Genomic DNA, 114573 nt, shown 5'->3' with positions numbered 1-114573 from the left:
CTGCTCAAACTTGATCCCCTTGAGGGCCGGATAGAGTGTCACCAGCTCCTTCATCATCATGGCGCTGACCCGGTTGAGGTCTCCCTTGTAGTTGAGGCCGTCGTTGAAGACGTACTCGGCATTGCCACCGCCAATAACGATCCGGTTGTCCGGGGTCAATACCAGATGAAACAGGATGTTGCGGGTGTCATAGAAGGGCATCCGGCTCTGCCACTGGATGGCGTTGAGCTGATCCCGGGTAAGCGGTTCGGTCACGGCGCTCTGGGCGTGTACCGGAAAGACCCGGCCGCTGAAGTAGCCAAGTTTTGAGGTGTAGCCGTTGGTCGCCAGCACTATGCTGTCGGCGGTCACCTTGTACTTGTCGGCCACGTTCAGTTCGATCTGCTTCCCCTCCTTGATCCCGAGAACCGGGCTCTGTTCATAGATGGTGACGCCCGCCTGCTCCACCGCCTTGTGCAGGGCGTTGACCAGCTTCATGGCGTGTACCTGACCGCCATTGGGGTCGTAGACTGCCCCTACATAGCGGTCGGTGCCGAGTTTCTCTTCGGTGGTGTCGGCGTTCCAGTATTGCAGCGGGATGCCGAGGCGATTGGCGGTTTTTACATAGTCGCGGTACTCGGGAATATCCTCCTCATCGAGGATCGCCTCCACATAACCATCGAGCCTCATATCGGCATCGATGCCGGTCGATTCAACCAGTGCCTGCAGCTTGTGCATGCTGGCGACCGTCAGATCATAGTGGCGCTTGCTCGCTTCCCCCTCTTCATAGAGGTCCATCACCTCGGAGCCCGGCAGCACCATGCCGCCGTTGCGGCCCGAGGCGCCGCTGCCGACCTGTTTGGCCTCGAAGATGGCAATCTTGAGCGACGGATTGGCCTTGGCCAGATGCCAGGCGCTGGAGAGGCCGCTGTAGCCGCCACCTATGATGGCGATATCCACCTTCAGATCTTGTGCCAGCGGGGCACTCTCCTCTGCCGGTTTCTCCTTGAACCAGTAGCTGGTGTTGGGCTCAAAGTCGCTCATTTTGGGGCCGCAGGCGGCGAGGAAAAAACAGCTGATACACATGGTCAACGCTCGTTGGCAGAGGGTGGTCGGGTTCATGGTTTGCTCCGGGTTCAGATTGCTTGTTCGGTGTTGCTGGCTGGTTGCGCCGTATTGACCCGGCGTCCGATATCCCGCAGCCGGGCGAGCTGGTCGGCAAGACCGGGCCCTTCATCCAGGCTGCTGACAAAATTCCACAGGTAGGTCATCACAGCATAGACATGGCCTGCGGAGACCTGGGGTTGGGCCATCAGCATGGTGATGGCGAGCAAAAAGAGCAGGGCCGCGCTGACGCCAACCACCAGAAAGGCGAGCGCCTCCCGATCCGATACCCGGATACGGATCCATGCGAGGGTGCGGTAGTGACGGGCCAGCCTGATTTGCTCGGCGTGCGTCACCAGCTTGACCTCGTGCTCCAGCCGGTCGTTGAGGCGCTCATGCAGCAGCTGGTTCTTGCGTGAAAAACCGGGCAGCAACAAACCGAACAGCAGCAGAACCCCCATACAGGCGATACCGACCCAGAACTCGATCACCGTCAGCATGATGGCGGCACCCATGATGGAGACCAGGCTGGTGGCCAGGATCGGGATATGTTTCTCGAAGAAGTCGACAAACTCCCGTGCCAGGGTTACCCGCGCCACTATGGTGGATTGCCCCTCCTGCTGCTGACGCTGGGCCAGGATCACCGGCACCGCCAGCGCTGCGTAGATATGGGTGAAAGTGCGGGTATCGACCGCACGGCGCAGGGCGCCGATGAGCCAGAACAGCAGCACGATGAGGGCATAGCTCGAGGCTTGCCACCACTCTCCCTTGACGATGGCGTCGATGGCAAAGCCGGCGAACAGGGGATAAGCCACCAGCAGGATGTTTTCGAGGGCGACCAGTGAGAAGGTGCCCGCCAGCTTGAGGGGATTGGCCCGTGCAATCGCCCCCAGCGAACGACCGGCCGAGTGTGGCAACGGCATGGCCTGCTCGTTGCAACTGGCTGCCGAAGTGGTTGGTGTTGTCATGGGTTATCTCCTAAGATGTCGGAAATGCTAACTTTGAGCAAGTGCTCAAAGTTTGTTTGAGCGGTCGCTCAAAGTCAAGCGGAACGATTGATATCGCAGGAGGTAAGATGGCACGCCCATCAGCAGAACAGCGTAAAGAGATGATCATCGAGGCCGTACTGGCCCTGTTTCGAGAGAAGGGAATGGCAGCCTCTTCTACCCGTGATGTGGCCGAGCGCACCGGTCTGGCGCGCAGCCACGTCTACCACTACTTCAAGGATTGGAAAGAGCTCTGTCTCTGCGCCGTGGAGCGCTTCACCAGTCAGGAGATAGCCGAGCAGCGGGAGTGGCTGTTGCCGCTGCCGGCCTGTGAAGCGTTGCCACTGTTCGTGCGGGACAACCTGCCGACCAGTCAGGATGCCTCCTGGGCCATCTATCTGGATGCATGGAACGAGTCGCTACGCGACCCGGTATTTGCCGAGAGTTACCGCAAGACCATTCAGGCATGGCGCGAGGTGCTGGAGCAGATCCTGCAAAAGGGGATCGACAGCGGCGACTTCATGGCCGCTGATACCGGACGACTGGCGCGCCAGATCACCTCCCTCATCAACGGCTATGCCGATGACCTCATTCTGGAGCCAACCCCCGAGACGGTAGAAGCCACCTATCAGGAGATCATGGCGGTGGTGAACCGGCTGGTCCTGCCAAACAATCCGGCATAAAGCTGGGGGAGGGGTCATCAACTCTTCCCCATGTTTATTTGGCCGCTGTTCGGGCATGCTGGAGGTCGGTTACCAAGGAGTGGTTTGATGTCTATCCCCCATTTATCGCTACAGGATGCCCGTCATTTGCAGCTGGCGGCGCAGGCGCTGCTGGTGCCGCGCCGCGGCAAGGCTGCCCCGGCCGATCTGCTAGCGACCATCCGCCGCATGGCGCTGCTGCAGATCGATACCATCTCGGTGGTAGCGCGCAGCCCCTATCTGGTGCTTTTTAGCCGCCTTGGCCACTATGAACCTCGCTGGCTGGAGCAGTTGCTGGCCGACGGCGAGATCTTCGAGTATTGGGCCCATGAGGCCTGCTTCGTGCCCCGCGAGGATTATCGGCTGTTGCGTCACCGGATGCTCGACCCTGCCGCCATGGGCTGGAAGTTTTCGGCCAACTGGCTCGCTACCCATCAGCAAGAGATTGGCCAGCTTATCGGGCGCATTCGCCACCATGGCCCGGTACGGGCGGCCGATTTTGAGCGCAAAGAGGGGAAGGGCAATGGCTGGTGGGACTGGAAACCGGAGAAACGTCATCTGGAGGTGCTCTTTACCACCGGTCAGCTGATGGTGCGGGAGCGGCGCAACTTTCAGCGGGTCTATGATCTCGCCGAGCGGGTGCTCCCCGAGTGGAGCGACCGGCGGGATCTGCCGAGCATCGAGCAGGCGCAGCGGGATATGGTGCGCGCCAGTTGCCGGGCGCTGGGGCTGGTCAAAACTGGCTGGGTGGCTGATTACTACCGGCTGCGGCGTGGCAAATATGACGCCTTGCTCCATCAACTGGCGGACGAGGGGGAGCTGCTGCCGGTACGTGTCGAGGGATGGCAGCACGGTGCTTTCGTGCACGCATCTCTGGCCGATGAGCTGGCAAGGGCGCAGGCGGGTTGTCTCAAGGCAACCCATACCACCGCCCTGTCGCCGTTCGATCCGCTGGTATGGGATCGCAAGCGAGCCAGTGAGTTGTTCAACTTCGACTATCGCATCGAGTGCTATACCCCGGCGCCCAAGCGTCAGTACGGCTACTTCGTGTTGCCGCTGCTGCATCGTGGCAAGCTGGTGGGCAGAATGGATGCCAAGGCCCATCGCCAGCAGGGGATCTTCGAGATCAAGAGCCTCTATCTGGAAGCCGGGGTGAGAGTGACCCGCCAGCTTGCGCAGGATCTGGCGAAGGCTCTGCAAAAGTTGGCCGAGTGGCACCAGACGCCGGCGCTGCACTATGGCGCCATTCCGGCGCCCTTGCTGGCCATGTGGCAATCCGGTGTTGCCCAAGGCGGTGAGGCAGCGGCAGTGGACTAATCTGCACAGTAACGCGTCGCAAGATGATGGCATGAGTGGGGAGAGAGGGATGAGACGAACCCGATTGCTGCTGGCAGGGCTGGGCCTTGCCATGCTGATACCGGCGAGCTTGGCCAGCGCGGCAGAGAAGCCGGTACAGATCTGTCTGGGGGAGGGCAACGAGTGGGCCCCCTTTACTTACTGGGAGCGCAAGGATGGGGTGCCCGATACCAGCCGGTTGACCGGCTCGGCCACCACGCTGGTGCTCGATGCCATCAAGAAAAATGGCTTGTCCTACCAGATCCGCTATCTGCCCTGGGCACGGGTGCAACAGGAGCTGGCGGATTATCACCAGAACGGCCTGTGCGAGCTGACCTGGGATGCCAGCTACAAGCCGGAGCGGGCCGAGTTCGCCTTCTACAGCGTGCCGCTCTACTACACCCATCTCGGTTTCTTCTATCTCAAGCGCCGCTATCCTGAAGCGCCCGATCTGCAGACGGTCAACAGCTCACGGGTATGCGGCGTGATTGGCTATAACTATGCCCCCTATGGGCTCGCGCAGGAGCCACGCCGGGTCAAGCAGTTGCAACAGGCGCTCGACATGCTGGGGCGGGATCGCTGTGACTTCTTGCCAAGCGAGATTGAGCCGCTTGTTGGCGGGTTAACCCTGGGCATCTACCAGAGCGAACCCGGTCTGCTCAATCTCGCCCTGCCAAGTCGCAAGGGATTCTATCTGCTGGTCAGCAAGGGATCGCCTCGTGCCTACGAGCTGGTTACCCGCCTGAATCAGACGTTGGTGGCATTTCAGGAGCAGGGTCATGCGGAGGAGGTGATGCGCCGCTTCCTGCCGCCGATGGAGTAAGCGCCAAGAAGGCTAATCACCCAGATTTATCAGATGAAAAAGAGCCAGCCGGTGCAAACCGGCTGGCTCTTCCGTTTTATGGGAAAACCATCAGGCTGCGATGCGGGTCAGCACCTTCACCAGCAGTTCGATGCGAGGGCCAATGCTGGCCAGATCGAGATACTCCTCGTCACTGTGGAAACCGGCACCAATGGGGCCCAGACCATCCAGGGTGGGGATGCCGAGGGCGGCAGTGAGGTTGGCATCTGAGCCGCCCCCTACCTCTTGCCAGCGAATGGGCAGCCCCAGTTCGGCACCGCACTCCTCCACCAGCTGCATCAGTGCCTGAGTGCCTTCTGACGGCACCATGGCCGGTTTATGCGCCTCGCGGGTCAGCTTGATGGTGACCCCTTCCAGATGGGGCCGCTCGACCAGGGTCAACAGATGATCGTTGACCAGGTTGTACTCCTGATTGTCCCAGAAGCGCACATCCACCACCGCGCTGGCGTGGGCCGGCACTATGTTGGCGCCGTTGCCCCCCTCGACGATGCCGATGTTGAGGGTAGTGCCGCTCTCGAAGTTGGTCAGGGCATTGATGGCGAGGATCCAGTGACCCAGCTCGGTGATGGCGCTGCGCCCCTTCTGCGGCTCGTTGCCGGCGTGAGCCGCCTTGCCGGTGAAGTCGATGCGATAGCGTGCCATTCCCTTGCGAGCCTTGACCAGCGAGCCATCGGCACGGGCCGCTTCGGCCACCAGCACTTGTCTGGCTTGCTTGGCCACCGATGCCAGCCAGTCGCTGGAGTGGAGGGAGCCAATCTCCTCGTCCGGGTTCATGCAGACGCAGATGCTCAGGCGATCGCGCACCTCGCGGGGCAGTGCACGCAGGGCATAGACGATGTTGAGCAGGCCGGATTTCATGTCGGAGACGCCGGGGCCGTAGGCGCGCTCGCCATCGACACTCATCGGGCGTTCGGCTGCGGTACCGACCGGGAAGACGGTATCCATATGACCGATCAGCATGATGTCGATCTGCTCGGCCTGCGGCTGGTTGCGGATCTCCAGCCCGACCCCGGCGATGCCGCAGTCGACCCGTTTGATCTGCCAGCCGCCCATGGCCTCGTATTTGGCGGCCATCAGCTCGGCCACTGTGGCAATGCCCGGCTGGTGCAGAGAGCCGCAATCCAGATTGATCAGGGGGGCCAGCTCGGCCAGATATTGATCCAAAGAAAAAGTCATTGTTTGCTCCGCTATCAGATCCGGGGTCACAGGATGATGTTCATTACCAGCATGGCGCCAAAGGCGTTGAGCACCGAGATGGCGATCATGACCGGGATATAGCGCCCTTCGGTACCGATACAGCCGAGGATGCGGCCCATGTACTGCACCTGTGAACCCATCAGGTAGATGGCTGGCGCCAGAATGGCGATGTGAGTGCCGTTGAGGATCCCCTGATCGAACAGGGTGATGACCACACCGACTGCACCGCCCATCGACATCCAGGCGCCGATCAGCACGGCTGCCGCTTCACCGGGCAGGCCGAAGATGGCCATGACGGGGGAGAAGATGGCGCCCATGGCGTCCAGCGCGCCGGTGATCTGCAGCGCTTTGATGATGACGAAGGCCATCAGCACGTTGGGAACGGTGGAGGTGGTAGCGATGACCCATCCCTTCTTGGCCCCTTCGACGAAGATATCGGTGACGATGGGTTTCTTGACGTTGGCCTGGCTCATTTGGCTTGCTCCTGGGTGGTAAGGGTCTGATCGCGTTTGCTGTTGTCGGCACTCTTGCCTTCGGTGAGGTTGAGATAGACCCGGAACAGATTGGCGCCAATGAACTTGAAGACGAACATCACGGCGACTGCCAGCCCGATGGAGGAGCTGACCGCCTGGGTGCCGTCAGCCAGGGTCAGGGTGAAGAGCACGGCACCGGAGGAGAAGAAGTTGACTATGGTGGCGCCAGCGGAGAACTGGAACATGGTGAACACGTCGGTCTCGCGCTTGGTGATGAGCCCTTCATCCTTGAGCTGGCGAGTCATGGCAGCACCCGCATCGGTACTCTGCAGCGAGGCGATAAGGGCGAGGCCGGTGTTGCCCGGGATCCCCATCAGCGGGCGAAGCAGCGGAGTCAGCAGCTTGCGGGCGGCATCCAGCGCGCCGTAGTGCTCAAGCACGTTGATCATGCCGAGGGCAAACATCACGGTGGGGATCAGGGTCAGGGCGAACAGGAAGCCATCGCGAGCGCCATTGCCTCCCTTGCCACGCATGTCGGTCATGGCTGTTTTGATACCATCCCCGTTTTCGCTGACGCTCTGCACCATGGTGCCGAACGAACCGTTCAGCGTAGTGAAGTCAAATACCCCGTACCACTGGTTGGACTGCAGCAGCCCGGAGAAGAAGACAATGGCAAAGGCCAGTGCCAGATAACAGCCGATCGTCACCGGACGGTTTTTTTCGCTCATAGATAGCTCCACATGAATAATTATTTAATCGGATAAATTATGGTTGATACGGCTATCAATTATTTGATGGGGGTCAAGGAGCCTTGCTGATATGCGGGGTGACGTTGGTGATATGTGAGGATGATCGTCCTCTGAAAAGAAGAAGATCCGGTTTTTGTTTAATTTGTTGAAAAAGTCAGCGGCAAGGATGCGTGGGGATGCTGCAATAAAAAAAACCGGGCACTTGGCCCGGTTTGTTCAATCAGTTGTGCGGTGATTACTGGAGTACCAGCACCATCAGCAGACCGACGGTAATGGCAGATACCAGGAAGGCAAAGCCATAGAACACATAGTGGTGCAGCTTGGTGGTGTGGATCCCCAGATCATGCAGACCGTGGTAGATACGGTGCATGCCGTGCCAGATCGGCAGAGCGATGATCACCAGCAGGATGCAGGCACCCCACCAGGAGCTGGCGAATGCCAGAACGCGGTCATAGCTCATGGTCTCTACGTCCATGATACCCATGGGTACCAGCAGACCGGTGATGAGGACAATGACCGGCAGCAGCATGGCAACGACCATGCCACCCGCACCAAACAGACCCCAGTAAATTGGCTCGTCAGAACGTCTCATTGTTTTCTCCTCAGGCCACGATGATCAGGACAAGCAGGGATACCACAGCCAGCGCCACATACTGGGCGATGACGATCGGTTTCTCCGGCACCAGGTCTTCACCACGGAAGATACGCATGGCTTTCGGCGCCAGAGCGAACCAGGTCTTGGCATGGAACAGGCAGGCTGCCAGCGCAATCACGTGGAACAGGATGGCGATCGGGCTTTGCAGGGATTCCAGCCAGCCATTGAACGCTTCCTGACCCTGTACCAGACGCATCAGACCCCACATCAGCACAACAGCGTAGATGGAGACGAAGATACTGGTGCCTTCGCGGATCATGTAACCGGTGTAGAAGGCGTTCTTCAGCCACCAGTCTTTCTTCATTTCGCGGACGTAAGGTTTACGTTTGCTTTCAGTGTTGTTCATGGTCTCAATCCTGCTCTCAATCTGGCTTGAACATGGCGATCATGTAGTCCTTGGCACTCTCTACCTTGCCAAGCTGGATGGCCGCTGCCGGATCGACGCCCTTCGGGCACACTTCGGAGCAATAGCCCACGAAGGTACAGCCCCAGACGCCTTCGTCCTGGCTGATGATGCGCATACGCTCTTTGGCGCCGGCATCACGGTTGTCGACGTTGTAGCGATAGGCCAGAGCCAGTGCCGCCGGACCGGTGAACTTCTTGTTGATGCCGTACTGCGGGCAGGCCGCGTAGCAGAGACCACAGTTGATGCACTGGGAGAACTGCTTGTACTTCGCCATCTCTGCCGGAGTCTGGATGTATTCGCCATCGCACAGGTTGCGCGGCTCGCTCGGGATGATGTAGGGCTTGATGCTTTCCAGCTTCTCGATGAAATCGGACATGTCGACCACCAGGTCACGCTCGATCGGGAAGTTGTTGAGCGGCTCGATGGTCATTTTGCCCGGCAGATAGTCGCGCAGGAATGCCTTGCAGCCCAGCTTGGGCACACCGTTGACCATCATGCCGCAGGAGCCGCAGATCGCCATCCGGCAGGACCAGCGGAAGCTCAGGGTAGAGTCCAGGTGATCCTTGATGTATTGCAGCGCATCCAGCAGAGACATCTCTCTCTGGTAGGGCACCTGGAAGGTCTGCATCCAGGGCTCGTTATCCTGCTCCGGACGATAGCGCAGGATTTCAATTTCAATCATCTCAGCCATTCTTCTTAGCCTCGTCTTGTTTCTCACCCTCGGAGCCGTACACGCGTTTTGCCGGCTGGGACTTAGTGATCTTCACATCGGAGTAATCGATGGAGGGCGTTTCGCCATTGTTGTAAAACGAGAGCGTGTGCTTGAGGAAGTTCACGTCATCACGCTCTTCGTAACCATCCAGACGCTGGTGGGAACCGCGGGACTCTTTACGATTGATGGCGGAGTGAGCCATGGCTTCTGCCACGTCCAGCATGTAACCCAGTTCGATGGCGTACAGCAGGTCGGTGTTGAAGACAGAGGACTTGTCGTTGATCTTGACCTTCTTGTAACGGGCTTTCAGCTCGTTGATCTTGTCGATGGTGCCCTGCATCAGCTCTTCGGTACGGTAGATACCGACACCGGCTTCCATGGAGGTGCCCAGTTCGTTGCGGATGTCTGCCGGGTTCTCGGTGCCATCGATGTCGAGCAGGGAGAGGTGCTGCTTGACCAGAGCCTCGGCCTTGGCGACCAGCGCTTCGGTATTGCCATGCTTCTGGGTCTTGGCGAATTCACCGGCTTGTTCACCAGCCAGCTTGCCGAATACCACGATCTCGGACAGGGAGTTGGAACCCAGACGGTTGGCGCCGTGCAGACCAACGGAGGCACATTCGCCAGCGGCGTAGAGGCCGGCCAGACGGGTGGCACACTTGTTGTCGGTCTCGATACCACCCATGGTGTAGTGGGCAGTCGGACGTACCGGGATAGGCTCTTTGGCCGGATCCACGTTGACGTAGGCTTTGGCCAGTTCGCAGATGAACGGCAGACGCTCTTTCAGGTACTTCTCGCCGAGGTGACGCAGGTCGAGGTGAACTACATCGCCCATTGGGCCCTGGATCACGCGGCCTTTCTGCTGTTCTTGCCAGAATGCCTGGGAAACGCGGTCGCGCGGACCCAGTTCCATGTATTTGCTCTTCGGCTGGCCGATCGGAGTTTCCGGGCCCAAGCCGTAGTCTTGCAGGTAGCGGTAGCCATCCTTGTTGAGCAGGACGCCACCCTCACCACGACAACCTTCGGTCATCAGGATGCCGGTACCCGGCAAACCGGTCGGGTGATACTGAACGAATTCCATGTCACGCAGCGGTACGCCGTGACGATAGGCCAGTGCCATGCCGTCACCGGTGACAATGCCGCCGTTGGTGTTGTAACGGTAAACACGACCAGCACCACCAGTTGCCAGAATCACGGATTTGGCCTGGATGAAGCGGGTGATGCCGTTCTGGATGTCAAAGGTCAGAACGCCCTGAACGCGACCATCTTCCACGATCAGGTCGAGGCAGAAGTGCTCGTCGAAGCGCTTGATGCTCGGGTATTTGACGGAGGTCTGGAACAGGGTGTGCAGAATGTGGAAACCGGATTTGTCAGCGGCGAACCAGGTACGGGGAACCTTCATGCCACCAAACGGACGCACGTTGGCTTTGCCATCCGGCTTGCGGCTCCAGGGGCAACCCCAGTGCTCCAGCTGGATCATCTCTTTGGTCGCATTGTTGACGAAGTAATCGACAACGTCCTGCTCACACAGCCAGTCACCACCGGAGACGGTGTCGTTGAAGTGGTTTTCGAGGGAGTCGTCATCACGAACGACACCGGCGGCGCCACCTTCGGCTGCCACGGTATGGCTACGCATCGGATAGACTTTGGAAATCAGGGCGATATCCAGGTCTGGCTGTGATTCGGCTATAGCGATAGCGGCGCGCAGGCCAGTACCGCCGGCACCGATGATGGCTACATCGGTCTTGATAATATCCACATCTGCCTCCTTAGGGATAGATTTGCTGGGCACGATTTTGCTCTATGAAAAAAATTCAGGCTTGATGCAAGTCAAACAGCTTGGTTTTATTCCATTTTTCGTAGTTATTTTTTTCTAAAACACCCTGATCCCTGGATGAAAATGTCGTAATTTTCGTCATTTTTTGGTGTTATTGAGCAGTAAAACACCTTGCTACGAAGACTTTAACTTCCGGATTATACGTAGTTTTCTTTCAATAAAATGCGAATCACCTCTCTTTTTAGGTACTCACGAAAAAAATTTTAAGTTTTTTATTAAAACTTTTTAATGATAATTATTGGCATTTAAATATATGCATAAAAATTACTAATCCTTTTTGTGGCTGAAAAAGTGGAATATATCCGATGGGAGCTACTGGATGGCGGGGGCAACAGGAAGGAGGAGAGGCGACGGTAGTGTTAGATTACTCACTGATAATTAAGCGATATTTAAAAAAGTAAAGGGGCCTGTACGGCCCCTTTCTTATCATCGTCAGATCCGGAACATACCGACCTGATTACTCAATTCACCCGAAATATTTTTAAGTTGTTCAGAGAGATGGCGTGAGCTGTCGGCATCTACGGCCAGCTCGTCAGACACGTCTTTCACCGCCTGAATGTTGCGGCTGACCTCGTCAGTAACAGCTCGTTGCTCCTCGGCGGCGCTGGAGATCTGGGTCGCCATGTCGGAGATCTGGTTGATGGAAGCGGTGATCTGCTCCAGCGCCTGGGTGGCGTTGTTGGCATCATCCACGCTGTTCTGGGCCAGCAACTGCCCTTCATGCATGGTGCTGACCGCCCCCTGGGTATTGCGCTGCAGGGTTTCGATCATGCTGCGGATCTCGACGGTGGAGCTGTGAGTGCGCTGTGACAGCACCCGCACCTCGTCTGCCACCACCGCAAAGCCACGGCCCTGTTCGCCGGCACGAGCAGCTTCAATAGCGGCGTTCAGTGCCAGCAGGTTGGTCTGTTCTGCGATGCCCTGAATGGTGGAGAGGATGGTATTGATCTCCTGCGCGTTCTTCTCCAGCTCTTGAATGATGTTGGAGGCCTGCTCGACCTGAGTTGCCAGATCGGTGATGGAACGCTGGTTGCGGGCGATGACCTGCTTGCCATGTTCACAGCTGCTGCTGGAGGAGCGCGCCGCTTCGGCTGTCTGCTCGGCGTTGCTGGCTACCTCGACGGCTGTGGCTGACATTTCGTGGACGGCCGTTGCAATCTGGGAGATCTCGTTTTGCTGGCGAGCCAGCCCCTGATTGGCCTTCTCTGCCATGTTGTGTGAGGACTTGGCCTGCTGGTTGAGTTGGCCGGAGGAGTTAGATATATCCTGCACCATCACATGGATCCGCTCGATAAAGGTGTTGACGTGTTTGGCGACCACGCCGACCTCGTCTTCACGCTCAATCTTGATGCGGCGAGTGAGATCGCCATTGCCACGGGAGAGATCGGCAATCGCTTCACCCAGGGTTTTCAGCGGAGCCAGAGAGCCATTGATGGCGACATAGGAGAAACCCGCCACGATGATGATGGTGAGCAGGCCTTGCAGAAGTGCTGACGTGACCATGCGTTTGACCGACTGATAGGCCACCGCCTCATCGACCACAATGCCGTAGTACCAGTCGGTATTGGGGATCTGGTTCAGGTCAAACACGCTCAGTTTGCCGCTGATATCCATCTCTGAAATGGTGCCGTCATGAGCAATGCGATTGACCCCGGAGGCAGTCAGCTCAGGGGAGAGGGCGGTGGCTGGTTTCAGGGTCAGTGAAGCATCCGGGTGGGCAATGATGGTACCGCTGCTGTCGATAAGTACCGCGTAGGTGCCTTCGGTATTGACCGCCAGAATGTCGGAGACCAATCCGCTGATGGATACGTCACCGGCGATCACCCCCTGGGTATTGCCACGCTGGAACGGTTCGGCGATGGTGATAATCAGCTGCCCGGTGGAGATATCTGCATAGGGTGCAGTGATGGTCATTTTACCTGCGGCCATGGCGTCCTTGTACCAGGGGCGCTGGCGCGGGTCGTAGCCGGCGGGCAGATCGGTCGGCTTGCTCTGGATCATCTTGCCATCATTTGTGCCCACATAGACGAGATCAAACCCGCCCGCATTCATGGACTGGGCCAGATGGCTGATGGGGTTATCCTCTTTGGCAAACGCCTCCTTGGTGGAGCTGACCATATTGACGCGGGCATCGAGCCAGCGGGAGATCCCCTTGACGTTGGCGGCTGAACTTTCGTCGATAAAGCTCCAGATCAGTCGCTGGGTTTCGCTGCGCAGCTGCGAGGTGTTGTACCAGACCTGCAGGCCGGTGATCACCAGAATGATGATTCCGATAGCCAGAACAAGTTTGTTTTTAATGGATAAGTTCATAGTTACTTCCTTGTGAGCGTCAGTCTGAAGTGTGTTCGAGCGAATTATTGTTATGTGCCATCTCTTATCGGCCGAAGTTGGACTCTTTTTATCCCGGTCTACGACTTAAAGTTAGCGGTTAACCTCACGCTTATCCATCCGGATGCGGGTTGCTCACAGTGTTAAAAAACGGTCGGGCCGATTGGTGAATATGCCGTCGACCCCCATAGCGGCCAGCTGTTGCTGATCGGCATGCTGATCGACCGTGTAGACCAGAACCTTTAGTCCGCGCTGATGTGCATCATCGACCAGCGCAGCGTCAATGAAATCAACATCACAATTGATGGACCAGGCTCCCAGCTTTTCGGCAAAGTGCGCCAGTTCGAGCGGCAGATTGGCCGTAAGAGCGCCAATCCGGATATCGGGTCGCAGGGTCGCAAAGCGAGCCAGCTCTGGATGGTGGAATGAGGAGACCACCCATTGGTTGGCGGTGAAGCAAAGCTCGTTCTCGGCCCGTTTGGTCAGTGCCGCGACGGCATCGGCGGTATTGGTACCCTTAAGTTCGATATGCAGCTCACAGCTGCCGTCAATCAGGCTCATCACCTGCCACAAGGTCGGAATTATCTCCCCCTCGCCAGCATCGAGCTGTTCCAGATAAGAGCGGGATTGCTCGGTCAATACTCCCTTGCCGTTGGTACAGCGCTCGAGCCGCCGATCGTGGAATACCCACAACTCACCATCGGCCGCCTGCACGTCAATCTCGATAGCGGGGGCTCCTAGCTCCAGCGCTTTGGCCATCGCTTTGAGGGTGTTCTCGGGGGCCAGGCCGCTGGCACCCCGGTGAGCAATGATCTGCATGGTTTGCTCCTTTCTCATTGGCCGGGTTAGCCCCTGCTCAAGTGAATATCGATCTGTTGGTGGGGCAGGGTGAGCCCCTGTTGCTGCATCTTCTCCAGCACCAGCGAGTGAACTTCGTGGGTGATGGGCATCCGGTGATCCATGTTGTTCACGTAGAGCCGGATCTCGTAGATCAGTGCCGAGTCGGTGAACTCGATCAGGAACACTTCGGGAGTCGGGGTATCGAGCACCAGTGTCGATGCCTTGACCGACTCTTCCAGAATAGTCTGAACCAGTTTGGGATCCCGGGTCAGGCCGATGCGGATCCGCAGTCGTACCCGGGTGATGGCATCGGAGAGCGACCAGTTGATGAACTGCTCGGTGATGAAGGCCTTGTTGGGGACGATGATCTCCTTGCGATCCCAATCCACTATGGTAGTGGCGCGCGTCTTGATCTTGGTGACGGTGCCGGTCAGATCGCGGATGGTGACGGTATCACCCAGCCGGATCGGTTTCTCGAACAGGATGATGAGGCCGGAGACGAAGTTGGCGAAGATCTCCTGCAGACCGAAACCCAGACCGACCGATAGAGCGGCAACCAGCCACTGGGTCTTGGACCAGTCGATGCCGAGCATCGAGAAGCCGGTGAGGGCGCCGATCAGGATCACCAGATACTTGCTGGTGGTGGTGAGTGCAAAGCCGGTGCCGGGGGAGAGGCTCAGATGCTGCAGCAGGGTCAGCTCCATCAGGCTCGGCAAGTTGCGAGCGGTGACCACGGTCAGGATGAAGACGAAGGCGGTCAGCATCAGATCCTGCAAGGTGATGGCCGAGAGCTGCTCTATGCCGCCAATCTTGCTGCTGACCTGCCACACCTCGATGTTGCTGAGGAAGCTGAAGGCGGAGTTGAGATCCGACCATTGCACCACCACCAGCAGGGTGAAGCCGAGCATCAGCAGAGTGCGGATCAGCCCCAGCGACTGGGTGCTGAGGGTATCGAGGTCAAGCTCGGTCTCCTCGACCACATCCGGGATCTCCGAGCTCAACTCCTCGTGCGATTCATCCCGGCCGCGCAGGGCCAAGATCTCCGCCCGCTTGCTCTTGGCCCGATCGAAGGCCAGCCGGCGACGCTGGATCAGCATCCAGCGTCTGGCCAGATAGTAGACAAGCAGACAGCCAAGCCCCATCAGCAGGCTCAGCTCCAGCTGGCGCAGCAGAATGCGCGAGGTATAAAAGTAGCCAAACAGGGTGCCAATCACCGCCAATAGCGGCGCCAGCATCAGGCTGTTCCAGATGAAGTGGTGCAGCAGATGGGGTTTGGTCATATCGCTCTGGCCCCAGGTGAGCGGCAGTCGCTCCCGGTTGAGACGGGCGAAGAAGAGCAGCAGCCAGAGGGCGCCGATGATAAAGGCCAGCCGCCCGAGGGAGTCGTAGAAGGCGTGCTCCTGATAGCTGTTGGCCATCCCCTGCACAAAAAAGCTCGGGATCAGTACCAGCAGCAGGGTACGAAACTGTCCCCACACTTTCTGCACCTGCTCTTTTGGCCAGCGAAAGTGGTGGATCAGGATCCCCTTCTCAAGGGTGAGGTGACGGGCCAGCACCAGTGCCAGCAGCAGAAACCAGATCTCGCCAAGGCCACGGCCGATAGCCACGGCAAAGGGGTATTGCCAGGCACCGCCCAGCAGCCCCCGCACCATCAGTACCATGGCGGGGAGCGGCATGGCTGCAAGCAGAGAGCGCAACAGCAGCCGGCTGGTAAGGCTGAACTTGTCCTGGGTTACCTTGCCGATCCGTGGTGCTATGTGGTCGCAATAGTGGGTCAGATGGCGAGCCAGTTTGAACCAGCTCCAGGCCAGTACCAGCAGTCCCAGCGTGGCCAGGGTCAGACTGAGCGGCGTGTTTTCGGCGATAGCGTGGGGGACTTGCAGCCAGTTCTCCGGATTGAAAGCCAGCGATAGGGCGGCAGGCACCCCGAGCATGACGGAGGGGGTGAGCGGCCGCACATCCGGCATCCAGAACAGGTGACTGGCGCTGAGCTCACGGATCTCGTCGATCTTGCTGTTGCGATGGCTGTAGAGCAGCTTGAGCCGGGTCTGCTCCTGAATCAGGGTGTCGGACGCGTCGTTGAGACGGGTCAGCAGCTGGCGGCGAGCCTTGAGCAGATTGTCGAGCACTGCCTGCTGCGGGCGGTCAAGGGAGACCTCTTCATTGGCGAGGAGCTGGTCGCGCAGCTGACGGGGATCCTTGAGGGTATCCTGCTCGGTCTCGTACTGATATTTGGCCATGCGGGCGCTGACGATTTCGGATTCGAGCTTGTCGAGGGGGTAGTAGGCGGGCAAATCGGCCAGCTTGCTGCGCAGGTTCTCGCCGTAAGCGTCGCTTATCTGCAGCCATTCAAGCTGCTCGCGCACCGAGTTGACCAGTTCGTTGAGCTCAAACAGATTCTTGTCGACGCTGCGTTGCCTGTCCTGCACCTCTTCGATCTGCTCCTCCAGCCGGCCGAGCTGGATGGAGAGAGCCTGATTCTGTTGCTGCTGCTCCAGCAGCAGGGGCATATCGTCAGAGAGCTGTTTGCGCAGTCGCTCGCTCTCTTCCAGTGCCTGCTCGGTCTTCTCCCGACGCAACTGGTTTTGCTGGGCCATCAGGGCCGCTTGCCACTCGTCCTCATCGGCAATGGTCAGATTGAGCTCCTGCAATTTGAGCTTGCCAAGATCGCTGCGCTGCTGGGCCGAGAGCTGCTCCAGCTCCAGCATCTGGATCCGGTCGGAGATACTCTGCTCCTTGATCCGGGTCAGCAGCAGTTGTGCCTCCTGCAGCCGATCCGATTCGCTGCTGAAGTTGAGTCGCTCCAGCTGACTGCGGGTGACTTGCAGCTGTTTGCGCAGATCATCCACTCGCAGATGGTAATCCTGACCGGTGCTCTCCAGCTGATTGAGGCTGTCCATGATGCCCTGACGCTCTTTGCGCAGCATCATCTGGCGGTTGCTGCTAAGGCCAATGGCCTGGCGCAGGCTCTCCTCCTTGAGACTGGAGAGGGCTGGACGGCTCTTGGGCTGATAGTTGCGCAGGCTCTCCTTGAGGCGGGCCGACTCCTCGGGATAGTCGATCAATACCTGCTGATAGGCTTTGCCCTGCTCCCGGTAACGTTCTGCTTCCCGGGCAAACTGCAGTGCCTGCTGATAGCTCTCCCTCAGTTTCTGATTTTCCGGCGTATCGCTCTTGGGGACGCTTTGCAGCAGCGCTTCGGCCTGGGCGATGGTGTCATCGGCCTGTGCCGTGGTCGTGAGCAGAGCGAGGGAAAGAAGCAGGAGGGCGAGCAGGCGTTGCAACATGAAGCACGTGTCCGTTCATAAGAGGTTGCCCTAGCCTAAAGCAGGGGCAGAAGAGGGTAAAGCGTTCAATATTAATGATTTGTAACACAAATAACGGGCGATCCCGGCCCGATTTGGCTATTATTCTGGCCGTTTTTCCCTCCATTGAGCATTTTATGTCCGCAGTCGATCTGGGCACCGCCCCTCTTTCCCGCCTCTTTTGGCGCTATGTCACCCCGACCGTGGCCGCCATGCTGGTCACCGGCATCTATGTCACCATTGATGGCATCTTTGTCGGCCATATTCTGGGGCAGGATGGCTTGGCCGGACTGATGCTCGCCTATCCCATCTGCGCCGTGCTCTACGCTGTTGGTGCGCTGATCGGCATGGGCTCCTCCTCGCTCGCCTCTTTCTACCTTGGCAAGGGGGAGCAAAAACGGGCGCGCCATATTGTCGGCAATGCACTGGTGATGGTGCTGGTGGCTGCCGCCGTGCTCGCTTTCATCGGCATCAACTATGGCGATGAGATGCTGGCCTGGATGGGGGCCGAAGGGGATATTTTTACCGCCGGTCTGGCCTATCTGCAGTGGTATGCCTGGCTCGGCGTCTTTGCCGTGCTCTCCATGGCCTTTACCGCCCTGCTGCGCAACGACGGGCGGCCGGGACTGACTACCTGGATCCTGGTCGGGGGCGGTTTGCTCAACGTGCTGCTCGACTATCTGCTGATGGCGGTCATTCCATGGGGGCTGGCGGGGGCCGCGATTGCCACCATGCTCTCCCAGGCTGTTACCGGTGGTCTTTGTCTGTGGCACTTCTTTACTCCGCGCAGCAAGTTGCGCATCGGTTGGGATACCCTGCTGCCCGACTGGCGGCTGATGCTGGAGACGGTGAAACTCGGCTTCTCCAGCTTCCTGATGTACCTCTACCTCTCGGTGGTGCTGGCGCTGCATAACAAGGCGTTGCTGGCTGTCGGTACCTCTTTGCATGTCGCTGCCTACGGGGTGATCAGCTATACCGAGGCCTTCTTCTATCTCATCTTCGAGGGGATCGCCATGGGGATCCAGCCCATCGCCAGCTTCAATGCCGGCGCGGGCAACTGGCAACGGGTGTTGCGGATCCGCAATCTGGCGCTGGGGGTGACCGTCGCCATCGCACTTTGTGGCATGGTGCCGCTCTACCTCTGGCCCGAGGGGGTTGTCTACCTCTTTGCAGGCGACAATGCGACTCTGCTGCCGGTGGCAACGCTCGGGATCTGGCTCTACTTCTGGGGGCTGCCGATGGAGGGATTGCTGCTGGTGGGCGCCACCTATTTTCAGGCGATCAACCGTCCCCGCATTGCCTCGCTGCTGACTGGTGGCAAGCTGCTGCTGATCGGTGGCTTCCTGTGGGGATTCTCGACCCTGTGGGGCGTGGCCGGGGTGTGGCTGGCACTGCCGACCTGCAGCACTCTGCTGGTGTTGCTGATGTGGCGGGCGATGTGTCAGGAGTCCGGCTCCCACACGCAGGACTAGTAAGAATACCGGACGTTTTATACAACAAAGGCAGCGATTGGCTGCCTTTGTCATTATCAGGGCTTGAACGCGCCGATAAAGATGGCGGGATCGACCCGGGTGTCGTTGAGGCTGACGTTCCAGTGCATATGGGGCCCGGTGGCGCGACCGGTTGAACCGACCCGTCCGACAATGCCGCCGCGCGGCAGACTCTGGCCGAGCTTCACATCGATTTTCGACATGTGGCAGAACATGCTGATGAGCCCCTGACCGTGGTCGACAAAGACGGTATTGCCGTTGAAGAAGTAGTTGCCAATCAGGATCACCTTGCCGGCAGCGGGGGATTTGATCGGGGTGCCGGCGCCGACGGCGAAGTCGAGCCCGGAGTGGGGATTGCGCTCCTCGCCATTGAAGAAGCGGCGCAGGCCGAACGGGCTCGATAGCGGGCCATCGACCGGCTTGTCGAACATCAGATTGCTCGGCTGGTTGGGACTAAAGGTTTGATAAGCTCGTGTCTGTTCGGCCAGTTCACGGTTGATACGGGTCATGTCTTCGGCGAGCGGATTGACCTGACGGCTGTTTTTTAGCTTGATGTGCTGCTCGCGGTAGTGCTTCGGTGTCACGGTGAAGGCGAGGGTGCGACCATCGCTTGTGGTCAGGTTTTGGTTACCAAGCGGGCTTTTGAGGGAGATGCCTACGATGGCGATCCACTGGCCATCTTCCTGCACGACCAGTACGGGCTTGCCCTGATAATGGGCTTGTGGCGCCGGGGATGCCTTGCCAAGGGGGACAACGGCCACGCCGCCCGGCACCGGATGGTTGAGCAGACGGCTGATAAAACCTTCGGCAAGCGCCGACTGGCTGGCCAGCAATAACAACAGACAACACACAACTCTCATGACGATACCACTCGCTGTTAAAACGCTTCAGATGGCGGAAAGTGCGCCCCGTGGGCTGATTGGCCTGCGGGCGCAGGGAGACGATTTTGCCCTCTCTGCGTAGTTGCAGCCAGTGCCGGGTGTTGAAAAGAGCGGACAATCGGGGTTGGCTGCGTCAGGTTTTATGTCGCTGACATCCTGCTTCGCCATTGAGTCACTGGTGTCCAGCCTCTAGAATCGGCATCCGGCACTGATGCCTGCGATACACCGAGGAGACGACATGAATGGATTATCCCCTTTGCGCCAAGCACCGGCCCGCCACCCGCTCAGCCGTGGCTGGGTCTGGGTTCGCAGCGGGTTCGATATCTTCAACAAGGGGATGGGTGCCAGCGTCGCCATGGTGGTGTTCTGGTTCGGCGTTGGCATGGTGCTCGACCTGCTGCCAGCCGGCGGGCTGATCTCCCAACTGCTCTATATGGTGTGGGGAGCGGGATGGGCCGTTGTAGCAGCTAGGGGATACCGCGGTGAAGCGCTCAACTTCAACGATCTCTTTGCCGGTTTTCGCCACAAGCTGACCCCCCTGATGCTGGGTGGTCTGCTGGTCTTGGCACTTTTCACCCTGATTGGGCTGGTTTGCGTGGGGTTGCTCTCCATGTGGGGTCTGCTCTCGGTGCTGACCCAGGATCCCGATAGCATGGTGGTCTCTGCCCTGCAGGTGCAGCAGCTGTTGATCGTACTGCTGGTGGGGATGATGCTGGTTATTCCGGTGCTGATGGCGGTCACTTTCGCGCCAGCCCTCATCTATTTCCACGATATCGGTATTTTGCAGGCGGCTCGCCTCAGCTTTGCCGGCTGCTGGCGCAACATGTGGCCCTTCTTCTGGTGGGGGATCCTCTGCGCCATCCTGCTGCTCTTTGGCGCTGTGCTGTTACTGGTGGGTCTGCTGGTGGTGATCCCGGCGCTCAACTACTCCATCTATGTGGCGTACCGTGACATCTTCGTCGACGAAGAGGGGGAGGTGAAGCCTCCGGTGACTCCGTTTGGCTTCGAAGCCTGACGCAGCCTTGAACAGTTGATTAAAGAAGGGGCCCTCTGTGGCCCCTTCTGCATTGCTGGATGTTGTCACTCCCGCCAAAGCGGGTCTGCCGCCATGCGGGCCAGCAGAAAATCGAGGAAGCTGCGCAGCAGCGGTGACATCTGCTTGCGGGTGGCATACACCCCGTAAACGCCGAGTCGCTTGGGTTGCCACTGGGTCAGCAGCGGGACCAGCTCTCCCCGCTCAAGATAGGGCTGGGCCGAGTAGCGTGGTTGCAGGCTGATCCCGGCACCGCCCAGGGTCGCCTCCAGCAACAGGTTGGAGATATTGGCACTCAGGTTGCCGCTGACCGGCACCGATTCGGGGCCGTCCGGGCCGTTGAACTCCCACAGACTCTTGCCGAAGTAGGTGTAGGTGAGGCAGTTGTGCAGCGCCAAATCCTGCACCTTTTGCGGTGCCGGGTGGTTGGCCAGATAGGCCGGGCTGGCGCAGACCACCGAATGGCAGGTGCCAAGTCGGCGAGCCACCAGATTGGGGTCGAGATCGTTGGTGATGCGCACGGCCAGATCGATCCGCTCCTCCACCAGATTGACGGTTCTATCCAGCAGCAGGATATCGATGGCGGTGCCCGGGTATTGCGCCAGATAGTCGTTGGCCGCGCCAACCAGCAAGGCTTCCGAGAGGGAGTAACTGCTGGTGATCCGCAGTTGCCCCTTGGGGGCATCATCCCCCTTCACGGCGATCTGCTCCATCTCCTCTCCCAACGCCAGCATGGCGCGGGCCCGGTTCAGCGCCTCCTCGCCCGGGCCGGTCAGGCTCAGACGCCGGGTGGTGCGATGCAGCAGCCGGGCACCCATCCAGCTCTCCAGCTCGGCCAGGTAGCGCGACACCATGGCGCGCGACATATCCAGTTTCTCGCCGGCGCCACTCAGGCTCCCCTGTTCGACTACGCTGACGAAGACCCGTAAAGCGGTCAGTCGATCCATGTATGGCTCTCTATATGTTCGATTTGTGCAACAGTGATGCGCTGTTAGTGCTGTATTTGCACCTTAAGTGATCTAATAAACTCTGTCCATCAAATGAACCCCCGAATGATTAATGAGGAAAACATGATGAACAACCTGATCCGCAACCTGACTCTGACCACCACCCTGTTGAGCGGCGCCGTTCTGGCGGGCCCGCTGAGCGTGACCGTCTACAACCCCGGTGAAAAGGCGATCTTCCCGGTCTCCTCCTCGCTGGTAGCGGGCGATAAAGAGGCCATCCTGATCGATGCCCAGTTCGACGTACAGAATGGTCAGGCGCTGGTCGACATGATCAAGAAGAGTGGCAAGCAGCTGACCACCGTTTATATCAGCGCCGGTGACCCCGACTTCTACTTCGGTCTGGAGCCGGTACTGGCCGCCTTCCCGAACGTGAAGGTGCTGGCCGACCAGCACGTGGTCGACCACATCAAGGAGACCAAGGATGCCAAACTGGCTTACTGGGGACCGATCCTGGGTAAAGGGGCTCCGAAGAGCCTGACCGTGCCGCAAGTGATGACTGCCAGCCAGCTGACCCTTGATGGCGAGAAGATCGAAATCAAAGAGATGAACACACCGAATGCCTACCTCTGGGCGCCTTCCATCAAGACCGCTTTTGGTGGTGTGCCGGTTTACCACGGTGTGCATGTCTGGATGGCCGACAGCCAGACCAAAGCGGCCCGCAGCAACTGGGTTCAGGCTCTCGACAAGCTGCTGGCGCTGAAACCCGAGCGGGTAGTGCCGGGCCACTTCCTGGGGGCAGAACCGAAAGGGAGCGAAGCAGTGACCTTTACCCGTGACTATGTGCAGCGTTTCGAGCAAGAGCTGGCGAAAGCGAAGAACTCCGGCCAGCTGATCGATAGCTTGAAGAAGGCCTACCCCTCCCTGCCGGTTGACGATGGTCTGGCCATCGGTGCCAAGGTCAATACCGGCGAGATGAAGTGGTAATTCACTGAGCCGTATCCCTGTGTTTTTTTACCGGGCCAGAAGGCCCGGTTTTTTATCCTGAATGTGAAGAGAGATACCATGAAGCAACAGAATCCCGTTCTCCATTATGTTTATGACCCCCTCTGTGGCTGGTGCTACGGTGCGGCGCCCCTGCTGCAAAGTGCGGCCACCATTACCGGGCTGAAGATTGAGCTCCATGCTGGCGGACTCTGGCTGGGTGTGCGTCGTCAGCCGATGGGCGAAGCGCTGCGCGACTACGTCCGGCCTCATGATCAGCGGATCGAAGCGCTGACCGGTCAGCCTTTTGGCGAGCGCTATTTCAATGATCTTCTGCTACGTGATGGCTGTTTGCTGGACTCCGAACCGCCGATCCGTGCGGTACTGGCAGTCACCGCTCTGGGTGGTGATGGCCTGACCATGCTGCACCGGATCCAGCAATCCCATTATCGGGACGGGATCTGGGTGGGCTCCGCCGAACATCTGGCCACGCTGGCAGCAGAGCAGGGGATCAGTGAAGAGGCGTTCCAGCAAGCCTATCTGCAGGCCCTTCTGCTGCAACATTTGGCTGACAGCCAGGGGTGGATGAAGAGGGTTGGTGGTCAGGGCTACCCCACGCTTGGGCTGGAGTGCGATGGCAAGGTGAGCCCTGTCCGAGTGTCCGACTTTTTGGGCGACCCGGCAGGGTTGCGTCAGCAGTTGTTGGAGCTGATGAAATAGTTATTAAAGTGTGAACAGACAATGCACCTTTAGCGCGGAGGGGGCAGGCCGATATTCCGGTATGCAGAAGCGATATGAAACACTTCGATTTTCTGCTTGCAGGCTATGCTCTATATGACCATTCCCGAGGGACGTTGCGGGAGTGAAGACCTATTTCAAGGAACCCCTCCTATGTTCAAAAACATGTCTATTGGCCAGAAGCTGAGTGCTGGTTTCGCCATACTGGCTTTGCTGGTGCTGGGTTTGGCCTGGTTCTCCATCAGCCAGTTGGCCAAGCTTTATGATGATACCGAAACCATCACTACCAATTTGCTGCCTTCCACCCGTTATGCCAGCCAGATGCATGTGGCCATTCTGGATGCACGCCGTTCTGAACTGGCTCAGGTCATTGGCGGGCTCAACAAGGATGCGCAGGAGGTGAGTGAACGGACGCTCACCTTCAACAAGGCCAAGCAGGAGTTTGAGACTGCGGCAGATAAATATGGTGCCTTGCCTTTCACCACCGATGAAGAGAAGCAAGTTTATGATCAACTCCGCAGTGCCGGAGCCAAGTACTTCTCGGTGCACGAAGAGTTGATGAGTGCCTTTGCTGCCGGTGATCTGGATAAAGTCAGAAGCCTGCGCAAAAACGAGACCAGAGCTGCGTTGGAAGAGGCTGGGGCCAAATCCTATCGCCTGCGCGAGATCAACAATGAAATCGCCGAGCAGATGACCAAAGGGGTGGCCGATCTCTACGACAGTGCCAGAACCATGAGCATCGTCGTTAGCCTGATCACCCTTGGCTTTGTCGTTGTGATTGCCTGGTTGCTGACTGGCCAGATCCGCAATCCGGTGATGGCCCTGCTTGAGCAGACTCGCAGAGTCTCTGCCGGGGATCTCACCTCGCGCATCGATATGCAGCAGTTCAACAACGACGAATTGGGTACGCTGGCCAAGGGGTTTGGCGAGATGCAGACCAATTTGCGTACTCTGGTCAGCGAAGTATCAGGTTCCGTGGTGCAACTGAGTTCGGCTGCCGAGGAGATTAGCTCGGTCGCCAGCCAGTCTGCCAACAATATGCATTCCCAGCAGCATGAGCTCAATCAGCTGGCAACGGCGATGAACGAGATGCAAGCCACGGTGCAGGAGGTGTCGCGCAACACCAGCGATGCTGCCAGTGCGGCCACTTCTGCCAGTGAAACTGCTGAACTGGGTGCCAAGACGGTCAATGACTCCATCCAGCGCATCGAGCGGGTGGCGAGCGCTATCGAGAGTACGGCAGTGGTGATCCGCCAGTTGGGTGATGACAGTCGCAACATTGGCATGGTGCTGGAAGTGATCCGCGGCATTGCCGAGCAGACCAACCTGCTGGCGCTTAACGCGGCTATCGAGGCTGCCCGTGCCGGTGAACAGGGGCGCGGGTTTGCTGTGGTGGCGGACGAGGTGAGAACCTTGGCCAAACGTACTCAGGACTCCACTTCCCAGATCAACAACATCATCGCCGAGCTGCAACAGCGTGCCGAGCAGGCTGGCAGCACCATGCAGCAGAGCCAGGATCTGATGAATACCACTGTGGCCACGGCGCGGGAAGCCGGTGAGTCTATCTCCCAGATCAGTGGCTCGGTCAGCAGCATCTCTCACATGAATATCCAGATCGCGACAGCGACCGAAGAGCAGGGGGCAGTGAGCGAGGAGCTCAACCGCAACGTGGTCAATATCAGCCACGCCTCCGAGGAGGTCGCCTCCGGTGCAACCCAGATGGCGCAGGCGTGCAATGAACTGAACCATCTGGCTACCCAGCTGCAGGAGATGGTGCGCCGTTTCCGGGTTTGATTGTTACAAAAGCAAGGCCGACAACCGCAAGGTTGTCGGCCTTTTTTATTAACGTAGCAATATGGCGTAAGCCCTGGGATGGCGATGGCTTGTTCCTGGTGCGGATATTGGGCATTCTGTTGACCCATTTGCCGGGCAGGACTCTTGCTGTATGAACCTTCGTGATCTCGAATATCTGGTGGCACTGGATGAGGAAAAGCACTTTCGCAAGGCGGCCGAGCGCTGCTTTGTCAGCCAGCCAACCCTGAGCGGCCAGCTGCGCAAGCTGGAGGATGAGCTCGGGGTGATCCTGATAGAGCGCACCTCACGCAAGGTTCTGTTTACCCCTGCAGGGGATGCCATGGCCCAGCAGGCGAGACGAGTGCTCAAGGAAGTGCGTGAGCTCAAGAGTATCGGCCAGCATTTTTCAGAACCCATGTCGGGGGAGATCCATATCGGATTTATCCCGACGGTGGGACCTTACCTGTTGCCTCGTATCATTCAAGTCCTGCGCGAGAGCTTCCCCCAGCTGGAATTCTACCTCTATGAAGAGCAGACCCAGAGCTTGCTCAAGCGGCTGGAGGAGGGAGAGCTGGATTGCGTCATTCTGGCCGAGATGGCTGGCATGGAGGGCTTTGGCTCCATCCCGCTTTATCACGAGCCGATGTGGCTGGCAGTGCCTTGCCAGCACCCGGAGGCAAGATCCAAAGAGGTGCCGCTCGGGCATCTCAAGGGTAAAAAGCTGCTGATGCTGGAGGATGGCCACTGCCTGCGGGATCAAGCCATGGGCTTCTGCTTTGCCGGCGGCATCGGTGAGGATCAGCGTTTCAAGGGAACCAGTCTGGAGACACTGCGCAACATGGTGGCTGCCGGTAGCGGCATGACCCTTATCCCCCGACTGGCAGTTCCTGCCGATCGTGATGAAGGGGGCGTCAGTTATCGACCTGTCATTGATCCGGTTCCCGGGCGGACTATCTCTTTGCTTTACCGTCACTACTCGGTACGGCGTCCATGTTTCAATGAACTGGCAACCAAAATTGCGGGCTTGATGAAGGTCGCTCTGGCGCAATAAAAAACCGGCAGCGCAGGCTGCCGGTTTGAATTGAACCATTGAGCTGATTTAGAAGATATCGTCGGTGGAGACGGGGCCTTCTATATTCGGATTATCTCCGCCATACACCTGATTGCCATCAGAGGTCGGTGTCGCATAGCGGGTCGGTTCGGTTCCTTCCTTGAAGTATTCATCGGTACCGCCACCCGTGGCCAGCAGTCCTGTCTCACTGTCAATCTTGACGGTCATGATCCCTTCCGGCACCGGCATCTTGTGCTCGGGGATATTCTTGAGCGCCACCTTCATGAAGTCGATCCAGATAGGCTGAGCTGCGCCACCGCCAAACTCGGCACGGCCCAGACCGCGTTGGTGGTTGTCAAACCCGATCCAGGATGTGGCGACAATATCCGGGGTATAGCCGGAGAACCAGGCATCACGAGATTCGTTGGTGGTACCGGTTTTACCGGAAATATCGTGGCGCTTCAGGTCACGCGCTGCACGCCAGCCGGTACCGCGCCAACCGTTGCCACCCCAGATGGCGGTGCTCAGGGTATCGGTAATGAGGAAAGAGCTCTGGGCACTGATGGTATGCGGAGCTATGGCAGCAGTGGCACTGGGTGTTGCTCCGTCAGTGGCAGGTGCAGTTTGTTCGGTCTGCTGCTGCGGGTCGCTTTGCTGTTCGCAGGTGGTGCAGGCGATCGCCGGATTGGCTTGATAGAGGGTGTTCTCCTGGCTGTCGGTTACCTTGTCGATAAAGTAAGGGGTGACCAGGAAACCGCCGTTGGCCAGTACCGAGTAGCCGCGCACCACTTCAAGAGGCGTGAATTCAGCTGCGCCCAGCGCCAATGCTTCATGAGGTGAAATGAAGTCGCGCGGGAAACCGAAGCGGGTCAGGCCGTCGATATAGGTATCGAGGCCAATGGCGCGCATCAGGCGTACCGACATGACGTTCTTGGACTTGGCGAGACCCAAACGCAGCGGTGTCGGACCATCGTAGACGGCCGGCGAGTTTTTAGGTTGCCACATCGGCCCCTTGGAGGGATCCCACTGGTTGATCGGTGCGTCGTTGATAAGTGACGCCAGGGTATAACCATGCTCCAGCGCGGTGGCATAGAGGAAAGGCTTGATGTTGGAACCAATCTGGCGACGTGCTTGATCAACCCGGTTGAACTTGGAGAGTTCGAAGCTGAAGCCACCGACCAGCGCTTCCAGCGCACCATTTTTCGGGTTCATGGCAACCAGTGCCGCGTTGACGTCCGGGATTTGAGCCAGCAGCAGCTCTTCGCCCTGCTCGCGAACCCAGATCCGAGCGCCGACTTTCAACACATCCCGCGCTGATTTGGGGGCATAGCCCTGGCGGTCGTCGGTAATAAAGGCGCGAGCCCACTTGATGCCGTTCCAGCCAAGGGTGGCTTCTTTGCCATTTTTCAGAACCAGGGTGGCATTACGGTCATCCAGCTTGGTGACGACGGCAGCCATCAGCGGATCATAGGTAGGCTGTTTGGCCAGATGGGCGACGATCTGCTCGTAGTCCCAGCTCGACTCACCTGCTTTCCACAATTGTTCGCTCGGTCCGCGGTAACCGTGGCGCATGTCATAGGCAAAGACACCGTCCAGCAGGGCCTGTCTGGCCGCGCGCTGACGATCGGCAGAGACGGTGGTGTAGACATGCAGGCCCATGGTGTAGGCATCTTCACCAAACTGCTCGACCATTTTCTGGCGCACCATCTCACCCAGATAGGGGGCATGCAGGGTCACTTCGGCGCCGTGATAACGAGCCTTGATCGGCATCTTGGAGGCTTCGTCAAACTGGGCCTGAGTGATCTTGCCTGTCTCCAGCATCCGACCCAGCACCACATTGCGGCGTGCAAATGCGCGCTCCGGCGAACGGATTGGGTTGAGCATGGAGGGGGCTTTTGGCAGACCGGCGATGATGGCGATCTCGTCGAGTCCCAAATCTTTTACTTCTTTACCGAAGTAGACCTGTGCGGCTGCGCCGACACCAAATGCACGGTAGCCAAGGGGAATTTTGTTGAGATAGAGCTCGAGGATCTCATCTTTGGAGAGGTTTTGCTCAATCCGCCAGGCAAGGAAGACCTCCTTGATCTTGCGGATCAGGGTCTTCTCGTTGCTCAGGAAGAAGTTGCGGGCAACCTGCTGGGTGATGGTACTGGCACCCTGACGGGCCTGGCCGGAGACAGCCCAGACAGTTGCTGCACGCAGGATGCCGATGGGGTCGATCCCCGGGTGCTCATAGAAGCGGGCATCTTCCGTTGCCAGCACGGCATCGATCATCGGCTTTGGAATTTCATCCAGATGCAATGGAATGCGACGGATCTCGCCATATTGGGCGATCAACTCGCCATCACGACTATAGACCCGCATCGGAGTTGCCAGTTTGACGTCACGCAGTGCAGTAACGTCAGGCAGTTGAGGCTTGATGTAGAAGTAGATACCGATGAGGCTGGCAACACCCAGCACAGCACCCAGCATCATGACAATAAACAGGCGAACGAGCCATTTCAGCATGGAAGAACTACCAATCGTCTTAAAATTAGCCAACGGGCGCAGAGTATAGCCCTTTTGCTATCTGGAATTCGAGGTTTTCCTGTGGCGAACCACCCACCTCGAAGGATGCGAGAGGTTAGCACTCCGGGGCGCAATAACCAAGGAGACGCCTTCCGATTAAGAAAGCGAGGCAAGTCACTTTTCGGTATAAACTTTATGACATTGATAGATAGAGCATTTAGGATAGCCAAAGACCTCTTCGGGTGGGCTGTCCTACACTGAACCCAGAAACCAAACCCAATAACGCATGGATGTGTATATGTTTGGGCTATTCAACAAGGGATCCCTCCTCCCGTTGGTGGGCGTTGATTTTGGCAGTCAGACCATCAAGGCGGTCACCCTCAGTGGACGTCCCGGCAAGCTGCATATCGATTCCGTCGCAGATATCGTTACCCCGAAGGGGACGCTGGTGGATTACCAGTTACAGGATATCGAGCGAGTCAGCCAGTCCCTCAAAAGTCTTAAACGCCTGCTCCCCGGTAACAGCGACTATGCCGCCACTGCCGTGACGGGTTCCAACGTGATCACCAAAGTTATTCAACTTGATGCAGCTCTCAGCGACAAGGAACTGGAGAATCAGGTTCAGCTCGAGGCCGAGCAAATCATTCCTTTTCCGCTTGATGAGGTCAGCCTCGATTTTGAGGTACTGGGTAATAGTCTTAACAATGAAGAACGTCTTGATGTGCTGCTGAGTGCAGCACGAACCGAAAGTGTGAATGGCAGGGTTAGTGCGCTTTCCGAGTCAGGTTTTATGGTCAAAGTGGTTGATATCGGGTCACACGCACTGGGACGTGCCGTGGTGACTTGTCTGCCTGAGTTGCTGGAAAGCGAACGCCCTGTGGGGGTAATTGATATCGGTGCCAGCTCAATGACCTTTGCTGCACTGGTTAAGGGAGAGGTTATCTACTCCCGGCTGCAAAACTTCGGTGGCGATCAATATAGCCAGGCACTCTCCTCCTTTTATGGCATGACGCTGGAAGAAGCAGAGCAGGCCAAGACCAAAGGCACGCTACCGGTGGATCACGAGCTGGATGTGCTGATGCCCCATATCAATTCACTGCTTCAGCAGGTTCGCCGCAATATTCAGCTCTTTTGCAGCTCTTCCGGCTATCGGGAAGTATCCAGGCTGGTGTTGAGCGGTGGAGGGAGCTTGTTGCCGGGTCTGGTGGTGCAGCTGAAAGAGGAAGTCAACTGCGAGGTATTGCACCCGGATCTCTTTGCCTTGTTTGGCAAACCAAAAAGTGAAGTCGAACAGTCACATGGTGCCAAATATATGACTGCGTTCGGGTTGGCCTTGAGGAGCTTCACTCCATGTCAAATATAAACCTCCTGCCCTGGCGCGAGGTACGAGCACAGCGCCAGAAGAAACAGTTTGGTGTCTTATTAGGGGCCTTTGTGCTGGCGACGGTTGCACTTGGTTTTTTTGTCGACTGGTTGGTTGAACATCAGGTGGGTTCACAGCAGCAGCGAAATCAGCGTCTTGTTCAGGAGATGGCTATTTTGGATGCGCATCTGGGAGAGATCCGGTTGCTCAAGGAGCGGCGCAAAGAGCTGATCGACAGGATGCAGCTTATCGAGCAGTTGCAGATGCGCCGCAACTTGCCGGTTCGCCTCTTCAACCAACTGCCATCTTTGGTGCCTAACGGGGTCTATCTCAATACTCTCGCCTTGCAGAACAATACGATAGATGTAAATGGCAAGACGGAGGCATATGGTCGGGTAGCCAGCATGATGCGCAGGATTGATGCTTCCGGTTGGCTGGGACAGTCCAAGATCAGCACTATTTTTACTGCCGACGTTGAGCCTGTTTCCCTCAGCCAGTTTTCCATGATGTTCCTTATCGCCAACAATGCGGCAGCTGCCGATGATGCGAACAAGGAGAAAAAATGAATCTGCAGCAACTCAATGAGCTGGATTTCAACAACATAGCGAGCTGGCCCAAGGCTGCAAAAGTGATCTTTATTCTGTTTTGCTGTGTGTTGACTGGTGGGCTCCTCTACTACTACGTGATAGCCAACTCACTGGCTGTGCTGACACAAGAAACGGAGCAGGAGACTGAACTGAAGTCTCAGTTTGAGAGCAAAGCGATGCTTGCTGCGAACTTGGGGGTATACAAGGCTCAGATGGTTGAGCTGGAACATCTGGTCGATACCCAGCTAAAGCAGCTGCCCAATACTCATGAAGTAGCGGGGTTGCTGGATGACATCAGTTTTATTGCGACGGATAACGGCTTGAAGCTGAATCGCATTAATTGGGAACCTGAAGTGAAACACGAATTTTCGACCGAGCTTCCCATGCGTATCGAGGTGGTAGGAACCTATCATGAACTTGGCAAGTTCACGGCTGACATGGCGGCGTTACCTCGTATCGTCATCCTCGACTCCTTTACGCTCGATCAGAACAAGGATTCGGGAGACCTGATCTCGATGTCGATGCTGGCCAAGACCTACAAATATAACGGCAAAACAGTGGGGTCTAAATAATGAAGCGTATCTGCTGGTTGTTACCTGCTCTCCTGCTGGCGGGGTGTGGTGGCCAGGAGGACATGGATTCCTATATTGCCGACGTTAAAGCAAGGCCGCCGATCCCCATTGAACCATTGCCGGAGCTCAAGCCGTTTTCTCCCATGCACTACCAACAACAGGAGTTGCGTAGCCCCTTCATGATGCCTCAGCCCGAGGCGAGCAGTGGGACAGAGAATAGTGCCAAGCTAAAGCCTGATTGTGCACAAGTAGTAAGCGATCGGGAAAAAGAGGTGCTGGAGAATTACTCGTTAGCCAGCCTGTCGATGCAAGGTTCATTGGCCAAGGCAGGGCAATTGTGGGCGTTGATCCGAACTCCCGATGGTCAGTCTATGCGGGTCGGACTAAACCAGTATATGGGGCTTGATCAGGGGCGGGTCATCAAAATTACTGATACTGCAGTGGATTTGCTGGAAACCATACCGGATGGGAAGGGGTGCTGGGTAACAAGAGAAACCCAGTTGGCCATGGCCAATACGCAGGCAAAACAATAATCAGGGATGAGCAGCAATGAGAAGAACAATGGAACATGTAACCAAGGTGGCCCTGCTGTTTTGTGCCAGTGCCTTTACTCAGGCCTGGGCGGTTGCAACCCTGCAAGAGATCAAGGTCAATCCTCTGCTTGCTGACCAACTGCAGCTTGAATTGAGTTTTAGTGAACCAGTCAGCAGTTTTACCGATCGCCTCTCCTACCAACCCAATCAACTGCTGTTACATATTCCCGGTGCAGTAGGTGCCCTCAAGGTCAATCCGTTACCAATCCAGAGACAGGGGGTTGATAACATCAAGGTGGAGGGTAAAGGAGCCGGACTTGATATCAAGATCGCTCTTGATCAGTTGGCCCCCTACCAGGTACAGCAGCAGGGCAGTAAATTGCTGGTATCGCTGGGGGAAGGGGCATCAACGGCGTCTTTTAATGCAGAGAGTGCTCTGCTGACCCCAGCTGCGACACCTGTTGCTACTTCAGCCGCTCCTGTCACCACATCGGCATTGATCAATTCCAACGTGGTAGCCAGTTCGCAGCCTGTTCAACCGCAGGCGATGCCTGTTGCCTCAACGTCCTTAGCCAAACCCGTTCTCAATAATTATCAGAACAGTGGCGGTGGCGCCTATTTCAATACGGTAACTGGCGTTGATTTTCGTCGTGGCAAGGATGGTCAGGGCGAGTTTCTGGTGACACTGGACAACAGCTCAGCAGCGGTGGATGTGAGCAGTCGTGGCCAGACTGTGATGGCCAAATTCCACGGTACCAGCGTGCCTGACGGCTTGCTCAACCTTATCAATGTGCAGGATTTCGCGACCCCGGTTTCTCAGGTCGAAGTGTCTCGTCAGGGCAGTGACACCCTGTTCGAATTATCGGTAAATGGTCAGTTTGATTATCGTTATGATCAGGCAGACAAAATGTTCATTATCGAGGTGAAAAAGCGCACGGCTGCGGCTGGTTCCAAGCAGTATCAAGGAAAGCCCATCTCATTGAACTTTCAGGATATTCCTGTAAGGACCGTGCTGCAGCTCATTGCTGACTTCAATAACCTCAATCTGGTTACCACCGATTCTGTATCCGGTAACATCACGCTGCGTCTTGATGGCGTACCCTGGGAGCAGGCACTCGATATCATCCTGAAGGTGCGTGGGCTGGATAAGCGGCTGGACAACAATATTCTGCTGGTTGCTCCTGCTGACGAGATTGCTACTCGCGAGAAACAGCAGTTGGAGAGTCGCAATCAGGTTGCTGATCTGGCACCGCTTTACACCGAATATCTGCAGATCAACTATGCCAAAGCATCTGAAGTCGCGGCGTTGCTCTCCTCCCAGAGTACCAAGCTGCTCTCGTCCCGCGGTGCGGTCAGTGTGGACGAGCGTACCAACGTGCTGGTGGTAAAGGATACGGCTGAGGTGATCAGCAATATCAAGCGAATGCTGGATATTCTCGATATACCTGTCAAGCAGGTCGTTATTGAAGCTCGCATGGTGACCATTGACGACGGCTTCGATGAGGCGCTCGGGGTGCGTTGGGGAGTGACCAAGAATGATGGCCATGGCAACAGCACCTCGGGCTCCATCCAAGGTAACGATACTTCGGGTAATAACAACGGTACGTCGGCGATTACCAGACCTACCGTTGATGATCGTATGAACGTCAATCTGCCTGTGACCAATGCTGCAGGCACATTGGCCTTTCAGGTGGCTCGTCTGGCTGATGGCACGCTTCTGGACCTTGAACTCTCTGCGCTGGAGAAGGAGAGCAAGGCCGAAATCATCGCAAGTCCCCGGGTAACCACCGCCAACCAGAAACCGGCGCTGATTGAGCAGGGTACCGAGATCCCCTATGTGGAGTCCTCTTCTAGTGGTGCTACCTCTGTTACCTTCAAAAAGGCGGTACTGAGTCTGAAGGTGACTCCGCAGATCACTCCCGACAACCGGGTGATCCTCGATCTGACCGTGACGCAGGATACCAAGGGTGAGACAGTGCCGACCGGCACTGGCGATGCGGTATCCATCAACGCCCAGTCCATCACCACCCAGGTGCTGGTGAACAATGGCGAGACCCTGGTGCTTGGCGGTATCTACCAACAGACCATCAAGAGCGATGTGACCAAGGTGCCGCTACTGGGGGATATTCCCGGATTGGGGGCCCTGTTTCGCAAGACAACCAGCGAGAACAAAAAGCGTGAGCTGCTGATTTTCGTCACACCCAAGATAGTCACCGACGCTTTTTGAATGCTTTACATGTGAGGGTAAAACACATATAACCTTACGCCCCGACAAGGCTGGGGCGTAAGGGCTGCGGTTGCCAGTCCCGATTTCTATTGAGATAATCCCCCACCTGATCCATCGCAAGATAAGGTTCACAGGTACCCCGATCCAGTATTTATCGGGGTCGTACAGTTTGTAATTACTAACGAAAAGACATGGCTGAGAAACGCAATATTTTCCTGATAGGTCCCATGGGTGCGGGCAAGAGCACCATAGGTAGACATCTGGCAGAACAACTGCACATGGAGTTTTTCGACTCAGATCATGAGATTGAGCGCCGCAGTGGTGCTGATATCAGCTGGGTGTTCGATGTTGAAGGCGAAGAGGGTTTTCGGATCCGCGAAGAGAAGGTGATCGGCGAGCTGTCCGAACAGCAGGGTATCGTGCTGGCGACCGGTGGCGGAGCCATCAAGAGTCGCGAAACTCGCAATAAACTCTCTGCTCGTGGCATCGTGGTCTACCTCGAAACCACCATTGAAAAGCAGCTGGCGCGTACACAACGCGACAAGCGTCGCCCTCTGCTGCAGACCGAAGAGCCAGCTCGTGAAGTGCTTGAGCGTTTGGCACAAGAGCGTAATGCCCTGTATGAAGAGGTTGCCGACTTTGTTGTGCATACCGATGAGCAGAGTGCAAAAGTGGTTGCCAATCAAATCGTCAAGCTGATCGGTATGTAAACAAGAGGACGTCCATGGAACGGTTGAAGGTTGAATTGGGTGAACGCAGCTATCCCATCGAGATAGCTGCAGGCTTGTTGCAGCGTGCTGATGTGCTGACATCGGCTATCAAGGGCAAGCGGGTAATGATAGTGACCAACACGGTCGTTGCCCCGCTCTATCTTGAGCTGGTTACCTCCCGACTCTCTGGTTTTCAGGTCGAGCACCTGATCCTGCCGGATGGCGAGGCTTACAAGAACCTGGCAACCTTCGAGCAGATCATGTCTGCTCTGCTTGAAACCAACCATGGGCGCGATACGACACTGATCGCTCTGGGGGGCGGTGTGATAGGGGATGTGGTGGGCTTTGCGGCAGCAAGCTATCAACGTGGCATTCCTTTTATCCAGATCCCGACCACCCTGCTCTCCCAGGTTGACTCCTCTGTGGGCGGTAAAACCGCTGTCAACCACCCCCTCGGCAAGAACATGATTGGGGCTTTTTATCAGCCCAAACAAGTTGTTATCGATACCGAATGTCTGAGTACCTTGCCCGCCCGCGAGTTTGCCGCAGGGATGGCCGAGGTGATCAAGTACGGCATCATTTGGGATGCTGATTTCTTCAGCTGGCTGGAGCAGAACATGGTTCTGCTGCAACAGCTTGATCCTGCTGCGTTGGCATACGCCATCAAGCGCTGCTGCCAGATCAAGGCGGATGTGGTCGGTCAGGACGAGACCGAGCATGGCGTACGAGCACTGCTCAATCTGGGCCACACCTTTGGTCATGCTATCGAAGCGGAACAGGGCTACGGCAACTGGCTGCACGGTGAAGCGGTGGCGGCTGGTATCATGCTGGCGGCCTGGACGGCTCGGGCCCGTGGCGAGATGACCGAGCAGGAGGTCGCCCGAGTTCGCGCTCTGCTGCTGGCGGCAAACTTGCCGATCAAGGCTCCGGCCGAGATGGATTTTGCCGCTTTTATTCGCCATATGCGTCGCGACAAGAAGGTACTGGAAGGCAAGCTGCGTCTGGTTTTGCCGGTCGGTATCGGTCATGCACAGGTGGTTGCAGATGTCTCCGACGCAGAGCTGTTGGCGGTGATCGAGTCAGGTCGTGAGTAAACTCCTTCAATTTCCTTCCCAGCGGCAGCTGGTTGACCGGCTGCTGCATCTGATTGAATTCAATCACCCTTTTATCTTTCTCTCCGGCAAGCCCGGGAGCGGTCGCGGTACCCTCTGCGAGTCACTGCTCGGCAAACTGCCGGAAAAAGTACGCGTCGTCAGCCTGATAGGCACTCCTGCCATGAAGATGGTGGATGTGCGTCAACTGCTGCTGCCTCAAGTGGTGGCACGCCCTCTGTTCAACCCGCAGGATGCGCTGGCTGACAGCTTCTTTCGCATGCTGGAGGGGAGCAAGCCTGCCACCCTGTTGCTGATGATTGAGCGGGCAGACGAGCTGCCTGCCGAGTTGCTGGGTGAGCTGTGGGCCATCAGCCGCCACAACGATACGCTGGCAATACCGCATCGCCTGGCCATCATCGTCTCCGGGAGTGATCACTGGTGTCGCAGCCAGCGGCCTCAGCTCAAAGGGCGAGCCATGCCGGCGCTGGAGCTGGAGGTGCCGCCACTGAGCCCACCGGAGCAACGCATCTTCTTGTATGAAAAGGCCAAAGAGCTCAAGATCCCGACGACCCTCTTGCCCAAGGTCAAAGTGGAAGAGATCCTGACTACGGCGAATGGACATCCGTCCACCATCATGCAGTTACTGGAGGATATCATGACCGACAGAAGGCCCAAGAAGCGTCAGGCCGAGTTGCCCGTCAAGAAGATTGCCACCGTCATCGCGATGGTGGCTGGTGGTCTGCTGGCGATGAGCTATCTGCTGCCTGCGCTGTTTAGCAGCGACAGCAAACCTGCCATGCAAGACCCGGCTCAGACAACCCCCTTGCCCATCCAGGTTTCAGGCGGCGATCCCCTGACCGTCGGCAGTGGCGATAGCAGCCAGCAGGCTGCGCAGGATAATGGCAGCGGCGATGCAAGCAGTGCTACTGGCGTAGTGAAGGATTGGCAGCCGGAGGCCAAGGTGCTGCCCAAGTCGGTCGACAGCGATACCGTCACGACCGAATCCACCAACTACGAGGGGCGCCGGGTGGTGATCTCCGATGAGGTGGTGCAAAAGCTGATGAGCGAGCCCAAGGTGAGCGGTGCATTGCCGACCGATGTGGTTGACGAGCTGACCGGCAAAGGCCCGGCGGTGGCGAGTGGCGCTGCCACGACTGGCACGGCCACGACCACTGCCAAGGCAGCGACCAGTGTGCCGGTTACCGCAACGAGCAAAACCGCTACGCCTGCGGCAACCACCCGCAGCGAACCGGCCGCCGCGCCAGCGCCCAAGGTGGAGCTTACGCCCGTGGCGACTCTCACTAAGAAGCCGCGCAACCACTACAGCATCCAGTTGATGGGGGCGAGCAACACCAAAGCGGTGGATCAGTTTGTTGCCGAGCATGGTTTGGCGGGCAAGGTGTGGGTCTATCAGACCAAGTTCCGCGGTAGTCCCTGGTATGTGGTTCTGCAGGGGGATTACGCCGGCCTGAGCCAGGCCAAAAGTGCCATTCGCAAACTCTCCCCCGAGCTGCTGAAAGGGCAGCCCTGGCCCAAGTCGTTTGCACAGGTACAAAAAGAGCTGAAGCAATAGCCTTGATACCGGATAAGGGGGTAGAATCGACCCCCTTTTTGGGTCTTGCCTTCTTACACACCGGATTTCCATGAAAAAAACACGCGCTTTTTTAAAATGGGCCGGGGGAAAATACTCCCTGGTTGAAGAGATCGCCGAGCGTTTGCCAGCCGGGCGTGTGTTGCTGGAGCCCTTCGTCGGGGCCGGTTCTGTCTTCCTCAATACCGACTACGACGCCTATGTGCTCAATGACATCAATCCGGATCTGATCGCCCTCTATAACCATCTCAAAGAGACACCGGATCATTTCATCGACGAAGCGCGCAAGCTGTTTGTGGCCGAGCATAACCACAAGGCTGCCTACTACCGGCTGCGTACCCAGTTCAACCAGACCGATACCAGCTTCGAGCGCTCCCTGCTGTTCCTCTTCCTCAACCGCCACGGCTTCAATGGCCTGTGCCGTTACAACAAGAAGGGGGGATTCAACGTCCCGTTTGGTTCCTACAAAAAGCCCTACTTCCCGGAGAAGGAGCTGTGGGCCTTTGCCGAGAAGGCGCAGAAAGCGACCTTTATCTGCGAAAGCTACGCCGATGCCATCAAGCGGGCCGAAGAGGATTGGGTTATCTACTGCGATCCTCCCTATGCGCCGCTCTCGACCACGGCGAGCTTCACCACTTATGCAGCCGGCGGCTTTACGCTGGACGATCAGGCGGTACTTGCCCGTCTGGCGCGGCACACCGCGGCCCATAAGGGCGTGCCTGTTCTGATCAGCAATCACGACATCGAACTGACCCGCGAGCTCTATCGCGGCGCCCGTCTCGACGAGATCCTGGTCAAGCGCACCATCAGCCGCAACGGTGGCACCCGCAACAAGGTGGCCGAATTGCTGGCGCTCTATCCGCCCGGAATCGAACCGGAGCAGGGCTACTACCCCAGCGACAGCGAGCTGCTGCCGCTGAGCTAGCAACAAGACGGCACCTTCGGGGGCCGTTTTTGTTTGGCGAGCCGACCTGAATGGAAGCAGGGTAGGGGATTGCCCCATTTCTCCCGCTTTCGAGTCGTTTTCGCCTGCCATTTACGTTAAAATTGCGCCGCTTTTTCTCCCTGGCTGCCAATGGATGATGCTGATGAAAGACTTTCTGATTGCCCCCTCGATCCTCTCTGCCGATTTTGCCCGTCTGGGTGACGACGTAGCCAAGGTACTGGCTGCCGGTGCCGACGTGGTTCACTTCGACGTGATGGACAACCACTATGTCCCCAACCTGACCATTGGCCCCATGGTCTGTCAGGCGCTGCGTGACTTTGGTATCGAGGCCCCCATCGACGTGCATCTGATGGTCAAGCCGGTAGATCGCATCATTCCTGATTTTGCCAAGGCGGGTGCTTCCCTTATCACCTTCCATCCGGAAGCATCCGACCACGTCGACCGTTCTCTGGGCCTGATCAAGGAGATGGGCTGCCAGGCGGGTCTGGTGCTCAATCCGGCTACCTCGCTCTCCTGCCTCGAGTATGTGATGGACAAGCTGGACGTGATCCTGCTGATGTCGGTCAACCCGGGCTTCGGTGGCCAGAGCTTCATCCCCGGCACCCTCGACAAGCTGCGTCAGGTACGTCGCCTGATCGACGAGAGCGGCCGTGACATTCGCCTCGAGATCGATGGTGGGGTCAAGGTCGACAATATCCGTGAAATCGCTGAAGCGGGTGCCGACATGTTCGTCGCCGGCTCTGCCATCTTCGGCAAGCCCGATTACAAAGCGGTGATCGACCAGATGCGTGCGGAGCTGGCTCATGTCAAACGCTGAGCGCGCATTTGACCTGGTGCTGTTCGATCTGGACGGCACCCTGATCGACAGCGCCGCCCAACTGGCGCTGGCTGTCAATCTGACTCTGGCTGATCTGGGTCTGGAACAAGCTGATGAAGCGGTTATCCGTACCTGGGTCGGCAATGGTGCCGACAAGCTGATCCAGCGGGCCCTTGCCTATCGCGAGGCCGACCCCGAGCTGTTTGCCAAGGCCCGTCCGATCTTTTTCCAGCACTACAACGCCTGTTTGCTGCAGGGATTGGCCATGTATGATGGGGTTGCCCGGAGTCTGCGCCGCCTGCAAACCCTGGGTTACAAGCAGGCGATCGTCACCAACAAGCCGAGCGATTTCGTGGCCCCTATCCTCGATGCTCTTGGCATCAGCGATTGCTTCGCGCTCTGGCTCGGTGGCAACTGCGTGCCGGTCAAGAAGCCGAGTCCGGAACCCTTGCTGCACGCCTGCCTGGAGCTGGGAGTGAGTCCGGCTCGTACCCTGATGGTGGGTGACTCCGAAAATGATGTGCTGGCTGCCAAAGCGGCCGGCATGAAGGTGGTGGGGCTCACCTACGGTTACAACTATGGCCGCCCCATTGCCGACTCCCGGCCCGACTGGGTGTTCGAACACTTTTCCCAGCTCGATGCGCTGCTGAGCTAAGCGCGCCGCCGGACTGGCTGAATTACAAGGATTACTACTCTCATGACCAAACCAATCGTATTGAGCGGGGCGCAGCCCTCCGGTCAGCTGACCATCGGCAACTACATGGGCGCACTGCGTCAGTGGGTCAACATGCAAGATGAGTACGACTGCCTCTACTGCATCGTCGACCTGCATGCCATCACCACCCGCCAGGATCCGGTTGCCCTGCGCAAGGCCTGCCTCGATGCGGCTGCCCTCTATCTGGCGGTCGGTATCGATCCCAAGAAGAGCACCGTTTTCATCCAGTCTCACGTGCCGCAGCACGCCGAGCTGGGCTGGATCCTCAACTGCTACACCCAGATGGGTGAGCTGTCGCGCATGACCCAGTTCAAGGACAAGTCCGCCCGTTTCGAGAACAACGTCAACGTTGGCCTGTTCGGTTATCCGGTGCTGATGGCAGCCGATATCCTGCTCTATCAGGCCAATCAGGTTCCGGTCGGCAACGACCAGAAGCAGCATCTCGAGCTGACCCGCGATATCTGCACCCGTTTTAACAACCTCTATGGTGAGGTGTTCACCATGCCTGAGCCCTTCATTCCGACCGAAGGGGCGCGAGTGATGAGCCTGCAGGATCCGACCAAGAAGATGTCCAAGTCGGATGACAACGAGGCCAACTTCATCGGCCTGCTGGAAGATCCCAAGCAGATCGTCAAGAAGATCAAGCGTGCGGTGACCGACTCCGATGATCCGGCCGTGGTGCGTTTTGATCCGGAAAATAAACCGGGCGTCTCCAACCTGCTGACCCTGATGTCCGGTGTGACCGGCCGCACCATCCCCGAGCTGGAGCTGCATTTTGAAGGCAAAATGTACGGTCACCTCAAGACCGAAACCGCCGAGGCGGTTGTCGCGCTGCTGGAGCCGATTCAGGCCCGTTTCAATGAGCTGCGTCAGGATGAGGCCCATCTGATTGCGATTTTGGCCGAAGGGGCACAAAAGGCGCGTGAAAGGGCTGAAAAAACTTTGACCAGCGTATATGATGTAGTCGGCTTCGTTCCTCGAGCCTGACATACTGGGAAGGTGTAGTAGAAGAGAGCTGGGTATTTGCCTGGCTTTCTTTATTTTCCCCAGCTCTATTTTTGTTTGATTTTATTATTCCAACCCGGGATATATCCCCAAGAGTACCCATGTCTGTTCAACCGAATATTTCAATTGAAGAGCTGAGTGACAAAGGTCACTGGCTGCGCAAGTTTCGCAAGGCGAAAAACCTCAATACCCTGCAGTTGATGGTCTCCAATGCCATCGACAAGCATCACAAGACCGCTGCCATTGCTGCCGCCATCTATCTGGCCGAATGTCAGCGTGAGCGGGAAATGGAGCAGGGTCGTTTTCTCGATCGTTAATTCTCCGCTGCTGGTTATCTCATGTTGCTGTTAATTGATAACTACGACTCCTTTACCTGGAATCTGGTGCAATATTTTGGCGCGCTGGGTCAGGAGGTAGAGGTCAGACGCAATGATGAACTGACGCTGACCGATATCGAGCAGTTATCTCCCCGTTTTCTGGTTATCTCTCCCGGCCCCTGTACTCCCAACGAGGCAGGTATCTCTCTCGACGCCATCACCCATTTCGCTGGCAAGCTGCCCATTCTCGGCGTCTGCCTTGGTCATCAGTCGCTGGCGCAGGCGTTTGGTGCCCGCGTGGTTCGCGCACGTCAGGTAATGCACGGTAAGACCTCCCTCATCCGTCATCGCGGCGAAGGGGTATTCTGCGGTCTCAAGGATCCCTTGCGGGTGACCCGATATCATTCGCTGGTGGTGGAGCGCGAGACGCTGCCCGACTGCTTCGAGATCACCGCCTGGAGCGAGCATGCCGATGGCTCATTCGACGAGATCATGGGGCTGCGTCACAAGACGCTCAACATCGAGGGGGTGCAGTTCCATCCGGAGAGTATTTTGAGCGAGCAGGGTCATTTGTTACTGGCCAATTTTCTGACCCGTTCATAAAAAGTTGTGACCGCCTTCTCAATATCGAGAGAAGGCAAAAAAAATTTCTCTGACACTTTATTCACCCCCTCTCCTGCCCAAATTATCTCTTGCCAAGCCCCCCTGAGTCGTTATGCAATGCGGTTGCCTAAAATATCAGGGGCAGTCGAACATTGTTCCTTACAGGCCCTCTTGTTACAGACTTTTTACTTTATTTCTGTGATAATCCCGTCACGTTTACACGGATTTAACTTTTGGGCGGTGGATTATTCTGTCGCCGAATCGAAGGAGAGCTATATGTCAGAGTTGTTGGCAGTGACACGTGAAGTGTTTGATGAAGTGATGGTTCCCAACTATGCGCCGGCCAAGATCATCCCGGTGCGTGGCGAAGGATCACGTGTCTGGGATCAGGATGGTCGCGAGTATATCGACTTTGCCGGGGGCATCGCCGTAAACGGCCTTGGCCACTGCCATCCCAAGCTGGTCGAGGCCCTGAAAAGCCAGGGCGAGAAGCTGTGGCACCTCTCCAACGTGATGACCAACGAGCCGGCCCTGCGTCTGGCCAAGAAGCTGGTCGCCGCCACCTTTGCCGACAAGGTCTACTTCTGCAACTCCGGCGCCGAGGCCAACGAGGCCGCCCTCAAGCTGGCTCGTCGCTACGCCATCGAAAAGTTCGGTGAGCAGAAGACCCAGATCATCGCCTTCAATCAGGGCTTCCACGGTCGCACCTTCTTTACCGTCAGCGTCGGCGGTCAGGCTGCCTACTCCGATGGTTTCGGGCCCAAGCCCGGTGACATCACTCACGTCCCCTATAACGATCTGGCCGCGCTGGCTGACGTGATCTCCGATAACACCTGCGCCGTGGTGATGGAGCCGCTGCAGGGGGAGGGGGGCATCATTCGTCCCACCGACGAGTTTGCCAAAGGGGTGCGCGAGCTGTGCGACAAGCACAATGCCCTGCTCATCTATGACGAAGTGCAGTCTGGTGTCGGTCGTACCGGTGAGCTCTACGCCTATATGGGGCTTGGCGTCACGCCGGACATCCTCACCAGCGCCAAGGCACTGGGTGGCGGTTTCCCCATCGGCGCCATGCTGACTACCAACGAAATCGCCTCTTACCTGAAAGTGGGCACTCACGGCTCTACTTACGGTGGCAACCCGCTGGCCTGTGCGGTGGCGGAAGCAGTGATCGATGTGATCAACACCCCGGAGGTGCTGGCGGGTATCAAGCAACGCGAGCAGCTGTTCCGTGATGGGCTTGAAGCCATCAATGCCAAGTACCACTGCTTTAGCGAAATTCGCGGCAAGGGGCTGCTGCTGGGCGCCGCTCTGAGCGAAGAGTACAAGGGGCGCTCGCGCGACTTCCTGCTGGCCTCCATCGATCAGGGGCTGATGGCGCTGGTTGCCGGCACCAACGTGGTCCGTTTTGCTCCTTCGCTGGTGATCCCGGAAGCGGACATCAAGGAGGGGCTGGCCCGCTTCGAGAAGGCGGTCGCCCAGGTGGTTAACGCCTGATCCAAATTGAGGTGGGGAGCCCTCCCGGCAGGAGCCGGGACCCCACCTGACGTCAATGAAAGGGAGTTGTCATTTATGTTGGTTATCCGTCCCATCGAGCAAAAAGATTTTGCCGGGCTCAAGACCTGCGCCATCGAGTCCGGCACCGGCATGACCTCGTTGCCCGTCAACGATGAGCTGCTGCAGCGCAAGATCGATGCTTCCACCCAGACTTTTTCCGACAAGCCGGCCGGCAAGGGGGACTGCCTCTACTTCTTCGTGGCCGAGGATCTCGAGACCGGCGAGATGGTAGGGACCTGCGCCATCGATGCGGCTGTTGGTCTCTCCCAGCCGTTTTACAACTACCACATCGGCAAGGTGGTGCACTCTTCGCCCAAACTCGGTATCTACAATGTGGTCGAGACGCTGACTCTCTCCAATGACTACACCGGCAATACAGAGCTTTGCACCCTGTTCCTGCGCGAATGCGCTCGCGAGGGGCTCAATGGCCGCCTGCTCTCCAAGCACCGCTTCCTGTTTATGGCCGAGCACCCCGAGCTGTTTGACGAAACCGTCTTTGCCGAGATGCGCGGCGTCTCGGATGGCAATGGCCACAGCCCCTTCTACGAGTGGTTGCAGACCCACTTCTTCTCGATGGACTTTCCCACCGTCGACTATCTGACCGGGATCGGCAAGAAGCGCTTCATCGCCGAGCTGATGCCCAAGTACCCCATCTACGTCAACTTGCTGAGCAAGGAGGCGCGCGCCGTCATCGGCCAGACCCACGAGAAGACCCGTCCGGCCATCAAGATGCTGCAGGACGAGGGATTCGTGAATCGCGGCTATGTCGATATCTTCGATGCGGGGCCGGCGGTCGAGTGCGAGTTGAAGAACATCCGCAGCGTGCGTCGCAGCCAGAAACTGCGGGTGCTGATCGGCGAGCCCATCGGCGGCCGCACCCATCTGCTTTGCAACAGCCGTTTCGAACAGTACCGCGCCTGCTACGGCAATATCCGGGTCGATCTCGACAAGCATGAGGCCATCATTCCGCCCAAGATGGCGGCGGCACTCAAGGTGCAGGATGGCGACATGGTGCGGGTAGTCGACCTCGACTGAGGCAGACAGGACAAGCAAATTGATTATCAAGCAGGCAGCCGAGGCTGCCTGTCAGCGACAGGGAGTGAATGGATGAGCCAGTTAGTGCAATTTATCGACGGTCAGTGGCTTGCCGGTGAAGGCAAGCCGTTCGAGTCACGGGATCCGGCCAAAAACGAGGTGATCTGGCAGGGCGCTGCCGCCAGTGAGGCTCAGGTCGATGCGGCCGTCAAGGCTGCCCGCGCCGCCTTCTACCACTGGTCTGATATGGATCTCGAGGATCGCCTGACCATAGTGCGTCGCTATGCCGACCTGCTGGGTGAGCACAAGGAGGCGTTGGCGCTGACTATCGCCCGCGAAACCGGCAAACCGCTGTGGGAGACCCGCACCGAAGTGGCCGCCATGCAGGGCAAGATCGCCATCTCCATCCGCGCCCATGACGAGCGCACCGGTACGGTGGAAAACCCCATGCCGGGCGCCAAGGCGTTTGTCCGTCACAAGCCCCACGGTGTGGTGGCGGTGTTCGGCCCCTACAACTTCCCGGGCCATCTGCCCAACGGCCATATCGTGCCGGCTCTGATCGCGGGCAATGCCGTGGTGTTCAAACCCTCCGAGCTGACACCCATGGTGGCGGAAGCCATGCTCAAGGTGTGGCAGGAGGCGGGGCTGCCCAAAGGGGTCATCAATCTGGTGCAAGGGGAGGTCGAGACCGGTAAGGCGCTGGCGGGCAACCCCGATATCGACGGCCTCTTCTTTACCGGTTCATCCCGTACCGGTCATTTCCTCCATCAGCAGTTTGCCGGCCAGCCGGGCAAAATTCTGGCCCTCGAGATGGGTGGCAACAACCCGCTGATCGTGAAAGAGGTGAGCGACATCGACGGTGCCGTCCATGCCATCGTCCAGTCGGCGTTTATTACCTCCGGTCAGCGCTGCACCTGCTCGCGTCGCCTGTTTGTCGAGCGCGGCGAGCGTGGCGATGCCCTGGTCAAGCGACTGGTCGAGGTGGTCGGCAAGATCAAGGTCGGCCTCTACGACTCCGCCGAACAGCCGTTTATGGGGGCGATGATCAGCGAGAAAGCGGCGATTGGCATGGTCGAAGCGCAGGCCAACCTGCAACAGCTGGGCGGCGAGAGCCTGCAGGTGCTTGAGCACCTGAAAGCGGGCACCGGCTTTGTCTCCCCGGGCATCATCGACGTGACTGCGGTCAGCGCGTTGCCGGACGAAGAGTACTTCGGCCCGCTGCTGCAGCTCATTCGCTATGACGATTTCGATGCGGCCATCGATCTGGCCAATGCCACTCGCTACGGCCTCTCGGCCGGTCTGCTGGGTGACAAGGAGGCGGACTGGAATCACTTCTTCAAGCGGATCCGCGCTGGCATCGTCAACTGGAACAAGCCCATTACCGGTGCTTCCAGTGCCGCGCCGTTTGGCGGTATCGGCGCTTCCGGCAACCACAGGGCGAGCGCCTACTACGCTGCTGACTACTGTGCTTATCCTGTTGCATCCGTCGAGGATAGCAAAGCGGCAATGCCGGAGCAGCTGTCTCCCGGTCTGAGCTTCTGACAATAACAAAACGGGGCATCCGGCGGGTGCCCCAACCTGTACCCGCAATCAAAGGAAAGAGAGATGCAAAAGGATATCGACACCCTGTTCAGTCATCTGTGGGACAACTACATCAAGGTGACGCCGAGCGCCCTTAAAGTGCATGCCCTGCTGGGGGGCGGTGAGCCCATCATCAACGACCACATCGCCTTTCGGACCTACAACCTGCCCAAACTGGGGTTGGAGAAGCTGGCCGCCCACTTTCTGGCGCTGGGTTACGAGCAGAAGGGGGAGTATGTGTTCAAGGCGAAGAAGCTCAACGCCAAACACTTCGAGCACAAGGATCCCGATGCTCCCAAGGTGTTTATCAGCGAGCTGAAGGTCGAAGAGCTCTCCGCAGGCGCGCAGGCCATCATCCACAAGCTGGCGGATCAGGTGCCCGAGCATCTGACCGATACACCGGCATTTCTCTACGCTGGTGCCCCCTGGCAGGTCTCTTACGCCGACTACCAGACCCTGCTGGCGGAGAGCGAGTATGCGGCCTGGATGGCAGCCTGGGGTTATCGTGCCAACCACTTCACGGTCAATATCAACAAGTTGAAGGACTTCGACACCATCCATCAGGTCAATGCGGCACTCAAGGCGGCGGGTTTTGTCCTCAACAGCGTGGGTGGCGAGGTGAAGGGAGATCCGCAGGTCATGCTGGAGCAATCCTCCACCATGGCCGACAAGGCGGATGTGCCGTTCAGCGATGGGGTGCGTACCATCCCGAGCTGCTTCTACGAGTTTGCCCTGCGCTACCCGCAGCCAGATGGCGTGCTCTATCCGGGCTTTGTCGAGGCGTCGGCCGACAAGATCTTCGAATCGACCAATGCGATGTAAGGGTCGGTGACCGGCACGGGTTGTGCCGTGCCACTTGGCATGAGAACGCCTCCCCTGTGGAGGCGTTTTGTTTGCCGTGGGTGGTGATGCTCTCTCAGGTTATCAATGACTTAAGAGGAGAGGGGGTACGGGTTTTGCTGGTGTTTGGTGTGGCCGAATTGTTGATAAAAATGTGAACGGGATCACTCGATACGCCACAGATTGACGCAGGCAAGCGGGCAAAAAGGAGTAGAATGACGCTTTATTTTTGCGGGGCCAATCGATGCCTAACTATCACTTTTTCAAGCAAGGTCAGTCGCTTACCTATCTCGATGCGAATGCGCCCAGCTATAGCGATGAGCGTCGACATCTGGTTGCGCAGGGTTTTGCTGCCATTGCTGCGCCCACCTTTGCGGATAGTCCGAGCAAGGCGCTGGAGCTGCTGTGCGCTCATCAGAAGCAGCATGAGTTGCATGCCGATGGCTTAACTCTCACGGTGTCTGAAGTCCCTGCGTCTGCGGCCTCCCTCTCGGGCAAATAGGTCGGGCAAACAGGTTGGGCAAACAGGCGTCAGCCAGTTACGAGTCGGGGAGCTGACAGGCTCCCCGAAAATGATTGCAGTTGTGCCTTGGCACGGTGGCGATGTCCCTGTTATCTCGGGTGCCACTCTCCCTCAAGCACCAGCACGGTATCCATACCTGCCGCCTTGCCTGCCTCAAGCCCGATCTGGGTATCTTCAAACACCAGACAGTTGGCCGGATTGGCCCCCAGCTGTTCGGCTACCTGCAAGAAGGTGTCCGGGTGCGGCTTGTGGTTGATGACGTCATCGGCGCTCACCACCACAGAGATATAGGCGTCGAGACCGGTACTCTTCAGGATCGACTCCGCCTGATTGCGCGGTGAACCGGTACCAATCCCCATCGGCACCTTGCCGTGGTAGTGCCTGACCAGCTCCCACATCCGGGGGAAGACGCTGACCTTGTCTATATGTTCCATATAGAGGGCAATCTTGCGGCGGGCGAAGGCGTCGGTGTCTACCTCCAGTCCCTGCTGCTCGGCCAGCATGGCGATGATCTTGCGAGTCGGAATGCCGCCGTACTGGTAGAGCTGCTCCCGCTTGAAGGGGATGCCGAATTCGGCGCAGGTAAGCTCCCAGGCATCGAGGTGGAGGGGCATGGAATCAACCAGAGTGCCATCCATATCGAAAATCAGGGCATCGTAGTGATCAAACCGGTACTGCTCGCTCATGGGGACTCCTTGGCTAAATAGGGCAGGCTAGCAGATCGGGGACCTGGATTGTGGGATCGGCCTCATGGTTGAGGATGGCCGGCCATGGTTTTTTCTCTCTCTTGCTGATTTGTGAGACAATAATTCGCTCAATGCCGGATCCTTTGGCATATCAGATTAGCGAGTCCTCTTATGTCCCCGAAAACCATCTTCTCGAGTGTGGCGCTGGTGATCGCACTGGGATCTCTGGAAAAAAGCATCGTCACTACCCCGCTGCCCATGATTGGCGCCGAGCTGCATGCCGGTGGCGCCCTCACCTGGGTGGTCACCGCCTACCTGCTGGCGGCCACCGCCGTGCTACCTCTCTACGGCAAGCTGAGCGATCTCTTTGGCCGGGTGCGGATGCTCAATATCGGCATCGGCCTGTTTCTGGCAGGCTCGGTGGCCTGCGCCCTCTCCCAGGATCTGCAGACCCTGCTGGCAGCGCGGGTGCTGCAAGGGCTGGGGGGCGGCGGTCTGATTGCCCTCGCGTTTACCGTGATTGCCGACACCATTCCGCCGCGGGAGGTGGGCAAATATCAGGGCTACATTTCGGCAGTCTATGCGGTCTCCAGCATCGCCGGCCCCTTGCTCGGCGGCTACTTCACCGAGCAGCTCAGCTGGCGCTGGATCTTCTGGATCAATCTGCCGCTCGGGGCGCTGGCGGTCTTTCTCATCAACCGCAACCTCAAGCAGCTCAACGTGCGTCGCCACAGTCGCTTCGACTGGAAGGGGGCGGGTCTGCTGATTACCGTCACCACGCTCACCCTGTTGCTGCTCTCGCCGGAGGCGGCGCTGCCCGCCGTCTGGCTCTCGGCAGCGCTGGGCGTTGCACTGCTGTTGCTCATTCTGATTGAGCGGCGTGCCCACGACCCCATTCTGCCCGCCCATCTGGCCCGGCTGCCCGGCTATCTGGTGAGCGTGCTGCTGGTGATGCTCTCCCAGTTGCTGATGTTTGCCGTGCTGGTCTATCTGCCGTTGCAGATGCAGTGGCAGAAGGGGATGAGCGCCAGCGAGAGCGGCGCCATCATGGTCATCTTCATGATTTGCATCACCGCCGGCGCCTTTGTCGGCGGCAAGCTGATTGGCCGTACCGGTCACTACAAGAGCTTTGTTGCGGTGGGCTTTGGCCTCGCGGCGGTGGCGCTGTGGCAGATCCACTTCGATGCCTGGGTCAGACTGGCGCTCGGGTTTGCCGGTATTGGTCTCGGTCTGGTGCTGCCCGCCCTCTCGGTGGTGGTACAGAATGCCCTGCCGCGGCAGGACCGCGGCATCGGCATGTCGCTGTTCAACTTCGGGCGTGAGCTTGGCGGTGCCGTCGGCGTGGCCATCTGCTCCATGCTGTTCCACTTCCGCCTGCCAGCCGGCAGCGATGGCGATCTGAGCCGGCTCGCCCCCGATCTGCTGGCCCCGGGCTTCAGCGCGACCTATATCGGCATGGCATTGATCGCCACGCTGGCGCTGCTCATCACATTGCTGGCGTTGAAGCGCCATGAGCTGGCCTCCATCAGCGCCTGATTTGGCCTGCGCCGACATAGGCTCACCATAGATAGCATCAGGGCTCCCCGCGGGGAGCCCTGATCGTTATTTGGCGAATAGAGTGGCTGCTGCCATCAAGCCATACGTGGCTTACTCCTGCGCCGTACTCTCCTTGCCTGCCAGCTGGCTCAGCCAGGCGAAGCGGCGGTTGGCCTCCCGCTCCGCCTCTTGATAGAGCTGGCTGGCCACCTCCGGCAGCTGGCGCTCCAGCCGCTGGAAGCGGGGCTCATGGCGCAAGGTTTCGGCCAGCGAGGCATTGGGGGCCCGCGAGTCGAGCGCCAGCGGCAGTTTGCCCTCGTCAGCACGGCGCGGATCGAAGCGGTAGAGCGGCCAGAAGCCGGTGGCGGTCAGCTGCTTCATCTGCTCATGGCTCTCGGCCATGTCGTAGCCATGCTCCTCGCAGGGGCTGTAGGCGATGATGAGCGAGGGGCCCGGGTAGGCTTCCGCCTCCTGAATTGCCTTCACTGTCTGGTTCATCTGGGCGCCGAGGGAGATCTGCGCCACATAGACGTGACCATACATCATCACGCTGGCCCCGAGATCCTTGCGTGCCTTGCGCTTGCCCTGCTCGCCAAACTTGGTGATGGCCCCAAGCGGGGTTGCCTTCGACTGTTGGCCGCCGGTGTTGGAGTAGCACTGGGTGTCGAGCACCAGCACATTGATGTTCTCCCCCAGACTCAGCACATGGTCGAGCCCGCCAAAGCCGATGTCGTAGGCCCAGCCATCGCCGCCGATGAGCCAGACCGATTTTTCCACCAGATAGTCCGCATCGCGAGCCAGCTCTTGGGCTGCCGGGATCTGGCTCTCCTGCAGCAGTGCTCGCAACTGCTGGATATGGGCCCGCTGCTCGGAAACCGGCAGGGTGGCATCGCCGAGCGCCTCGCGCAGCGCTGCCGGTATGGTGTCGCCCAGGCTCGCCAGCAGGCGGCTAACCCGCTCCCTGTGCTGATCGACGGTGAGACGGAAGCCCAGTCCGAACTCGGCGTTGTCTTCAAACAGCGAGTTGGCCCAGGCCGGCCCGCGCCCCTCGGCGTTGGTGGTGTAGGGGGTGGTAGGCAGGTTGCCGCCATAAATGGACGAGCAGCCGGTGGCGTTGGCAATCAGCAGCCGATCGCCATAGAGCTGGGTCAGCAACTTGATATAGGGGGTCTCACCACAGCCGGAGCAGGCGCCCGAGTATTCAAACAGCGGCGAGATGAGCTGGGAGGTGCGAATGTCGATGCGCTCCAGCTGCTCGGCGCTGCGCTCTGGCAGGTCGAGGAAGAAGTCGTAGTTGGCCTTCTGCTCGTCGAGGTGATCGAGGCGTGAAGCCATATTGATCGCCTTGCGATCCGGGTTGCTGCGATCCTTGGCCGGGCACACCTCGACGCAGAGATTGCAGCCGGTGCAATCCTCCGGCGCCACCTGCAGCACGTACTGCTGGCCGCGCATGTCACGGGATTTCACATCCAGCGCATCCAGGGTGGCGGGGGCAGCGGCCAGCGCATCCGGTTCCACCACCTTGGCGCGAATGGCCGAGTGGGGACAGGCGGCGACACAGTAGTTGCACTGGGTGCAGAGCTCCGCCTCCCAGATGGGGATCTCCTTGGCGATGTTGCGCTTCTCCCAGCGGGTGGTGCCGACTGGCCAGGTGCCATCCGGCGGGAAGGCGGAGACCGGCAGGCTGTCACCCAGTCCCGCCAGCATGGCGGCGGTGACGGTCTGGACAAAGTCGGGGGCCTTGGCCGAAACCACCGGCGGGCGCGGGCGGCTGGCGGGATCCTGCTCGCCAAGTAGCACCCGGGTCAGGGCGGCGCAGGTTGCCTCCAGTGCCTGCCAGTTGCGTTCGACCAGCGCTTGTCCCTTGCTGCCATAGCTGGTCGCGATGGCCTGCTTCAGCAGGCTGGTCGCCTCCTCGGGGGGAATGATGACGCTGAGCTGGAAGAAGGCCATCTGCATCACGGTATTGATGCGGTTACCGAGCTGGCAGTCGCGGGCAATTTTGGCGGCGTTGATGATGTAGAAGCGCGCCTCTTTCTCGCGCAGGGCATGCTGTACCTCGCTGGGGAGGCGCTGCCAGATCTCCGCTTCGCTGTAGGGGGTGTTGAGCAGGAATATGCCGCCCGCTTTCAAGCGTTCCGCCATCCGGTACTTGTCGACAAACTGCCACTGATGGCAGCCGATAAAGTCCGCCTCTTCCACCAGATAGGCCGATTGGAGCGGCCGCTCGCCCACCCGCAGGTGAGAGACGGTGAGGCCGCCCGCCTTCTTGGAGTCGTAGACGAAATAGCCCTGCGGATAGAGGTCGGTGTGGTTGCCGAGGATCTTGATGCTGTTCTTGGCCGCCGAGACGGTGCCGTCGCTGCCAAGGCCGTAGAAGAGCGCCTCCAGCTTGTGTTGCTGGTTGTGGATGGGGCTTTGCGAATTGAGCGCTGCCAGCGGTAGCGAGAGACCTGTGATGTCATCGAAGATGCCGACGGTAAAGCGCGGGCGCGGGTTCTCCTGCGCCAGTTCGGCAAACACCGCCAGCGCGCAGGCGGGGCCGAACTCTTTGGAGGAGAGGCCATAGCGACCGCCGATGACCCGCGGCAGGCTTGCCCGCTCGCCCCGGCTGACCGCTTCGGCCAGCGCCGTCATCACGTCGAGATAGAGGGGCTCGGCCTGTGCGCCCGGCTCCTTGGTGCGATCCAGCACGGCGATGGCGCGGGCACTCTCGGGAATCACGGCCAACAGGTGCTCGGCCGAGAAGGGGCGGAACAGCCGCACCTTCACCAGCCCCACCTTCTCCCCTTGGGCCAGCAGGCGTTCGATCACCTCTTCACAGGTGCCGATGGCTGAGCCCATCAGCACCATAATTCGCTCCGCCTGCGGGTGGCCGACATATTCAAACGGCCGGTAGTGGCGGCCGGTCTGCTTGCCAAACGCCTGCATCGCCTCGCTCACATGGCCATAGGCAGCGTCATACCAGGGGTTGCTCGCCTCCCGACACTGGAAGTAGGTGTCCGGGTTGGCGGCAGTGCCGCGAATGACCGGTTTGTCGGGGGTGAGCGCCCGGTCACGATGAGCACGGATGGCATCTGCGGGCAGCAGGGCACGCAGGGTGTCGTCAGCGAGCGGCGCTATCTTGGCGATCTCGTGAGAGGTACGAAAGCCGTCGAAGAAGTGGATAAAGGGGAGGCGGCTGTTGAGGCTCGCTATCTGTGAAATCAGGGCAAAGTCCTGCGCCTCCTGCACATTGCTGGCACAGAGCATGGCACAGCCGGTCTGGCGCACCGCCATCACGTCCGAGTGATCGCCAAAGATCGATAGCGCATGGGTCGCTACGGTGCGCGCCGCCACATGCAGCACAAAGGGGATGAGCTGACCCGCCAGCTTGTAGAGGTTGGGGATCATCAGCAGCAACCCCTGCGACGAGGTAAACGAGGTCGCCAGCGCGCCGGTCTGCAGGGCTCCGTGGACGGCGGCGATGGCGCCCCCTTCCGACTGCATCTCGACAACCCGGGGGACATCCCCCCAGAGGTTCTTGCCCCGCCCGCTCGACCAGGCCGACGACTGCTCAGCCATGGCCGAACTGGGGGTGATGGGGTAGATGGCGATGACTTCGCTGGTGCGGTACGCCACCGAGGCGACTGCGTTATTCCCGTCTGTGGTGATCATGTGTTTTCCACTTTGCTATGCCAGTTTGAAGGCCGATAGTTGCATCGGCAATGGATAGGTCGCTGGCATAGTAAGAGGGGCAATAAGAGCGTATCAAACGGGATAAATAATCAATTAATAAGTCAGTAATAGTGGTTAATTTAATCCCGCCGCGTGGGTGCATGATTTTCTGCTGGTAACCGACGGATGGCGATTGACGGGCCATTGGCATGGCCCGTCAGCACGGGGTTAACCCTGATCCACTTGCAGCCAGATGGCGCACTGATAAGGGGCGAAGAGTGGCAGTGGTTCGCTTGGGTAATTGGCCAGCAGCAACCGCATTCCGTCTGCCACCTTGTCGAAGTGGGGCATCGGCAAGGGGTTCGCCGTGAGATTGGCGAGTAGCAGCAGGGTGTGCCGCTCTCCGCTGGCCGGATCCTGCCAGTGGCGGCGATAGCCGATACGATCTGGGTCATCCCCATCCAGCAGATCGAAATTGCCGTGGCGAATGACAGGGTGAGCCTTGCGCAGGGCGATGAGCTGGCGATAGCAGTGAAACGGCGAGTCGGGACGGGCCAGCTGCTCGGCGGCATTTATCTCGACGTGATTGGCGTTGAGGGCAATCCAGGGCGTGGCCGTACTGAATCCGGCGTGGGGGCCGGCGTCCCACTGCATCGGGGTACGGGCGTTGTCGCGGCCGATGGCGTCGAGCCGCCGACTCAGCTCGGCAGGATCCAGCCCTGACTGGCTGGCGCGGTAGTTGAGCGCCTCCACATCGCGCAGCTCGCCCGGCTGCCAGTGGCGGTTGGACATGGCGAGCTCCTCCCCCTGATAGATGAAGGGGGTGCCCTGCATCATGTGCAGCACCATGGCCCACAGCTTGGCGCTGGTTTCACGCCACTCGGGTCTGTCATCGCCAAAGCGGGAGACGGCGCGGGGCAGGTCGTGATTGCCGAGAAACAGGCTGTTCCAGCCGCGCCCGTGTAGCCCTTGCTGGTGGCGGGCCATGGCTCGCTTGAAGGCGAGGGGATCAAAGCGGGATGACCACTTGTCACTGCCGAGCCCCAGATGCTCGAAGTTGAACACCATGCTGAACTCGCTGCCATCGTGGTTCGAATAGTTCTGCATATGGGCGAGATCGGCCCCCCAGGTCTCCCCCACAGTAATGATCCCCTTGCCGCCGAAGCTGGCAGCATTGAGCTCGCGAATATAGTCGTGCAGGCGCGGGCCATTGCTCATGGCAAGCCGGTCCCACTCCTTGCTCACCATGTCTATCACATCGAAGCGAAATCCCTTGATCCCTTTGCCCAGCCAGAAGTTGATCACCGCTGCCATCTCGGCGCGCACCGCCGGGTTGTCCCAGTCCAGATCGGCCTGACTGGGATCGAAGTTGTGCAGGTAGTAGCGATCAAGCGCTGGCACATACTGCCAGCCGCTGCCGCCAAAAATCGAGGTAATGGGGTGAGCATCGACAAAGGCTTGATCCCGGAATACGTAATAACCCTGATAACAGGGATCCCCGGCCAGTGCCTTCATAAACCACTCGTGCTCGGTAGAGGTGTGGTTGGCGACGATATCCATCATGATGCCGATGCCGTGAGCGGCCGCTTCGGCTATCAGCTGCTCCATCTCGGTCAGGGTACCGAAGGCGGGGTCGATGGCACGGTAGTCCGCCACATCGTAGCCGTTGTCCCGCTTGGGGGAGCGATAGATGGGGGTGAGCCAGAGCATATCGACCCCGAGGGTGGCCAGATAGTCGAGGCGCTGACGGATGCCGTTGATATCGCCCATGCCGTCGCCATCGCTGTCCTGAAAACTCATGGGGTAGATCTGGTAGATGACGCAGCTATCGAGGTCTATATCGGGCGTGTGAAGGGAGTGCGTATTCATCAGCGTGGCCAGTTGGGGGAGAGGATTTTCTATCTTACGCAGATGAACGGGGACTCGACAGGGCAGGGGAAACCTTGAAAAGGGTTCCATAGTTGGCTGATTGCCAAAAGTGAGGGGAGGGTCACAACTGGGCCATCCCGAGCCACGGCTGTGGTCGGGATGGCACGGCACTCAGCGATGATGCTGTGCAGGAATAAAGGTTATTGAGCAGCCTTGGCCTGCTCGCTGCGCTGTTCCTGCTGGCGCTCGGTCTGGGCTTCCAGCTCCTTGCCGAGGAAGTAGTTCAGGAAGGTGCGGATCACCGCGATGATGGCGAGGCGGATCAGCTCCTCCTTGCTCGGCGCCACCGTGGTGGCCAGGATGTCCGCGGCGAGCTGGAACTCCAGCGCCAAGATGAGCCAACTGCCGAAACAGAGGCGAATGCGCGGAAAGCCGGGTTCGTGATCCTCCATCCGTGCCGCCAGCCAGAGGGTCTTGCCAAGCCCTATCACCACACAGGCGATGGAGATGATCTCCAGCAGCAGCTGGAACAGCTCGACCCCGTGCATCATCCCTTCTCTCAGGCTCGCTATCTCAAACACTCGGGTCACCTCCATGATTCAAAAGAGGACACTATTAACACATCGCTCGGCAAAGGCCAAATCCGGCTCAGGCAATCATTTTGAATTCAATCACATAGAGCGGCGGCAGAGCGGGGTAGATATCGCGGATCACCTGTTTGAGTTCGGGAAGGGTCATGTTCTCCTGACGGGCGTGTTCGTCGTTCAGTTCATCGAAGGCCACTGCATTGACGGAGATCACCTCGATGGTGCCAAAGGGCTGGTGTTCCGGGTTGGTGAACAGCGCCAGCCGCTGGCCAGGCTGCCAGTTGGCCTCGCTCTCGTCGCGGATGGTGATGGTCTTGCGACCCGCCTGAATGTCGGCAACGAAGCGGCTGAAGAAGGTGAACTCTGGATAGGTGTGAGTAGACATGGTGACTCCTGACAGGGTGAATCGAAATGGGGTGAATAGAAATCAAAGGTCGAGATAGGCGCGCAGCCTGGCCAGATCGGCGATAACGGGGCCGTCACTGCCGTCGGCAACTATGCCCTGTTCGACCAGCTCCTTGAGGGCGCGGCGGTAAACCCGCTCGGTGGTGCCGAAGCGCGCCGCCTCGTGGGCCCGCTTGCGTGACCCCAGCATGGGGGTGCGCTGGCGTTCTCGCCACAACTCATAGGCGATGTTGTAGGCGATGGGGTGGAGCAGTCGGCTGGTGGTGATCTCCAGCGTATCGAGATAGTCGCTGGCAAGCGCCGCGGCGAAGAAGAGGGTCAGCTCGGGCTCGGCCAGCAGGCGCTGGGCCAGCTTGTCGGCACAGATGACCCGGGCGTCGAGTTCGGTCTCGGCCACCACGTTCCACTGCACCGGGGTGGCGCTGAAGAACTCCATTTCGCCGAAGATCTGGCTGTGACACTCAATCTCGCCGAGCTGGAAGATGCGGCCCGAGTGGACGGCGCTATTGAGGGAGACCCGCCCTGCGCCCACCAGATAGAGCTGCTCGCTCAGCTCCCCCTGCCGCATGATGGATTCGCCCGGCAGGTAGCGACGCAGAAACAGGGTGCACGCTTCCAGCGCCGCGGCAAAGCGGGGTTCCAGTTTGGCGAGTTCGGCGTGAAAACGACCGAGGGGATAGGGCTGTTGCTGCATGACGTACCTGTCGCACCGATGACGAGGGCCATGAGGCTAGCAAGAGCGCGGGCCGGATACCAGCCCGCCTCCTGTCGAATGTACCGAGATTAACGATTTGCGGGTTATTGCACCAGGGCGTGGAGGGCGGCGGCGATGGCGTTTCGCTCGCCGTTCATCATAGCCTGCTCGGCGTTGGCGTACTCATTGACCCCATCCTGCACATCCTGCTCGAACAGCACCACGTTGCAGAGCACGGCGGCAACCCGCACCTTGCGCAGGCGCCCCACCGTCAGCAGAGAGGCAGTTTCCATATCGGCGCCCAGCACACCACGGGCATGCCAGTAGCGGCATACCTCCTGCTCGTCATCCCGATAGAAGCTGTCGTGGGAGCGCACCAGCCCGTGCCAATGAGGCTGGCCGCTGGCCGCCACCTGATTGAGCAGGGCAGCTTGCAGCCAGATGTCGGCACAGGCGGGGTACTCGGCGGGCAGATAGGCCTGCGAGGCCCCCTCATTGCGTACCGCCCCTTCCACCACGATAAGGTCGCCAAGACCGATGTCGTGCTGCAGGGCGCCGGCCGAGCCGACCCGAATAAGCGAGCGGGCGCCGGCTTGCACCAGCTCCTCCAGCGCTATGATGGCCGAGGCGCCGCCGATGCCGGTGCTGCAAACCGTGATGGGCACTCCCTGATAACGGCCATTGATGAGACGAAACTCCCGGTGCTGGCCCAGCACTTCGCACTCGTCGAGCTGGCTGGCGATGCGATCAACCCGGGCCGGGTCGCCGCACAGCACCACCCGCTCGGCAATCTGGTCGGGGCGGCACTGGATATGGGGTAGCAGCGTCATGGCTTATACCCCCTGTGGCTGGCGCTTGGCGGCAATCACCCAGAGGCGGGTGCCGTTGGCTGCGATAAAGAGCAGGAGCAGGTATTCGAGCGACATGGCGTAGACACCCTGCGCCGCATAGATACCGATGCTGATGATGTTGATGACCACCCAGAGGATCCAGTTCTCCACGTATTTGCGGGTCATCAGGATCTGCGCGACCACCGAGAGCACCGTCATGGTGGCATCCCAGAACGGGAAGGCATCGGGGGAGGGCTCTGGGGTGGCAAGGTTGGCACCAAACAGGTTGAGCAACGCGACCGAGGTGCGCGCCAGCGCCGCGAATACCGGGTCGATGTAGCGGGTCAGCAGGGCGATGGCCAGCACGCTCACCACGGCAGTGACGATGAGTTTGGATTTGCTGAGCCAGCGGATCTGCAGGGTATCCCCCTGATCGTTGGCCGGGCGGGTCCAGGCGTACCAGCCGTAGACGTTGGCGCAGAAGAAGAACAGCTGCAGCAGCAACAGCCCGTAGAGCTGGATCTGGAAGAAGATGATGGCAAACAGGGTGACGTTGATAAGACCGAACAGGTAGTTGATGGTCTTCTCCTGACTGGCGAACCAGATGCAGGCTAGCCCGAACAGGGTACCGATGGCTTCAATCCACGACATGGCGTAACCGCCGCCCAGCGGTATGGTCACTAGCGTGTTATTGATGCTGAACAGCTCGAATATGCTCATTTTCTGATCCTTGGCATGGAGGTAGTGCGAGGGTGCCATTCTAGGCGGCGCGGCCGCTGCCGGGCAGGACTTTTGTCCCCCCTGTGCTTGGCACACATCAAAGAAATCCAATCCGATGACCGCCTATTCAAGCGCTGATGGGTTATGGTGCGATAGCTGGCCGGACTTTATTGATATGTAACAAGACCATAGCCTCATGGCTGTGGTCTGATAGAGTCCACTCTCCGGGAGGAGAATCGTGTTGTAAAAGGAGGTTCCATTGAATTCCGAGCTTGTCTGGGTGCTCTCTCTGCTGGCGGGTGCCATTTATCTCTTCATGACCAATAAAGTCCGGATGGACGTGGTCGCCCTGTTGATCATTATCCTCTTTGTGCTGAGCGGCACCCTCACTTTGCCGGAGGCGCTGGCGGGTTTCAGCGATCCCAACGTTATTCTGATTGCCGCCCTGTTCGTGGTCGGGGATGGGTTGGTGCGCACCGGCATTGCCTATCAGGTGGGGGATGCGCTGGTGAAGGTGGCGGGCAGCAGCGAGACCAAACTGCTGGTGCTGCTGATGGTGGCGGTGGCAACGCTGGGGGCTGTGATGAGTAGCACCGGGGTGGTGGCCATTTTCATCCCGGTGGTGCTGAGCGTGGCGAATCGGATGGGGATCCCGGCTGGTCGCCTGATGATGCCGCTCGGTTTTGCCGGCCTTATCAGTGGCATGATGACGCTGGTGGCTACACCGCCCAACATGGTGGTCAACAGTGAACTGATGCGTCATGGCATTCATGGCTTCACCTTTTTCAGCTTCACACCGCTCGGCGCCCTGATCCTGCTGTGCGGGATTGTCTACATGCTGCTGGTGCGCGGCTCCCTGGTGGGCGAGGGGGAAGAGGGCAAAGGCAAACAGAGTGGACGGCGCACTTTTCGCGATCTTATCCGCGACTATCGCCTTACCGGCCGGGCTCGCCGGTTGGCGCTACGCCCCGATTCACCGCTGATTGGCCATACCCTGGATGAGTTGCAACTGCGCGCCCGCTATGGCGCCCACGTCATCGGGGTAGAGCGCTGGCGCAAGTTTCGTCGGGTGATGGTGCCGGTCTCGGGGATCAGTGAATTTCAGGCCAGGGATGTGCTGCTGATCGACATGTCCGATCCCGAGATCGATATTCGCGAGTTTTGCAGCGAGGCGCGGCTCGAGCCGATGATCCTGCGTGGCGAGTACTTCTCCGATCAGGCGCGGGAGGTGGGGATGGCCGAGGTGTCGCTGATCCCCGAGTCGAGTCTGCTTGGCAAAACCGTGCGCGAGGTGACCTTCCGATCCAGCTACGGTTTGAGTGTGGTGGGGCTGCGCCGGGATGGCGAGACGATGGGTGGCAAGCTGGTGGATGAGCCGCTGCAGATGGGGGATACCCTGCTGGTGGTGGGCAACTGGAGTCATATCCGGCTGCTGCAAACCCACAGCCGTGACTTTCTGCTGATGGGGCTGCCGGCCGAGGTAGACGAGATGGCGCCGGCGCGCAGTCAGGCCATTCACGCCCTCATCTGCCTCGGGGTGATGATCCTGCTGATGGTGACCGACCCGGTGCCCAACGTCATTGCCGCGCTGATCGCCTGTCTGCTGATGGGCAAGTTTCGCTGCATCGACATGGAGAGCGCCTACAAGTCGATCCACTGGCCAACCCTGATCCTGATTGTCGGTATGCTCCCTTTCGCACTGGCGCTGCAAAAAACCGGCGGGGTGGATCTTATCGTGGGCGGGTTGATGAGCGCAGTGGGAGAGATGGGGCCGCGGGTGATGCTGGCCAGTCTGTTTGCCCTCTGCGCCGTGATCGGTTTGTTCATCTCCAACACGGCGACGGCAGTATTGATGGCGCCGATTGCGTTGGGCACGGCGCAGCAGATGGGGGTATCGCCCTATCCGTTTGCCATGACCATCGCCATCGCCGCCTCGGCCGCCTTCATGACGCCGGTCTCGTCACCGGTGAATACCCTGGTATTGGGGCCGGGCAACTACAAGTTCGCCGACTTTATCCGTATCGGTGTGCCCTTTACCCTGCTGGTGATGGCGGTGAGCGTGGTAGCCATTCCCTGGTTCTTCCCGTTCTGACCATTTGAGGCAAATAGGTGTTTATCTGGCGGCCTGCGGGCCGCTTTTTTGTGGGCGAGTGAAAGCCGTATCGAGAAGATCGGGAAGGGGGAGCAGCAAGAAAGTGGGCAAAAAGAGGCAAATTTCAGATACAAAAAAACCAGCATAAAGCTGGTCTGTTTGGTACTTCGTTCAATGGTGCGGAAGGAGAGACTCGAACTCTCACGCCTAGGGCGCCAGAACCTAAATCTGGTGCGTCTACCAATTTCGCCACTTCCGCAAATTGATGGTGGCTATGACGGGATTCGAACCTGTGACCCCCGCATTATGAGTGCGATGCTCTAACCAACTGAGCTACATAGCCTTTGTTATCGACCACAAGGTGGAAGAGAACAGAATAATGGCTGGGGCACTAGGATTCGAACCTAGGTATGGCGAGATCAAAACCCGCTGCCTTACCGCTTGGCGATGCCCCAACAGTGTTCTTTGCAATCAAATGATTGAAGGAACGTTTTTCAAAAATGGTGGCTATGACGGGATTCGAACCTGTGACCCCCGCATTATGAGTGCGATGCTCTAACCAACTGAGCTACATAGCCGTTTGTTATCAACCACAAGGTGGAAGAGAACAGAATAATGGCTGGGGCACTAGGATTCGAACCTAGGTATGGCGAGATCAAAACCCGCTGCCTTACCGCTTGGCGATGCCCCAACAGTGATGCCTGACAGAAACCATCAAACACCATTTTAAAAATGGCTGGGGCACTAGGATTCGAACCTAGGTATGGCGAGATCAAAACCCGCTGCCTTACCGCTTGGCGATGCCCCAACAGTGATGTCTGACAGAAACTATCAAACACCTTTAAAAAATGGCTGGGGCACTAGGATTCGAACCTAGGTATGGCGAGATCAAAACCCGCTGCCTTACCGCTTGGCGATGCCCCAACTAAGGATGGTGGCTATGACGGGATTCGAACCTGTGACCCCCGCATTATGAGTGCGATGCTCTAACCAACTGAGCTACATAGCCAACCTTGCTTCCGGTGAGTCGTTACCTCGTCACCGTGCGGGCCGAATTATGCGTATCTGGCTCTGGGGCGTCAACCATTTTTTTGCCAGAAAAACTCAATTTGAGTGCGTTTGGCCAGTTATTGGTCTCTGTTGCGCAAAAGCCCAACAATCTGCATTTTTTTACGTCATCTCCTGCTTTGGTGTAACGGCAAAAGATAAAAAGGGAGGCTCGTGAGGGTTGCCTTGTAATAGGGGAGAGAGGAGAGGAAAGGGGGCTGCCACTGGGAGAGAAGAGTGTTTGGCTCCTTTCTATGTCGTCCAGTTGCTACTTTTTAAATCAATATCTTATTCGATGGTCACTCACGGCAGCGTTGTCTTGTGGGGATTTGCTGCTACAAACGGGTCAACAGGGAGATTTTTGGCATGCCATTGGCTTTTCAAAGGCGCTTTTTGCGGTTTTGATTGCTGCCAGCGTAGCCACGCTCCCCGATGGCAATATGGGTTGTTTTCATTTGAGTTCTATATAAGGGGTTCTGGCCGACAAGTCGGGAGTGAACGTCATTTTTGCGAGCCGTCTCACCCCTCTTTCCCCTGACGCAACCCGGTCAAGTCGGTAAGCTTGGCAGAGTCACCAAAGGCAAGGACGCCCGATGAACTTCACTTTTCGCCAGATCCGCTATTTCGTGGCCGTTGCCGACAGTCTGTCGGTCAGCCGTGCAGCCCAGGAGCTGCACATCTCCCAGTCCGCCGTCACCGGCGCCATTCGCGAGCTGGAGGAGGGGGTGGGCGCCACCCTGTTCGAGCGTGGCCCGCGCGGGGTGACGCTCACCCCTCAGGGTCACCAGTTTCTGCTCCATGCCCGGCGCATCCTTGGCGCCATGAGCGATGCGGCCCACTCCCTGAAAGGAACCGCACGGGAAGAGGAGGGGAGTCTCACCATAGGTGTCACCAGTCTGGTGGCGGGTTACTACCTCTCCGATGCCCTCGGCCGCTTTCGCCGCCTCTTTCCGGCAGTGCATATCGAAGTGAAAGAGGATGAACAGGCGTTTCTCGAGCACCAGCTGGTCAATGGCGAGATCGATGTGGGGCTCTTGATGACCAACCGCACCATCCGCCACGAGGCGTTCGATACCGAGCTGCTGACCCGCTCACCGCTGCGGCTCTGGCTGCCGGTCAACCATCCTCTCTGCGCCCAGCCCTCCATCTCGTTGACCGAGCTGGCCAACGAGCCGCTCATCGCCCTCACTGCCGACCAGATGGAGCAGGTGATTCAGGCTGGACTGCGCCGTTATGGCCTGCGGCCGCGTATCGTGCTGCGCACCGGTTCGGTGGAGGCAGTGCGCAGTCTGGTGACCAGCCATCTTGGTCTGGCCCTGCTGCCGGATTTTGCCTATCGCCCCTGGTCGCTGGAGCAGGAGCGGGTGGAGGCGCGGGAGATCAAGGAGCCGATCCCCGCCATCGATATCGGACTGGTGTGGCGACGTGGCTCGCGTCTGCCGTGGGCGGCGCGCGAGTTTATTGAAATAGCCAAGGAGCAAGGGCGGCTGCGCGCCCGGCTCGGGCCGGCCAGATAGGGTTCATACGACGTCGCTATCACTTTTACTGATAGCTTGGCCCCTGAAAATTGAAATTCTCATTGCTCTCTCCTTCCCCTACGCTCACTCAAGCGTTAACAGGATGTTAATTCACTACTGGAGAAGGAGATCACCATGAGACTGACTGCACTCTGTCTCGGATTGCTGGCGTCGTCCCTGCCGCTGCACGCCGCGCAGAAAGGGGAGGGACAGGTCGACATCGTCGCCTGGGCCGGCTACGTGGAGCGGGGCGAAACCGACAAGAACTACGACTGGGTGACCGGTTTCGAGCAGGCTACCGGCTGCAAGGTGACGGTCAAGACCGCCGCTACATCGGACGAGATGGTCGCCCTGATGAATGAAGGGGGCTTCGATCTGGTGACCGCCTCGGGAGATGCCAGTCTGCGTCTCATCGCCGGTGGCAAGGTACAACCCCTAGATCTGTCGCGCATCCCCAGCTGGAGCAAGGTGGATCCCCGTCTGCAAAATGCCCCCTGGCACACGGTGAATGGCAAGCACTACGGCGTGCCCTACCAGTGGGGCTCCAACGTCCTGATGTACAACACCAAGGTATTCCCCAAGGCGCCCGACTCCTGGTCCGTGGTGTTCGAAGCCCAGACCCTGCCCGATGGCAAGCCCAACAAGGGGCGCATTCAGGCCTTTGATGGCCCCATCTATATCGCCGATGCCGCTCTCTATCTGATGACTCACAAGCCGGAGTTGGGGATCAAGGATCCCTATGAGCTGAACGAGGATCAGTACAAGGCTGCGCTGGAGCTGCTGCGCCAGCAACGGCAGCTGGTCGGTCGCTACTGGCACGATGCCTTCGTGCAGATCGACGACTTCAAGAATGAAGGGGTGGTGGCGTCGAGTTCCTGGCCGTTCCAGGCCAATACCCTGGCCGCGGACAAGCAGCCGGTCGCCACCGTGGTGCCCAAAGAGGGGGTCACCGGCTGGGCCGATACCACCATGCTGCACGCCGAAGCCAAACACCCGGTTTGTGCCTATCAGTGGCTCGAACACTCCCTCGACAACAAGCTGCAGGGGGATCTCGCCTCCTGGTTTGGCTCCGTGCCTGTGGTTCCTGCGGCTTGTCAGGGTAATGCCCTGCTCGGCGCCGAAGGATGCAAGACCAACGGGGCTGACAACTTCGCCCGGGTGCACTTCTGGCGTACCCCGGTCAGCCAGTGCAAGAGCCAGGGTACCTGCGTCCCTTACTACCGCTGGGTCTCCGATTACATCGCCATTCTTGGCGGCCGCTGACACGTCCGGGCCGGCTTGCCGGCCCCTCACTCTGGAGTCAATTCATGCACGCAGTTCAGTTTGAACGGGTGAGCCGTCACTATGGCGCCGTCAAGGCGGTGGACGAGGTGTCGCTGGCCATCGCGCCGGGGGAGTTCTTCTCCCTGCTGGGGCCGAGCGGTTCCGGCAAGACCACCTGTCTGCGGATGCTGGCCGGGTTCGAGTACCCGACCGGTGGCACCATCCGCCTCTTTGGCGAGGAGTGCTCGACACGTCCACCCTACGAGCGCCCTCTCAATACCGTTTTTCAGGATTACGCCCTCTTTCCCAACATGAATGTGCGGGACAACATCGCCTACGGGCTGATGCTCAAAGGGATCGACAAGGCCACCCGCCACCGCCGCGCCGACGAGATGCTCGAACTGGTGCGCCTGCCCGGGGTGGGGGATCGCCGGCCGGGTCAGCTCTCCGGTGGTCAGCGCCAGCGCATCGCCATCGCGCGGGCCCTCATCAATCAGCCGCGGGTGCTGCTGCTGGATGAACCGCTCGGCGCTCTCGATCTCAAGCTGCGCGAGCAGATGCAGCTTGAACTCAAGGCGCTGCAGCGCCAGCTCGGCATCACCTTTATCTTCGTGACCCACGATCAGCAGGAGGCGCTCTCCATGAGCGATCGCATCTGCATCTTCAATCAGGGTCGCATCGAGCAGGTCGCCTCTCCCGAGACCATCTACGACACGCCAGCCACCCCCTTCGTGGCCCGCTTTGTCGGCAGCGTCAACCTGTTCGAAGGGGAGGCCGCCCGCCGTCTCACCGGCCAGAGCGGTCAGGTGATGGTGCGTCCGGAGCGGATCCGGCTCGCCACGGCCGGTGTGCCCGGCTGGTCAGGCGAGGTACGCGAGGTGGAGTATCTCGGCCCCTATGTGCGCTACCGGGTACGTATCGACAGTGACATCGAACTCATCGTCAACCACCCCAACGAGGGACAGGCGCGCCTGCCACTCGGGGAGCGGGTCTCGCTGAGCTGGGCGGCACCCGCCGTGCATGCTTTGGGAGCGACCCCATGAACAGTGCGAGTCTGACCATGCCAACCGTGCTTCCCCCTGCACCGCTGCGTCGGCGCCTCTCGAACCTGCTTTATGGCCGCTCCGGTCTGCTGCTGGGGATCCTGCTCGGGCCGCCCCTCATCTGGCTTGGCCTTATCTATGCCGGCTCCCTGCTGATGCTGCTCTCCAACTCCTTTTTCGGGCTCGACGAGTTCAGCGGCCAGATCCGCCACGAGTTCACCTGGCAGAACTTTATCGATCTGGCGCGCCCCGAAAACCGGGATGTGATCCTGCGTACCGTGGTCATGTCCCTGTTGGTCACGCTGGCCTGTGCCCTGATCGCCTTTCCGATTGCCTATTACATGGCGCGCTACACCAGAGGGCGGCAGCGGGCTTTTTTCTATATCGCCATCATGCTGCCGCTCTGGTCGAGCTATCTGGTGCGGGTCTACGCCTGGAAGCTGATCCTCGCCAAGGAGGGGGCGGTGAACTGGCTGGCGGGTCAGTTGGGGCTGGACGGGGTGTTGCAGGCACTGCTCAGTCTGCCGGAGATTGGCGGCCCCTCGTTGTCATTCTCACGGATCGGCACCTTTATCGTCTTCGTCTATGTCTGGCTCCCCTTCATGATCCTGCCCATTCAGGCGGCCGTGGAGCGGATCCCTCTCTCCCTCATCGAGGCGAGCGCCGATCTCGGGGCCACTCCGGGGCAGACCTTCCGTACCCTGCTGCTGCCGCTGGCGCTGCCGGGTGTAGTGGCCGGCTCCATCTTCACCTTCTCGCTGACCCTTGGCGACTACATCATCCCGGGCATTATCGGCAACTCCACCCTCTACATCGGTCAGGTGGTCTACATGCAACAGGGGACGGCGGGCAACCTGCCTTTCGCCGCGGCCTTCTCACTGGTGCCCATCCTCATCATCGCCGTCTATCTGATGGTGGCAAAACGTCTGGGGGCTTTCGATGCGCTTTGATCAACCGGGTCGTACCCTGCGGGTAGCCGCTTACGGCGGGCTCGCCTTCCTGCACTTTCCAATCCTCTTTATCTTTCTCTATGCCTTCACCACCGAGAGCAAGAGTTACCAGTTTCCGCCGCCGGGCTTTACCCTCCACTGGGTTGCGGTGACCTTCGAACGGCCCGATGTCTGGCGCGCCATCCAGCTTTCGCTGGAGGTGGCGAGCCTTGCAACTCTGGTTGCCCTGCTGTTGGGGACGCTGGCAGCCGCCGCCATCGCCCGCAGCCGCTTCTTCGGTCAGGAGATGGTCTCGCTGATGCTGATCCTGCCTATCGCCCTGCCGGGGATAGTGACCGGTCTGGCGCTGCGTTCGGCCTACGGTGCGCTGGAGATCCCCTTCAGCTTCTGGACCATCGTCATCGGCCACGCCACCTTCTGCGTGGTGGTGGTCTACAACAATGCGCTGGCCCGTTTTCGCCGTACCAACCGCTCGCTCATCGAGGCATCGATGGATCTCGGGGCCGACGGTTTCCAGACCGTGCGTTACGTCATCCTGCCCAACATCGCCACAGCGCTGCTGGCGGGCGGCATGCTGGCCTTTGCCCTCAGCTTTGACGAGGTGATCGTCACCACCTTTACCGCCGGCCAGCAGACCACGCTGCCTATCTGGATGTATCAGGAGCTGATCAGGCCGCGAGATCGCCCGGTCACCAACGTGGTTGCCCTTATCATCGTCGCCGTCACCACGGTGCCGATCCTGCTCGCCTATTACCTGACCCGCGATGGCAACGACGCCGTGCGCTAATTACCAAGGAAGGTTATTCATGAACATTTCGACCCAGCAACTTATCGACGGCCAGTTTGTAACAGGGGAGGGCCCGAGCGAACCGGTACTCAACCCCGCGACCGGTGAGCTGATTGTCCAGCTGCCGGAGGCCTCCTTCGAGCAGGTGAGCCGCGCCGTCAACGCCGCCCAGCGCGCTTTTGGCACCTGGCGCCACACCACGCCGGCGACCCGCAGCAACCTGCTGCTGCGCCTTGCCGCCGCCATCGAGGAGCGGGCCGAGGCCTTCGCCGCCATCGAGTCCCTCAACTGCGGCAAACCCTATGCGGCCGTGCTGGGTGACGAGCTGCCGGCGGTAGTCGACTGCTTCCGCTTCTTTGCCGGAGCGGCCCGCTGTCTGCACGGCCCGCTGGCGGGCGAGTACCTCGACGGCCACACCAGCATGATCCGCCGCGATCCCATCGGGGTGGTGGGCAGCATCGCCCCCTGGAACTATCCGTTGATGATGGCGGCCTGGAAGATTGCCCCTGTGCTGGCGGCCGGCAATACGGTGGTGCTCAAGCCATCGGAGCAGACCCCGCTGAGCGCTCTGTTGCTGGCGGAGATTGCCAGCGAGATCTTCCCGCGCGGGGTGATCAACATCATCTGCGGCCGTGGCGAGAGCGTGGGCGCCCCGATGGTGGAGCATCCGCTGGTGCGGATGGTGTCGCTCACCGGCGATATCGCCACCGGTCAGAAGATCCTGCAGAGCGCGGCGCGCACCATGAAGCGCACCCACCTCGAACTGGGTGGCAAGGCCCCGGTCATCATCTTTGACGATGCGGATCTCGATGCGGTGGTGGCTGGCATTCGCACCTTCGGTTTCTACAATGCCGGGCAGGATTGCACCGCCGCCTGCCGCATCTATGTGCAGAACAAGTTGCACGACCGCTTCGTCGCCGCCCTGACCGATGCCGTCTCCTCCATCAAGGTGGGTACCCAGCACGAAGAGGGGGTCGAGATGGGGCCGCTTATCTCCGATCGCCAGCGCCATCGGGTAGCGAGCTTTGTCGAACGGGCCGTCACCAGCGGCCATATGGAGGTGACTACCGGCGGGCGGATGCGCCCCGGCAGCGGCTTCTTCTACGAGCCGACCCTGATCGTGGGGGCCCGTCAGGAGGACGAGATCGTGCGCCGCGAAGTGTTCGGCCCCGTGGTGTCGGTGACCCGTTTCAGCGATGCCGAGCAGGTAGTGCAGTGGGCCAACGATTCGGACTATGGCCTCGCCTCTTCGGTCTGGACCCGGGATCTGGGGCTGGCCCACAAGGTGGCCGCAGGGCTTCAGTATGGCTGCACCTGGATCAACACCCACTTCATGCTGGCTACCGAGATGCCCCACGGCGGGATGAAGATGTCCGGTTACGGCAAGGATCTCTCCCTCTATGCGCTGGAGGATTACACGGTACCGCGCCACATCATGGTCAAGCTCTAGCAATCGGCTCTGAACCACGGCCTGGTGAAAGTGGCAAGGCCGCGTTGCAATGCGCAAAAGAAAAAGCCCATCCGTTGCCGGATGGGCTTTTTGTCGTCCCGGGCCGCGAACTGCGGCCAGCGCAGGATTAGACGTTGAACAGGAAGTTCATGATATCGCCATCTTTGACGATGTAGTCCTTGCCTTCGGCGCGCATCTTGCCCGCTTCTTTGGCGCCCTGCTCACCCTTGTAGGTGATGAAGTCTTCAAAGGCGATGGTCTGGGCACGGATGAAGCCCTTCTCGAAGTCGGTGTGGATCTTGCCAGCCGCTTGCGGGGCAGTGGCGCCGACCGGAATAGTCCATGCACGCACCTCTTTCACGCCGGCGGTGAAGTAGGTCTGCAGGTTGAGCAGCTGGTAGCCGGAGCGGATAACACGGTTCAGACCTGGCTCTTCGATGCCAAGGTCTGCCATGAACTCGGCGCGATCTTCGTCGTCGAGCTCAGCGATGTCAGCTTCGATGGCGCAGCAGACGACAACGACAACTGCGTTCTCGGCAGCAGCAATCTCGCGCACCTTGTCCAGATAGGGGTTGTTCTCGAAACCATCTTCCGCCACGTTGGCGATGTACATGGTGGGTTTGAGGGTCAGGAAGTTGAGGTGGCTGACAGCGGCCAGCTCTTCCTTGTCCAGCTTCATGCCGCGGATCATCTGGCCGTTTTCCAGCGCGACCTTGATCTTCTCCAGGGTTTCGACTTCCAGCTTGGCATCCTTGTCGCCGCCCTTGGCGCGCTTGGACTGGCGGTGAATGGCGCGCTCGCAGGCGTCCAGATCCGACAGGGCCAGCTCGGTGTTGATTACTTCGATGTCGTCGGCAGGGGAGACCTTGCCGGCAACGTGGATGATGTTTTCGTCGTCGAAGCAGCGCACAACGTGGCCGATCGCTTCGGTTTCACGGATGTTAGCCAGGAACTGGTTGCCCAGACCTTCACCCTTGGAGGCTCCGGCTACCAGACCGGCGATGTCGACGAATTCCATGGTGGTAGGCACAACGCGCTGCGGATTGATGATGGCCGCCAGTTGGTCGAGGCGCGGATCCGGCATCGGCACTACACCGGTGTTCGGCTCGATGGTGCAGAACGGGAAGTTGGCGGCTTCGATACCGGCCTTGGTCAGCGCGTTGAACAGGGTGGATTTGCCTACATTGGGCAGGCCCACGATACCGCATTTAAAACCCATGGATTGTTACCTTACTTGATGGATGCTGTGAGGCTCGCCCGCAGGCGGCCCGTGTCATGCTTTATTCGGCCTTGAAGCTGTGCAGCCGGTTCATGGCCTTGGTCATATCTTGTTTGAACAGGATATCGGTGGCACGCAGGGACTCGTCCAGTGCGGCATCGATCAGATTCTGTTCACTGCTGGGCGCCTTGGTCAGCACGAAGCCGGCGACCAGCTCCTTGGCTCCGGGATGGCCGATCCCGAGGCGCAGCCGGAAGAAGTTATTGTTGTTGCCCATCTTGGCGATGATGTCCTTGAGGCCGTTATGGCCGCCGTGACCACCACCCTGCTTGAACTTAGCGATGCCCGGGGGCAGATCCAGTTCATCATGGGCCACCAGAATCGCTTCCGGCTCAATCTGATAAAAACGCGCCAGAGCGGCGACCGCCTTGCCGGAGAGGTTCATGTAGGTGTTCGGGATGAGCAGTCGTACATCCTGCCCATCAACCAAAATGCGGGCAGTGTGGCCGAAGAACTTGGGCTCTTCGCGCAGGCTGACATTGTGCCAGCGGGCCAGTTGCTCCACATACCAGGCGCCCGCATTGTGGCGGGTTTTGGCATATTCCGGGCCGGGATTGCCCAGTCCGACGATCAGTTTGATTTGGCTTGTCACGCTTGATGTCTTCACTCGCAGCTGCCGTGGGCACACTACCCAGGGCAATAGGACGCAATATTCTAGCCGCCGAGTGGCGATCACTCAACCAATGTGCATGTTATGGCGGGATTTGAGCGATTTTGGCCGCCAATGGATGACAAACGGGCCTCTTGCGAGAGGCCCGTTCTCTGTCGATTTGCTGATGACCCGGTTATTTGGCGCGCAGCAGGGTGACCGTTTCCTCATCCAGCGCGGTCAGGGTGGAGCGGGCATCGCGCACATACTCGACGAAGGAGGCTGCGTCGGTGCCGCAATCGACCCCGGCAGCCTTGCAGTCGAGGGATTTGCCCGAGGCATAGACGGCGCCGAGCAACTCGCCATTTTGTGCCACTTTGAGCACCGGGAAGGCGGTCAGCTTGCCGTTGACGCTGGCGATGTCGACCCGCTCGCTCTTCAAACGCTGGGCATTGGCCAGCGCCTGCCAGCCGTCGTTGCCGTTGGCGCTGTAGGCGTTCATCACCACGCGATAGCGCTGGCTATCCACCAGATCCTGCCACTCGCCGCTCGCCGTCTTGTGCTGCAACCGGGTCAGGGTGCCTGCCTTGCCTGCGCTGGTCTCCTGGAAGGTGTAGCGCAGGTGGCCACCATAGGGGAACTTGCCAGCATGGGCGCTGGCGGGCAGGGTGGCGGTGATGGTTTCGGTCAGCAGGGCACGCACCTCGGCGCCGGTCAGGGTCAGCACCGCGAGCTGGTTCTTGAACGGCAGCAGGGTGAGGGAGCTATCCCCCTCGCGCCACTCGCCGGCCGGCAGCTCGGCGCGCACGCCACCCACCGCTACCAGTGCGAAGTCGACCGGACCACCGGTCAGGGCCTGAACAGCCGGAGTATTGGCCCAGTAGAACTCCCCTTCGGCAACCAGCGGTGCCACGTCGGAGCCGTGGCTGTCGCTGCCGTTGTCGCCGGGGCGACGGGCATTTTGCAACTGCTCGGGAATGGTGCCGATCACCGGGCCATAGGCCTTCTCCAGCGCCGGTTTGTAGTGGCTGTCGATGATGCCGCGCAGGCGGGGATCTTCATCCACGGTGACCAGATTGGGCTGGTTGTCGACGAACTGGCTCGCCTCCTTGCTGCGGTTTTCGTCGAGGGGCTGCTTGCGCGCCGCATCGGCGAAAAAGTCGCGGCTGGCCAGCAGGCTGTTGTGGCCCTGACAGTCGGTCACATGACCCTGACCATCAAAGCTCACCTGAGCCAGACCAATGGCCTGGGCGTAGGAGCCAGCTTGCACCACGCAGGTCTTGCCGATGCCGTCCGGGTTGGTCACCAGCTTGGCGTATTCGCCGGTGTTGCCCCAGCCGATATTGCGAAAATCGCCGAGCAGGCTGTGGGAGTGACCGCCGACGATGGCATCAATGCCATTTACCTTGGCGGCCAGCGCCAGATCCCGCTCGTTGCCGATGTGGGTGAGCGCCACGATCTGGTGGATCCCCTTGGCTTGCAGCATATCCACCGTGGCCTGGGCCGATTCAACCTCTTTGGCAAAGCGCAGCTTGCCGACGTTGGGCGCTATGTTGCCCATATCTTCCAGCACCAGACCGATGACGGCGACCAGCTGTTTGCCTTGCGGCAGGTTGTTGATGTCGGTGACCGGGCTCTTCTGGTTGCCATCAAAGGCGTAGACAGTGAAAGGCTTGAGATTGGCCACCTTGCTGAGGGCGGGATCGGCCTTGGTATCGAGATTGGCGGCCAGCACCGGGAAGTTGACCCCCTTGATGAAGCGGGCCAGCTTCTGGTTGTCGAGATCGAATTCGTGGTTGCCAAGGGCCATGGCATCGAGGCCGAACTGGTTGAGCAGCTCGGCGTTGGCCATCCCCTCGTTGAGCTTGAAGTAGCCGCTGCCCTGCCAGGCATCGCCGCCGTGCAGCAGCAGCATGGCGTGGTTCTGGGCCAGTGCATCGGCCTGATAGGCCTTGGCCATGGTCAGCAGCCGCGGGTAGCCGCCAAAACGGGTGTAGAGGGTATCGGTCTCTCCCTCCTTTGCAAAGATATGCCCCTTCAGCTCGGCGTTGACCGGGTCAAACTGGGAGTGGGTATCGTTCATGTGAGCCAGCGTCAGCACGAAGGGCTGATTTTCTTTGGCAGGCTGACAGGCGAAGAGGGCGGAGGTCAGGGTCGCAAGCAGGAGGGGGCGCAAGCCATTCATGGGTAAATCCTTAACACCTGCCACAGGCAGGGTCGTACATATAGCCGGGGTCTAGAAAGACGAAAACCGCCTGATGGCGGTTTTCGTTATTGCTGAATCTATCAATGCTCAAACATGGCAGAGATGGACTCTTCGTTGCTGATGCGACGAATGGCTTCGGCCAGAACAGTTGAGAGGGTCAGCTGTTTGACTTTGCCAACTGCCTTCATCTCCGCGGTGAGCGGGATGGAGTCAGTGATGATCAGTTCGTCGATCACGGAGTTCTTGATGTTCTCGACGGCAGAACCGGAGAAGACCGGGTGGGTAGCGTAGGCGAATACACGCTTGGCACCGCGCTCTTTCAGGGCTTCTGCTGCTTTGCACAGAGTGCCGCCGGTATCGATCATGTCGTCAACGATGATGCAGTCGCGGCCGGCAACGTCACCGATCAGGTGCATGACCTGGGAGACGTTCGGGCGGGGACGACGCTTGTCGATGATGGCGATGTCGGTATCGTCCAGCAGCTTGGCGATGGCGCGGGCGCGCACTACGCCGCCGATGTCCGGCGATACGACGACAGGGGACTCGAGGTTCTTGGACTTCATGTCTTCGAGCAGCACCGGGCTACCGAATACGTTGTCTACCGGAACGTCGAAGAAGCCCTGGATTTGCTCGGCATGCAGGTCAACGGTCAGCACGCGATCCACACCCACGCTGGAGAGGAAGTCAGCGACAACCTTGGCGGTGATGGGCACACGGGCGGAGCGGACACGACGGTCCTGACGGGCATAACCAAAATAGGGGATTACGGCAGTGATACGGCCAGCTGAAGCACGACGCAGTGCATCCACCATGACGATCAATTCCATCAAATTGTCGTTGGTCGGGGCACAGGTGGATTGAATGATGAAGATATCGCCACCACGTACATTCTCGTTGATCTGTACGCTGATCTCGCCGTCGCTAAAGCGACCTACGGCAGCATTGCCGAGTTTGATAAACAGGCGATCTGCGATCTTCTGGGCTAGTTCCGGCGTTGCGTTACCAGCAAACAGCTTCATGTCAGGCACGGTTTGAAACCTCGGGGTTGCATCCAGTATGTGGGGGAGTCTGAAATCAGACCCTTATCGTTTTGGGGCAAACGATTTAGCCAGACAACGAGCAAGGGATTAGCCGCATCGGGATGGCAGAAGGGGGGTGAGCCCTGCGACGTGGGCGAGCACGACATCGCCCGCGTCACTGCCATCAGATCAAATTGGCTGGGGTACTAGGATTCGAACCTAGGGATGGCGAGATCAAAACCCGCTGCCTTACCGCTTGGCGATACCCCAATCATTTGAATTGTTGCAAAGTAGCGAGGAGTGGTGATATGTTCTCGCCCTTGGCGACAAACCCATCCAGCCCCTTCGGCACTCTGGCCAACACTTCCCGAGCAGTCACTTCGTCTTCAAACTGAGCAAAGACGCAGGCTCCTGTGCCCGTCATTCTTGACGGCGCGTATTCTAGCAACCAGCCGAGCGCATTGGCAACCTCGGGGTGGCGCTTTTTCACGAGTGCTTCGCAATCGTTTTTCCACTCCCCCTCCATCAGGTTGTGCAAAGCCATCTTCGGAGTGGCCCTGGGCAGGTCCGGATCCTGGAACACGACAGCGGTTGCCACATGGCAATCCGGCTTGAGCACCAGATACCATGACTCGGGCAATTCGACCGGTTGCAGCCGCTCGCCCACCCCCTCGGCAAAGGCCGCCCGGCCACGGACAAAGACCGGCACATCGGCCCCCAGCTGCACGCCAAGCGCTGCCAGTTCATCTTCGTCAAGACCAGCCTGCCAGAGGTGGTTAAGCGCCACCAGCGTGGTGGCCGCATCGGATGAGCCGCCGCCGATGCCGCCACCCATGGGCAGCACCTTCTCCAGCCGGATATGGGCTCCCTGCGGGCTCGGCAGCTTTGCCTGCAGCAGGCGGGCGGCACGGATGATGAGGTTCTGTTCATCAGGTACGCCGGGAATGGCCGGGCTCAGGGTGAGGGTGTTGCTATCTGGAATCACCTCGAATTCGAGCCAGTCACCGTGGTTGAGGAAGATGAACAGGGTTTGCAGCTCGTGGTAGCCATCCGGGCGACGGCCATTGACGTGCAGGAACAGGTTGAGTTTGGCCGGTGCCGGCCAGCGTGTGGAAGCCATTAGCGTGCAAGAGTCCATTGGTTGATCTGAAGCTTGAGGCGGCTGCCCTGACCGGTCATGGTCAGCTGGTGGGGCAGGCGGTAGCCATCCTGATCCCGATAGTCGCCATAGACGATCTGCCACTGGCCATCGCGGACGCGGGCCAGACTGCTGTCGGGGTTGAGCTCGAAGTCGGCTTCGCCCGGCAGCCCCTTGATCCACTCCGGCAGTCCGGCGACCGGAATGTTCCAGCCGGTGAGCTGATAGATAAGCCCTTCGGCATCCTGGCTCTGGTGACGCTTGCCCTCGCTGTCGATCAGGGTGATTTCGCCCTTGCTGCGAGAGAGCTCGAGAATGCTGGTGCCGATCAGGCTGGTTAGGTTGAGCCGATAATCATCGCCATCCTGCTGCCAGTTGAGGCGGGCGCTGCCCTTTTGCTGGGGGGTGATGATGGCCATCTTGCCGGAAAGCTCCCAATGGGTGAGCTGTTCGAGGCGGGTTCGCTCCTGATCCCAGTTCACCTGGGCCCGCTGGGGCTGGGTGGTGGCACAACCGCCAAGGATCAGCAGGCAGGCGAGGGTAAAAATACGTAGCAGCAAGAGAAGGCTCCAGAGAGAGGAATTTGCCACAGTATACGGGGCGGCCGTATTGCTTTTAAAGACTTACCCTTTCTCGTACAATTGGCAGCCTTTGCACCCAGCGTATGAAATGATCGTCGCCCACTCATGAGTTTGCTTGCCCTCGGAATCAACCACAACACCGCCAGTGTCGCCTTGCGGGAGCGGGTCGCCTTTGGCCCGGACTGCATCGATCGCGCCTTGCGTGAGCTGGTGAACCAACCCGGCATCAACGAGGCGGTGATCGTCTCCACCTGCAACCGGACCGAGCTTTACTGCAATCTGGCCGGTGAACAGCAGGGCGAGGTGCTGCGCTGGCTGCAGCAGTTCCATGGGCTGGATGCGGCGGAACTGGTCAGCGCCATCTACCAGCACCATGACGAAGAGGCGGTGCGCCACCTGATGCGGGTGGCGTGCGGGCTCGACTCGCTGGTGCTGGGAGAGCCGCAGATCCTCGGCCAGATCAAGCAATCCTACGCCCATGCCCAGCAGGCGGAGTCGGTGAAGGGGGCGCTGGAGCGGCTGTTCCAGAAATCCTTCTCGGTTGCCAAACGGGTGCGTACCGATACCGAGATTGGCGCGAGCGCCGTGTCGGTGGCTTTTGCGGCCGTCAGCCTTGGCCGCCGTATCTTTGCCGATCTCTCCCAGACCAAGGTGCTCTTGGTCGGTGCTGGCGAAACCATCGAGCTGGTGGCCCGCCATCTGCGCGAACAGAGCGTGACCCAGATGATGGTGGCCAACCGGACGCTGCAACGGGCCCAGACCCTGGCTGCCGAATTTGGTGCCCAAGTGATGACGCTCGAAGAGATCCCCGATTATCTGCATGAGGCGGATATCGTCATCAGCTCGACCGCGAGCCCGCTGCCCATCATCGGCAAGGGGATGGTGGAGCGAGCCCTCAAGGCCCGCCGCTTCAAGCCGATGTTTCTGGTCGATATCGCCGTACCGCGCGACATCGAGGCGGAAGTGGATGAGCTCTCCGACGCCTACCTCTACACGGTGGATGATCTGCAGGGGATCATCGAGCAGAACCTGGAGACCCGCAAACGGGCCGCGGCACAAGCCGAGGTAATCGTGCAGGAGGAGCGCGACGAGTTCATGGGCTGGTATCGCGGCCAGAGCTCGGTTGATCTCATTCGCGACTACCGTCAGCAGTCCCAGCAGGTCGCTGACGAAGAGTTGCAACGCGCCCTGCTGGCGCTGGCCCAGGGCGAGAGTGCCGAACAGGCGCTCAAGGCGATGGCCCATCGCCTCACCAACAAGTTGATCCATGCGCCGACCCAGGCCCTGCGCCAGGCGGCCTCCCAGGGCGACGAGAGTGCGCTGTCCCGTCTGCGGCAGGCACTGGGGTTGTCACAAGAGTAATTTTTCGGGGCTACCATGCTGGTGGTCTCGTCCTCCATTTGAGATTGCAAGAGTTATGAATCCGTCACTGATCAGAAAGCTGGAAGGCCTCATCGAGCGCCACGAAGAAGTTCAGGCCATGCTCGGCGAGCCCGACGTGGTCTCGGATCAGGAGCGCTATCGCGCCCTGACCCGTGAATATGCCCAGCTGGAAGATATCGTTCACGCCTTCCAGCGTTTCCGTCAGGCGCAGGATGATCTGGAGACGACCCAGATGATGCTGGAAGAGGATGATGCCGACCTGCGCGAGATGGCGCAGGAGGAGCTGCCGCTCGCCAAGGCCAATCTGGAGACGCTGGAGCAGGAGCTGCAAGTGATGCTGCTGCCCAAGGATCCCAAGGATGACAACAACTGCTATCTGGAGATCCGGGCCGGGGCCGGCGGTGATGAAGCGGCCATCTTTGCAGGCGACCTGTTCCGCATGTACTCCCGCTTTGCCGAGCGTCAGGGCTGGCGTGTCTCCATCGTCAGCTGCAACGACGGGGAATATGGCGGTTACAAGGAGGTCATCGCCAAGATCGACGGCGAGCGCGTCTATGGCCGTCTCAAGTTTGAATCCGGTGGTCACCGGGTACAGCGGGTGCCGGAGACCGAATCTCAGGGGCGGGTGCACACCTCCGCCTGTACCGTCGCGGTGCTGCCGGAAGTGCCGGAAGCCGAGCAGATCGAGATCAACCCCTCCGATCTGAAGATCGACACCTTCCGCGCCTCCGGTGCCGGTGGTCAGCACGTCAACAAGACCGACTCGGCCATTCGTATCACCCACCTGCCGACCGGGCTGGTGGTGGAGTGTCAGGACGAACGTTCCCAGCACAAGAACCGCGCCAAGGCGATGTCGGTGCTCTCCGCCCGCCTGCAGGCGGCTGAGGATGAGCGCCATCGCGCCGCCGAGCAGAGCACCCGCCGCAATCTGGTGGGCTCCGGTGATCGCTCCGAGCGCATCCGGACCTACAACTATCCGCAGGGCCGTCTCTCCGAGCACCGTATCAACCTGACCCTTTACCGCCTCTCCGAAATTTTGGAAGGGGATCTGGACTGCATTATCACCCCGCTGGTGCAGGAGTATCAGGCCGACCAGCTCGCTTCGCTGGCCGAGAGCAATTGATGCAAATGCAGAACCGGCAAGTTCGCATTAAGTGTTGTGCCCAGAATATGGAGCCGCAGTGATGCAGATCCAGCAGGCTCGTGCCCATATCATGACCGTACTGGCTGAGGGGGAGTCTCCTCGCGCCGATGCCGATGTGCTGCTCTGTCATCTGCTTGACTGCCGGCGCAGCTATCTGATGACCTGGCCAGAGCGTGAGCTGGATGCCGCCCAGCAGGCCATCCTGCAGACGTGGCTGGCCCGTCGTCTCAACGGCGAGCCAATCGCTCATCTCGTTGGCGAGCGGGAGTTCTGGTCGCTGCCGCTGAAAGTGAGTCCGGCGACCCTGATCCCGCGCCCCGATACCGAGGTGCTGGTGGAGCAGGCGCTGGCGAAGATCCCGCAAGGGCCCTGCGCCGTGCTGGATCTCGGTACCGGCACCGGCGCCATCGCGCTGGCCATCAAGTCCGAGCGACCCGAGCTCGATGTGTGGGCGGTGGATCGCATGGCGGACGCTGCCGCACTGGCGCGTGAGAACAGCGCGGCGCTGGGGTTGCCCATCGAGGTGCGTGACGGCAGCTGGTTTGCCCCGCTCGATGAGCAGGCTCCCCGTTTTGCTGTGATTGTCTCCAATCCCCCCTATATTGATGGCGCCGATCCCCATCTCGAGCAGGGTGATGTACGCTTTGAACCGCGCTCGGCGCTGGTGGCGGACGAAGCGGGGCTGGCGGATATCCGCCACATCGCGACCCATGCCCCGGCCCATCTGCACAGCGAAGGGTGGCTGCTACTGGAACATGGCTGGGATCAGGGGATGGCGGTGCGCCAGCTGTTGCAGGATCTCGGCTATCGCAGCGTAACCACGGTGCGCGATTACGGGGAGAACGAGCGGGTCACTCTGGGTATGTGCCCGGCCTGCTGAATCTCTTAACTACCGGTTTGACGGGCAGGGGCGCGGCCTCTGCATCGAGGATTGATATTGAATAGCTATCTTGTGCTCAAACATCTGCATCTCACCCTGATTGGCGGGGCCGTGCTGATGTTTATGCTGCGTTTTTACTGGGTTCAGGCAGGTTCTGGCCGGGCGTTCAGCGCACCCGTGCTGAAAACCAGCGGTCTGCTCAACGGACTGGTGGTGCTCTCCGGCATACTGCTTTGCGTGGTGCTGGGTCTCAACCCGCTCAATAACGGCATTCCCTGGCTCAGCGAGAAGCTGACGGGGATCCTGGTATTGGTCTTTCTGGCGGCGATGGCGCTGCGGCTGGCCAAAAGCAATCTGGTGCGCTGGTGCTCTTTTCTGGGGGCGCTCGGCTGGATCTACTTTATTGCCAAGTTGGCAGTGCTCAAACAGGCGAGTTTGTTCGGTTAAGGCATGAAGAGCATGTTACGTATAGACGAATGGACCGATTTTGAAGCCCATGAGCTGACCGAGCTGGCCCTGGCGGTCAGCGACGAAATCTATGGCTCGGCCGAGCAGGGGATCCGCGAGCTGCAGCTGCTGGACGAGTGGCTGGACGAGCAGATCGAAGAGGGCACCTGCGACGAGGTGCGCCAGCAACTGCTGCGCGGTTTCTATCAGAGCCTCGGGTTTTACGGCGACTGGCAGGATTACTTCTCGGCCGACAATTGCGACATCAATCAGGTGTTGCTGCAGCGCAAGGGGATCCCGGTCAGTCTCGGTATCCTCATCATCCAGCTGGGACGCAAGCTCGGGCTCGATGTGGAGGGGATCTGCTTCCCGGGCCACTTCCTGGTGAGCTTTGCCGGCGGCGAGGGGGAGGTTTATGTCGATCCCTTCACCGGCGATGAGCTGAGCCTGGCCCGTATCGAACTGCTGCTGCGCGGTGCGCTCGGCGATCTGGCCACCCTGACCCCGGATTACCTGCAGCCCTCTGGCCAGTGGGAGATCATCGAGCGGCTGCTCAATGTCAGCAAGGGCGCCCTGCTGCGGGAAGACCGCATGTCCGAGGCGCTGCGCTGCAGCGAGTTATTGCTGCGGATGAAGCCGGGCGATCCGCTGGAGACGCGGGATCGCGGCTTTATCTACGAGCAGCTCGATTGTCCCCGTCAGGCTGCCGACGACTTTGAATACTTTATTGAACAGTGCCCGGACGATCCGGTAGCCGACGTGCTGAAAGTGCAGCTGGCTGCGCTGGATTTGACCCCCAAGCCCCTCCATTAAGGATGTCTTAGATGGAACAGAAGAATATCAAGATCAACGAGATCAACGTTGCCAATGACAAACCGTTCGTGCTGTTTGGCGGCATGAATGTGCTCGAGTCTCGCGACATGGCGATGGCGGTGTGCGAGAAGTACGTGGAAGTGACCAGCAAGCTGGGCATCCCGTTTGTCTTCAAGGCGAGCTGGGACAAGGCGAACCGCTCCTCCATCCACTCCTATCGTGGCCCGGGTCTGGAAGAGGGGATGAAGATTTTCCAGGAGCTGAAGGCGACCTTCGGCATGCCGGTCATCTCCGATCTGCACGAGCCTCATCAGGCCAAGCCGGTCGCCGAGGTGGTTGACGTTATCCAGCTGCCCGCCTTCCTGGCGCGCCAGACCGATCTGGTAGAGGCGATGGCCCGTACCGGCAACGTCATCAACATCAAGAAGCCGCAGTTCCTCAGCCCAAGCCAGATGAAGAACATCACCGACAAGTTCGAGGAGTGCGGCAACGATCGCCTGATCCTGTGCGAGCGCGGCGTCAACTTCGGTTATGACAACCTGGTGGTAGACATGCTGGGTCTGGGCGTGATGAAGAAGAGCACCGGTGGCTATCCGGTTATCTTCGACGTAACTCACTCCCTGCAGTGCCGCGACCCGCTGGGGGCAGCGTCCGGCGGTCGCCGCGAGCAGGTCACCGAGCTGGCGCGTGCCGGTATGGCGGTTGGTCTGGCCGGTCTCTTTATCGAGTCCCACCCGGATCCGAAAATTGCCCGCTGCGATGGCCCGAGTGCGCTGCCACTCGACAAGCTGGAAGGCTTCCTCAAGCAGATGAAAGCGATCGACGATCTGGTCAAGGGCTTCGAGCCGCTTGATACCTCTGTCTGATTGGCTTCATAACGCTGGTTAAGACTGACAAGGCCCCGCATGCGGGGCCATGTCATTGGTGCAATCCCCTCTGTTTTCCCCTCCTGTCAGACAGCTTCCCCCTCATTGCGTACTCCCCACCAATTAATAATCAGTGAATAAATATTTATAAATGGTTACTAATGTTGCGTGATCGGTGTCGCTTAACTCCATTTTTTAACATGAGATGATGGCGCTACAGTCACCAGTGCGCGGCATCAGCCGATCCAGGATTCGTTACGTCTCCTGCGGGTTGCTTTTGCCTGATGCATCGGGGCTGCATACCAATAAAACAGAACAACACACCGACAACGGAAGGGATGAAGCAGCATGAGTAAAAAGATTATGGGCAGCCTCTATTTTCAGGTACTGCTCGCCATAACCCTCGGGGTATGTCTTGGCCACCTCTATCCCCAATTGGGAGCCGACATGAAACCCCTTGGCGATGGTTTCGTCAAACTGATCAAGATGATTATCGCCCCCGTCATCTTCTGTACCGTGGTAACAGGGATTGCCGGTATGGAGAGCATGAAGGCCGTTGGCAAGACCGGTGCCATCGCCCTCGTCTATTTCGAGGTGGTCAGCACCATCGCCCTGATCATCGGCTTGTGCGTGGTGAACCTGCTGCAGCCGGGGGCCGGCATGAACGTTGATCCGGCCGCACTGGATGCTAGCGCCATCGCCGTCTATGCCGAGCAGGCCAAGTCACAGGGGATCATTCCATTCCTGCTCGACATCATTCCGGGTAGCGTGATCGGTGCCTTTGCCAGCGGCAACATCCTGCAGGTGCTGCTCTTTGCCGTGCTGTTTGGCTTCTCCCTGCACCATATCAGCGAGAAGGGGAAAATTATTTTCGGGGTCATCGAGAGCTTCTCCACCGTCATCTTCGGCATCATCAACATGATCATGAAGCTGGCGCCGGTAGGGGCATTCGGTGCCATGGCGTTTACCATCGGCAAATACGGGGTGGGCTCTCTGGTGCAATTGGGCCAGCTTATCGCCTGCTTCTATATCACTTGTCTCTTCTTCATCTTTATCGTGCTGGGCAGCATCGCTAGAGCCTCCGGTTTTAGCATCCTGCGTTTCATCTCTTACATCCGCGAGGAGCTGCTTATCGTGCTGGGCACCTCCTCCTCCGAGTCTGCTCTGCCGCGCATGCTGGACAAGATGGAGAAGCTGGGTTGCCAGAAATCGGTAGTAGGGCTGGTTATTCCGACCGGTTACTCCTTCAACCTGGATGGCACCTCCATCTATCTGACCATGGCTGCCATCTTCATCGCCCAGGCGACCAATACCCCGCTCGATCTGTTCCATCAGATCACGCTGCTGGTGGTGCTGCTTATCTCCTCGAAAGGGGCGGCCGGGGTCACCGGGAGTGGCTTCATTGTGCTGGCAGCGACCATCTCCGCAGTTGGCCACCTGCCGCTGGCCGGTCTGGCGCTGATCCTGGGGATTGACCGCTTCATGTCGGAAGCGCGGGCGCTGACCAACCTGATTGGCAACGGGGTTGCGACCGTGGTGGTGGCAAAATATTGCAAGCAGCTGGATGTGAAGAAAATGGAGGGCGTGCTGGGCCGCAAGGGCGGGATTCTGGAAACCGAAAAGGTGTAACGGATCCTGTCAGGCTGAATGCAACGCAATAAAAAAACGGCCCTCGGGCCGTTTTTTAGTGACATCCATAGATGTCATCACTTCATGACAGAGCGGGAATTACAGGCTCTGGGTGAAGGTACGGGTAACAACGTCACGCTGCTGTTCCGGGGTCAGGGCGTTGAAGCGCACTGCATAGCCGGAAACGCGGATGGTCAGCTGCGGGTACTTCTCCGGGTTGGCGATGGCATCTTCCAGAGTTTCACGACGCAGCACGTTGACGTTCAGGTGCTGGCCACCTTCAACGGCAGGTTCAGCTTGAACAGGCAGCTCGCGGTATTCGAACTGACCCAGATCAGCCAGTTGAACTTCCTGATCGGCAGCAAAGGCGTCGCCTTTGACACAGATGCAGCGAGCCTGTTGCTTCTCTTCGTCCAGCAGCCAGAAAGAGTTCAGCAGAGCGGTGTTGGCGGCCTGGGTGATTTGAATGCCTTTGATCATGGTATGACTCCTCAATGGGAACGCGAATCCAACTGTAAGGAAATTACCCTGATGTATTTAAGCTACCGAGGATATCGACGACTTAAAGGGCCCTTGCCTTACACCTTTACTTTGTTGGGGTCATATATACCACGGTGGTAATATTACCAAAATTGATCCAGATCAATAAAAATCAACAAATCGCCATTTCAATGGGATTAAATTATTGAGTTGAATCAAAAATAGGTCATTTTTCTGATTTTGTAAGATATCCAAATTATGCATCTTTTATCTTTTAAATCTAGTAATTTAACTACACCTTATGGCGTTTGTGGTGCGTATCAGGGAAGGGTGACTCGAGAGAACTACACTTGATGGAAAATAAAGAGGAGAGTCACGGGTGAAGAGTGGGTGGCAAAAATGGCGCTGGCTGATAGTGGCCTGCTGCCTGGTTATGGCTGGAATGGGGCGGGCCGAAACAGTCCGGATCGCCGTGGGCGAGTGGCCGCCCTATATCAGCGAGTCTCTGCCCGAGCAGGGGTTCCTCTGTCAGGTGGTGCGCGAAGCCTTTGCCGCCGAGGGGCTTGATGTCAGCTTTCACTTTTACCCCTGGGCTGAAGCCTACAAGCTCACTCTTGCCGGGGATTATGTTGTGACCATGCCCTGGTTTCGTTCCCGCGAACGTGAACAGAGCTTCTATCTCTCCGCATCGCTCGGCCAGTTCACGACCCGTCTTTTTACCTTGTCCGGTTCGCCAGTCGTCAATCTCGGGGAGATCAACCACGAGCCGGTGGGGGTGACCCGCGGCTATTTTTACGGAGATGGTTTTGCCGCTCGTCAATCCGAACTGGCTCTTGAGTGGTCGGATTCTGATCAGGAGAGCCTTGAGAAGCTCGTCGCCGGCCGTATTCGCTATCTGGTGATGGATGAACAGGTGGCCAAGGCTCTCTTTCTGCAGATGCAATCCCGCCATCCCGGGGCGCTGTCGTTGACCAGCTCGCCCGACCCTATCTGGTCTCAACCCGGTTATCTGCTGATGCGCAAGGCGGATCCCGATGCGCGTCGTCTGATGCTGCTGTTTAATGCGGGTCTGCACAAACTGGAGCGCTCCGGGCGGCTCGCCAGGCTCTGGAAAGTGTGAGTCACGGTTGCGTCTTGCGGGCTGCCCCCCTATCCTGACTCCTTCGCCGTATCAAGTGAGGAGTTCGGGGTGCTGACCTGGAGTGATGTGATTGGCTCTGAAAAAGAGCAGGACTATTTCAAGAGTACGCTGGCGACTGTCAGGGCAGAGCGGGAAGCGGGCAAGGTAATCTATCCCCCTGCAGCCGATGTGTTCAATGCCTTCAAACTGACCGAGCTGGATCAGATCAAGGTCGTCATCCTGGGGCAGGATCCCTACCACGGCCCCAACCAGGCGCATGGTCTCTGCTTCTCCGTTCTGCCCGGCGTGCGCACGCCCCCCTCTCTGGTCAACATCTATAAAGAGATGCAGCGAGACCTGTCAGGTTTCGTCACACCCAACCACGGTTTCCTCGAATCCTGGGCCAAGCAGGGGGTATTGTTGCTCAATACCGTGCTGACGGTGCAGGCCGGTCAGGCTCACTCTCATGCCCATCTGGGTTGGGAGACCTTTACCGACAGGGTTATCGAGCAGATCAATGCCAGCTGCAACGGGGTGGTGTTCCTGTTGTGGGGTTCCCATGCCCAGAAGAAGGGGCGTTTTATCGACCGGCAGCGCCATCATGTGCTGACGGCCCCCCATCCCAGCCCCCTCTCCGCCCATCGCGGTTTCATCGGTTGCGGTCATTTTTCGCAAACCAACCAGCTGCTGGAGCAGCAGGGCAAGAGTCCCATTGAGTGGCAATCTGTCTGCCGCCCACTTGATTGAGTGCAAAGTTCGGGCGACAAATGACCGTATACTCAGGAAAATAACATCTTATTTCAGCGCCAAGGAGTGCCCATGTTATCGAGTCTGCACAAGGATCACCTCAACATCGCCCGACTGCTGGAGCTGCTCAAGCAGAAGCTGGCAGCCATTCACGCCGAGCAGCCCATCAGCTATTTTCTGGTGCGCGACGTCATCGACTATCTGCGGGAGGTCTCTGACAAGTACCACCATCCCAAGGAAGATCTTATCTATGACTACTACCTGAAATACCGGGTGGTGGAGGGGGAGGTTGCCAACCGGTTGCAGGAGGAGCACGTCAAGCTGCTGGAGGCGGGTGGTGAGCTCAAGGAGATGGTGGAGATGATCCTGATGGATGCAGTGATCCCGCTCGACCAGTTCACCGCCAAGCTGGAGCGTTTTGTTGAGCTGCAGGAGGCGCACATGAATTACGAGGAGGGAATCATCTTCCCCCATCTGCGCGATTCTCTGACCGAGGATGACTGGCGTCATCTGGAGCAAAACTGGCAAAACCGTGCCATCGGTGACCCCCTGTTCGGGGCCGAAGTGAGCCAGAGCTTCCAGGCACTGGCCAAACGCCTCTCTCTGCCGCTTACCACTCACTGACAGAAACTCTTGCGGCCAGCAATGCCGCCTGTCAGCCAAGCATAAGAAAGGCCTCCCTATGGAGGCCTTTTGCATATGCGCAGCTTTACTCCTGCGGCTTGAGAAAGTGGCGATAGAGCATATAGAGGTGGGCCGAACTCCAGCTGAAGTTGCTGGCTCCCTGCATAGCACCGCTCTCCGGGTTGTAGTTCTCGCGGATGGGGCCGCTGCCGGCCAGCCCTTCGGCGTTGGCAAACAGCTTGTTGACCAGCATCTGGGCATCGCTGCGATAACCGTAGTTCTCCAGCCCCTTCACCCCGAAGTAGAACTGATCCAGCCATACCCGGCCGCGCCAGTAGATGTTGGGGTCGTAGGCCGGGTTGGTCAGCGCCGCCGTGCCGAGCGGTACCTTGGTGTTGAATTCCTGAGAATTAAGCATCACTTCGCGCACTCGTGCTGCTTTTTCCTGGTCGGCGACTTCGGCCCAGAGCGGGCTCCACCCCTCGGGGCCGCGGCCGCGGGCGGTCAACAGCTTGCCGACACAGCCGTTGCTGTCGGCTACATCACCAGCAGCGATCTGTCGGTCGTAATAGAACCCGGAGGCGTCATCAAACATACAGGTGTTGATGTAGCTGGCGAGCTTGGTCGCGCCATCGCGGTAGCGGCTCGCATCGCCCGGTTTGCCGAGCAGGTCGGCCATATCTGCCAGAATGCGTTTCTCCTTGGCGAGGAAGGCGTTTAGCTCTACCGACTCCTGATCGATGGAGAAGCCGATAAGATCGCCATTGTCCTGATGGTTTTCAAAGAAGAAGACGTTCCAGTCCTGGCGTGCCTTGGCGATATCGCCGCCATAGGTCTTGTCAGCATATCGCTTGAGCTGATCCGGCTCGATAAAGCCGAAGCGGGCAGCGTTGTCCATACCGGACTCCCAACCGGCGCCGTGTTGGGCACCGATATCCATATCGCTGTAGCCGCCAACACTCAATACCTGCTGGTAGAGCGCCATGCCGGTGCAGCCATACCAGTTATCTCCCTCGTTACTGCAACCTGAGAGTGAGATGCCCCCCGGCACGCCGTTGGCATACTGCACCTTGAAGGTGATATTGCCGTACTCGTCGTTATGTTCGACGTGCTTGGTAGCACCATATTCGATGATGCCGTTGCGGTTGTTGTCACGTGCGCGGTACCACCAGTCGTGATAGGCCTGCAGTTTGGGATACATCTCGGCAATGAATGCCTTGTCCTTGGTGGCGCTGTAGATCTCCCAGATGGCCCAGGCTGAGAGGGGCGGTTTGGTGTCGCGCTCGTTCCAGTTGCCGCCATCGCCACCGCGATCCGATTGCTTGTTGTAGAAGACGGCGTCTATCACCATGCCGGCATCCTGCGGACGAACCGGGTCATTGGCCTGGATCTGGTAGTCATACATGGCGCGAACGTTGTTTTTGGCCACTTCCGGGTTGAAGTGAGCCATGGCGTAGGCGTGCTTCCAGCTGTCCCAGGCCCAGACGCCGTCGAACCAGCGGGCGGTATTGGAAGGGGTCACCCCGTCGTGCAGGATGGCGCCAGCCGGCGAGCGCCAGTTGCCGTTGAGAGTCTCCATCGCCTTGACCGCGATGCGTCGTTCCGACTCGGGGATCCCCTGATTGGAGAGACCCTTGGCAAGATAGCCTTCCCAGCGGCGGATGGAGTCGGCGAAGTAGGTCGCCGGGTCGGCCAGCAAGGCCTGACGGCTCTGCTGGTGGCGGTTGGCATCCTCGGCGGAGTGGAGGTAACTCTGCAGGGTATAGATATCCTCACTCCCCTTGGCCGCCAGTTGGATGGTGGCTTCGCTCACATAACCCAGCGACTTTTCGTCGATGGTGGTGCGGCTTGGCAGGGTACGTTCGATGCGGTAGCGAGCGCTGCCGCTCTGCATGATGTTCCAGGTACTGCGCAGATTGCCGAACTGGAACTCAACCCCCTGCTTGTTCTGGCTGATGGTGCGGGTCCAGTCAGGATACTGCTCGGCGATCGTCTTCTTGGCGTCCCACTGATTGAGCAGCTCCCCCTGCCAGTTGAGGTTGAGGGTGAGCGGGGCATCGGTGTTGTTTTGCAGGCGAGTGCGGATCAGAGCTGTGCGGGCATCGCCGTAGCGCAGCTCCAGCTCCAGCGTGAAGGGCTCGAACTCGAAGCGTTGTACCAACGCACCGGGAATGGCGTACACCTCCTGCTTGCTGGCGCTGGTGAGCGGGAAAGCCCGACCGCTCGCATTGCTCAGGGTGAGCTTGTCCAGCTCGCTTGCGAAGAAGAGGCTGTACTCCTCCGAGATGACCATGGGGCCGGTGAATCCCCCCCACTCCTTGTCGCTGGCTGGCAGCAGGAAGCCGTGCCAGGCGCCCAGATCGAGCAGCGGGTTGTATTTGAGGTTGGAGTAGCTGTCAAAGTCGCGGAATTGGGTCGGTGTTCCCCGGCGGTCGATCACGTCCTTGTACTGGATGGCCTGCTCCGGTTTGGCGACGGTGCTGCTCTCTGTCTGGTTATCGTTGCAGGCAGTCAGTCCGAACAGGGCGGTGCCGAGGGCTACCGAGAGTAAAGTTTTACGAAACATTTCTCGCTCCAATTCCGTTTATGTAGGTTAAGAGGAAGGTTTTTTACGCTTATTTTTAGTGAAAAGGTTTTCGGTGGCCATTGTATGGCAAGGGAAAAGGGAGCGTTGGCGCGAGATCACATTCTGAAGAGGTGGCAATGTGAGCATGATCACCTGGTTACATCAGGTTACACAATGGGCTTATTTAGTAATGTTTTACTTGGTATTGCCGAGTCGTACGGCAGGGCAGGTTTGCAGGTATTGGTAAGGGGTCAGGCCGAACTCCTGTTTGAAGCGGGCAGCAAAGCGGCTGAGGGAATCATAACCGCAGGCGATGGCTACCTCTTGCAGGGAGAGTGATTGTTGCAACAGGGTGAGTGCATGGCTCATCCGTACCTGAGCCAGCAGGTGACGGAAGGTGCGCCCTTCGGCTGTCAGTTTGCGAACCAGCGAGGCGCGGCTCATCGAGAAGTGAGGGGCAACAGTTTCCAGCGTGTGATCGGCTCCGGGCTCAACGCCGAGGTAACGGGCCAGCCGCTCGCCGAGGGTCATGGTGCTGGCGGGAAAGAGCAGATGAAGCGCGCCAGCAGCCCTCAACTCCGCATAGAAGGCCCGCAGCAGCTCGCTCTGGGTCGCCTCACTCAGCCCCCGCTCTGTCATGGTGCAGACCATCTCGAAGCAGTAGGCGAGGTTTGTCGTCACCTTTATTGCGGGATCTGCCATCGCCTGAGTCGCGGAGGGCGTATCGGGCAGCCACCCGGCGGGTGGCGGCGTCAGCAGGGTAAGGACATGGGAGCGAAACTTCTCCTGCTCCGGCTGGTTGACGAAGGTGAGCTGGTGACCCGCCGGGATCAGCAGCCAGCTCTCCTTGCCAAACGAGAGACGTCGCTCCTGCCACCAGAGCAGCTTCCTGCCCTGTTTGACCCAGATGATGGTCGGCGCATAGATGAGCACCCGGTGCAGCGGCTGCTGGCGGATCCCGAGATAGTGGTGCTGTTGCAGCAGCGGCGTGCTCATCCGGTTGCTCCTAGGGGGTGACGAAAGTGGCGGTCAGAGTAGCCTTACCAAGGGCCATGCTGTTGAGCATGTAGCCTACCATGGCGGGCGGGGTGTCTGCTTTTACCTCCAGATTCTGGGGCAGGGCCCAGGCGGTGAACTGATAGCGATGCATGCCGTGGCCAGCGGGCGGGCAGGGGCCGCCGTAGCCCTGGCTGCCGAAGTCGGTCTTAAGCTCCAGTCCCTGCTTGAGCTTGCCGGAGGCATTGCTGGCGAGCTCGCTCTGGGTGGCAGGCAGATTCACCACCAGCCAGTGCCACCAGCCGCTGCCGGTGGGGGCATCGGGGTCATAGGCTGTGATGGCAACGCTTTTGGTGCCGGCCGGCAGATCCTGCCAGCTCAGCTGGGGTGAACGGTTGTCGCCGCTACAGCCAAAGCCGTTGAAGCTGAAGGCTTTGTCCATCAGCTGGCCTTCGTGGATATCGCTGCTCTTCAGGGTCATGGCAAAGGCTGGCATGGCCGTCAGGCAGAGTAGTGGCAACAGGGCACTGTGTTTGAGCAATTTCATTGGGTGACTCCTCGTGTGGTAACGGGTTCACTTTAGCGAGGGTGGCGCAGGATGTTGTTGCAGAACGACTCAATGTGCTGTCGATTTGTGAGTTAATTGAGCCTTTTAGTTGTTTTTATGGCGAGAGGGTAAATCGCAGCCATAAAAAAACCGGCATCATGGATGCCGGTTTTTCACAGTGCTGGCAGCTGATCGCGCGGATTAACGCAGGATCATCTCGTCACGGCCCGGGCCGACGGAGACCATCGGAACCGGTACGCCCAGCAGCTCTTCGATACGCAGTACGTACTGCTGGGCCGCTTTGGGCAGCTCTTCGAAGGTGCGGCAGCCGGTGATGTCTTCGCTCCAGCTTTCCATCTGCTCGTAAACCGGCTTCAGGGCTGCGGTTTGCGGCCAAATCGGGTTCTCGGTGTGAGCACCTTCGTAGGCCACGCAGATCTTCAGATCCGGCAGACCGGTCAGGCAGTCCAGCTTGGTCAGGGCGACTTCGGTCGCAGCCTGCAGCTCGACACCGTTCTTGGTGGCAACGGCATCGAAGTAGCCGACGTCACGGGGACGACCGGTGGTTGCGCCGAATTCGTTGGCGATCTTGCGGAATTCGTCCTGGTTCTCCATGGCGGTCAGCAGGGTGCCGGTGCCGACGGAGGTGCTGAATGCCTTGGCAACAGCGATGACGCGCTCGGGACGCAGGCCCGGCAGACCGCCACCGATGCCGGCGTAGGCACCGGATACGTGGGAGGAGGTTACCCAGGGGTATTCGCCGTAGATCAGGTCACGGCCGGCGCCCAGCTGAGCTTCGAACAGCAGGGTCTTGCCTTCGGCCTGCAGCTCTTTGAGCGGCATGCTGACGTTGCAGACGGAGTCGATCCAGGGAGCGGACACTTCCAGCAGCCAGTCAGCCATCTCCTGGGCGGTCTGGTTGAACTCGAAGGTCGGGTAGAGCGCTTTAAGTTGCGGCAGTTTCCAGTCGAGGAAGAATTGAATGCGCTCGACCAGTACTTCCGGCTGCTTCAGCCAGCCAACCAGGATCGCTTTCTTCATGACGCGATCGCCGTAGGCCGGCGCAATGCCCTGACGGGTGGAACCGTAGGCACCGTCACCCAGACGCTGCTCTTCCAGGGTATCTTCCATGGCGTGCAGCGGCAGGCAGAGGGTAGCGCGGTCAGAGATGGCCAGCTTGGGAACGACACCGGAGGCTTTCACTTCGTCGAGTTCGACGGTGAGCTTCTCGGGGCTGATCACCATGCCCGGGCCCAGCACGACCAGGCAGTTCGGGTTGAAGACACCGCTCGGAACCTGGTGCAGCTTGAAGGTGCCAAGGTCGTTGACGACGGTATGGCCGGCGTTGTTGCCGCCCTGGAAGCGAATGCTGGCGCCAGCTTGGCCTGCCAGATAATCCACGATGCGGCCTTTGCCTTCATCACCCCAGTTGGCACCTACGACTACGATAGACGACATGACTCTTTCTCCTAAGACGTTAGGCGTTCATCCTAGGAGCCTGCTGCGGATTAGAAAAATTAATTATCTTTATAGTTCCGATAATAAAACCATATAATGATGGCCAATTTATCGGCATGTGGCCGCAAGATCGCCGCGCAGAGCCCAATGAACAGTGAGTTGAGGGAGTCTTATGCTGGACATCCACTGGCTGCAAACCTTCATCACCCTGGCCCGGTTGCAGCACTTTGGCCAGACCGCCACCGAACTGCACATGACCCAGCCCAACGTTAGTCTGCATATCAAGCGGTTGGAGCAGGCGACCCGAGTGCGGCTTATCGAGCGCAGCCCCTTTCGTCTGACTCAGGCTGGCGAGCGGCTGTTGCAAAGCGCCGAGCGGGCCATCGCCGAACTCCAGCTTTGCCAATCCGATCTCAATGCTCTCAACCAGTTGAGTCAGGGGACACTGGCCATCGCGGCCAGCGATATCATCTCGCGCCTGTTGCTCATTCAGCCGTTTCAGCGCTTCAAGCGGGAGTTTCCCGGCATCGACCTCACCCTGTTCAACACCACCTCGGATCAGGCGGCTGAGCTGGTCAAAAGCGGCAAGGCGGATCTGGGTTTTGTGATGGCGCAAAAGCGCAGTGAACCGCTGTTCTACACCGAACTGCAGCAGGTGACCTGGTGCGCGCTGGGCCACGGTCTCGCCCGTTGGCAGGCGCGGGCCAGAGCGGGGGAGAGCGATCCCCTCGATGAGCCGACCCTGATCCTGCTTGGTCATGACACCCGTACCAGGGCCCTTATTGATCCCTCCTTGCCGCTGCTGGCGCTCCCCCCTTGCCGCATCATGGAGGTGGGCAGCGTGGACGCCCAGCTGGATTGGGCCGAAGCCGGGTTTGGCGTAGCTATCGTGCCGGACTTCTCCCTGCATCCTCGTCTCAATCTGACAGCGCCGGTTGCCAGCCTGACCGATTTCCCGGGCACCAGCCTGGGTTATGTGGTGCGCCAGAATCAGGTGCTGTCGCGCGCTATCAAGCAACTGCTTGTCTGGGTGGAGGAGGAGATCCACAAACCCAACCCCTATCTGGCAGGGGCTGATAAACAGCCCGAGCAGAGATAGGGAAGAAACCGAGATAAACAAACAGAGCAGCCAAGGCTGCTCTGTTTGTTTGATATACCAGCGCGGCGTCGCTTTATTGCGTCGCGACAGCGCTGCTGGTGGCAACGGCGCTGCTGCTGGCTGCTACAGGCTCGGTTGCTGGCATGGTCTCTGCTGCTGCACTGGCTTGAATGGCTGTTGCCGCCACTTCCCCGCTTGTCGATACCGCGTCAGAGGGGGCTACCGCAGGTGCCGCTGCGGAAGTGGCAGGTTCGAGCTGGGTCGGTTGTGGCTCGGAGGCTGGCTGCGTCGCGACCGCCGCGCTGCTGGCTGTGGGATCGGCGCTGGAGACGGCACCGGAAGCCACTTCAGAGGCGACCCCGGTCGAGATGGCCGCACTGGTGGCTGCAGAGGGAGCTTCCCCCGCTATCAGCTGCTCGGGGGCGAGCGGCAGCGGTTCGGGCACTTCATCCGACATACCCTGGTGCAGCGGCAGCTCGGTCTGCGCCTGCAGCTGTTCCGGCGTCACGGTACTCAGGGCCGGGTGGAGGCGGCTGAACTGCCTGACCCGCGCCAGCAGGGTGTCGCGCACAGTGCGAACGATGGGATCCGGCAGGCTGGCCAGCGCCACCAGCTCGGCGCTCATCCCGATATTGTTGATGGCGGTGAGCTGCCCCGGATAGAGGTTGGCGGCGATCTGGCTGCGATGGTAGTAGGGATGCTGCTTGAGCAGTTTGTCGATCTGCTCCCCTTCGATAGGGATGAGGCGCACCTGGCAGCGGCTAATCAGATCGCCGATCGCCTGGCTCGGGTGGCCTACCACCACGAAGGCGGCGTCCAGTGTGCCGTCACAGAGTCCCTCCAGCGGGGTTTGCGGTGATTTGAGCTTGTAGGCGGCAAACTGCTTGGGATGCCACCCCATGGCGCCCATCAGGGCCTGACTGGTCACCATGTCGCCGGCCCCGGCATTGCCCGGGTAGACCCGCTTGCCCTCTATATCGGCCAGAGTGGTGATATTGCTGTTGGCACTGGCCAGCAGGGTCAGCGACTCCTGATAGAGGCGAAACAGGCTGCGCAGCTTGTGATTGGCTCCCTGTCCGCTGAAGGGGCCGGTGCCATGGAGTGCATGGTGGAGCACGTCGGACTGCACCAGTGCCAGCTGCACTTCTCCCTTGTTCAGCGCCTTGAGATTGGCCAGAGCACCGCGGGTGCTCTGCACCGTACAGCTGTCGCCATGCAGGGCGTGATCGACATTGAGCACCCGGCAGATGGCGCCTCCCGTGGGGTAGTAGACGCCATTGAGGGGGCCCGTGCCGATGGTCAGCGCCTGACTGCCGAAGGGGAGCAGGATGCCGAGTGAGAGCAGGAGGTGACGCAAAATCCGTGGGTACATAGTTAACCGCTGGCTGGTGGTGCAGGAAAAGGGGACGGGCACTGCCCGTCCTGTCAGTTGTTACTGTTTGCCGTGGCTCAGGATGGCCCGTTCCATCCGCGCCAGAGCCTCGACCAGACGCGCTTTGGTGCAGCCGAAGTTGAGGCGAACGAACTGGCCATTGCCAAACTGGGCTCCCGGCGAGAGACCGACCCCAGCCTGTTCAAAGAAGGCGACGGGATCGTCCAGTTCGAGCGCGCTCACATCGATCCAGGCCAGATACGTCGCCTGATGGCTGGCCAGCTCGACACCGGGCCAGCGGGCGACGGCCTGCTGGATCAGGGCCAGATTGGCCGCCAGATAGTCGAGTTGTTCGCAGAGCCACTGCTCGCCACCCTCATAGGCAGCTTCAGCCGCCACAAAGCCGAGCAGGTTGACGTCGGCGCTGATGCCGCGCATCGCCTGTTGCAAACGGAAGCGCAGACGGGCATTGGGCACCACGGCAAAGGAGCAGCAGAGGCCGGCGATGTTGAAGGTTTTGCTCGGAGCCATCATCACGGCGCAGCGCTCGGCTGCCTCCGGGCTGATGGCGCCGTAGGGGATGTGGCGGGCCGACTTGTCCAGCAGCAGGTCGCAGTGGATCTCGTCTGAGCAGATCACCAGATTGTGGCGCTCGGCGATGGCGTCGATGGCCAGCAGCTCCTCGCGGGTGAAGACGGTACCGCCCGGGTTGTGGGGGTTGCAGAGCAGCAGCAGGTCAGCCGAGGGGGCCTGGCGCTCCAGTTCTGCAAGATCCAGCACCCAGCGACCGGCCTCTTCCACCATGGGGACGGTGAGCAGGGGACGGTCGTTGAAGCCCGGCGCCTGCAGGAAGGGGTAGTAGACCGGCTTGGGGGTGATGATGCCGCGGCCATGCTGGCTCCACGCCTTGCAGGCAAGGTTGAGCCCAGGTACCACGCCGGGCAGAAAGACCAGCCACTCCGGCTGGATGGCCCAGCCATAACGGGTGGCCAGCCGTTCGATGATGAGTTCGATCAGGCGGGGGGAGGGGCGAGAGTAGCCGAAAATGCCGTGAGCAACCCGTTGGGTGAGCGCCTCGATCACGGATGGCGGAGAGACAAAGTCGGTGTCGGCAACCCACATGGGCAACACATCCTGGCCCTTGTACTTGTCCCACTTCAGACTCATGGTGCCACTGCGGTCAACTTCCCGATCAAAATCAAACATGCGAACTCCTTGTGCTGGCCAGATGGGCTTTCACTCTACGGGGTCGCGGCCCGCCCCGCAAGCGACAACCCCGGGGTGAGCAGCCTTGAGCCGGCTCTTGATAATGACATAAGATAAGTGCGGTTTTTTCATGCGGTTGCTGCTCTGACCTTCCGTATTTTCTGCTTCGCGACGAATGGTAATCCTATGGCCTTGCTGACGGCGGTAACAAGACGCCCCGATCCCGTATCCCTCTCCTTTCTTGTTGTCACCTTCATGACCGGTGTGGCGGTGGCGCTTCAGGTGCCAACCTTGAGCCTCTTTCTTGCACAAGAGGTTCAGGTGCGCCCCTTTCTGGTGGGCTTCTTTTACACCATCAATGCCGTGGTCGGCATCCTGATCAGCCAGTGGCTGGGCCATCGCTCCGACAACCGGGGGGATCGCAAGCGCCTCATCCTGCGCTGCTGTTTTGCCGGCATAGCCCTCTCCTTGCTGTTTGCCTGGAACCGCAACTACTGGCTGCTGGTGAGTCTGGGGGTATTGCTGGCCAGTCTGGCGGCTACGGCCAGCCCCCAGCTGTTTGCACTGGCGCGGGAGTACTCCGACAGCCGCAACAAACGGGCTGACATGTTCAGCTCGGTGATGCGCGCCCAGTTCTCGCTGGCCTGGGTCATCGGTCCGCCCATCGCCTTTGCGCTGGCCATCGGCTACGGCTTCGAGGTGATGTATCTCGCCTCCGCAGTTGCCTATCTGCTCTGTACCCTAGTGGTCTGGCGCTGGCTCCCCTCTCTGCCGTTGCCAAAGATGGCCGAAGAGACCGAGCGGGTCAGCAGCTGGCGGGATCCTTCGGTGCGGGCGCTGTTTATCGCGTCCACCCTGATGTGGACCTGCAACAGCATGTACCTCATCAATATGCCGCTCTACATCACCCGCGAGCTGGGAATGGACGAGAAGCTGGCGGGGGTGCTGATGGGGACGGCTGCGGCCCTCGAGATCCCCTTCATGCTGCTGGCGGGCTACTACACGGCGCGGTTTGGCAAGCGGCCCATGATGCTGCTGGCGGTGCTGGCCGGTGTCATCTTCTATGGCGGACTGGTGAGCTTCACCAGCCACTATGCGCTGATCGCGCTGCAGCTCTTCAACGCCATCTTCATCGGTATCGTTGCGGGGATCGGCATGTCTTACTTTCAGGATCTGATGCCGGGTCGGGCAGGGGTTGCCACCACGCTCTTCTCGAACAGCATCCGCACCGGCTCCATCATGGCGGGCGCCATTGCCGGCATTGTGGCGGAGGTGTGGAGCTTTCACGGTGTCTTCATGGTGGCACTGGTGCTGGCCATGGTGGCGCTGGCCGCCTGCTGGCGGGTGCCCAATGTCTAGGAGAAAAGGGTAGCGGCTTATTTACCCTGCGCGGAGAGGCTCTGCTCGCCCTGATACTCGTTGCGCAGGCAGCGCAGCAGCAGCTCGGTGGCGGGGCCAAGTGATTCGGGAGAGAGGGTAAGCAGGTAGGTGTAGAGGTGGCGTTCGTTGCCGCTCTCCAGATCGAGCTGCACCAGCGCACCGGAGGCCAGCTCTGCTTCCACCAGATGACGCGGCAGCCAGGCGTAGCCAAGCCCCTGCAGGATCATGCTGATCACCTCGTGGTAGTGCGTCGCCTTCCAGCCGGTATCATCTGCGTCGTTCCAGTCCACCGAGCGGTGAATGGGGGGATGAAGGCTGATCTGGTTGTGGCTGGTGAGGTCATCGAGGCTGATGGGCCCCTCCAGTTGGGCCAGCGGGTGGCTGGCGGCGCAGAGCGGGCGCAGGCACACCTCGTCCAGCACCAGCCCGGTGCGATCCCCCGGCAGATGTTCCGAGAGCATCAGATCCCCCGGCTGCAACGCGTTGAAATGGCAGTGAATTCGCTCGTGCAGATTAACCCGGCAGCCACGGCTGCGGGGGTAGAAGTGGGTCAGCGCACGATAGAGGCGCTCCCTCGGCTGTAGCGCCGAGACGTAGAGGTTGATCTGCGGCTCCCACTGCCGCTCCAGGTTATTAGCCAGATTCTCCAGCTCCTCCACTTGCTGACTCAACTGGCGCGCCCGCTTGAGGAAGATCTCCCCCGCCGGTGTCAGCACCGCCTTGCGGCCGCGCACTTCCAGCAGGGGCACCCCCAGACTCTGTTGCAACTTCGCAACCGCATGGTTGAGGGAGGACTGGCTCTTGTTCAGCGCCTCGGCCGCCTGGGCGTAGCCGCCACAGTCGACCACTGCCTGAAAGATCCGCCATTGCTCAAACGTGCTTTTGGGACGAAACATAGTTCAACCTGATTGGAGAGGGTGGAGTCAGGGAGATGCAGGGAGCCGAGGCTCCCTATTCAATTTAATCCCTGTCTCGCAATAACCCGGTTATTTTGTTGATTTATTTGGGCTGCGCCACAAAGGTCTGGCCGGTTTTGCCCCGGCTGTCGCTTCCCATCAGATAGAGGTAGAGCGGCATCAGGTCGGCCGGAGTCTTGAGGTTCATCGGATCTTCCGCCGGGAAGGCGCTGGCCCGCATCTTGGTCCGGGTGCCACCCGGGTTGAGGGTATTGACCCGCACGCCGGTGTTTTCCAGCTCGTCCGCCAGCACTTCCATCATCCCCTCAATGGCAAATTTGGAGATGGCGTAAGTGCCCCAGTAAGCCCGTCCTTTGCGGCCCACACTGGAGGAGGTGTAGACGATGGAGGCATCGCCGTGCTCTTTGGCGCTCTGGCGAACCAGCGGTAGCAGCGCCTGGGTCAGCAGAAATTCCGATTTGACGTTGACCTGCATTACCTCGTCCCACTCCTTCTCCTGAATGTGCTCGAAGGGGGAGAGGGTGCCGAGCAGTCCGGCATTGAACAGAATGCCGTCGAGGCGGCCAAACTGGCGGGCGAAGGTGGTGGCCAGTCCACGATAATCGGCGGCGGTTGCGGTTTTCAGATCGAGCGGAACGATGGCGGGCAGCGGGTAACCGGCAGCCTCAATCTGGTCATAGACGGCTTCAAGTTTGGCGCTGGTGCGGCCGAGCAGGATCACGGTGGCGCCGTGGGCGGCATAGGTGAGGGCGGCTTCGCGGCCGATCCCGTCTCCGGCACCGGTGACCAGAATGACCTTCTCCCTGAGCAGATCGCGGGGGGCCTGATAATCGAGCATGGCAACTCCTGTTAACAAATTCCGGCCATAAGTGCATGGCAATCGAGGCCAAGTGTACTGATCCGCGCCTCGGTTTGACCAGCTCATCGCCGAAAAAATGTGAAGAAAATAGAGGGGTTGTGAGTATCAGGTTGGATTTTTAACGGCTTGATGCAGAGTTTTTGCGCGCGTCCGGCAAACTCCCTAGAATGTGACAAAACCGATCCTCTCTGGAGTCCACCGTGACATTTTTGACCGAATATGGCCTGTTTCTGGCCAAAACCGTGACCTTTTTGCTGGCCATCGGCGCCATCGTCCTGATGGTGGTCAGCAGTCGTCAACCCAAGGCGCGCAAGGGCGAGCTGGTGGTGACCGATCTTTCTAACGAACTGGAGCAGGGGCAGTTTGCACTCAAGAGCGCACTGGCCAGCAAGGCCGAGCGTAAAGTGCTGGAGAAGCAGCAGAAAGAGGAGCAGAAAAAGCGCGCCAAGACGGGTGACGAACGCAGCCGGCTGTTCGTCATCGATTTCAATGGCAGCATGGATGCCAAAGAGGTTGCATCACTGCGCGAAGAGGTGAGCGCGGTCATCGGCGTAGCTCAGCCGAGCGACGAGGTGTTGCTGCGCCTTGAGTCCGGTGGCGGTGTGGTGCATGGCTACGGTCTTGCCGCTTCCCAGCTGCAGCGGCTGCGTGACAAGGGGATCAAGCTCACCGTAGCCATCGACAAGGTGGCTGCGAGCGGCGGCTACATGATGGCCTGCGTGGCGGATCAAATCCTGGCTGCGCCGTTTGCCATCGTGGGCTCCATCGGGGTGATCGCCCAGATGCCGAACTTCAACAAGCTGCTGAAAAAGCACGACATCGAGTTCGAGATGCACACCGCAGGTCAGTACAAGCGCACCATCACCATGTTTGGCGAGAATGACGATCTGGGCCGCGAGAAGTTTCGCGAGGAGCTGGCCGCCATCCACGAGCGCTTCAAGCAGTTTGTTGCCGAGCACCGGCCGCAGCTCGATATCGATCTGGTCACCACCGGCGAGCACTGGCTGGCGAGTCAGGCCAAGGGATTGGGGCTGGTGGATAGCCTCTGTACCAGTGATGACTACCTGCTGGCGCAGGCCAGCCAGCACAAGGTGGTAGGCATTCGCTACAGCCGGCCCAAGAGCCTGACCCAGAAATTGGGGCAGCAGGGCGCACAGGCGCTGGAAGCCGGGCTTGGCCGCTTGTGGCAGCAGAGCCCCTGGCGCTGAGTCGCGACCCGCAACGGCGTGACAAGTGGTGAGCGAGGCCAGTCGGGGTAATCCGGCTGGCCTTGTTTTTTGGCCACGTTGCAGGCCGTGTTGCCGATGAGGCAACTCCGTGGCGAGGAGGGTTGTATCCATTTAAACCCTCTGTTAAAACTGAGGGCTTTCCCCTTTCATTGCAGGGCCCTACGGGCCATGGAGCAGGCCAATGCCATGGAGCACCTTCAGGCAATTTACCCCGCTGGTCTGGATCGTCATTCTGGGCACCTTCATGGTGCGCACCAGCTACTACATGGTGTGGCCCTTTCTCTCCATCCTGCTCTATCGGGAGTATAACCTCTCGGCAACCCTCATCGGCCTGCTGCTGGGGGGCTCGGCAGCGCTCTCGACGCTGGTGAGTTTCTACGGCGGCTGGCTTTCGGACCGCTTCGGGCGGCACAGCATTTTGCTCGGCGGTTGTCTGGTGGCGATGCTCTGTTTTGGTTTGCTCGGCTTTTCCCACTCCGTGCTCTGGCTTGGCGTCGGAGTGATGGGGAGCGGGCTTGCCTCCGGGCTTATCGATGCGCCCGGCAAGGCGCTGATGGCTGACAGTCTGGCGTCGGCCAAGGCGCGGGAGCTGGCTCTGCACCTGCGCTATTTCCTGCTCAACCTTGGTGCCGCGCTGGGGCCACTGCTCGGGGTGACGCTCGGGATCAATGCCCAGCAGGAGACCTTCCTCTTTCTGGCCACGAGCTATCTGCTGCTGGGTGTCGCCTTTGGCTGGGGCTTTCGTCGGGCGGGTTCCTCTCACCGTCATGGCGCTGCCGGCCCCGGTTTGCGCGATGCCATTCAGGTGTTGCTGGCAGATCGTGCCTTCCTGCTGCTGGTGATGGCCAATCTGCTGATGGTGCTGGTCTACTCCCAGTTTCACTCGCCACTGGTTCAGTACCTGACCCGCGCCGGCATGCCGCAGGTAGCCGAGCTGGTTGCCTTGCTGGTGGCGACCAATGCCCTGACGGTGGTGTTGCTGCAGTTCCCGCTGCTGCGGCTGCTCTCGCGCTGGCCGGTGCGGGTGCGTCTTCATATCGGCATGGCTCTGTTTCTGGCGGCCCAGCTGCTGTTTGCCGCAGGGGATCCGCTGGTGCGTAGCCACTGGTTTGCCGCCGTACTGCTGCTTAGCATCGGCGAGACAATCCTTTTCCCCCTGCTCAACGTGCTGATCGACCAGATGGCGCCCGGCCATCTCAAGGGGAGCTATTTTGGTGCCAGTGCGCTTGCGGGCTTGGGCAGCGCCGTGGGGGCTTTGCTGGGGGGCTGGATCCTGGAGCAGTGGAGTGGGCAGCTGCTATTCCTGCTGATGGCGCTGCTCTGCGTGGCCATCTTCTGGCTCTATGAACGGGGTGCCCGCGTGCGGCACCCTGCGGCAGCCGTGTCGAAGCCCGGCAGCAACTGAGTGCTCAATGGCGCTCTTTGGGGGAAACTGTCTTGAGGGCTCGCTTGGCGGCATACATCCGCTCGTCCGCCAGCCGGATCAGGTTTAGCCCCTCGTCATAGTGTTCGGGGCCGGTCTGTACTATGCCGATACTGAGGGTGATCCCGGCCAGTTGATCTTTTATCGCCTGGGTCAGCCGCTTGAGATAGATATCCCGCGCCTGCGCCTCGTTGCAGTTGGGCAGGATCAGGCAGAACTCATCCCCGCCATAGCGAAAGCAGCTATCCTCGGTGCGAAAGACCTGACGGATGCAGGTACCGACGGTGCGCAGGATCTCGTCCCCGCGCTGGTGCCCCTCGTTGTCGTTGATCTGCTTGAAGTTGTCGATATCGAGGTAGGCGATGGCCACCGGTTCGGCTCGTCGCTGGCAGGAGCGCAGCGTCAGCTGCAGCTGATCATTGAGGTGGCGAACGTTGAGCAATCCCGTCAGCGCATCGGTGCGATTGAGCTCCTCCAGCTGATGGGTGCGCTCGCGAACCTTCTGTTCGAGGCTTTTCGCATAGTTCTCCGATTTCTCTCTGGACGACTCGATCTCTGACACCAGGCTGCGGATATAGGTTTCGAAGACCAGCGTGATGTCGAACAGGATCAGCTTGTCCAGCGCCGCCAGCATGGCGATCCGCTCGCTCTCGTTGCCGATTTGGTCAAAGATGTTTTCGATCAGCAGCGCCTTGAGGGTGTTGATGGCGGCCAGATAGAGCTTGGGTTCGACGCCGATCCGCTTGTGCACCAGCCCGATCCGCAGCCGGTTGTTGACGTACTCCAGATCGTAGAGACCGCTGAACAGATCGAGAATGTAGCGCCGCTGGGCGGCTCGCAGCCGGTTGAGGGTATCGGCATCGCCTATCAGCAGGGCAATCTCGGTGATGGCTGTTTGCTGCTGGTAAAACTTGTCGACCAGCTCATCGATATGGGGCTCGATCTTGCCGCTGTAACTTGCCAGCAGAGCGACATCCTGTTCGTTCAGCAAAAGCAGCTCTTTGCGATGGGCAATTTCAAATTCGGTGATCCGCATCTGCTCCAGCAGGGTCTGTTCCGTGGGTTTCATCGCCGCTCTCTATCAAGGGGGGCGGCAGGACTCCGTGTCGCTGCCGTAGCCTTATTGGAAATAATTTGCAATTGATAGTGTAGACACTTGTGGGGTGGAGACTGAAATGGCTCTTGTCGACAGAGCCATTTCATCGGGCTGGATAGTAAGGCGAGCGGTATTAGAAGGTCAGTACCTTGTCAGCGGCGAGGGTCCACTGGGCCAGCATCGGCAGGGTGCCGATCTCGATGCCCTCGATCAGCGGCAGGGCAGTGATACCACGAGCATCGGTGCAGGTTTTGCACAGGCGAATGGTGACCCCTTGTGCCAGCAGGATCTCCAGCATCTGGCGCAAGTTGTATCCTTCGGCCGGAGCCTGACCGGCCAGCGCCGCGCTCACCGCATCGGACATCAGGAACAGCTTGAGGCTGGCACCGCCCTGTTCGTTGAGGGCAATGGCCAGACGCAAGGCATTGAACAGGGATTCGCTGCCATAGGGGGCACCATTGGCAATCACCACAATTTGTTGATTCATAAGAGACTCCCGATTGGAAAGAGCGCCATTGTAGAACCAATAAGGTGGCAATTGCGTGATATGACACAACTTCTGTCGCACCTTTTTCCCGCTTGCTTGACCCTGCTGCCGATCGAGGTTTTTATGGTCAGCTCGCAAACAAGACCGGATGAATCGAGATGTGGAAAGTATTGGGAGCCGGCTTGCTGCTGTTGGCGGGCTCGGCCTGTGCCAGTCAGCCTGTCGGTTGCAAGGCCCGCCTGCAGGCGGTCAACGAGCAGCTGGTGTTTGCCAAAGCACACAACAATGCCGGGCAGATTGCCGGGCTGGAACAGGCCGCGCGCAATATCAAGGCCTACTGTACCGACGAAGGACTCCTCAAGGAGCAGAAACAACGGGTAAGCAAGCTGCGGGGAGAGGTCAATGAGCGCCTGCTTGAACTGCAGGAGGCCAGAGTGTCCGGCAAACCGGGCAAGGTGGCCGACAAGCAGAGCAAGCTGGAACAGGCTCAGACCGACTTGCTGGAGGCGCAGCGGGAGCTGGGTGAGTTGAATCGGTTGGTCAACAAAAAGTAGCGCCCATTCGATGAGCGGGGATCAAAAAGGCCGGGATAACCCGGCCTTTTGCATTTACTGCCTGTGCATCCGCACAAACTTCTCCATCAGCTGATCTTCGGTCTCCACATGGGCGGGATCCCAGATGATGCAGTCGATGGGGCAGACACTGATACAGGTCGGCTTCTCGTAGTGACCGACGCACTCGGTGCAGCGACCGGGATCGATCTCGTAGATCTCCTCCCCTAAGCTGATTGCCTGGTTCGGGCACTCGGGATCGCACATGTCACAGTTGATGCACTTGTCGGTGATGAGCAGCGCCATCTCAAGCCGCCGTATGGGGGTTACGCGTGTCTTCGCGATCCCCGAGGTTGCGCAGCAGGATACCGAAGTTCACATCCAGATCTTTGGGAACCGGCACATAGACCACGTGACCGTTGCCCGGCGCGGTGTCGATGAGCTCGCCTTTGCGGTTCTCCATCTGCTCCAGATTGAAGCGGACGTTGCCCTGCGGGGTCATCAGCTCCAGGCTGTTGCCAACCAGGAACTTGTTCTTCACTTCCACTTCCACCATGTCGCCACGGCGACCGGTGATCTCGCCGACAAACTGCTGGGTGTCGGAGACGGAGTAGCCGTAGTCGTAGTTCTGGTATTCGCTGTGGTTGTGACGGCGCAGGAAGCCCTCGGTATAGCCGCGGTGAGCCAGGTTTTCGAGGGTGCCCATCAGGCTGCGATCGAACGGACGGCCTGCCACTGCATCGTCGATGGCCTTGCGATAGACCTGAGCGGTGCGGGCGCAGTAGTAGAAGGACTTGGTGCGGCCTTCGATTTTCAGCGAGTGAACGCCCATCCTGGTCAGACGCTCAACGTGCTCGATGGCACGCAGGTCCTTGGAGTTCATGATGTAGGTGCCGTGCTCGTCCTCAAACGCGCTCATGTACTCGCCCGGACGGTTGGACTCCTCCAGCAGCACCAGTGCATCGCTCGGCTTGCCGAGGCCCAAAGTCGGGTCAACTTTCTGCACGGCGATAGGCTCCTGACGATGGACTATCTGGCCCACTTCGTCTTCCTTGCCCTCGTGTACCTTGTACTCCCAGCGGCAGGAGTTGGTGCAGGTGCCCTGATTGGGGTCACGCTTGTTGATGTAGCCGGAGAGCAGGCAACGGCCGGAGTAGGCCATGCACAGCGCCCCGTGAACGAACACTTCCAGCTCCATCTCCGGCACCTGCATGCGGATCTCTTCGATCTCGTCCAGCGACAGCTCGCGGGAGAGGATGACCCGGGTCAGGCCCATCTGATGCCAGAACTTCACCGTGGCCCAGTTGACCGCGTTGGCCTGCACCGACAGGTGAATGGGCATATCAGGGAAAGCTTCGCGCATCATCATGATGAGACCGGGGTCGGACATGATCAGCGCATCCGGCTTCATCTCCACCACCGGACGCATGTCGCGGATAAAGGTCTTGAGCTTGGAGTTGTGGGGCTGGATGTTGGCAACCACGTAGAACTGCTTGCCGAGGGCATGGGCTTCGTTGATGCCAAGCTGCAGGTTCTCGTGATCGAATTCGTTGTTACGCACCCGCAGGCTGTAACGGGGTTGGCCGGCATAGACGGCATCGGCGCCATAGGCGTAGGCGTAACGCATGTTCTTGAGGGAACCTGCGGGGGAGAGCAATTCTGGTTTAAACATGTCGGACTCTTCGTATCTGATTGCAAATCAGGACGACGCCACCTGATGGCGCCGTATGGATTGAGTAGCAGCGCGAGCCATTACATGGTGCTCTGCCACCCGATAACGGCATATCCAGCCTGCACGCTTATAAAATATGCGCCAGATATTCGGGGTGCGAGATTGTACTCGCCCCCACGCCATCATGCAATTTGGCAGGGATAAAGAGGGACGGGGTGTATCGCTGTCAGGCCCAACGGGAGAGGGGGGCGGGCATGGCGTGGGCATAGCCCTGCTGATAGTCGCAACCGAGCTGGTTGGCGATCTCGATGTGAGTCAGGGTCTCGACCCCTTCGCACACCACCTTCATGCCAAAGCGCTGCAGATACTCCACCAGACCGCTCAGCATCCGCAAAGCATGGCTACTCTTGCTCGCCTGTAGCAGCAGGGAGCGATCCAGCTTGATGATCTCGTAAGGGAGTGCCATCACCCGCTGAAAATTGCACTCCTGGGTGCCGAAATCATCGCAGGCGATATGAGCGCCGTGGCTACGCAGCACTTCGATAAGATCGCGATGTTTGCGATAGAGCGGCGCGTGTTCCAGCACCTCGAACCAGATCGCTATCCCCAGCTTGCGAGCCTGCAGGATCACCAGCAACAGCAGGTTCTGGTATGTCGAGCTCTCAAGTGCAGGATTCAAGTTAATGGAAAGAGAGCAGGGCGCATGGCGTGCCAGTACGGGCAGGTCACGCCAAATTGCTCTCAGTATAACTATATCGATGTCCAGAGCTTCACCCTGGCTCAGAGTCAGGAAGTCGATACCCTGGTAGCCCTGCCGGGCGGGATCCCAGCGTCTGGCCAGCGCTTCAAAGCCGATGATCTTGCGATCCCGGTCAACGATTGGCTGATAAAAGGGTACGGCAATGTCCGCTGTCGTCAGGGATGCCACGCCACTGACCGGAAACTCTTCTTTGAACGCAAACATGGCACTCACCTGTTGACGGATATAGCTGCGAATAATACGAGAGGCAACAGAAGTCTGGCTGTAGGAATTGTCCGATTATTGAAAGGGAGATAGAGAGGAGAATAGTTTGGCAATATCAGATTATTCCGATTAAGTTTGGTGCGAGCATTATCTAGACTGGCCTTAATGATGAACAACAAAACAAAATATAATTATTGAATTGTTTGCAAGTAAACATTTATTAGAGCTCTGATATGACAGAGTCTCTTTCTATTTTAGTAGTGTGATAACACCCATGAATAAATTTTTTGTTTTGTTGCTGTTTATATTGAGCAGTAACGCATTGGCATCGCCGGATATCAGCGTTGGTACTTTATATGACTATATGCCGGCAGAGAAAAGCACCTTGCTAAAGCGGGTTAGAAATATTGGTGATGAGACGGCCTTTGTCAAAATAACGCTGGCCGAGATTGTATATGGTGTTGATGGTGTGCCACAGGAGCGGGAGTTACCTGAGGAGGGCGTTCGTCAGCTGGTGACCAGCCCATCAAGGTTGATTATTCCCGCAAGCAGCATGCAGGCCACCCGCTTTATCTATATGGGAGAGCGGGAACGGGAACGTTATTTTCGGGTGCGTTTTGTACCGGTCAAGCCACAGGATGATGAAATAACCGAATTACCACCACAACAGCAAATAAGTGCCGGTGTCAGCATCATGACCGGTTTTGGCACTATTCTGTTTGTGGCACCCAAAGAGACCCGTTATGACACCCGGATTGAACGTGAAACCGGGGCCCTTTATGTGGAGAACCGGGGCAATGCCACCGTTATTCTCGATTATCTGGAGCTGTGTGGCGAAAAAGAGAGGTCATGCAGTCAGCCGGAGAAGATGCATCTGCTGCCTGGCGTTAAAAAGCGGGTCAGTGAAGAGGCAACCCGAATGGTTCGTTTTGAACTGATTGAAGGGAAAAAGTCGGTATTCCGGGAGCTAAAGCTCTGAATCCCGATCTATCACAAGACAGGTAATCACACCTGAAGGAGTAGTTATGAAGAAGTTATCGATCATCCCGGCCTTGCTGTTAGCGAGCAATACGCTGATGGCGGCTGAGCGAGTAGAGCATACGGTGACGGTAACGGCGCAGATCCCGACCGAAAACTTTTATGTGCAGCCCGTAGGGGATTGGATGAGTACCCCGCAAAAACTGGCCTTTAACTCTTTTAGTCAGCAGTTGGAGCCATTAACCAAGCAGCTGGAGATGAAGAGCACCATTGGCCCCATCAAGGGCTATCTGCTCTATCCCGCCACCATTATCAGTGGCAAGGAGAGCATCGGATTGACGGTCAAGGTGGCGGGGGTCGCACTGACCACTACATCCGCCGACTTGCTGAACCAGGCGGATGCCAATACCGGCAAAAAGGTTGGGCTGGAGATTGTTCCGGCCGTGGCACCAAACGGTGGCTACAAACCCGGCAACTATCAGGGGATTGTCAGCATGATGTTTGAATCCGAAGCGCCGAAAGTGTAGCCGTTGACATAAACACGCGGGGGCCATCAGGCCCCCTTTAATTAAGATTTCAGGCATTCAGGTTGCACTTCATGGTTCGTTCTCTTCTTCTCTTGCTCGGGCTGTTGCTCTCTGCCCCGTTGGTAGCGGCAGATCCGGCACTGCTGTTGCAGCAGGCGCGGCAGTTGCCCGAAGGGTTTGAAGAGCACTTTTTTGGTGTCCCGCTGATGGTGCGAGTCACCGTTGACGGTCGCCTGCTGGGGGATGGGGAGGTGCTGCTCGGGCGGGATAACTCGGTACAACTTCTCTCACTGATGGATGTGCAGGATAGCGAGTTTGACGAGGGGGCGCGTGAACGTTGGTTGAGCAAGCTGGGAAGTCATCTGCCGCTCGGGGAGTGTGGCCGGGCCTGTCCTGAAGGCATAGTGGGGTTGCAATACAGCCTGGAGGAGTCCCAGCTCTCGGTGCTGACCGGTCAGGTGGAGCAGGGGGCGCGGGATCAGCGTTTTATGGCGTTGCCTCAAGAGAGCAAGGGCTTGCTCGTCCAGAATCAGCTGAACCTGGTGCAGGGCAGCCAGCGCAATGGACACTACAACCTGCAGCTGGAGGGCAGCTGGGGACAGTGGACCCCTTTTATGGAGGGGGATGCCACCTGGCAAGAGGGTGGGCCAACTGATCTGGGGATGGCTCAGGTCTATGGAGAACGGCTCCATGAGGCCAATTTTTATCGTCTCGGCTTCTTCTTTCCCTCGGCGCAGGGGTTGGTGCGTCAGCCCAACTACTACAGTGGTGCGACGCCTACAGTGCTTGGCGTGATGTGGGGCAGCTCGGATCTGCTGCGCCGGGAACGTGGGGTGCCCAGCTTGGCGCCGATCCAGGTGGCACCGGCACGACCGGGCATGGTGGAGATCTATCGGGATGGCAACCTGATCCAGTCCCAGCCGGTCGTATCGGGTCTGCAGGCGCTCGATACCCGCTCGCTGCCCGGTGGTATCTACGAGGTGGAACTGCGGCTGCTGGAGGATGGTCAGGAGACCCGACGTTGGCACGAAATGATCTACAAACCTTCCAACTGGCAGACGCCGGAGGAGCCGTGGCGTTTCAACCTGTTTGCCGGGCGTCAGACCCGCTGGCTGGTGCGGCAGGGAGATAGCGATCTGGAAGGCGCCAGTGGTGGCGCAGCGGTGAACCACCTGTTGCTTCCCTCGCTGGTAGTGGGGGCGGGTAGCCAGTATGTGGACAAGCGTGCCCAGCACTCCCTCTCGCTCGATTGGGAGGCCACCAGTCAGCTCCACGGCTTTGCCTCCCTCAACCAGAGTGTCGGCATGGGGTGGGGTTACGACTTGCAGGGGATCTACTGGCATGGCAATAGCAGTCTGGTTGCCAGTCATTCGCGCAATCTGCGCAAGCAAGGGGAGGCGAGTGCGGTGTCCAGTCTGTCATTGCAGCAATCGCTTGATAAGTGGGGAACCCTCGGTGTCTATCTCTCTCACCAGTCTGGTCGTGGCAACGGCGCTGATGTGGGATGGAACTACAGTGACCGGCTTTGGGGGCGTTGGGTGACCTGGGGGGTGACCCTGTTCGATCGCCCCGGCAGCGAGAGTACGGCGCAGCAGCGGGATCGCGGTAGCACGCTGAGTCTCACTATCAACTTGGGGGGAGATGATCGCCAGTTGTCGCTGGGGCTGGGCAGCAATACCTCGCGCTCGGGCGGTGCCCAGCGCAGCGCCTATCTCAACTACCAGCAGGAGGTGGATTGGGGCCCGTTGCGTCAGGTCAGCGTCGGCAGCACCCACGACAGCTATGGTACCGGTCTATCCGGCTATGGCCGCTTCGCGGCGCCCTGGTTGGGCGGTGACCTGTTTGCCCAGCACTCCTCCTATAACGCAGAGGTGACCGGAGGCGTCAACCTGGAGAGTGTGCTGGCGCTGGGGCATGAAGGGGATCTGGCGCTCGGTTCCCGCGATATGGGCGGCATGGGCAATGAGGCGGCGATGATCCTCGATATTGCGGCCGATGATGAGGCGGCGCGGATCCGGGTCAGCGACGATCTGGGCAGCGTACAGACCCTTGGGCCCGGTCGCCATCTGGTCTCGGTGCCAGCCTTGCAGAGCGGTGCCTTGCAACTGGAGATGGCCGACCACGAGGGGATGCCACTCACCATCAAGCCGACCGTGCTCCCCTACCACCTTAATCGCGGCGGGGTGGGTTATGGCCAAGTGAATGCTGTGAGCACCGTTACTGTGATTGGTCGCCTGCTGGACGAGCAAAACAAGCCGCTGCGTGGTGCCATGGTCAGCAACCCCATAGGGCGGGCATTTACCGAAAATGATGGCTTCTTTGCGCTGGAGGCGAGTCGACGACAGCCAGAATTTAGCGTGGAACATAATGGCACTCTTAATTGCAACAGTGCACCAAGGGGACAGAAACAAATTGTTAATTCTGATGTGATTCAGTTGGGGGAGTTAATATGCTCACCCAGAGTTATCGTACAAAAATAAGAGTAACTAAATCGTTATAACGCTTGGTTAACTTTATGGTGAACTCAATGACATGCTGTTAATCAATACAATGTTGTACATTGTTTTATTAGTGCTGGCGATCAGTTTTTATCCATATTGTTATAGGGTGTCAAAGTGCTAAGAGTTTTGTTTTTTTTGTGTATATCGACCTATGGTTCTGTTTCCTATGGAATAACAGTGTATGTTAATGCCGAGTATGCGCAATTGAACTCTGGCGTGGGTGGAGATTTTAGGATAACAGATCCATGTGTGACATTGCCTATCTCATTTGTATGTGAAAATAGATTGTCAAGGATCGTTGCAATCGATGCGAATATTGATAGGGCTCTATCATCTAATGTGTATGTCTGGCATAGACTTTTTCATCACCACTTCACTGGGGAGAAAAATGTTGTTATGTCTGATGGAAAGGGGAATAGCCGTGACATGAAGTTTTCTTTTACTCATACGGGATTTATTATGACCAAGAGAGCATTGTCAGCGGATAATAATATTGCTCAGGCCGACCCGGTTGCTAATTGCAAGCTAGTTGATGCTCATCTTTCATCTACAGACACGCTTCTTTATGAGATCAACCCAGCTGAGCAAAAAACAGGTGGTCGCTGCTATAGTCGTGCTTTTACATCAGGTGGAGGTCAAAGTGTTGCGAATGTAAATAAAATTCTCTTTGGTTATAAGTTGATACCGATTGGAATTGAAACCTTACCGAATGGACTTTATCAAGGAAGATTACGGTTACTTGTTGGTTCCAATAAGGATTTTGACTATGGAGATCTTCCCAATCCGTCACCACAGTCCATAGACTTAGAATTCAGGTTGGTTGTTAGGAATCAGATTAAGGTAATTTTTCCTGTCGGTGGTAACAGATTAGTTTTGCAGCCTGATGGAATAGGATGGCACTCCAGTAGAGTGCCGACACTCAGCGGATTGCTACCAATGCAAGTTATTAGCTCGGTACCTGTAGCAATGACGTTGAAGTGTGAATTTATAGGTTTGAAGAATTGCCTTTTAAAAAGCAATAGTAATAACAAATCAATGGCGCTTGATGTTTATAGAAGAAATAAAGGTCAAGAAACGTTACTTAGCCCAATAACAAGCACAAGATTTAATATGAGTGGGTCTACCATACGTGACTATCTACTATTCAAGATAAATAGTAAAAATGTTGAGGGTGTTCTTGATTTCCCTGGCACTTACAAGGGGAATGTGACGATAGTTATTGATGCAGTTATTGACCCTGTCACGCAATAAATCGTTAATATAGACCATTCTCCCGTGCATACAGAAATAGAGCGCTATCACTTTGCAAGCCGAGTCGTACCATGGCGCTTTTTTTCTGGGTGCTGATGGTTTTGACGCTGCGATGAAGGTAGTCGGCAACCTGAGTAACCGACATGCCGCTGGCCAGCAAGCGCACTACTTCACTCTCCTTGGGCGTCAGCGGGTTGTTGTTGCCTTGCCCGGAGATACCGGTACTGGCCAGCTGCATTTGTACTGTCGGGCCAATATAGCGATGGCCGAGCAGTATCTGGCGAATGGCATCGGCAAGTTCATTAATAACCGATTTTTTTAGTATCAGTCCTTTTACCCCAGCCTGAATAAGGGATTGCAAGATGGCACTGTTCTGGATTTGGGTCAGCACAATAACGGGAAGATTGGGATAATCCCGGCGCAACTGCTGGATCATGACCAGCCCATCGCTACGGGTATCTCCTGGCATGCTGAAATCGGTGATCAACAGATCACAATGATGTTGCTGCAATAAATTCAGCAAGTCAGATACCTGATATGCCTCGGCAATCACTTCACAATGGGGGGTTATCTGGTCAATCAGGCTGCGGATCCCGGTCAGAATCAAGGGGTGGTCATCGGCAAGAATAATCTTGAAGGACATGGATGAGCCTCTTATAAAACGGTGAATAATATTCAGGCTATCAAAGCTAACATTTCTATACTACCGTGCGCACCCCATTTTTTCAGGTGCATATATCTTTTGATAAATATATTTGAATCGTTATGTCTATATATTGTTCGCTTATGTCATTAATCAAACGATTCATAATTATTGTCTCTGTTTTTTTCTTGACGCCTGCCGTATTGGCGGAATCTGGCCCCTCTGTCCCAACGATTGAAGTCGGAATATTGGCCGGAGGATGGGGCCCTTTTCAGCAGTGGGACGGCAAGGCCGCCGCCGGCTTCAGTGTCGAGTTGATGGAGCAGTTGGCCAAGAAACTGGACTATCGGATTGCCTGGCGTATCTATCCGAACTGGGAAGCCATGTATAGCGATGCCTGCCGTGGCAAGCTCGATATCCTGCTTGATGCCTTTAACTCTGAAGTGCGCCAGTGCGTCACCTATAGCCTGCCTTACTACACCTCGCCGACTGTGGTGGTGGTGCGCCAGGACAGCCCCCTGTTTCGGGATGTGAGCCGGTTACAGTCCGCAAGCATTGCCATCGAAAAAGGCTTTCTGACCGAGAAACTGGTGAAACTGCATTATCCCAATGTCACACCTCGGCTCTTTGTCGATACCCGCCGCGCATTGCAGGCGGTTGAACAAGGTCGGGCAGATGCCTATATCGGCAATCTTCATGTGGCCAACCTGTTTATCGAGCGTCACCCGGCACTGGCAGTGGTCGCCCAGTCACCCTTGTTGATGGAGACCCTTCACCTTGGCATTGCCAGCCGGAAACACACTCTTGCTATCCGGCTTGATACGGCGATTCAGGCGCTGACGGTCGAGGCGCGCAGTGAACTGGAGAAACGGTGGCTGGGGGAGAGTCTGACGCCCAATTTCATGGGGCACAGCAATTTTTTGCTGCGTCCTGATGAGCGTGGCTGGCTCTCGACGCTGCCACCGCTAAAGCTGGGTTTGATCCCCGGCTGGGTGCCCTTCTCCTATCACGATGAGGATGGCAATTCGGTCGGCTTGATAGCGGATTATCTGAACGTGTTGCAAGAGAAGCTGGGATTGGCATACAGCAGCATCCCTGTACAGAGCTGGCCCGAACTGCAACAACTGCTGCTGCATCACGATGTGGATCTGGCAGTACTGCCCACACGGATCATCGAGCGGTTGGTGGGTTGGCATGCCAGCGAGCCCTTCGCATCATTCCCGTTGGTGCTGGTGACGGCACGCGGTAGCCTCCCTATCGGGGATCTCTCTGATCTGGCCGGCAAACAGCTGCTGCTGACCGACAGCATGCTGATCCCCGAGCTCAGGGCACTGGTGCCCGCCCTTAAACTGACCACGACCCGTGATGCCAGCGATGGGCTCGCCCGTGTCGCCGCTGGGCAAGGGGATGCCTATATCGGCAATCTGGTGGTGGTCTCCCGTCTTGTCGCCGAGCAGTTTGATGACCGTCTTCATATCGCCGCGCCAACCCCTTTCAAGGATGAGCTGGCTGTGGCGGTACGTGAGCCATACGCACCCTTGTTGCCTTTGGTGAACCGGGTGCTGGCCAGCATGAGCGACAAGGAGCAGCGCCAGATCCGCAACAGCTGGTTGGCGCTCAATTACAGCGAAGGGATCCCCAGGGCGAAACTGGTGCGCACCCTGCTGCCGGTCGGGCTGGCCATCAGCTTGTTTATCCTGACGCTGCTGGTCGCTTACTGGCGCTTGCGGCAGGAGATCACCCGCCGGCATCAGGTCGAGCTGGCACTGGCCAGCGCCAAGGTGCGGGCCGAGTCGGCTGCCACCATAAAGGGTGAATTTCTGGCCACCATGAGCCACGAGATCCGTACCCCGATGAACGGCATCGTCGGTATGGCGGAGCAGCTTTCGCTGACCGGGTTGAGCGAAGATCAGCGCCAGATGGTGGAGATCATCAACCGGGGCGCGCAGGGGTTGCATGCGCTGATCGACAACGTGCTCGACTACGCCAAGCTGGAGGCGGGCAAGATGGTGCTCGACGAAGTACCATTCCTGATGCGCGAGCTGATTGATAGCGTGCTGACCATGACGGTCAGCGAGGTACAGCACAAGGGACTGCGAGTCTATCTGCTGGCGGATCAGGAGGTAGCCGCCCGTCTTCATGGCGATGTGCTAAGACTGCGCCAGATCCTCTTCAACTTTGTCAGCAATGCCATCAAGTTTACCGAGCGCGGTTTTATCGAGCTTTCCCTCGCGGTACTGCAGGAGGCAGAGGGGAGGCAGCGGCTGCAGTTCGGGGTACGAGATAGCGGGATTGGCATGAGTGACGAGGCGCAAAGCCGGATCTTCAACGCTTTTGAACAGGCGGAGAGCTCGACTACCCGCAGTTACGGCGGCAGCGGGTTGGGGCTAAGCATCTGTCACACCCTTGCCGGATTGATGCAGGGAGAGATTGGACTGCAGAGCTCGCCGGGCCTTGGCACCTTTATCACGCTGACCGTGACTCTGCCGGTTGTGGCCCACTCCGAGCCAGATCCGCACCTCGCCGGGATGCATGCTGTCATCGAGCTGCGCGATGAGAAATTGCGTCACACCCTGTTGCTGCACCTCGGTGCGCTGGGGGTGAGCTGCACCGGGCACGCGGGTGGGGCGGAGCTGCACTTTAGCGACAGCGAACAGGCTCCCAGTGATGCGATCGGGTTGGTAGAGCTGAATTCGCCCATGGGTTATCGGCGCGAAGCGGGGCGTTATCTGCTCAACAGCAATCCTCTGACCTGGCATGCGGTACGCGAGGTGTGTTATCGCCAGCTGGGATTGGCCGATGCCTTGCTGCCGGCCCCGCTGCGCGAACAGGCTGAAGCCGGCGAGCTGCTGCCCTACCGGATCCTGCTGGTGGAGGATAACCCGCTAAACCAGTCGTTGGTGATGCGCCAGCTTGGCCAGCTTGGCTTGCATTGTGATCTGGCCGGGCAGGGGGAGCAGGCGCTGGAGATGGTGGCGCGCACTCCTTACGATCTGGTGCTGTGCGACTGCCAGATGCCGGTGATGGACGGCTACGAGTTCACCCGCAAGGTGCGCGAGCAGGAGGATCTGGATGAGCGGTTGCTGATCATCGCCATGACCGCCAACGTGTTGCCGGAACAGCGCGAACGCTGCTTTGCCGCCGGGATGGATGATCTGCTCGGCAAGCCGGTACTGCTGGCTGGATTGCGCCAGATGTTGCTGAAGTGGCATATCCTCCCCTCCGAACGGCTACTCGACCTCGCGGTGGTGAGCTCGTTGTTTGGTGCAGG

General features: G+C 58.8%; 100 protein-coding genes and 9 tRNA genes (2 of these 109 only partly in view). 56 read left to right on the top strand and 53 right to left on the bottom strand.

Going from position 1 to position 114573, the window contains the following annotated elements; translation table 11 throughout:
• Both I6L40_RS18055 and I6L40_RS18050 read right to left on the bottom strand, forming a co-directional pair.
• Nucleotides 1-1101: the 5' portion of an FAD-binding oxidoreductase gene (locus I6L40_RS18055; RefSeq protein WP_071913066.1), read on the bottom strand. The gene continues 288 nt to the left of window position 1, outside the view; only the first 1101 of its 1389 coding nucleotides appear in the window; it begins with the start codon at nt 1099-1101; its stop codon lies off the left edge, out of view.
• Between the two features lie 14 nt (nt 1102-1115).
• Nucleotides 1116-2051 carry an ABC transporter six-transmembrane domain-containing protein gene (locus I6L40_RS18050; protein ID WP_071913069.1) on the bottom strand — a complete coding sequence of 312 codons (936 nt, stop codon included), beginning with the start codon at nt 2049-2051 and terminating at the stop codon, nt 1116-1118.
• A gap of 107 nt (nt 2052-2158) precedes the next feature.
• Here I6L40_RS18050 and I6L40_RS18045 point away from each other — a divergent pair, with 107 nt between their 5' ends.
• The 3 genes from I6L40_RS18045 to I6L40_RS18035 all read left to right on the top strand — a co-directional run bounded on the left by I6L40_RS18045 (nt 2159) and on the right by I6L40_RS18035 (nt 4928).
• Nucleotides 2159-2752, top strand: a complete 594-nt coding sequence (locus tag I6L40_RS18045) for a TetR/AcrR family transcriptional regulator (RefSeq protein WP_071913071.1) — start codon at nt 2159-2161, stop codon at nt 2750-2752.
• An 87-nt stretch (nt 2753-2839) separates the two neighbouring features.
• Entirely contained in the window at nt 2840-4087 is a 1248-nt protein-coding gene (locus I6L40_RS18040) for a winged helix-turn-helix domain-containing protein (RefSeq protein WP_216994667.1), read from the top strand.
• 49 nt (nt 4088-4136) lie between these two features.
• Nucleotides 4137-4928: an ABC transporter substrate-binding protein gene (locus I6L40_RS18035; RefSeq protein ID WP_071913075.1), complete on the top strand. Its 792-nt coding sequence runs from the start codon at nt 4137-4139 to the stop codon at nt 4926-4928.
• A gap of 90 nt (nt 4929-5018) precedes the next feature.
• On the opposite strand, the gene I6L40_RS18030 is transcribed toward I6L40_RS18035, so the two are convergent.
• The 10 genes from I6L40_RS18030 to mscM all read right to left on the bottom strand — a co-directional run bounded on the left by I6L40_RS18030 (nt 5019) and on the right by mscM (nt 17448).
• A complete protein-coding gene (locus I6L40_RS18030) occupies nt 5019-6143 on the bottom strand; it encodes a M20 family metallopeptidase (protein WP_071913078.1) in 1125 nt (374 codons plus the stop codon).
• 26 nt (nt 6144-6169) lie between these two features.
• Entirely contained in the window at nt 6170-6637 is a 468-nt protein-coding gene (locus I6L40_RS18025; RefSeq protein WP_041210001.1) for a YjiG family protein, read from the bottom strand.
• Nucleotides 6634-7365 (bottom strand): nucleoside recognition domain-containing protein, encoded by a 732-nt coding sequence (locus I6L40_RS18020; protein WP_071913079.1) that lies wholly within the window; start codon nt 7363-7365, stop codon nt 6634-6636. The genes I6L40_RS18025 and I6L40_RS18020 overlap by 4 nt, the downstream gene beginning before the upstream one ends.
• Nucleotides 7366-7621: 256 nt before the next feature.
• Entirely contained in the window at nt 7622-7978 is a 357-nt protein-coding gene (frdD, locus tag I6L40_RS18015) for a fumarate reductase subunit FrdD (protein WP_033112665.1), read from the bottom strand.
• Nucleotides 7979-7988: 10 nt separating this feature from the next.
• Nucleotides 7989-8387 (bottom strand): fumarate reductase, encoded by a 399-nt coding sequence (locus tag I6L40_RS18010; protein WP_033112664.1) that lies wholly within the window; start codon nt 8385-8387, stop codon nt 7989-7991.
• Between the two features lie 16 nt (nt 8388-8403).
• Nucleotides 8404-9138 carry a succinate dehydrogenase/fumarate reductase iron-sulfur subunit gene (locus I6L40_RS18005; protein WP_005347973.1) on the bottom strand — a complete coding sequence of 245 codons (735 nt, stop codon included), beginning with the start codon at nt 9136-9138 and terminating at the stop codon, nt 8404-8406.
• Nucleotides 9131-10915, bottom strand: a complete 1785-nt coding sequence (gene frdA, locus I6L40_RS18000; protein ID WP_041210004.1) for a fumarate reductase (quinol) flavoprotein subunit — start codon at nt 10913-10915, stop codon at nt 9131-9133. The genes I6L40_RS18005 and frdA overlap by 8 nt, the downstream gene beginning before the upstream one ends.
• Before the next feature lie 510 nt (nt 10916-11425).
• Nucleotides 11426-13303 (bottom strand): methyl-accepting chemotaxis protein, encoded by a 1878-nt coding sequence (locus tag I6L40_RS17995; protein WP_041210005.1) that lies wholly within the window; start codon nt 13301-13303, stop codon nt 11426-11428.
• A 153-nt stretch (nt 13304-13456) separates the two neighbouring features.
• On the bottom strand, nt 13457-14140 hold the full coding sequence (locus I6L40_RS17990; RefSeq protein ID WP_216994666.1) for a glycerophosphodiester phosphodiesterase family protein: 684 nt from the start codon (nt 14138-14140) through the stop codon (nt 13457-13459).
• A gap of 26 nt (nt 14141-14166) precedes the next feature.
• Entirely contained in the window at nt 14167-17448 is a 3282-nt protein-coding gene (mscM, locus tag I6L40_RS17985; RefSeq protein ID WP_071913084.1) for a miniconductance mechanosensitive channel MscM, read from the bottom strand.
• Between the two features lie 155 nt (nt 17449-17603).
• Here mscM and I6L40_RS17980 point away from each other — a divergent pair, with 155 nt between their 5' ends.
• Nucleotides 17604-18938, top strand: a complete 1335-nt coding sequence (locus I6L40_RS17980; RefSeq protein WP_216994665.1) for an MATE family efflux transporter — start codon at nt 17604-17606, stop codon at nt 18936-18938.
• A 56-nt stretch (nt 18939-18994) separates the two neighbouring features.
• Here the strand turns inward: I6L40_RS17980 and I6L40_RS17975 are convergent, their stop codons facing one another.
• Nucleotides 18995-19816 carry a M23 family metallopeptidase gene (locus I6L40_RS17975; RefSeq protein WP_071913088.1) on the bottom strand — a complete coding sequence of 274 codons (822 nt, stop codon included), beginning with the start codon at nt 19814-19816 and terminating at the stop codon, nt 18995-18997.
• Nucleotides 19817-20075: 259 nt separating this feature from the next.
• Between I6L40_RS17975 and I6L40_RS17970 the strand changes: the two genes are divergently transcribed.
• Nucleotides 20076-20852 (top strand): BPSS1780 family membrane protein, encoded by a 777-nt coding sequence (locus tag I6L40_RS17970; RefSeq protein WP_071913090.1) that lies wholly within the window; start codon nt 20076-20078, stop codon nt 20850-20852.
• Nucleotides 20853-20917: 65 nt separating this feature from the next.
• Here I6L40_RS17970 and I6L40_RS17965 read toward each other — a convergent pair whose 3' ends face one another.
• Nucleotides 20918-21817 carry a LysR family transcriptional regulator gene (locus I6L40_RS17965; RefSeq protein WP_041210011.1) on the bottom strand — a complete coding sequence of 300 codons (900 nt, stop codon included), beginning with the start codon at nt 21815-21817 and terminating at the stop codon, nt 20918-20920.
• Between the two features lie 123 nt (nt 21818-21940).
• Between I6L40_RS17965 and I6L40_RS17960 the strand changes: the two genes are divergently transcribed.
• From I6L40_RS17960 to oxyR, 4 genes are all read left to right on the top strand, one after another.
• Nucleotides 21941-22801: a Vmh family MBL fold metallo-hydrolase gene (locus I6L40_RS17960; protein WP_043850210.1), complete on the top strand. Its 861-nt coding sequence runs from the start codon at nt 21941-21943 to the stop codon at nt 22799-22801.
• A gap of 78 nt (nt 22802-22879) precedes the next feature.
• Entirely contained in the window at nt 22880-23518 is a 639-nt protein-coding gene (locus I6L40_RS17955; RefSeq protein WP_071913092.1) for a DsbA family protein, read from the top strand.
• A gap of 171 nt (nt 23519-23689) precedes the next feature.
• Nucleotides 23690-25330, top strand: a complete 1641-nt coding sequence (locus tag I6L40_RS17950; protein ID WP_041210013.1) for a methyl-accepting chemotaxis protein — start codon at nt 23690-23692, stop codon at nt 25328-25330.
• 151 nt (nt 25331-25481) lie between these two features.
• Nucleotides 25482-26381, top strand: a complete 900-nt coding sequence (gene oxyR / locus I6L40_RS17945) for a DNA-binding transcriptional regulator OxyR (protein WP_071913094.1) — start codon at nt 25482-25484, stop codon at nt 26379-26381.
• A gap of 48 nt (nt 26382-26429) precedes the next feature.
• Here oxyR and I6L40_RS17940 read toward each other — a convergent pair whose 3' ends face one another.
• Nucleotides 26430-28889, bottom strand: coding sequence for a penicillin-binding protein 1A (locus I6L40_RS17940; protein ID WP_071913096.1), 2460 nt, complete (start codon nt 28887-28889; stop codon nt 26430-26432).
• A gap of 298 nt (nt 28890-29187) precedes the next feature.
• On the opposite strand from I6L40_RS17940, the gene tapM reads away from it, so the two are divergent.
• From tapM to I6L40_RS17845, 19 genes are all read left to right on the top strand, one after another.
• The gene (gene tapM, locus I6L40_RS17935) at nt 29188-30252 is read left to right on the top strand and encodes a PilM family type IVa pilus assembly protein TapM (RefSeq protein ID WP_071913099.1); all 1065 of its coding nucleotides are present in this window, start codon (nt 29188-29190) and stop codon (nt 30250-30252) included.
• On the top strand, nt 30240-30818 hold the full coding sequence (tapN, locus tag I6L40_RS17930; RefSeq protein WP_041210017.1) for a PilN family type IV pilus biogenesis protein TapN: 579 nt from the start codon (nt 30240-30242) through the stop codon (nt 30816-30818). Before tapM ends, tapN begins: the two co-directional genes overlap by 13 nt.
• A complete protein-coding gene (gene tapO, locus I6L40_RS17925) occupies nt 30815-31411 on the top strand; it encodes a PilO family type IV pilus biogenesis protein TapO (RefSeq protein ID WP_071913101.1) in 597 nt (198 codons plus the stop codon). The genes tapN and tapO overlap by 4 nt, the downstream gene beginning before the upstream one ends.
• A complete protein-coding gene (locus I6L40_RS17920; protein WP_041210018.1) occupies nt 31411-31944 on the top strand; it encodes a pilus assembly protein PilP in 534 nt (177 codons plus the stop codon). The genes tapO and I6L40_RS17920 overlap by 1 nt, the downstream gene beginning before the upstream one ends.
• Nucleotides 31945-31960: 16 nt before the next feature.
• A complete protein-coding gene (locus I6L40_RS17915) occupies nt 31961-34171 on the top strand; it encodes a type IV pilus secretin PilQ (RefSeq protein ID WP_071913102.1) in 2211 nt (736 codons plus the stop codon).
• Nucleotides 34172-34362: 191 nt separating this feature from the next.
• The gene (aroK, locus tag I6L40_RS17910) at nt 34363-34881 is read left to right on the top strand and encodes a shikimate kinase AroK (protein ID WP_033113859.1); all 519 of its coding nucleotides are present in this window, start codon (nt 34363-34365) and stop codon (nt 34879-34881) included.
• Nucleotides 34882-34895: 14 nt separating this feature from the next.
• Nucleotides 34896-35975 carry a 3-dehydroquinate synthase gene (gene aroB / locus I6L40_RS17905; RefSeq protein WP_071913105.1) on the top strand — a complete coding sequence of 360 codons (1080 nt, stop codon included), beginning with the start codon at nt 34896-34898 and terminating at the stop codon, nt 35973-35975.
• On the top strand, nt 35968-37548 hold the full coding sequence (locus tag I6L40_RS17900; protein WP_071913107.1) for an SPOR domain-containing protein: 1581 nt from the start codon (nt 35968-35970) through the stop codon (nt 37546-37548). Before aroB ends, I6L40_RS17900 begins: the two co-directional genes overlap by 8 nt.
• Before the next feature lie 70 nt (nt 37549-37618).
• Nucleotides 37619-38491, top strand: a complete 873-nt coding sequence (locus I6L40_RS17895) for a Dam family site-specific DNA-(adenine-N6)-methyltransferase (RefSeq protein ID WP_033113856.1) — start codon at nt 37619-37621, stop codon at nt 38489-38491.
• A gap of 163 nt (nt 38492-38654) precedes the next feature.
• Complete coding sequence (rpe, locus tag I6L40_RS17890; protein ID WP_041210023.1) at nt 38655-39329, top strand: ribulose-phosphate 3-epimerase; 675 nt, start codon at nt 38655-38657, stop codon at nt 39327-39329.
• Nucleotides 39316-39984, top strand: a complete 669-nt coding sequence (locus tag I6L40_RS17885) for a phosphoglycolate phosphatase (protein ID WP_216994664.1) — start codon at nt 39316-39318, stop codon at nt 39982-39984. Before rpe ends, I6L40_RS17885 begins: the two co-directional genes overlap by 14 nt.
• 42 nt (nt 39985-40026) lie before the next feature.
• On the top strand, nt 40027-41031 hold the full coding sequence (gene trpS / locus I6L40_RS17880) for a tryptophan--tRNA ligase (RefSeq protein ID WP_071913109.1): 1005 nt from the start codon (nt 40027-40029) through the stop codon (nt 41029-41031).
• Nucleotides 41032-41150: 119 nt separating this feature from the next.
• Nucleotides 41151-41366, top strand: a complete 216-nt coding sequence (locus tag I6L40_RS17875) for a hypothetical protein (RefSeq protein WP_019446358.1) — start codon at nt 41151-41153, stop codon at nt 41364-41366.
• Between the two features lie 21 nt (nt 41367-41387).
• Entirely contained in the window at nt 41388-41969 is a 582-nt protein-coding gene (locus tag I6L40_RS17870) for an aminodeoxychorismate synthase component II (protein WP_071913110.1), read from the top strand.
• Between the two features lie 276 nt (nt 41970-42245).
• Nucleotides 42246-43463, top strand: coding sequence for an aspartate aminotransferase family protein (locus I6L40_RS17865; protein ID WP_071913112.1), 1218 nt, complete (start codon nt 42246-42248; stop codon nt 43461-43463).
• A gap of 75 nt (nt 43464-43538) precedes the next feature.
• On the top strand, nt 43539-44558 hold the full coding sequence (astA, locus tag I6L40_RS17860) for an arginine N-succinyltransferase (protein WP_019446361.1): 1020 nt from the start codon (nt 43539-43541) through the stop codon (nt 44556-44558).
• 72 nt (nt 44559-44630) lie between these two features.
• Entirely contained in the window at nt 44631-46100 is a 1470-nt protein-coding gene (gene astD / locus I6L40_RS17855) for a succinylglutamate-semialdehyde dehydrogenase (RefSeq protein ID WP_071913114.1), read from the top strand.
• A 63-nt stretch (nt 46101-46163) separates the two neighbouring features.
• Nucleotides 46164-46961, top strand: coding sequence for a DUF1338 domain-containing protein (locus tag I6L40_RS17850; RefSeq protein ID WP_215805363.1), 798 nt, complete (start codon nt 46164-46166; stop codon nt 46959-46961).
• A 262-nt stretch (nt 46962-47223) separates the two neighbouring features.
• Nucleotides 47224-47481 carry a hypothetical protein gene (locus tag I6L40_RS17845; protein ID WP_216994663.1) on the top strand — a complete coding sequence of 86 codons (258 nt, stop codon included), beginning with the start codon at nt 47224-47226 and terminating at the stop codon, nt 47479-47481.
• A 110-nt stretch (nt 47482-47591) separates the two neighbouring features.
• On the opposite strand, the gene I6L40_RS17840 is transcribed toward I6L40_RS17845, so the two are convergent.
• Complete coding sequence (locus I6L40_RS17840) at nt 47592-48188, bottom strand: HAD family phosphatase (RefSeq protein ID WP_041210029.1); 597 nt, start codon at nt 48186-48188, stop codon at nt 47592-47594.
• 171 nt (nt 48189-48359) lie between these two features.
• Here I6L40_RS17840 and I6L40_RS17835 point away from each other — a divergent pair, with 171 nt between their 5' ends.
• Nucleotides 48360-49724: an MDR family MFS transporter gene (locus I6L40_RS17835; protein WP_042029753.1), complete on the top strand. Its 1365-nt coding sequence runs from the start codon at nt 48360-48362 to the stop codon at nt 49722-49724.
• A gap of 111 nt (nt 49725-49835) precedes the next feature.
• On the opposite strand, the gene nifJ is transcribed toward I6L40_RS17835, so the two are convergent.
• The 7 genes from nifJ to pnuC form a co-directional block, all read right to left on the bottom strand.
• On the bottom strand, nt 49836-53381 hold the full coding sequence (gene nifJ, locus I6L40_RS17830) for a pyruvate:ferredoxin (flavodoxin) oxidoreductase (RefSeq protein ID WP_216994662.1): 3546 nt from the start codon (nt 53379-53381) through the stop codon (nt 49836-49838).
• 228 nt (nt 53382-53609) lie between these two features.
• Complete coding sequence (locus tag I6L40_RS17825; RefSeq protein WP_216994661.1) at nt 53610-55250, bottom strand: alpha-glucosidase; 1641 nt, start codon at nt 55248-55250, stop codon at nt 53610-53612.
• A 200-nt stretch (nt 55251-55450) separates the two neighbouring features.
• Nucleotides 55451-55831 (bottom strand): DUF1622 domain-containing protein, encoded by a 381-nt coding sequence (locus I6L40_RS17820; RefSeq protein ID WP_033115688.1) that lies wholly within the window; start codon nt 55829-55831, stop codon nt 55451-55453.
• Between the two features lie 67 nt (nt 55832-55898).
• Complete coding sequence (gene yqfB / locus I6L40_RS17815) at nt 55899-56222, bottom strand: N(4)-acetylcytidine aminohydrolase (protein ID WP_216994660.1); 324 nt, start codon at nt 56220-56222, stop codon at nt 55899-55901.
• A gap of 42 nt (nt 56223-56264) precedes the next feature.
• Complete coding sequence (locus I6L40_RS17810) at nt 56265-56936, bottom strand: Crp/Fnr family transcriptional regulator (protein ID WP_104014113.1); 672 nt, start codon at nt 56934-56936, stop codon at nt 56265-56267.
• A gap of 104 nt (nt 56937-57040) precedes the next feature.
• On the bottom strand, nt 57041-57766 hold the full coding sequence (locus I6L40_RS17805; protein WP_216994659.1) for a nucleoside phosphorylase: 726 nt from the start codon (nt 57764-57766) through the stop codon (nt 57041-57043).
• A gap of 3 nt (nt 57767-57769) precedes the next feature.
• On the bottom strand, nt 57770-58486 hold the full coding sequence (gene pnuC, locus I6L40_RS17800) for a nicotinamide riboside transporter PnuC (RefSeq protein ID WP_216994658.1): 717 nt from the start codon (nt 58484-58486) through the stop codon (nt 57770-57772).
• A gap of 259 nt (nt 58487-58745) precedes the next feature.
• Between pnuC and I6L40_RS17795 the strand changes: the two genes are divergently transcribed.
• Nucleotides 58746-60578: an SLC13 family permease gene (locus I6L40_RS17795; RefSeq protein WP_071913134.1), complete on the top strand. Its 1833-nt coding sequence runs from the start codon at nt 58746-58748 to the stop codon at nt 60576-60578.
• A gap of 175 nt (nt 60579-60753) precedes the next feature.
• Here the strand turns inward: I6L40_RS17795 and I6L40_RS17790 are convergent.
• The 8 genes from I6L40_RS17790 to I6L40_RS17755 all read right to left on the bottom strand — a co-directional run bounded on the left by I6L40_RS17790 (nt 60754) and on the right by I6L40_RS17755 (nt 61587).
• Nucleotides 60754-60837 (bottom strand) — tRNA-Leu (locus I6L40_RS17790).
• Nucleotides 60838-60844: 7 nt separating this feature from the next.
• Nucleotides 60845-60921, bottom strand: a tRNA-Met gene (locus I6L40_RS17785).
• A gap of 37 nt (nt 60922-60958) precedes the next feature.
• Nucleotides 60959-61033 (bottom strand) — tRNA-Gln (locus tag I6L40_RS17780).
• A gap of 46 nt (nt 61034-61079) precedes the next feature.
• Nucleotides 61080-61156 (bottom strand) — tRNA-Met (locus I6L40_RS17775).
• Nucleotides 61157-61194: 38 nt separating this feature from the next.
• Nucleotides 61195-61269: transfer RNA gene (locus I6L40_RS17770), tRNA-Gln, on the bottom strand.
• Between the two features lie 42 nt (nt 61270-61311).
• Nucleotides 61312-61386, bottom strand: a tRNA-Gln gene (locus I6L40_RS17765).
• A 41-nt stretch (nt 61387-61427) separates the two neighbouring features.
• Nucleotides 61428-61502 (bottom strand) — tRNA-Gln (locus I6L40_RS17760).
• An 8-nt stretch (nt 61503-61510) separates the two neighbouring features.
• A tRNA-Met gene (locus I6L40_RS17755) sits at nt 61511-61587 on the bottom strand.
• A 631-nt stretch (nt 61588-62218) separates the two neighbouring features.
• On the opposite strand from I6L40_RS17755, the gene I6L40_RS17750 reads away from it, so the two are divergent.
• The 6 genes from I6L40_RS17750 to I6L40_RS17725 all read left to right on the top strand — a co-directional run bounded on the left by I6L40_RS17750 (nt 62219) and on the right by I6L40_RS17725 (nt 68635).
• Nucleotides 62219-63142, top strand: a complete 924-nt coding sequence (locus I6L40_RS17750) for a LysR family transcriptional regulator (protein ID WP_033115308.1) — start codon at nt 62219-62221, stop codon at nt 63140-63142.
• Nucleotides 63143-63277: 135 nt separating this feature from the next.
• Nucleotides 63278-64405 carry an ABC transporter substrate-binding protein gene (locus I6L40_RS17745; protein ID WP_033115309.1) on the top strand — a complete coding sequence of 376 codons (1128 nt, stop codon included), beginning with the start codon at nt 63278-63280 and terminating at the stop codon, nt 64403-64405.
• 44 nt (nt 64406-64449) lie between these two features.
• The gene (locus tag I6L40_RS17740) at nt 64450-65448 is read left to right on the top strand and encodes an ABC transporter ATP-binding protein (RefSeq protein WP_216994657.1); all 999 of its coding nucleotides are present in this window, start codon (nt 64450-64452) and stop codon (nt 65446-65448) included.
• Complete coding sequence (locus I6L40_RS17735; protein WP_043852215.1) at nt 65445-66398, top strand: ABC transporter permease; 954 nt, start codon at nt 65445-65447, stop codon at nt 66396-66398. Before I6L40_RS17740 ends, I6L40_RS17735 begins: the two co-directional genes overlap by 4 nt.
• Nucleotides 66388-67185 (top strand): ABC transporter permease, encoded by a 798-nt coding sequence (locus I6L40_RS17730; RefSeq protein WP_033115312.1) that lies wholly within the window; start codon nt 66388-66390, stop codon nt 67183-67185. The genes I6L40_RS17735 and I6L40_RS17730 overlap by 11 nt, the downstream gene beginning before the upstream one ends.
• A 19-nt stretch (nt 67186-67204) precedes the next feature.
• Nucleotides 67205-68635, top strand: coding sequence for a gamma-aminobutyraldehyde dehydrogenase (locus I6L40_RS17725; RefSeq protein ID WP_071913138.1), 1431 nt, complete (start codon nt 67205-67207; stop codon nt 68633-68635).
• Nucleotides 68636-68762: 127 nt separating this feature from the next.
• Here the strand turns inward: I6L40_RS17725 and ychF are convergent, their stop codons facing one another.
• From ychF to lolB, 7 genes are all read right to left on the bottom strand, one after another.
• Nucleotides 68763-69854, bottom strand: coding sequence for a redox-regulated ATPase YchF (ychF, locus tag I6L40_RS17720; RefSeq protein WP_033115314.1), 1092 nt, complete (start codon nt 69852-69854; stop codon nt 68763-68765).
• Nucleotides 69855-69915: 61 nt separating this feature from the next.
• Nucleotides 69916-70506 carry an aminoacyl-tRNA hydrolase gene (gene pth, locus I6L40_RS17715; protein WP_033115315.1) on the bottom strand — a complete coding sequence of 197 codons (591 nt, stop codon included), beginning with the start codon at nt 70504-70506 and terminating at the stop codon, nt 69916-69918.
• Between the two features lie 193 nt (nt 70507-70699).
• Nucleotides 70700-72688, bottom strand: a complete 1989-nt coding sequence (locus I6L40_RS17710) for a bifunctional UDP-sugar hydrolase/5'-nucleotidase (protein ID WP_216994656.1) — start codon at nt 72686-72688, stop codon at nt 70700-70702.
• Nucleotides 72689-72789: 101 nt separating this feature from the next.
• Nucleotides 72790-73737, bottom strand: coding sequence for a ribose-phosphate pyrophosphokinase (locus tag I6L40_RS17705; protein WP_005343846.1), 948 nt, complete (start codon nt 73735-73737; stop codon nt 72790-72792).
• Nucleotides 73738-73923: 186 nt separating this feature from the next.
• Nucleotides 73924-73998, bottom strand: a tRNA-Gln gene (locus I6L40_RS17700).
• Between the two features lies 1 nt (nt 73999).
• Nucleotides 74000-74848, bottom strand: coding sequence for a 4-(cytidine 5'-diphospho)-2-C-methyl-D-erythritol kinase (gene ispE, locus I6L40_RS17695; protein WP_216994655.1), 849 nt, complete (start codon nt 74846-74848; stop codon nt 74000-74002).
• Nucleotides 74848-75426: a lipoprotein insertase outer membrane protein LolB gene (gene lolB, locus I6L40_RS17690; protein ID WP_033115318.1), complete on the bottom strand. Its 579-nt coding sequence runs from the start codon at nt 75424-75426 to the stop codon at nt 74848-74850. The genes ispE and lolB overlap by 1 nt, the downstream gene beginning before the upstream one ends.
• Before the next feature lie 126 nt (nt 75427-75552).
• Here lolB and hemA point away from each other — a divergent pair, with 126 nt between their 5' ends.
• The 7 genes from hemA (at nt 75553) to I6L40_RS17655 (ending at nt 82609) form a co-directional block, all read left to right on the top strand.
• Complete coding sequence (hemA, locus tag I6L40_RS17685) at nt 75553-76809, top strand: glutamyl-tRNA reductase (protein ID WP_216994654.1); 1257 nt, start codon at nt 75553-75555, stop codon at nt 76807-76809.
• Between the two features lie 55 nt (nt 76810-76864).
• Nucleotides 76865-77953, top strand: a complete 1089-nt coding sequence (gene prfA / locus I6L40_RS17680) for a peptide chain release factor 1 (protein WP_216994653.1) — start codon at nt 76865-76867, stop codon at nt 77951-77953.
• Nucleotides 77954-78014: 61 nt separating this feature from the next.
• A complete protein-coding gene (prmC, locus tag I6L40_RS17675; protein WP_216995449.1) occupies nt 78015-78854 on the top strand; it encodes a peptide chain release factor N(5)-glutamine methyltransferase in 840 nt (279 codons plus the stop codon).
• Between the two features lie 117 nt (nt 78855-78971).
• Nucleotides 78972-79301 (top strand): SirB2 family protein, encoded by a 330-nt coding sequence (locus I6L40_RS17670; protein ID WP_042030080.1) that lies wholly within the window; start codon nt 78972-78974, stop codon nt 79299-79301.
• A gap of 12 nt (nt 79302-79313) precedes the next feature.
• A complete protein-coding gene (locus I6L40_RS17665; protein WP_033115322.1) occupies nt 79314-80114 on the top strand; it encodes a SirB1 family protein in 801 nt (266 codons plus the stop codon).
• 11 nt (nt 80115-80125) lie between these two features.
• On the top strand, nt 80126-80980 hold the full coding sequence (gene kdsA, locus I6L40_RS17660; RefSeq protein ID WP_041210704.1) for a 3-deoxy-8-phosphooctulonate synthase: 855 nt from the start codon (nt 80126-80128) through the stop codon (nt 80978-80980).
• 348 nt (nt 80981-81328) lie between these two features.
• A complete protein-coding gene (locus I6L40_RS17655) occupies nt 81329-82609 on the top strand; it encodes a dicarboxylate/amino acid:cation symporter (protein WP_216994652.1) in 1281 nt (426 codons plus the stop codon).
• Between the two features lie 99 nt (nt 82610-82708).
• On the opposite strand, the gene grcA is transcribed toward I6L40_RS17655, so the two are convergent.
• Nucleotides 82709-83089, bottom strand: a complete 381-nt coding sequence (grcA, locus tag I6L40_RS17650) for an autonomous glycyl radical cofactor GrcA (protein ID WP_033115325.1) — start codon at nt 83087-83089, stop codon at nt 82709-82711.
• Nucleotides 83090-83468: 379 nt separating this feature from the next.
• Here grcA and I6L40_RS17645 point away from each other — a divergent pair, with 379 nt between their 5' ends.
• The 3 genes from I6L40_RS17645 (at nt 83469) to I6L40_RS17635 (ending at nt 85580) form a co-directional block, all read left to right on the top strand.
• Nucleotides 83469-84209 (top strand): ABC transporter substrate-binding protein, encoded by a 741-nt coding sequence (locus I6L40_RS17645; protein WP_071913152.1) that lies wholly within the window; start codon nt 83469-83471, stop codon nt 84207-84209.
• A 69-nt stretch (nt 84210-84278) separates the two neighbouring features.
• On the top strand, nt 84279-84956 hold the full coding sequence (gene ung, locus I6L40_RS17640) for a uracil-DNA glycosylase (protein ID WP_071913154.1): 678 nt from the start codon (nt 84279-84281) through the stop codon (nt 84954-84956).
• Between the two features lie 72 nt (nt 84957-85028).
• On the top strand, nt 85029-85580 hold the full coding sequence (locus I6L40_RS17635) for a hemerythrin domain-containing protein (RefSeq protein ID WP_071913156.1): 552 nt from the start codon (nt 85029-85031) through the stop codon (nt 85578-85580).
• An 85-nt stretch (nt 85581-85665) separates the two neighbouring features.
• Here I6L40_RS17635 and ygjK read toward each other — a convergent pair whose 3' ends face one another.
• The 4 genes from ygjK to I6L40_RS17615 form a co-directional block, all read right to left on the bottom strand.
• On the bottom strand, nt 85666-88146 hold the full coding sequence (gene ygjK / locus I6L40_RS17630; RefSeq protein WP_216994651.1) for an alpha-glucosidase: 2481 nt from the start codon (nt 88144-88146) through the stop codon (nt 85666-85668).
• 195 nt (nt 88147-88341) lie between these two features.
• Nucleotides 88342-89142, bottom strand: a complete 801-nt coding sequence (locus I6L40_RS17625) for an AraC family transcriptional regulator (protein ID WP_071913160.1) — start codon at nt 89140-89142, stop codon at nt 88342-88344.
• 10 nt (nt 89143-89152) lie between these two features.
• Nucleotides 89153-89689, bottom strand: a complete 537-nt coding sequence (locus I6L40_RS17620) for a YbhB/YbcL family Raf kinase inhibitor-like protein (RefSeq protein WP_071913162.1) — start codon at nt 89687-89689, stop codon at nt 89153-89155.
• A 201-nt stretch (nt 89690-89890) separates the two neighbouring features.
• Nucleotides 89891-91147, bottom strand: a complete 1257-nt coding sequence (locus I6L40_RS17615) for an adenylosuccinate synthetase (protein WP_033115332.1) — start codon at nt 91145-91147, stop codon at nt 89891-89893.
• A gap of 172 nt (nt 91148-91319) precedes the next feature.
• Here I6L40_RS17615 and I6L40_RS17610 point away from each other — a divergent pair, with 172 nt between their 5' ends.
• A complete protein-coding gene (locus I6L40_RS17610; RefSeq protein ID WP_071913164.1) occupies nt 91320-92246 on the top strand; it encodes a LysR family transcriptional regulator in 927 nt (308 codons plus the stop codon).
• A 73-nt stretch (nt 92247-92319) separates the two neighbouring features.
• Here the strand turns inward: I6L40_RS17610 and I6L40_RS17605 are convergent, their stop codons facing one another.
• Nucleotides 92320-93618 (bottom strand): TAXI family TRAP transporter solute-binding subunit, encoded by a 1299-nt coding sequence (locus I6L40_RS17605; RefSeq protein WP_071913166.1) that lies wholly within the window; start codon nt 93616-93618, stop codon nt 92320-92322.
• A 60-nt stretch (nt 93619-93678) separates the two neighbouring features.
• Entirely contained in the window at nt 93679-94824 is a 1146-nt protein-coding gene (locus tag I6L40_RS17600) for a MalY/PatB family protein (RefSeq protein ID WP_071913167.1), read from the bottom strand.
• Between the two features lie 186 nt (nt 94825-95010).
• Here I6L40_RS17600 and I6L40_RS17595 point away from each other — a divergent pair, with 186 nt between their 5' ends.
• The gene (locus I6L40_RS17595; RefSeq protein ID WP_071913169.1) at nt 95011-96183 is read left to right on the top strand and encodes an MFS transporter; all 1173 of its coding nucleotides are present in this window, start codon (nt 95011-95013) and stop codon (nt 96181-96183) included.
• A gap of 17 nt (nt 96184-96200) precedes the next feature.
• Here I6L40_RS17595 and I6L40_RS17590 read toward each other — a convergent pair whose 3' ends face one another.
• Complete coding sequence (locus I6L40_RS17590) at nt 96201-97100, bottom strand: LysR family transcriptional regulator (RefSeq protein WP_071913171.1); 900 nt, start codon at nt 97098-97100, stop codon at nt 96201-96203.
• 103 nt (nt 97101-97203) lie between these two features.
• Entirely contained in the window at nt 97204-97959 is a 756-nt protein-coding gene (locus tag I6L40_RS17585) for a YciK family oxidoreductase (RefSeq protein WP_071913173.1), read from the bottom strand.
• Nucleotides 97960-98180: 221 nt separating this feature from the next.
• Between I6L40_RS17585 and sohB the strand changes: the two genes are divergently transcribed.
• Nucleotides 98181-99188, top strand: coding sequence for a protease SohB (sohB, locus tag I6L40_RS17580; RefSeq protein WP_216994650.1), 1008 nt, complete (start codon nt 98181-98183; stop codon nt 99186-99188).
• Between the two features lie 202 nt (nt 99189-99390).
• Entirely contained in the window at nt 99391-100614 is a 1224-nt protein-coding gene (locus I6L40_RS17575) for an MFS transporter (protein ID WP_071913177.1), read from the top strand.
• Between the two features lie 4 nt (nt 100615-100618).
• Here the strand turns inward: I6L40_RS17575 and I6L40_RS17570 are convergent, their stop codons facing one another.
• The gene (locus tag I6L40_RS17570) at nt 100619-101701 is read right to left on the bottom strand and encodes a protoglobin domain-containing protein (RefSeq protein ID WP_071913179.1); all 1083 of its coding nucleotides are present in this window, start codon (nt 101699-101701) and stop codon (nt 100619-100621) included.
• Between the two features lie 160 nt (nt 101702-101861).
• Nucleotides 101862-102215: a DsrE/DsrF/TusD sulfur relay family protein gene (locus I6L40_RS17565; RefSeq protein ID WP_041210722.1), complete on the bottom strand. Its 354-nt coding sequence runs from the start codon at nt 102213-102215 to the stop codon at nt 101862-101864.
• A gap of 158 nt (nt 102216-102373) precedes the next feature.
• On the opposite strand from I6L40_RS17565, the gene I6L40_RS17560 reads away from it, so the two are divergent.
• On the top strand, nt 102374-102769 hold the full coding sequence (locus I6L40_RS17560) for a DUF1090 domain-containing protein (RefSeq protein WP_041210723.1): 396 nt from the start codon (nt 102374-102376) through the stop codon (nt 102767-102769).
• Nucleotides 102770-102823: 54 nt separating this feature from the next.
• On the opposite strand, the gene I6L40_RS17555 is transcribed toward I6L40_RS17560, so the two are convergent.
• From I6L40_RS17555 to I6L40_RS17545, 3 genes are all read right to left on the bottom strand, one after another.
• Complete coding sequence (locus I6L40_RS17555) at nt 102824-103072, bottom strand: YfhL family 4Fe-4S dicluster ferredoxin (protein WP_041210724.1); 249 nt, start codon at nt 103070-103072, stop codon at nt 102824-102826.
• Between the two features lies 1 nt (nt 103073).
• On the bottom strand, nt 103074-104438 hold the full coding sequence (yegQ, locus tag I6L40_RS17550; RefSeq protein ID WP_041210725.1) for a tRNA 5-hydroxyuridine modification protein YegQ: 1365 nt from the start codon (nt 104436-104438) through the stop codon (nt 103074-103076).
• Between the two features lie 226 nt (nt 104439-104664).
• Nucleotides 104665-105402 (bottom strand): EAL domain-containing protein, encoded by a 738-nt coding sequence (locus I6L40_RS17545; RefSeq protein ID WP_071913181.1) that lies wholly within the window; start codon nt 105400-105402, stop codon nt 104665-104667.
• A gap of 274 nt (nt 105403-105676) precedes the next feature.
• On the opposite strand from I6L40_RS17545, the gene I6L40_RS17540 reads away from it, so the two are divergent.
• From I6L40_RS17540 to I6L40_RS17525, 4 genes are all read left to right on the top strand, one after another.
• Nucleotides 105677-106381: a hypothetical protein gene (locus tag I6L40_RS17540; protein ID WP_071913183.1), complete on the top strand. Its 705-nt coding sequence runs from the start codon at nt 105677-105679 to the stop codon at nt 106379-106381.
• Between the two features lie 46 nt (nt 106382-106427).
• Entirely contained in the window at nt 106428-106907 is a 480-nt protein-coding gene (locus tag I6L40_RS17535; RefSeq protein ID WP_043851845.1) for a CS1 type fimbrial major subunit, read from the top strand.
• A gap of 71 nt (nt 106908-106978) precedes the next feature.
• Nucleotides 106979-109387, top strand: a complete 2409-nt coding sequence (locus I6L40_RS17530; protein ID WP_071913185.1) for a TcfC E-set like domain-containing protein — start codon at nt 106979-106981, stop codon at nt 109385-109387.
• A gap of 135 nt (nt 109388-109522) precedes the next feature.
• The gene (locus I6L40_RS17525; RefSeq protein WP_143241782.1) at nt 109523-110659 is read left to right on the top strand and encodes a hypothetical protein; all 1137 of its coding nucleotides are present in this window, start codon (nt 109523-109525) and stop codon (nt 110657-110659) included.
• 4 nt (nt 110660-110663) lie between these two features.
• Here I6L40_RS17525 and I6L40_RS17520 read toward each other — a convergent pair whose 3' ends face one another.
• Entirely contained in the window at nt 110664-111302 is a 639-nt protein-coding gene (locus tag I6L40_RS17520; protein WP_216994649.1) for a response regulator transcription factor, read from the bottom strand.
• A gap of 317 nt (nt 111303-111619) precedes the next feature.
• Between I6L40_RS17520 and I6L40_RS17515 the strand changes: the two genes are divergently transcribed.
• Nucleotides 111620-114573 carry the 5' portion of a transporter substrate-binding domain-containing protein gene (locus I6L40_RS17515; protein WP_367948935.1) on the top strand. Its footprint extends 259 nt past the window's final position, so the window shows 2954 of its 3213 coding nt (coding positions 1-2954); its start codon is at nt 111620-111622; the stop codon falls past the right edge of the window.

The sequence above is a fragment of the Aeromonas sp. FDAARGOS 1410 genome (assembly GCF_019048745.1).
GTDB lineage: Bacteria > Pseudomonadota > Gammaproteobacteria > Enterobacterales > Aeromonadaceae > Aeromonas > Aeromonas jandaei.
The sequence above is the reverse complement of the archived record's forward strand: the minus strand, read 5'-3'. Positions and strand labels throughout refer to the sequence as shown.

Coding starts and splice junctions, on each gene's coding strand:
- I6L40_RS17520 (WP_216994649.1), bottom strand. CDS start 111,302: ATGTCCTTCAAGATTATTCTTGCCGATGACCACCCCTTGATTCTGACC.
- I6L40_RS17590 (WP_071913171.1), bottom strand. CDS start 97,100: ATGTTTCGTCCCAAAAGCACGTTTGAGCAATGGCGGATCTTTCAGGCA.
- I6L40_RS18005 (WP_005347973.1), bottom strand. CDS start 9,138: ATGGCTGAGATGATTGAAATTGAAATCCTGCGCTATCGTCCGGAGCAG.
- yqfB (WP_216994660.1), bottom strand. CDS start 56,222: ATGTCTACTCACACCTATCCAGAGTTCACCTTCTTCAGCCGCTTCGTT.
- pnuC (WP_216994658.1), bottom strand. CDS start 58,486: ATGAGCATATTCGAGCTGTTCAGCATCAATAACACGCTAGTGACCATA.
- tapM (WP_071913099.1), top strand. CDS start 29,188: ATGTTTGGGCTATTCAACAAGGGATCCCTCCTCCCGTTGGTGGGCGTT.
- astA (WP_019446361.1), top strand. CDS start 43,539: ATGTTGGTTATCCGTCCCATCGAGCAAAAAGATTTTGCCGGGCTCAAG.
- I6L40_RS17995 (WP_041210005.1), bottom strand. CDS start 13,303: ATGAACTTATCCATTAAAAACAAACTTGTTCTGGCTATCGGAATCATC.
- I6L40_RS17940 (WP_071913096.1), bottom strand. CDS start 28,889: ATGCTGAAATGGCTCGTTCGCCTGTTTATTGTCATGATGCTGGGTGCT.
- I6L40_RS17970 (WP_071913090.1), top strand. CDS start 20,076: ATGAATGGATTATCCCCTTTGCGCCAAGCACCGGCCCGCCACCCGCTC.
- I6L40_RS18020 (WP_071913079.1), bottom strand. CDS start 7,365: ATGAGCGAAAAAAACCGTCCGGTGACGATCGGCTGTTATCTGGCACTG.
- I6L40_RS17835 (WP_042029753.1), top strand. CDS start 48,360: ATGTCCCCGAAAACCATCTTCTCGAGTGTGGCGCTGGTGATCGCACTG.
- I6L40_RS17555 (WP_041210724.1), bottom strand. CDS start 103,072: ATGGCGCTGCTCATCACCGACAAGTGCATCAACTGTGACATGTGCGAT.
- I6L40_RS18045 (WP_071913071.1), top strand. CDS start 2,159: ATGGCACGCCCATCAGCAGAACAGCGTAAAGAGATGATCATCGAGGCC.
- aroB (WP_071913105.1), top strand. CDS start 34,896: ATGGAACGGTTGAAGGTTGAATTGGGTGAACGCAGCTATCCCATCGAG.
- I6L40_RS17565 (WP_041210722.1), bottom strand. CDS start 102,215: ATGAATCAACAAATTGTGGTGATTGCCAATGGTGCCCCCTATGGCAGC.
- I6L40_RS17845 (WP_216994663.1), top strand. CDS start 47,224: ATGCCTAACTATCACTTTTTCAAGCAAGGTCAGTCGCTTACCTATCTC.
- I6L40_RS18030 (WP_071913078.1), bottom strand. CDS start 6,143: ATGACTTTTTCTTTGGATCAATATCTGGCCGAGCTGGCCCCCCTGATC.
- I6L40_RS17620 (WP_071913162.1), bottom strand. CDS start 89,689: ATGAAATTGCTCAAACACAGTGCCCTGTTGCCACTACTCTGCCTGACG.
- ygjK (WP_216994651.1), bottom strand. CDS start 88,146: ATGTTTCGTAAAACTTTACTCTCGGTAGCCCTCGGCACCGCCCTGTTC.
- grcA (WP_033115325.1), bottom strand. CDS start 83,089: ATGATCAAAGGCATTCAAATCACCCAGGCCGCCAACACCGCTCTGCTG.
- I6L40_RS17980 (WP_216994665.1), top strand. CDS start 17,604: ATGTCCGCAGTCGATCTGGGCACCGCCCCTCTTTCCCGCCTCTTTTGG.
- I6L40_RS17875 (WP_019446358.1), top strand. CDS start 41,151: ATGTCTGTTCAACCGAATATTTCAATTGAAGAGCTGAGTGACAAAGGT.
- I6L40_RS17750 (WP_033115308.1), top strand. CDS start 62,219: ATGAACTTCACTTTTCGCCAGATCCGCTATTTCGTGGCCGTTGCCGAC.
- I6L40_RS17810 (WP_104014113.1), bottom strand. CDS start 56,936: ATGCAGCAACAGCCCTATCCCCTCGGTCGTTTTCACGCCGAACTCGCC.
- I6L40_RS17540 (WP_071913183.1), top strand. CDS start 105,677: ATGAATAAATTTTTTGTTTTGTTGCTGTTTATATTGAGCAGTAACGCA.
- I6L40_RS17535 (WP_043851845.1), top strand. CDS start 106,428: ATGAAGAAGTTATCGATCATCCCGGCCTTGCTGTTAGCGAGCAATACG.
- rpe (WP_041210023.1), top strand. CDS start 38,655: ATGAAAGACTTTCTGATTGCCCCCTCGATCCTCTCTGCCGATTTTGCC.
- I6L40_RS17560 (WP_041210723.1), top strand. CDS start 102,374: ATGTGGAAAGTATTGGGAGCCGGCTTGCTGCTGTTGGCGGGCTCGGCC.
- I6L40_RS17600 (WP_071913167.1), bottom strand. CDS start 94,824: ATGTTTGATTTTGATCGGGAAGTTGACCGCAGTGGCACCATGAGTCTG.
- trpS (WP_071913109.1), top strand. CDS start 40,027: ATGACCAAACCAATCGTATTGAGCGGGGCGCAGCCCTCCGGTCAGCTG.
- astD (WP_071913114.1), top strand. CDS start 44,631: ATGAGCCAGTTAGTGCAATTTATCGACGGTCAGTGGCTTGCCGGTGAA.
- I6L40_RS17735 (WP_043852215.1), top strand. CDS start 65,445: ATGAACAGTGCGAGTCTGACCATGCCAACCGTGCTTCCCCCTGCACCG.
- I6L40_RS18035 (WP_071913075.1), top strand. CDS start 4,137: ATGAGACGAACCCGATTGCTGCTGGCAGGGCTGGGCCTTGCCATGCTG.
- I6L40_RS17635 (WP_071913156.1), top strand. CDS start 85,029: ATGTTATCGAGTCTGCACAAGGATCACCTCAACATCGCCCGACTGCTG.
- I6L40_RS17710 (WP_216994656.1), bottom strand. CDS start 72,688: ATGAATGGCTTGCGCCCCCTCCTGCTTGCGACCCTGACCTCCGCCCTC.
- I6L40_RS17725 (WP_071913138.1), top strand. CDS start 67,205: ATGAACATTTCGACCCAGCAACTTATCGACGGCCAGTTTGTAACAGGG.
- I6L40_RS17625 (WP_071913160.1), bottom strand. CDS start 89,142: ATGAGCACGCCGCTGCTGCAACAGCACCACTATCTCGGGATCCGCCAG.
- I6L40_RS18050 (WP_071913069.1), bottom strand. CDS start 2,051: ATGACAACACCAACCACTTCGGCAGCCAGTTGCAACGAGCAGGCCATG.
- I6L40_RS17615 (WP_033115332.1), bottom strand. CDS start 91,147: ATGTCGTCTATCGTAGTCGTAGGTGCCAACTGGGGTGATGAAGGCAAA.
- I6L40_RS17825 (WP_216994661.1), bottom strand. CDS start 55,250: ATGAATACGCACTCCCTTCACACGCCCGATATAGACCTCGATAGCTGC.
- I6L40_RS17975 (WP_071913088.1), bottom strand. CDS start 19,816: ATGAGAGTTGTGTGTTGTCTGTTGTTATTGCTGGCCAGCCAGTCGGCG.
- frdD (WP_033112665.1), bottom strand. CDS start 7,978: ATGAGACGTTCTGACGAGCCAATTTACTGGGGTCTGTTTGGTGCGGGT.
- yegQ (WP_041210725.1), bottom strand. CDS start 104,438: ATGTTTAAACCAGAATTGCTCTCCCCCGCAGGTTCCCTCAAGAACATG.
- prfA (WP_216994653.1), top strand. CDS start 76,865: ATGAATCCGTCACTGATCAGAAAGCTGGAAGGCCTCATCGAGCGCCAC.
- I6L40_RS17960 (WP_043850210.1), top strand. CDS start 21,941: ATGATGAACAACCTGATCCGCAACCTGACTCTGACCACCACCCTGTTG.
- I6L40_RS17965 (WP_041210011.1), bottom strand. CDS start 21,817: ATGGATCGACTGACCGCTTTACGGGTCTTCGTCAGCGTAGTCGAACAG.
- hemA (WP_216994654.1), top strand. CDS start 75,553: ATGAGTTTGCTTGCCCTCGGAATCAACCACAACACCGCCAGTGTCGCC.
- I6L40_RS17655 (WP_216994652.1), top strand. CDS start 81,329: ATGAGTAAAAAGATTATGGGCAGCCTCTATTTTCAGGTACTGCTCGCC.
- tapO (WP_071913101.1), top strand. CDS start 30,815: ATGAATCTGCAGCAACTCAATGAGCTGGATTTCAACAACATAGCGAGC.
- I6L40_RS17545 (WP_071913181.1), bottom strand. CDS start 105,402: ATGTTTGCGTTCAAAGAAGAGTTTCCGGTCAGTGGCGTGGCATCCCTG.
- I6L40_RS17885 (WP_216994664.1), top strand. CDS start 39,316: ATGTCAAACGCTGAGCGCGCATTTGACCTGGTGCTGTTCGATCTGGAC.
- I6L40_RS18040 (WP_216994667.1), top strand. CDS start 2,840: ATGTCTATCCCCCATTTATCGCTACAGGATGCCCGTCATTTGCAGCTG.
- I6L40_RS17605 (WP_071913166.1), bottom strand. CDS start 93,618: ATGTACCCACGGATTTTGCGTCACCTCCTGCTCTCACTCGGCATCCTG.
- oxyR (WP_071913094.1), top strand. CDS start 25,482: ATGAACCTTCGTGATCTCGAATATCTGGTGGCACTGGATGAGGAAAAG.
- I6L40_RS17740 (WP_216994657.1), top strand. CDS start 64,450: ATGCACGCAGTTCAGTTTGAACGGGTGAGCCGTCACTATGGCGCCGTC.
- I6L40_RS17610 (WP_071913164.1), top strand. CDS start 91,320: ATGCTGGACATCCACTGGCTGCAAACCTTCATCACCCTGGCCCGGTTG.
- I6L40_RS17840 (WP_041210029.1), bottom strand. CDS start 48,188: ATGAGCGAGCAGTACCGGTTTGATCACTACGATGCCCTGATTTTCGAT.
- I6L40_RS17670 (WP_042030080.1), top strand. CDS start 78,972: ATGTTTATGCTGCGTTTTTACTGGGTTCAGGCAGGTTCTGGCCGGGCG.
- I6L40_RS17745 (WP_033115309.1), top strand. CDS start 63,278: ATGAGACTGACTGCACTCTGTCTCGGATTGCTGGCGTCGTCCCTGCCG.
- tapN (WP_041210017.1), top strand. CDS start 30,240: ATGTCAAATATAAACCTCCTGCCCTGGCGCGAGGTACGAGCACAGCGC.
- I6L40_RS17575 (WP_071913177.1), top strand. CDS start 99,391: ATGCCATGGAGCACCTTCAGGCAATTTACCCCGCTGGTCTGGATCGTC.
- I6L40_RS17850 (WP_215805363.1), top strand. CDS start 46,164: ATGCAAAAGGATATCGACACCCTGTTCAGTCATCTGTGGGACAACTAC.
- I6L40_RS17870 (WP_071913110.1), top strand. CDS start 41,388: ATGTTGCTGTTAATTGATAACTACGACTCCTTTACCTGGAATCTGGTG.
- I6L40_RS17895 (WP_033113856.1), top strand. CDS start 37,619: ATGAAAAAAACACGCGCTTTTTTAAAATGGGCCGGGGGAAAATACTCC.
- I6L40_RS17585 (WP_071913173.1), bottom strand. CDS start 97,959: ATGCTCGATTATCAGGCCCCCCGCGATCTGCTCAGGGAGAAGGTCATT.
- nifJ (WP_216994662.1), bottom strand. CDS start 53,381: ATGATCACCACAGACGGGAATAACGCAGTCGCCTCGGTGGCGTACCGC.
- I6L40_RS17950 (WP_041210013.1), top strand. CDS start 23,690: ATGTTCAAAAACATGTCTATTGGCCAGAAGCTGAGTGCTGGTTTCGCC.
- I6L40_RS17730 (WP_033115312.1), top strand. CDS start 66,388: ATGCGCTTTGATCAACCGGGTCGTACCCTGCGGGTAGCCGCTTACGGC.
- I6L40_RS18025 (WP_041210001.1), bottom strand. CDS start 6,637: ATGAGCCAGGCCAACGTCAAGAAACCCATCGTCACCGATATCTTCGTC.
- ychF (WP_033115314.1), bottom strand. CDS start 69,854: ATGGGTTTTAAATGCGGTATCGTGGGCCTGCCCAATGTAGGCAAATCC.
- I6L40_RS17955 (WP_071913092.1), top strand. CDS start 22,880: ATGAAGCAACAGAATCCCGTTCTCCATTATGTTTATGACCCCCTCTGT.
- I6L40_RS17570 (WP_071913179.1), bottom strand. CDS start 101,701: ATGAAACCCACGGAACAGACCCTGCTGGAGCAGATGCGGATCACCGAA.
- ispE (WP_216994655.1), bottom strand. CDS start 74,848: ATGGCTTCCACACGCTGGCCGGCACCGGCCAAACTCAACCTGTTCCTG.
- I6L40_RS17805 (WP_216994659.1), bottom strand. CDS start 57,766: ATGACGCTGCTACCCCATATCCAGTGCCGCCCCGACCAGATTGCCGAG.
- I6L40_RS17865 (WP_071913112.1), top strand. CDS start 42,246: ATGTCAGAGTTGTTGGCAGTGACACGTGAAGTGTTTGATGAAGTGATG.
- I6L40_RS17915 (WP_071913102.1), top strand. CDS start 31,961: ATGAGAAGAACAATGGAACATGTAACCAAGGTGGCCCTGCTGTTTTGT.
- kdsA (WP_041210704.1), top strand. CDS start 80,126: ATGGAACAGAAGAATATCAAGATCAACGAGATCAACGTTGCCAATGAC.
- I6L40_RS17530 (WP_071913185.1), top strand. CDS start 106,979: ATGGTTCGTTCTCTTCTTCTCTTGCTCGGGCTGTTGCTCTCTGCCCCG.
- I6L40_RS17665 (WP_033115322.1), top strand. CDS start 79,314: ATGTTACGTATAGACGAATGGACCGATTTTGAAGCCCATGAGCTGACC.
- I6L40_RS17990 (WP_216994666.1), bottom strand. CDS start 14,140: ATGCAGATCATTGCTCACCGGGGTGCCAGCGGCCTGGCCCCCGAGAAC.
- aroK (WP_033113859.1), top strand. CDS start 34,363: ATGGCTGAGAAACGCAATATTTTCCTGATAGGTCCCATGGGTGCGGGC.
- prmC (WP_216995449.1), top strand. CDS start 78,015: ATGCAGATCCAGCAGGCTCGTGCCCATATCATGACCGTACTGGCTGAG.
- I6L40_RS17595 (WP_071913169.1), top strand. CDS start 95,011: ATGGCCTTGCTGACGGCGGTAACAAGACGCCCCGATCCCGTATCCCTC.
- I6L40_RS18010 (WP_033112664.1), bottom strand. CDS start 8,387: ATGAACAACACTGAAAGCAAACGTAAACCTTACGTCCGCGAAATGAAG.
- I6L40_RS17920 (WP_041210018.1), top strand. CDS start 31,411: ATGAAGCGTATCTGCTGGTTGTTACCTGCTCTCCTGCTGGCGGGGTGT.
- mscM (WP_071913084.1), bottom strand. CDS start 17,448: ATGTTGCAACGCCTGCTCGCCCTCCTGCTTCTTTCCCTCGCTCTGCTC.